Origin of the sequence: Comamonas sp. w2-DMI (assembly GCF_040187735.1) — a bacterium.
GTDB lineage: Bacteria > Pseudomonadota > Gammaproteobacteria > Burkholderiales > Burkholderiaceae_C > Comamonas > Comamonas terrae.
The window spans coordinates 56449-167944 of record NZ_JBANEL010000002.1 but is presented as its reverse complement, the minus strand read 5'-3'; the positions used below and the strand labels follow the sequence as shown (position 1 = coordinate 167944).

Here is a 111496-nt window from a genome sequence, read left to right as displayed (position 1 = left end):
CGGCCGCGCGCCGAGCTGACGCTGGTGGTCCACCGCCGCGACGGCACCAGCGCCAGGGTGCCCGTGATCTGCCGCCTGGATACGGCGGAAGAAGTCTCGATTTACGATGCCGGCGGCGTGCTCCAGCGCTTTGCCCAGGATTTTTTAGCGTCAAATCAGGCGCACGCGCTTGCTTGAAAAGCACGACCAGCTATTCTTTTTGAAATGACTTCGCATCTTCCCCAAATCAAGATCCCGGCCACCTATATGCGCGGCGGCACCAGCAAAGGCGTGTTCTTCAAGCTGCAGGACCTGCCCGAACCGGCCCGGCAGCCCGGCCCCGTGCGCGACGCCATCTTTTTGCGCACCCTCGGCAGCCCCGACCCCTACGGCAAGCAGATCGACGGCATGGGCAATGCCTCGTCCAGCACCAGCAAGGGCGTCATCCTGAGCGCCAGCACGCGCGAAGGCCATGACGTGGACTACCTGTTCGGCCAGGTCTCCATCGACAAGCCCTTCGTGGACTGGAGCGGCAACTGCGGCAATCTCTCGTCCGCCGTGGGCCCCTGCGCCATCCACATGGGCCTGATCCCCGCCGAGCGCATTCCGCAGGACGGCGTGGTCACCATCCGCATCTGGCAAGCCAATATAGCCAAGACCATCATCAACCACGTCACCATCGCCGGCGGCCAGGTGCAGGAGACGGGCGACTTCGAGCTGGACGGCGTGACCTTCCCGGCCGCCGAGGTGCCGCTGGAATTCCTGGATCCGGCCGACGACGGCGAGGATGGGGGAGCGAAGTCGCCAGCGCCGGGCCGCCCCAGGGTGGCGAGCGCCCCCTCGGGGGGCAGCGAACCACACGCAGTGGCGAGCGTGGGGGCAGGCATCTTTCCGACGGGAAACCTGGTCGACAGGCTGGATGTCCCCGGCGTGGGCAGCTTCGCGGCGACCATGATCAATGCCGGCATTCCCACCATCTTCCTCAACGCCAAGGACCTGGGCTACACCGGCTGCGAGCTGCAGGATGCCATCAACGGCGACGCCGAGGCGCTGGCCCGATTCGAGACCATCCGCGCCCATGGTGCGCTGCGCATGGGCCTGATCCAGGATCTGGCCGAAGCTGCCACGCGCCAGCACACGCCCAAGATCGCCTTCGTGGCGCCGCCCGCCAGCTACACGGCATCGAGCGGCAAGAAGATCGCGGCCCGGGACATAGACCTCGTGGTGCGCGCCCTGTCCATGGGCAAGCTGCACCACGCCATGATGGGCACGGCGGCCGTGGCCATCGGCACGGCGGCGGCCATCCCCGGAACGCTGGTGAATCTGGCCGCCGGCGGCAGCGAGCGCAATGCGGTCCGCTTCGGTCATCCATCCGGCACGCTGCGCGTGGGTGCCGAAGCCCGGCTGGTGCAGGGCGAATGGGTGGTCACCAAGGCCCTGATGAGCCGCAGCGCGCGCATCCTGATGGAAGGCTGGATCCGCGTGCCGGGCGACGTGCTCGCGGCCAAATAAGGTTCCAGCCGGAAGCCGGGGCGCGGCTCACCCGGACCGGCCAGCCGCCAGGGCAGCAAGCGCCCGTGCCAGCGCATCGAATACCCGCCCGTCAGCGCATTGCGCCACATTGAAGCGCAGGAAGTCGCCGGCACTCTGGGACTGGCTGAAGACATTGCCCGGCGCCAGCACCACGCCGTCCTTCAGGCACAGCTGCGCGACGGCTTCGGCCTTCATGCCCTGCGGCAGCCGGCACCAGAGGAACATGCCGGCCTGGGGAACGATCCAGGGCTGGATGCCCATGGCCTCCAGCCTGGCGACCGTCGCGGCCATGGCATCGGCCAGCCGCAACCGCACGGTTTCCATGTGCTTGCGGTAGCCGCTTTCGGTCAATACCATCCGCGCCATTTCGGCCGCCAGGCGCCCCCCGCCAAAGGCCGTCGCGATCTTCAGATCGACCAGGCTCTCGATCCAGTCGGCCCGCGCGGCGATATAGCCGCAGCGCAGCGAGGCCGAAACCGTCTTGGAGAAGCTGCCGACATGGATGACCCGCGAGAGCCCGTCCAGGGCCGCCAGCCTGGGGGCCGGGCTGTGCTCGAAGTCGGCGAAGATGTCGTCCTCGACGATCACCAGGCCCGAGCCTTCGGCAAGCTTGAGCAGCCGATGCGCCGTCGTCGCGGAAAGCACCGCGCCCGTCGGGTTGTGGATGCCTGAATTGGTGATGTAGACCCGGGGCGAATGCTGCTGCAAGGCGCCCGGAACAGCTCCACGTCCGGCCCGGAAGGCGTGTACGGCACGCCCACCACGCGCACGCGGTGCGCCTTGAGCAAGGCATGGAAATTGAAGTAGCAGGGATCGTCGACCAGCACGGTGTCGCCCGGCTCCAGCAGAAAGCGGCAGACCAGATCGACCGCCTGCGTCCCCGATTCGGTGAGCATCAGCTGTTCGGGGTCGGCTGCCATGCCGTTTGCCCGCATGCGCAGCGCGAGCAGCCGGCGCAGTGCCGGATGGCCCAGCGGCGTGGCGTATTCGGCCAGCTCCAGCGCATCGCCCCGTGCCAGCGTGCGCAACGCCCGACGAATGCCGGCTTCATACAGCCATTGCGCGGGCAGCCAGCCGCAGCCCGGCTTGAGCACGCTGCCATCCGTCTCCAGCGACTGGCGCGAAACCCACAGCGGATCGACCTGCCTGTCGAGCTGGGGCCCGATCTGCGCCAGCGCCAGCGGAGCCGCCGGCCCCGCCACGTAAAAACCCGCGCCACGCCGGGAGGTCACCACCCCTTCGGCGGCCAGCCGCTCGTAGGCCTCCAGCACGGTGGACACCGAAAACCGCATGGCCTGCGCCTGCGCGCGCACGGAAGGCAGCCTTGTACCGGGCCCATAGCTGCGCGACGCGATCCTTGCGCGCACCTCGTCCATCACCGCGCCGATCCGGGTGCCGTTGCGCTTCATTCGCTTCTCCACTGTTGTTGACAAACATACATAACAGTTCTTTTGAATTGTATTGGATTGCCTATGGTGCGGCCGCGGCGGCCGATGCTCTACTGAGGCCCGTCCCACCAGGAGTCATCAATGGAAAAAATACCCAGCGGCTGGGTCAGCGGGCTGACAGGCGTCGCGATCTTCGCGGGCTCGCTGCCGGCCACCCGCATCGCGGTCGCAAATTTCAGCCCCATCTTCCTGACCGCCGCAAGAGCCGGCATTGCGGGCTTGCTGGGCCTGGCCCTGCTGCTGGCGCTGCGCCAGCCGCGGCCGGCGATCCGCGACATTCCTGCGCTGGCCGTCACCGCCGGCGGCGTGGTGATCGGCTTTCCGCTGCTGACGGCGCTGGCGCTGCAGCATGTCACCTCGGCCCACTCCATGGTCTTCACGGGGCTGCTGCCGTTGAGCACGGCCATCTTCGCGGTCTTTCGCGCGGGGGAGCGCCCCCGGCCGGCCTTCTGGCTGTTTTCCGTGGCGGGCGCGGCCTTGGTGGCGGGCTATGCCGCTGCAGGCGGCGGGCAAGCTTCGCTCGAAGGAGATGGGCTCATGCTGGGCGCCATCGCCGTGTGCGGCCTGGGCTATGCGGAAGGCGCACGCCTGTCGCGCACGCTGGGCGGCTGGCAGGTCATCAGCTGGGCCCTGGTGCTGTCGCTGCCTGCCATGCTGCCGCTTGCGCTGCTGACGGCTCCCGCGTCGTTCGCCCACGTGGGCGCACCGGCGTGGGCGGGGCTGGCCTATGTCTCGCTGTTCAGCATGCTGATCGGCTTCGTGTTCTGGTATCGCGGACTGGCATCGGGCGGCATCGCGGCCGTGGGGCAGCTGCAGCTGTTCCAGCCCTTCATGGGTCTGGGGCTGGCCGCCCTGCTGCTGCATGAAACCGTGAGCTGGAAGATGCTGGCCGTCACGCTGGCGGCAGTGCTCTGCGTGGCCGGAGCCAGAAAGTACGCGAATGCAAGCAGCCCCGCGCCTAAGCCGCGGCGCCTTTCATGCGCCGCCACAAGGTCGCCCGGCTGATGCCCAGCAGCTCGCAGGCGCGGCCCTGGTCGCCGCCCACGCTCTCCAGCACCTCGCGCACGCGTTCGCGCTCGGCCTGTCGGCTGGCTTCGCGCAGGCGCGCCCTGCGGGCCGCGGCCGGTGCCGCCAGCGGCATCAGCGCCACGCATTCAGGAAAGATCTCCTGCAGCCGTGCTGCGTCCGGCATGCCGTCCTGCGTGCCGGCATCCAGGTAGTGCCGGCAGGCCAGCAGGCGCTCCACCCAATTGTCCAGCTCGCGCACATTGCCGGGCCAGGCATGAGCGGCCGCATGGGCCAGCACCGCGTCAAGCAGCCGGGCCACCGGCGCATGGGGCGAGGCCGCCAGGGCATTGGCATCGCCCAGGCCCAGCCGCCGGGCCAGCATGGAGTGGGCCAGCTGCGCCACATCGGCCGCGCCGCGCATCTGCAGCGTGGGCGTGGCCAGGCGCAGCACGGCCAGGCGGTAATACAGGTCGCGGCGGAACTGGCCGCGTTCCACCTGGGCGGCCAGATCGGCATGGGTGGCGGCTATCACGCGCACGTCCACGGGGATCGGCGTGGTCGAGCCCACGCGCAGCACCTCGCGCTCCTGCAGCACGCGCAGCAGGCGCGACTGCAGGGCCAGCGGCATGTCGCCGATCTCGTCCAGGAACAGCGTGCCCGTATGGGCCGCCTCGATCAGGCCGGTCTTGCCGCCGCGGCGCGCGCCGGTGAAGGCGCCGTCCTCGTAGCCGAAGAGTTCGCTCTCGAGCAGGCTTTCGGACAGGGCCGCGCAGTTCACGGCCAGAAAGGGCTGGGCCGCGCGCCGGCTGGCCCGGTGTATGCCCTGGGCCACCAGTTCCTTGCCCGTGCCGCTCTCGCCCAGGATGAGCACCGTGGCATCGCTGGCGGCAAACTGGCGCGCCAGCTGGCGCACGCGCTGCGCGGCGGGACTGCTGCCCAGGTAGTCCTCGATGCGCCAGCGCACGCCGGCGCCGCGCTGGCGCTGGTTGGCGCGCAGGCTGCGGTCGGCCCGCTGGATGACGGCCGGATCGCGGCAGACCAGCAGCGCCCCCGTCACCTGCCCGTTTTCCACGATGGGCGCGCGGCGCACGACCAGGGTGCGCGTGGCCAGTTGTACCACCTCCTCGCCGCCCTCTTCGCCGGCCAGGGCCCGGGCCACGCCCAGGGCGGGCGCCACGTCGTCGAGCAGCCGCCAGTGCAGCGCTTCCACGGGGGCGCCCAGCAGCGCGGCCATGCGCGGATTGAGCGCGCAGATGCGGCCGTGCTCGTCCACGGCCGCCACGCCGTCCTGCAACTGGTGCAACACGGTTTCCAGCCGCTGGTGGCGGTCACGCTCGGCGCGGCGGTGGCGGGCCAGCAGCAGCGCGTCGCTGAGGGCCTGGCGCACCGAGGTATCGGAATACAGCAGCACACTGGCCATGCCGGCCTGTTCGGCCAGGTCCGCCACCAGCCCCGGCGCCACCACCGCACCCACGCGCCGGGCCTTGAGCTGCTGCACGCAGGCGGCGGCATCCTGCGGCCCCTGGTAGGCCACCTGCACCAGCCCCAGGCCGAACAGGCTGTCGAATTGGGCCACCACGGGCGAAGGCGCCTCGAAGCTGACCAGGCCCACATGGGGCGCTTCCTCGGTGGTCTGCAGCCGGGCCTGCTTCAGCGCATGCAGCAGGTCCAGCCCGCGCACTTCCACCATGGCCACGGGCATGTCCACGCGCTCGCGGATCCAGGCTCCGCTGGCACCCGCGCCCACCAGCGCGTCGATGGGCTGGCGCAGATGCAGGGCCTGCACCTGCGCCACGGCATCGTCGAACGAGGCCGCGACATGCGAAAAGCGCGCCTGCCCCGACCACAGCTGGGCCTGGCGCTGCAGCACCCGGCCGATGCGGTAGCGGCCCACGGTCACGATATGGGGCAAATGCCGCGGCAGATCCTGCGGTGCCCGGCGCTCCGGTTCACGCAAAGCCTCAAGCACTTCAATTTCATTCATGCAACCGATTATTTCATTCCTGAAATACGGATGAATCACAAAACCGGATGCCTCTTCGCCACGCAGCGCAGGACCAGGCAAAATTTCTGAAATTTCAATCACTTAGAGAACCAAGGGTTTTCCCTTGAAAACATTGGCACAGCGCTTGCGCCACATGTCCTACGCATACCGATACGGATTCAAGGAGATCACCATGTTTGCAAACCGCCGCACCCTGCTGGCCAGCGCCGTCGCCCTGGCCGCCATCGCCCCCCTGGCCGGAGCACAGGCCGCAGATGCCTGGCCCGCCCGGCCCATCCGCCTGGTCGTGCCGTTCTCCGCGGGCGGCGCCAACGACCTGCTGGCACGCGCCGCGGCCGAAGGCGCGTCCAAGGCCCTGGGCCAGCCCGTGGTGGTGGACAACAAGCCGGGCGCGGGCGCCGTGATCGGCACCGACATCGTGGCCAAGGCCCAGCCCGACGGCTACACCTTCCTGGTCAGCGCTGCGGGCGTGATCTCCAACAGCATGATCCGCAAGGTGCCCTACAAGGACGCCGACCTCACGCCCGTGGCCATGATCGGCCTGGCGCCGTCGGTGATCATCGTGCCGGCCAACTCGCCCTACAAGGACCTGAAGGACTTCGTGGCCCAGTCCAAGAAGGGCGCAGGCATCCACTTTGCGACGGCCGGCATCGGCAGCACGCCGCACTTCGTCGAAGGCATTCTTTCTTCCAAGTACGACGCCAAGCTGGATCTCGTGCCCTACAAGAGCGGCTCCGAATCGGTGACGGCCGTGCTGGGCAACCAGATCGAAGCCACCTCGGAAGCCAGCATCGTGGTCCTGCCCTACCTGAAGAGCGGCAAGCTCAAGGCCCTGGCCACGACCTGGACGCAGCGGATCTCCGCCTATCCCGAGCTGCCCACGGCCGGCGAGCAGGGCTTTGGCGAACTCAAGATCGCCCACTGGGCCGGCGTGCACGCACCGGCCGGCACGCCTGCCATCATCCTCGACAAGATGGCCGCCGCCGTGGACAAGGCCATGAAGGATCCCGCCACCGTGGCGCGCCTGAAGGGCATGGGCATCGAGCCCGTGGGCGGCACCCGCGCCTCGTTCGTGAAATTCGTGGACGAGGAACGCAAGCGCCTGGGCGATGTGGTCAAGGCCACGGGCATGCGCGAGGACTGATGCCGCCGCTGCCAGGCACCTTGCAGGCGGCTGCAGTTTTGGGGCATTTCAGGCCTCCAATGCTTGATGCAAAAGCGCCAGCCGCTCTCATTTCCGAATCAATACCAACACGTATGACACATATTTCCCGCCGCCGATCCTTCCAGCTGGCCGCCCGGGCTGCCGCAGCCGCCGCGCTGCTGGGTGCCGGCTTCGGTGCCGCCGGCACCGCCATGGCCCAGGGCAGCGATGCCTGGCCCACCCGTACCGTCAAGCTGATCGTGCCCTACGCCGCTGGCGGCTATGCTGACACGCGCGCCCGCCTGATCGCCGAGCAGCTCGGCAAGGTGCTGGGCCAGCCCGTGATCATCGACAACCGCGGCGGTGCCGGCGGCGTGACGGGCACGGACGTGATCGCCAAGGCCACGGACGGCCACACCTTCGGCTTCGGCTCGCCCGCGCCGCTGGTGACCAACCCCATGCTGATGAAGAAGATGCCGTACGACGCGAAGACCGCGTTCAAGCCCATCATCCTCATCGAGCAGGCCCCGCTGTTCCTGACCACGGCGCCCAACCAGCCGTTCAAGAGCGTGCAGGAACTGGTCGCCTATGCCAAAAGCAATCCCGGCAAGCTGACCTACGGCTCCTCGGGCGTGGGCGGCGCCCACCACCTTTCGGGCGAGCTGCTGGCCTACCAGACCCACACCGAAATGACGCATGTGCCCTACAAGGGCGGCTCGCTCGCGGCCACCGACCTCATGGGCGGCCACCTGGCCTTCATGTTCGAGATGGGCTATTCGGCCCTGCCTTCGATCAAGGCCAAGAAGATCAACGCCCTGGCCGTCTCGAGCAAGAAGCGCCTGGCCGTGCTGCCCGACGTGCCCACGCTGGACGAGGCCGGCATCAAGGGCTTCGAGTCGTACAACTGGCTGGGCATGATCGCCCCCGCCAGCACGCCCGACGCCGTGGTCGCCAAGCTCAACCAGGCCGTGAACGAGGCGCTCAGGAACGACAAGGCGCTGCGCCAGATGATCGAAGGCAGCGGCGGCCTCATCGCGGGCGGCACGCCCGAGGCCTACGGCAAGTTCATCGAAGCCGAACGCGCCAAGTGGGGCCCGGTGATCAAGAACGCCAACATCTCCCTCGACTAATCCCCTGAGCGGCCTTGCCGCTTCCCCTGAAAGGGGGACGACGGCCTTTGCTGCGGGACCGCGGGCCCGCCTAGGCCCTTGCTGGCCGTCCTCGGATGGGCCATGCCAGTTTTACAGGTACTGGAAAACCAAAATGAACCCCAAGCAGAAACTCAGAGCCCTGGCCAATGCGCGCCGCGGCGTCATCGTGCCCGGCGCCTTCAATGCCCTGTCGGCCCGCCTCGTTGCCGACCTGGGCTTCGAAGCCATTTACGTGACCGGCGCCGGCGTGACCAATATGTGGTTCGGCATGCCCGACCAGGGCTTCATGGGCCTGACCGACATCGCCGACCACACGGCCCGCATCCGCGACGCGGTGGAAGTGCCGCTGCTGGTGGATGCCGATACCGGCTTCGGCAATGCCGTCAACACCTACCATGCCGTGCGCACGCTGGAGCGCGCCGGCGCCGACTGCATCCAGCTCGAGGACCAGGTCAGCCCCAAGCGCTGCGGCCACTTCAACGGCAAGGACGTGATCGAGACCGGCGAGATGCTGGGCAAGATCCGGGCCGCCGTGGATGCGCGCCGCGACGAAGGCACCCTCATCATGGCCCGCACCGATGCGGCGGCCATCCATGGCTTCGAAGCCGCCATCGAGCGCGCCCAGCAATTCCAGGAAGCCGGCGCCGACATCCTGTTCGTCGAGGCCGTGACCCGGGCCGAGGAAGTGCGCGCCCTGCCGAAGCGGCTCCAGGCGCCCCAGCTCATGAACATGGTGATCGGCGGCAAGACGCCCATCTTCAATGCCGACGAGCTGGGCCAGTTGGGCTTCGGCTTCGTGCTCTACGCCAACGCGGCCCTGCAGGGCGCCGTGGCCGGCATGCAGAAATGCCTGACGCTGCTGCGCGACGAGCACAAGGTCGACGAAGACCCGGCCATCGTCGCCCCTTTCCTGGAGCGCCAGCGCCTGGTGAACAAGGACTTCTGGGATTCGCTGGAGCAGAAGTACAAATAAGGGCTTTGTCCCAGCGTGCAGGAATTTGATGAAAAAGGGCCATATCCCTTTTTCATCAAGCGCCGGACGCTCTTCTTTCCGCAGCAGTCTAGCCTCTTTCGGCAGCCCCTTGGCTGCCGTTTTTCACGGCGGCCCCGGCTTGCGGACGCGCCAGCCCTGCAGCATCAGTTCCAGCGCCTGCATGGCCTCGGCCAGACGCGAGGCGGGCGCCCCCTCCTCGGCAATCCAGAATGCGGCCTCGACCAGGCAACCGTTGAGTACGCGGGCCAGCGCCTGCGCACTGGCGCGGACGATCACGCCCTGCTCCATCAGCCCCTGCAGGAAATTCGCCACGAACTGTATGCACTGCCGGTGCTGCTCGCCCTGGTCCGTGCCGGTGAGCACGGAACGCGCATCCTGCAGCACGATGCGGCGGATCTCGGCCTCCTGCGCCATGGCCAGATAGGCGCGGCAATAGGCCAGAAAGCCTTCCCAGGGATCGGCATGGGCGGCCAGCACGGCCTCCAGGCGCTGGTCCATCTCCGCATCCATCTGCGCCACCACGGCCGCCAGCAGGCCGGGCTTGCCGCCGAAGTGGTGGTACAGCGCGCCGCGCGTCAGGCCGGCCTGCGCCGTCAGCTCATCCATGGAAGCCTGGGCATAGCCCTGGGCCGCAAACGCGCGGCGGCCCGCTGCCAGCAGCTTGGCACGCGTGGCTTCAATCATGCTGGCGCGGCTCTGGCGCATGTCCGGCTCCATTCACATACAAATCGTATGCCAATGATACGGCGGTGGACGGCAGTGCATAGAATCACTCGCATACATTGCGTATGTCTTTTTTCCCCATGGACCCAGCGCCGCTTCCGCCGGCCGCGGGCTCCCGTTGCTTCCCGAGGTTTCGATGCTCAATGCCTACCGCCAGCTGTTTGCCGTACCCGGCACGGCCGGTTTCGTGCTGGCCGGCCTGGTGGCCCGCCTGCCCTTGTCGATGACGGGTATCGGCCTGATCACCATGCTGTCGCAGCAGCGCGGCGCCTATACGCTGGCTGGCGCCGTGGCGGCCTACTTCGCGCTGTCGATTGCGCTGCTGGCGCCGCGCATCTCGGCCCTGGTGGACCGCCATGGCCAGCGCAAGGTGCTGCCCGTTGCCGCGGCCACCAGCGCCAGTGCCATGTTTGCGCTGCTGGCCTGCGCCCACTGGCAGGGGCCGGACTGGCTGTTGCTGCTGCTGGCCGCGCTGGTGGGCAGCCTGCCCAGCATGCCGGCCATGGTGCGCGCGCGCTGGACGGTGCTGTACCGCGGCACGCCCCAGTTGCAGACCGCCTATGCGCTGGAGGCCGTGCTCGACGACCTGTGCTTCATCGTCGGCCCGCCGCTGTCCGTGGGCCTGAGCATGGCGCTGTTTCCCGAGGCCGGCCCCATGGCCGCGGCCCTGCTGCTGCTCGCGGGCGTGGCCCTGTTCGTGCTGCAGCGCCGCACGGAACCGCCGGTGACCGTCCATGAAAGCCAGGTCCGCCAGAGCGCGCTGGTGCGCCACCAGCGCGTGGTACGCACGCTGGCACTGTTCATGCTGGCGCAAGGCGTCATCGTGGGCACCATCGACGTGGCGGCCGTGGCCTTTGCCACGCAGCAGGGCCGGCCGGCCATGGCCAGCGTGGTGCTGTCCTTCTATGCGCTGGGCTCCTGCGTGATGGGACTGGTGTTCGGCGCGCTGCGGCTCAAGGCGCCGCTGAGCCGCCAGATCGTCTGGGTGGGCGCCTCGGTGGCCATCACGGCCGTGCCGCTGCTGCTGGCCGACAACCTCACGGCGCTGAACCTCGCCGTGCTGCTGGCCGGCATCACCTTCGGCCCCACGATCACCGTGGCCATGGGTCTGGTGGAGCAGCAGGTCGCGGCCAGTCGCCTGACCGAGGGCATGACCTGGCTGCTGACCGGCCTGGCCATGGGCGTGGCCCTGGGCGCTGCGGCGGCCGGCTGGGTGACCGACCACCTGGGCGCGCAGATGTCCTTCGTCGTGGCGCTGCTGGCCGGAGCCGCCATGTGGGCCTGGGGCGCCCAGGCCGGGCGGCTGGCCCGCGGCACGGCGCCGGTGGAGCCCGCCGCATGCATGGGCTGACCGGGCTTAGCCCGCGGGAGAGGGATTCAATGCGGAACGCGGCGCCAGCCGCGCCTCGCGGATGGGCAGATGGATCAGGGCCGCGCCCACGGCCAGCAGGATGTCGATGATCCATACGATGTCGAAGTTGCCCGTGGCCTCGAACACCTTGCCGCCCAGCCAGGCGCCCAGGAAGCCGCCGATCTGGTGCACCAGCATCACCAGCCCGAACAGCATGGCCATGTGGCGGGTGCCGAAGAACTTGGCGACCAGCCCCACCGTAGGCGGCACGGTGGACAGAAAGGTCAGGCCCATCACCGCGGCAAAGACCAGGGCCACGGCGCCGGTCTTGGGTACCAGCATGAAGACCAGCACGGCCAGTGCGCGCGTGGCATAGACCAGCGAGAGCAGCGATTTCATGCGCCAGCGGCCCACGGCCCAGCCCATGGCCAGGCTGCCCAAGATGTTGAACAGCCCCAGCATGGCCAGCGCCCAGGCACCGAACTGCACGGGCAGGCCGCAGCTTTCGATCACGCCCGGCAGGTGCGTGCCCAGGAATGCCACGTGGAAGCCGCAGACGAAAAAGCCCACGCACAGCAGCACATAGCTGCGGTTGGCCAGCGCCTGGGCGATCACGGTACGGCTGCCCGGGTTTTCCGGGGCGCCGGATACCGCCGAATCCCGGGCCGCCACCACGGCTTGGGGCTTGCCCTTGAGCACGAAGATGGCCGGCAGAGCCAGCAGCACCAGTCCGCCCAGCACCTGCAGCGCATTGCCCCAGCCCAGCCCCACCATCAGCGCACCGGCCAGCGGCGTGATCAGGAACTGCCCCGCAGAGCCGCCCGCATTGACGATGCCCGTGGCCATCCCCCGGTAGCGCTCGGGAATCAGCCGTGCCGTGGCGCCCATCAACACCGCCGGCCCGGCCATCCCGGCGCCGCCGGCGGACAGCAGGCCCACCGAGAAGATCAGCCCCGGCGTGCTGGTCATGTAGGGGGTGATGAACGAGCCCAGGGCCACCAGCAGCACGCCGGCGAGCAGCACGCGGCCCGCACCGATGCGGTCTGCCATGGCGCCGGCAAAGGGCTGGGTCAGCCCCCACCACAGCTGGCCGAAGGCAAAGGCCAGGCTGATCTGCGCCAGGCCCAGGTGGGTGGCGCTGTTCAGGGGGCTGACGAACAGTCCCATGCTCTGGCGGCTGCCCATGGTCAGGGCAAAGGTGGAGGCCGCAGCCAGCAGCACCAGCCATACGCTCCACTGGCGGCCGTGCTGCGCCCGGCCGGTCTGATCCTCATGCATGGTGCTCTCCTTCGGCGGTACGGTGGTCGGGGCAGTCCCGGGGGCCGTCGTCTTCCAGCAGCTGCAGCGCATCGTCGATCAGTGCATGCAGCGCCGCCACGCGCTCGACACCCAGCTGCGCATTGAGCTGCTGCTGTGCCTGGCGCCAGCCGCTCTGGGCCTGGGCGCGCTTTTCGCGCCCGGCATCGGTGATCCGGATCAGGCGGCTGCGCGCATCGGCGCCCGGCGCCATTTCCAGCCAGCCCGCGGCCACCAGGGGCTTGAGGTTGCGAGTCAGCGTGGAGGCATCCATGGTCATGGCGCGCGCCAGGTCCACGGGCCGGACCGGCCCGCGGTGCAGCACCTGGGACAGCAGCGAATACTGCGTGGTCTTGAGCCCGGCCTGTGCCAGTTGCGCGTCGTAGTGCTGCGACACGCGGCGCAGCAGCTGGCGAAGCTTGAAATTGGTGCATCCCTGCGGTTGCGGGATCGGCTTGCTCTCCATGGTTTCTCTCCAGCCAGCCCCTGGGCTGTGTGATGGCGATTGCGCTTGAGCAATCATTGTATCTACAATACTTGCATATGCAACACCAAGGAGGCGGCATGGATACCGCAGTCAAGGTACAGGAGCCATCGTTCATTTCTTCCACCGACTGGGACGCGCACAAGGCCCGGGTCATGGATCGCATGCTGGCCGGCGGCGGCCGGCCCGGCGTGGCCGCGCCCGCCCAGGTTCAGGGCAGGAGCGGCCTGGAGCTGATGCAGGCCATGCTGGCCGGCGAGCTGCCCTATCCGCCTATCGCCGACACGCTGGATTTCGCGCTGATCGAGGTCGCCCACAGCAAGGCCGTGTTCCAGGGCACGCCCCAGCGCAGGCACTACAACCCCATGGGCACCGTGCATGGCGGCTGGTTCGCCACGCTGCTGGATTCGGCCCTGGGCTGTGCCGTGCACACCACGCTGCCCGCAGGCATGGCCTACACCACGGCGGAGCTGGGCGTGAACATCGTGCGCGCGGCCCGCGAGGACACCGGTCCCCTGCGCGCCATAGGCCAGGTGGTGCACAGCGGCCGGCAGATGGCCACGGCCGAGGCCCGCATCGTGGGCTCCGACGGCAAGCTCTACGCCCACGCCACCACCACCTGCCTGGTGTTTGCAGCCCGGGCCTGAGGCAACACCCGGGAAAATCCCGTCGAAACGGCGGCTGACGCTTATCTATAAAGCGCCAGCCGCTATTTTTTTCGAATATTCAACCTTGCATCACTGGTGCAGCAGTTTCAGGAAATGCTGGGCCGGGTGGCTCAGCGGCCGGTCGCGCCGCACCAGGCTGCCATAGGCCTCGAGCGTCCGCCCGAAGCGGTAGGGAAGAATCTGCAGCAGGCCGTGGGCCTGGTTGTCCCGCGCCACGGTCTGCGGAATGACGGCCAGCATGTCGGAATGCCGCACCAGGTTCATCGAGGTCAGGATGGAGCCGGTCTCGATCACATCGCGCGGCAGCGGCTGGCGGTGGGCATGGAACTCCTGATCGATCAGCGCGCGCATGGGACTGCCGCGCGGCTGCATCACCCAGCCGTAGTCCAGCAGCTGGGCAAACAACAGCGGCTCGGCCCGCGCCAGCGGATGGTCGTTTCCGGCCACGATGCACAGCGCCTCGTCGTCGATGGCGCGGAACTCGTATTCGTCGCCGTCCTCGCCGGTCAGCCGGCCCACCACCACTTCCAGCACGCCCTCGCGCAGCTGGGACAGCAGCCGGTCGCTGGTGTCCACAGCCACCTCCATGGACAGCATGGGCCACTGCGCGCGCAGGGCCAGCAGCGCCCGGGTGAGCCGGCCCGGCGAGGCCGCCATGATGCTGCCCACGGCCAGGCGCCCGGCGCTGCCGCGGCGCAGTTCCACCAGTTCGCGGTTGAGCGCTTCCATGCCGCCGCGAAAGTTCTGGAAATAGCGGGTCACCCGCTCGCCCGCCGCATTGAGCTTGAGGCCGCGGCCCACGCGCTCGAACAGCGGCAGGCCCAGCGCATCCTCCAGGTCATGCAGCATCTTGGTCGCCGCCGGCTGGGTCAGTCCCAGCCCGGCTGCCGCCCCGCGCAAGGTGCCCTGCTCGTCGATGGCCAGGATCAGCGCCACCTGCCGCATGCGCAGGCGGTTGAGCAGCTGGGGCGTGCTGTCCTGCCGGTCTATGGAGCCCATGCCGTCCTCTCCAAATGATTCCTTTGGGTTATCAAAATATCATGATATTTCAATATACACATATCAATAGCCTCCCTAGGATGGCAGCCACAACAACGATTCCAGGAGACATTCCCCATGCTGCGACGCACCCTGCTGGCTGGCGCTGCCCTCTGTTCATTGCTGCCCCGACTGGGGCAGGCCCAGGCCCCTGCGGCTGACTGGCCCACGCGCCCCGTGCGCCTGCTGGTGGGCTCGGCTCCCGGCGGCGGCACCGATGCCATGGCCCGCGCCGTGGCCGACCGGCTGGGACCGCTGCTCAAGCAGCCGGTGATCGTCGAAAACCGCCCTGGCGTCTCCAACACGCTGGCCGTGGACATGACGGCCAAGGCCACGGACGGCCACACCATGGTCATGGGCGTGGTCACGGCCCATGCCATCGCGCCGCATCTGCTCAAGCTCGGCTACGACAACAACAGGGACCTGGTGCCCGTGGCCTTTGTGGGCTCCGTGCCCAATGTGCTGGTCGTCAGCAACAGCGTGCCCGCCAAGACCGTGCAGGAACTCGTGGCCCTGGCCAGGAAGGAGCCCGGCCGCATCAACTACGCCAGCAGCGGCACCGGCAGCACCCAGCACATCGCGGCCGAGATGTTCAAGGACGCGGCCGGCATCCAGATCACCCATGTGCCCTACAAGGGCAGCGCCACGGCGCTGGTGGACCTGGTCAGCGGCCAGGTGCAGATGAGCTTCGACACCATGCCCTCGGTGCTGGGCCAGATCAAGAGCGGCAAGCTGCGGCCGCTGGCCGTCACCTCCGCCCAGCGCAACCCGCAGCTGCCCCAGGTGCCGACCATGGCGGAAGCCGGGCTGCCCACCGTGGAAATCGGCGCCTGGTACGGCATCTACATGCCTGCCACCACCCCCAAGGCCGTGCAGCAGAAGGTGCATGACGAGGTCAACAAGGTCATCGCCATGCCGGAAACCAAAACCCGCCTGGAAGCCGTGGGCGCCGAGCTGCGCCCCATGCCCCAGGCCGATTTCGAGGCCTTCCACATGGCCGAGTACCAGCGCTTTGGCGAAATCATCCGCAAGAACCACATCAAGATCGATTGAGCCATGGCTGCATCCACCACACCCGTTGTCGCCCTGACCCTGGGCGATCCTTCCGGCATCGGCTCCGAACTGATCGCGCGCCTGCTGGCCAGGCCCGAGGCTGTGCAGCAGGCCAATCTGGTGCTCATCGGCGATCCCTGGCTGTGGGAGCAGGGCCAGCGCATCGCAGGCGTGCAGGTGGCCACCGCCCCCCTGGCCGATCTGGCTGCCGTGCGCGGCCGCAGCGATACGCGGCTGCCGGCCTTTGTCGCCGTCGACACCGTCGCCCCGGCGGACGTGGTGCAGGGCCAGGTAGGCGCGGCCGGCGGCCGCTCGGTGCTGCAGGTGCTCAACCGGTGCATGGATGCCGCCCTGGCCGGCGAGATCGATGCCATCTGCTTTGCACCGCTGAACAAACAGGCCATGAAGATGGGCGGCCTGCGCCATGAGGACGAGCTGCACCACTTCGCCGAGTACCTGGGCGTGACCGGTTACTTCTGCGAATTCAACACGCTGGGCAATCTGTGGACCTCGCGCATCTCCTCGCATGTGCCGCTCAAAGACGTGGCCCGCTACCTGAGCCGGGAGCGCATCACCCAGGCCGGCGAGCTGATCTACCACGCACTGCGCGCCAGCGGCATCGCCAGCCCGAAGGTGGCGATCGCCGGCTTCAATCCGCACAACGGCGACGGCGGCACCTGCGGCCGCGAGGAGATCGACATCATCGAGCCCGCCGTGCAGGCCCTGCGCGCGCGCCCATGGCCCACGCCCGACCCCTTCCACGGCCCGTTCCCGGCCGACACCATCTTTCTGAAGGCCCAGGCCGGCGATTACCAGGCCATCGTCACCATGTACCACGACCAGGGCCAGATCGCCATCAAGCTGCTGGGCTTCTCGCGCGGCGTCACGGTGCAGGGCGGCCTGCCGATTCCCATCACCACGCCGGCCCATGGCACGGCCTACGACATCGCCGGCCAGGGCAAGGCCAGCGTGGAAGCCACCTGGCAGGCCCTGCTGATCGCCTGCCGCATGGGTAGCGCCCATCTCACCAGCCAGGCAGCCGCAGCCGCCTGAACCATTTTCCGGGCGGCCCAGACCGCCTCTCTTTTCACTTTTTTCTACCGAGGTCTTTATGAAGATCAAGTCCGTCCGCGCCCGCGTCTACGAATGGAAGGGCAAGACCGTTCCGCCACAGGGCAATTTCTGCTCCAACGCCATGGACCTCGTCTACTCCAAGACCGAGACCATGAGCACCTTCCGCTTCCACTCGTGGACGGTGGTGGAGATCGAGACCGACGACGGCATCGTCGGCCTGGGCAACGTGGCGCTGGCGCCCAAGATCGCCAAGGCAATCATCGACGAGTACCTGGCGCCGCTGGTCATCGGCCAGGACCCGTGGGACTACGAATACCTGTGGCAGCGCATGTACCGCAGCACCCACGCCTGGGGCCGCAAGGGCGTGACCATGGCCGCCATCTCGGCCGTGGACCTGGCGATCTGGGACATCCTGGGCAAGAGCGTGAACAAGCCCGTGTTCAAGCTGCTGGGCGGCCGCACCAAGGAAAAGATCCCCTGCTACTACAGCAAGCTCTACCGCACCGACATCCGGGAGATGCAGGACGAGGCGCAGAAATTCCTCGACCAGGGCTTCACCATGTTCAAGTCGCGCTTCGGCTACGGCCCGGCGCACGGCACCCAGGGCGTGAAGGAGAACCTCAAGGCCGTCGAGGCGCTGCGCGAGGTGATCGGCTATGACAACGACCTGATGCTCGAGTGCTACATGGGCTGGAACCTGGAGTACGCCAAGCGCATGCTGCCCAAGCTGGAGAAGTTCCAGCCACGCTGGGTCGAGGAGCCGGTGATCGCCGACGACATCGACGGCTATGCCGAGCTGAACCAGCTCACCAGCATCCCGATCTCGGGCGGCGAGCACGAGTTCAGCCTCTACGGCTTCAAGCAGCTGCTGGAGCGCAAGGCCGTCAGCGTGGTGCAGTACGACACCAACCGCGTCGGCGGCATCACCGCGGCGCACAAGATCAACGCGCTGTGCGAGAGCTACAGCGTGCCCGTGGTGCCGCACGCCGGCCAGATGCACAACTACCACCTGACCATGAGCTCCATGGCCTCGCCGATGAGCGAGTACTTCCCGATGTTCGACGTCGAGGTGGGCAACGAGCTGTTCTATTACATCTTCGACGGCGAGCCGGTGGCCGAGAACGGCTTCCTGCAGCTCGACGACAACGTTCCCGGCCTGGGCCTGACGCTCAAGACCGAGTTCCTCGACCAGTTCAACATCATCGAGTGAGGCCCGCCATGCCTGGACTCTCCAACCCGCGCTTTCGCGGCATCTTCCCGGTCGTGCCCACCACCTTTCACGAGGATGGCACGCTGGACCTGGCCAGCCAGAAGCGCTGCCTGGATTTCATGATCGACTCGGGCGTCGACGGCCTGTGCATCCTGGCCAACTTCTCCGAGCAGTTCCTGGTCTCGGACGAGGAGCGCGAGATCCTCACCCGCACGGCGCTGGAGCACGTGGCCGGCCGCGTGCCGGTGATCGTGACCACTACGCACACCAGTACCAAGGTCTGCGCCGAGCGCAGCCGCCGCGCGCAGGACATGGGCGCGGCCATGGTGATGGTGATGCCGCCCTACCACGGCGCCACCTTCCGCTTCGGCGAGGCGGCCATCCAGTCGTTCTACCAGGGCGTGTCCGACGCGATAGCCATCCCCATCATGATCCAGGACGCGCCGGCCGCCGGCACGCCGCTGTCCATGCCCTTCCTGGCCAGGCTGGCGAAGGAGATCGAGCAAGTCAGCTACTTCAAGATGGAAACCGCCGGCGCGGCCGGCAAGCTGCGCGAGCTGATCGCGCTGGGCGGCGAGGCCATCGAAGGCCCGTGGGACGGCGAGGAAGCCATCACCCTGCTGGCCGACCTGGAGGCCGGCGCGACCGGCGCGATGACCGGCGGCGGCTTTGCCGACGGCATCCGCCCCATCATCGAGGCGCACCGCGCGGGCGACAAGGACCGGGCCTTTGCCGAGTACCAGCGCTGGCTGCCGCTCATCAACCACGAGAACCGCCAGGCTGGCTTCCTGGCCGCCAAGGCGCTGATGAAGGCAGGCGGCGTGATCGCCTGCGACGCACCGCGCGCCCCCTGGCCGCCCATGCACCCCGAGGTGCGCCGCCAGCTGCTGGACATCGCGCGCCGGCTCGATCCGCTGGTGCTGCGCTGGGGGCGTTGAAACGCCAGGACATCCGGCCGCCTGTGCGGATCAGCGCATTTCCATCTCCACGGCTTGCTGCGACAGGCCCCGGCCAAGCACGAAAACCTCGTAGCGGGCCTGCTCGCCCTCCTCGCTCCAGGTCTCGGGGCCGACAACCTGCATATTGCCATGCAGGTTCGCCCCTTCGCGCAGCACGCTTGCATCGGTCTGCTCGGCCTGCACAAAGCTGCCGTCGCCAGTGCGCAGGGCCACGCGGCCCGAAGAGGGTTTGAATGCGATCACAGCGCCTCGATCCTGCATGGGCTCACTCCTGCTCTACCTGGCAGCCAGTCCAGGCAGGCACGGTAGCCGCCACGCGCCCCGTGGAATCCGCCAAAGCCATCCATGCATGGAACAATGGCAGAGCTCCACGGAGCAGCCCGGCGCAAAACTCCGGTAGCCTTGGGCAGTCCCTACATTCCCACTACCTGTTCCCCATGCTTTTTCTCTTGTTCAAACTCCTGCATCTGCTGGCCGTCATCATCTGGGTGGGCGGCATGTTTTTCGCCCACTTCTTTCTGCGCCCTGCCGCCCAGGAGCTGCAGCCTGCCGAGCGCGTGACGCTGATGCACGGCGTGCTCAAGCGCTTTTTTGCCATGGTGCTGGTGCTGGTCGTCGTGGTGCTGGCCTCGGGCGTGGGGATGATAGGCAGCATCCATGCGATGGCCGCGCAGGCGGGCTCCAAGTTCTCCATGCCGGCATCTTGGATCGTCATGAGCGTTCTGGGTCTGGCGATGATGGCCGTGTTCGGCCATATCCGCTTCGCACTGTTCAAGCGCCTGGACAAGGCCGTGCAGGCCAGGGACTGGCCGGCCGGTGGCAAGGCCTTGGTCGGCATCCGCCAGTGGGTGAGCTTCAACCTGGCGCTGGGCCTGGTGATCGTGGTGATGCTGCGCCTGCCGCTGTAAACCGCCGCCACCGTCCTGCACCCGCCCGGCCTTCGCAAGAAAGCCGGGCTTTTTGCTGCCTGGATTTCAAGACATATCGGCTTCCACCCCAAAACCATAAAGCGCTAGCGGCTACATTTTCAAGAGCAATCCACCGAAGGAACCCTGCACGCAGCAATATTTTTGTCGCGCACCGCAGCCATGGCTGTGCAATTGGTCAATAATTGCCTCCGCAATCATTGACCAGACAATTATTGCCATAGCAAAAGCACCATGAGCCGCAGCACCATCATCGATTACGCAGACGAATCCACGCACTTCTACCAGGCCGGCGAATACTCGCCCCAGCAGAGCGTGGGCTTTCTCATGCGCCGCGTCATCAGCTCCATCCTGCAGGCGGCCGATGCACAGCTGGCCGACCAGGGCCTGACCTATGTGCAGTGGCTGCCGCTGTACAAGCTGCTGCTGTGCCAGGAAAACACGACCAATGCCACGCTGGCCAAGGACCTGGGCATGGATCCCGCCTCGGTCACGCGCGCGCTGGACCGCATCGAAGCCAAGGGCCTGCTGCGCCGCGAGCGCTCCACCACCGACCGCCGCGTGGTGCACCTGGTGCTGACCGAGGAAGGCCGCCGCGTGGCGGTGGAAGTGCCCAGGGTCCTGTCCAAGGTTCTCAACGGCCATCTGGCCGGCTTCAGCCACCAGGAATGCGAGCTTCTACTGTCCATGCTGCAGCGCATGCTGGTCAACGGCGATACCCTGCGCGAGACGCTGGCCGCACCGCCGCCCGCCGACGAGGGGCCGCCCGGCACATGAGCTGCCTCGCAGCCGCCTGAACACAGGCCATCACCGCCTTTCCGTCCAAAAACCCTCACATAACTAGACAGCAGGCACCTGACATGCCCATTTTTCAACGCTCTTCCATCACTGCGGCGGCAGCGCTTTGCGCCGCCCTGGTCCTGGCCGGCTGCGCCTCGCAGGGACCGGCCCATGCACCGCTGGCCCAGCTCGGCGCCGGCGACCTGGGCCTGGCGCCCGCAGAGGCCGGCGCCAGCGACAGCAGCGCCACCGACCTTCTGGCCCTGGCCACACCCGAATGGTGGAAAGGCCTGGGCGATCCGCAACTGGACCAGCTGATCGCGCAGGCCTTGCAGGGCAGCCCCAGCCTTGCGGCCAGCAATGCCCGCTTCGAGAAAGCTGCCGCGCTGGCCACGGCCAGCAGCACGGCCACCGACATCCACGGCACGCTGAGTGCCGACGCCACGCGCCAGCGCTACAGCGCCAACGGCCTGGTGCCGCCGCCCGTGGCCGGCCATGTCTACAACAGCAGCAATCTCCAGGCCGGCCTGTCCTGGTCGCCCGATTTCTTCGGCAAGCACTCGGCCGACCTCGAAGCCGCCCTGGGCCAGGCCCGCGCCGCCAGGGCCGACAGCGCCGCGGCCGCCAACCAGCTTGCGGCCCAGGTGGCGCGCAGCTACATCGCCCTGGCCCGGCTGATCGCCCAGCGCGAGGTGGCCGAGCGCACGCTGGCCCAGCGCCAGGCCCTGCTCGCCTTAAGCCAGCAGCGCACCCAGGCGGGCCTGGACAGCCAGGTCGAACTGACCCAGGCCCAAGCCGGCCTACCCGATGCCGGCACGCAGATCGAGATGCTGGACGAGCAGATCACGCTGGCGCGCCGCACCATCGCCGTGCTCTGCGCCCAGGCACCCGACGCCCAGCAGGCGCTGGCACCACGCCTTTCGGCCCTGTCCGTGCAGGCGGTGCCGGACACGCTGGGGGCCAACCTGCTGGGCCGCCGCCCCGACGTGGTGGCTGCCCGCTGGCGCGTGGAAGCCGCGAGCCGCGGCATCGACAGCGCCAGGGCCGACTTCTACCCGGACGTAAACCTCACGGCCTTTGTCGGCCTGTCGGCCCTGGGCTTCGACAACCTGTTCAAGGGCAGCTCGCGTCAGCTCGGCGTCACGCCCGCGCTGCGCCTGCCCATCTTCGAAGGCAAGCGCCTGCGTGCCCAGTTGCGCGGCAGGCAGGCCGACCTGGATGCGGCCATCGCCCAATACAACGGCACCGTGCTCGATGCGGTCAAGCAGGCGGGCGACGCGATTGCCTCGGTGCAGTCGCTTGAGCGCCAGCAAAAGCTGCAGGCCGATTCGCTGGCCAAGGCCGAGCGCAGCTACGACTTTGCCGTGCAGCGCTACCGGGCAGGCCTGGGTTCGCAGATCACCGTGCTCAACAGCGAAAGCCAGCTGATCAACCAGCGCCGCCTAGCCGTGGACCTGCAGGCGCGCGAGCTCGATACGCGCGTGGCGCTGATGGCCGCCCTGGGCGGCGGCTGGCAGGACGACACCGCCAGCGTGCAGGCCCGCGACCAGTAAGCCTGCAGCCCCTTTTGCGTTTGCACACCAGATTGACGAAAACAGAGCGCCCAAAATCATGACCGACAACACCAAGCCTCAAAACGCCCCTGCCGCCGCACCTGCCGCACCCACGGCCCCTGCCGCAGCCTCTCCCACCGCCAACCCCAGCGGCCGCCGCAAGGGCCTGACCATCGTGGCCGCCGCCGTGGCCGTGGCCGCCATTGCCTGGGGCGGCTGGCACTGGATGGTGGCGCGCAATTACCAGAGCACCGACAACGCCTATGTGGCCGGCAACGTGGTGCAGATCACGCCGCAGGTGGGCGGCACGGTGACCCGCATCGGTGCCGACGATACCGACTACGTCAAGGCCGGCCAGGTGCTGGTGCAGCTGGACCCCGCCGACTACCTGGTGTCGCTGGCCCAGGCCGAGTCGCAGCTGGCCCAGACCGCGCGCCAGACCCGTACCCTGTATGCCAACAACGCGCCGCTGGCCGCCCAGGTGGCCCAGCGCGAAGCCGACCTGCTGCGCCTGAAGGCCGATGCCGCCAAGGCCGCCGACGATGTGGAACGCCGCCGCCCGCTGACCGTCACCGGCGCCGTGGGCAAGGAAGAGTTCGACCATGCCAGGGCCGTGGCCACGGCGGCCGGCAATGCCGTGGTGGCCGCCGAAGCCGCGGTGCGTGCCGCCAAGGCCCAGCTGACGGCCGCCGAAGCCCAGACCAAGGGCACGACGGCACAGGACTTCCCGGCCGTGATGGCCGCCGCCGCCAAGGTGCGCGAAGCCTATCTGGCGCTGCAGCGCACGCGCCTGGTCTCGCCCGTGGACGGTTATGTGGCCAAGCGCGGCGTGCAGCTGGGCCAGCGCGTGGCCGCGGGCTCGCCCCTGATGACCGTGGTGGACTTGCATGACCTATGGGTCGATGCCAACTTCAAGGAAAGCCAGCTGGCCAATCTGCGCATCGGCCAGAAGGCCGAGCTGACGGCCGACGTCTACGGCGACAAGGCCACCTACGAAGGCAAGGTCGTGGGCCTGGGCGCCGGCACCGGCGCGGCCTTCTCGCTGCTGCCCGCGCAGAACGCCACCGGCAACTGGATCAAGGTGGTGCAGCGCGTGCCCGTGCGCATCAGCCTCTCGCCCGAAGCCTTGGCCAAGCACCCGCTGCGCGTGGGCCTGTCCATGGACGTGAAGGTGGACATCCGCGACCAGGAAGGCGGCGCCCTGGCCCATGCGCCGCGCACCGCGCCCGTGGCGCAGACCACGGTGTATGACGGCACGCTGAGCCAGGCCGAGGACCGCATCCAGCGCATCATCGCCGGCGAGACCGTGCCGGCCCTGACCACACTGGACGCCGTCACCGCGCCCCCGGCCTCCCCGGCTGCCACCCCTGCGGCCGCCGGCCAGCAGGCCAAGTAAGCGAAGCCGTTCCCAGACTGCGGATTTGCCATGACATCCTCCACTTCTGCCACCGCGGCCGAAGGCGGCATGGCCGGCTCCGGCGCCGGCCAGCCCCCTTCCCCGCCGCCATCGCCGCCGGCCGCCGTGCCGCCGCGCCCCGCCCCGCTCAAGGGCGGCCAGCTGGCCCTGGGCACGCTGGCCCTGTCGCTGGCCACCTTCATGAACGTGCTGGACTCGTCCATCGCCAACGTGGCCATTCCGGCCATCTCGGGCGACGTGGGCGTGAGCCCCAGCCAGGGCACCTGGGTCATCACCAGCTTCGGCGTGGCCAATGCCATCTCCGTGCCGCTCACGGGCTGGCTCACGCAGCGCTTTGGCGCCGTGCGCCTGTTCACCATGAGCGTGCTGCTGTTCGTGCTGACCTCCTGGCTGTGCGGCTTTGCTTCCTCGCTGGAGCTGCTGGTGCTGTTCCGCGTGCTGCAGGGCCTGGTCGCCGGACCCATGATTCCGCTGTCGCAGACGCTGCTGCTGTCCAGCTACCCGCCGGCCAAGGCCGGCGTGGCCCTGTCGCTGTGGGGCATGACCACGCTGGTGGCGCCCGTCGTCGGGCCGCTGCTGGGCGGCTGGATCACCGACAACATCTCGTGGCCGTGGATTTTCTACATCAACGTGCCCGTGGGCCTGCTGTCGGCGCTGATGACCTGGAGCATCTACCGCAGCCGCGAAACGCCGACGCGCAAGCTGCCCATCGATTCCATGGGACTGGCCCTGCTGGTGCTATGGGTCGGTGCGCTGCAGCTCATGCTGGACAAGGGCAAGGAGCTGGACTGGTTCGCCTCGGGCGAGATCATCACCCTGGCGATTCTGGCCGTCGTCAGCTTTGCGGTCTTCGTGGTCTGGGAGCTGACCGATGCCCACCCCGTGGTGGAGCTGCGCCTGTTCATGCGGCGCAACTTCGCGGCCGGCACGGTGGCGCTGTCCATTGCCTACGGCCTGTTCTTCGGCAACGTGGTGCTGCTGCCGCTGTGGCTGCAGCAGTGGCTGGGCTATACCTCCACCACGGCCGGCATGGCGCTGGCGCCCGTGGGCATTCTGGCCATCGTGCTCACGCCGCTGGTAGGCCGCAAGGTCGGCAGCTGGGACCCGCGCAAGATGGCCACGGGCGCCTTCATCGTGTTCGCGCTGGTGCTGTGGATGCGCTCGCAGTTCACGATCGAGACGGACTTCCGCCACATCCTGATCCCCACGCTGATCCAGGGCGCGGCCATGGCCTTCTTCTTCATCCCGCTGACCACGATCACCCTGTCCGGCCTCACGCCCGAGCGCATTCCGGCCGCCGCGGGCCTGTCCAACTTCGTGCGGATCACGGCGGGCGCCATGGGCACTTCCATCGCCACCACGCTGTGGGACAACCGCGCGGCCATGCACCATGCCCACCTGGCCGAGCTCATGGTGCAGGGCCAGGGCGCGTTCGCGCAGACCGTGCAGCAGCTGCAGGCCCGCGGCATGTCGGCCGAGCAGGCCTATGCCCAGATCAACCGACTGATCGACCAGCAGGCCTACACGCGCGCCGCGGACGACATCTTCCTGGCCTCGTCCATCCTGTTCCTGGTGCTGATCGTGCTGATCTGGCTCACCAAACGCCCGGCCCCGCATGCCGGCGGAGGCGCCGAGGCGGCCGGCGCGCACTGACGCACAGCACCACCCCGTAGCCTGCTCACTCGGGGTTTGCACAAAAACAGCTGCCGGCGCCCATTCCACCAGCGCCGGCAGCTATTTTTTGCGAGTCCCCACGCGGGCCATGCGCCAGCGCCGGATGCATGCTTCAAGCCCCGGCCGCATTGCCTACAATGGCACGCTTTCCGATCTCCTGCGAGGTACGACTCCCATGCGCCTGTAATGCCGCCGTCGCTTGACGGCCACCTCCCTCCGCCCTGTTGCACAGGGGATGTATGGCATTCATGGATCGGGTCTATGACAGAACCTCGCTTGACGCTGCATGGCGTCTCCTTTGCGCTGCCCGACGGCAGCGCGCTCTTTACCGGGCTTTCCGATAGTTTTGGCGCCACGCGCACCGCCCTGGTCGGCCGCAACGGCGCAGGCAAAAGCGTGCTGGCGCGAATCCTGGCGGGCGAGCTGACCCCGAGCACGGGCCGCTGCGAACGCCTGGGTACGCTGCACTTCGTGGCGCAGCAGGCCGCGCTGCCCCGGCCGGGCCAGACCGTGGCCGGGCTGGCCGGTCTCGAAGGCCCGCTGCAGGCGCTGCGCAACATAGAAAACGGCAGCTGCGCAGCCGAGGACTTCGAGCTGCTGGCCGAGCGCTGGGACCTGCGCGAGCGCCTGCAGGCCGCGCTGCAGCAGCATGGCCTGCCGCCGCTCCCGCCGGAGACACCGGCCAGCCAGCTCAGCTGCGGCCAGGCCATGCGCGTGGCGCTGATCGGCGCCCAGTTGGCCGATGCCGACTTTCTCCTGCTCGACGAACCCGGCAACCATCTGGACCAGGCAGGCCGGCAGGCACTCGCGCAATTCATTGCCCGCTGGCCGCGCGGACTGCTGCTGATCAGCCACGACCGCGCGCTGCTGCGGTGCATGGAACGCATCGTGGAGCTCACCCCGCACGGGCTGCACAGCTACGGCGGCAACTACGATTTCTACCTGCAGGCGCGCCGGCAATCGCTGCAGGCCGCGCAGGCCCGGCTCGAGCAGCGCAAGCTCGAGCGCACCCGCCAGGAACATGCCATGCGCGTGCAGCAGGAGCGCCAGCAGCGCAAAAGCGCGCGCGGCGACAAGGCCGGCCAGCAGGCCAACCAGGCCCGGATCCTGCTGGACCGGCAAAAGCAGCGGGCGCAGGACTCGGCCGGCAAGCTAGCACAGCAGCATGCGGCGGCCCGGCAGGCACTGGATCGGCACGTTCGGCAGGCCTGGCAGCAGATGGACGCGCCGCCGTCCATCCATCTGCACCTGCCTTCGCAGGCGGTCCAGACGCCACGCATCGTGGCCGAACTGCGAGAGGTGCGGCTGCCGCATCTGCAGGCAACAGAGCCGGCGCCCATCGACTGGCGGCTGCAGGCCGGCCAACGCATTGCCGTGACAGGGCCCAACGGCTGCGGCAAATCCACGCTGCTGCAGGTACTGGCGGGCACGCTGCCGCCCCTGCAAGGCCAATGCCTGCGCCATGCACCGCATGCGTTCCTGGACCAGCGCCTGCAGCTGCTGCGGCCCGAATGCACCGTGCTGGAACTGCTGCAGGCCGCCAGCCCCGCCACCGACGAGGCCGAGCAGCGCATGCGCCTGGCGCAGCTGGGCCTGTCGGCGCCGCAGCTGGCCACGCCCAGCCCCAGGCTCAGCGGCGGCGAACGCCTCAAGGCAGCCCTGGCCTGCACGCTCTATGCCGATGAACCGGCGGCACTGCTGTTGCTGGACGAGCCCGACAACCATCTGGATCTGGCCTCGATCGAGGCGCTGGAACAGATGCTGGGCCAATACCGGGGAACGCTGGTCCTCGTCTCGCATGACGAGGAACTGCTGCAGCGCCTGCAGCTCACGCACCGCCTGGAAGCGGCGGACAAGGGCTGGCAGCTGCGCGAAGCCTGAACCCGGCTGCCCGCCAGAACAGGGATGAAATCGGCCTTCAGCGCTTGCTGTACTTGCGCCAGGCGCTCATTTTTTGATAGAGATGGGCAATCTCATGCCATGCCGGCCTGCTTGTCCAGGCGCCGCAAGAAGACCTGCAGCTCCTTGACCACCTGGGCATCGCCCCTGGCCTGGGCGCAGGCCAGGCCCTGCTGCCATGCCCGGCGCGCGGCCGCGGTGTCGCCCAGCGCGAGCTCGGCCTTGCCCAGCAGCTTCCAGGCCACCGAATAGGCGGGGTCCAGCGCCGTCGCCTGCTGCAGGTGGGCGCGGGCCACCTCGGCCTGTCCGTCGTCGGCATAGGCCTTGCCCAGCGTGCAGCGCAGCAGCGCGCTGTCCTTGCCGGCAGCCAGCAGATTTTCCAGATTGCGGACCATGGGATTCATATGCGCTTGCTCCTGATGCAGCCAGTGTCTCATTCCATGCAGCCGCCGCAATGGCCGCCCTTGCAATACGGCCTCTTGCACAGGGACTCTTGCAGCCGCGCCTGCAGCCCCAAACTGTGCACAATGACCCCATCACGGCGCCCGACCTTGTTCAAGAAGCCCAGCCTCTCCATGCCTATTGCCGACTACGCGGACTCGCCCCAGTTTGCGGGCGGGCGCTTTCGCAACACCCATCCGCGTCCAGCCAACAGCCCCGCGCCCGATGCCAGGACGCTCTGGAACTTCTTCTTCAACAAGCCGCCCGATACCGAGCCAGGCCAGGCACTGCCCGTGCTGCCGCTGAACGCTGCCGCGCTGGAGGCCGCGCCCGAACGCAGCCTGTACCGCCTGGGCCATTCCACCCTGCTGATGAAGCTGCGCGGCGGCTGGTGGCTGACGGACCCGGTATTCTCGGAGCGCGCCTCGCCGCTGCCGTTTGCGGGCCCCAAGCGCTTTCATGCGCCGCCCATTGCACTGGATGAACTGCCGCCGCTGCGCGGCGTGCTGCTCTCGCACGACCATTACGACCACCTGGACCGCGCCACCATCCGTGCGCTGGCGCCCAAGGTGGGCATCTTTCTGTGCACGCTGGGCGTGGGCGACCGGCTGGCGGCCTGGGGGGTGCCAGCCGACAGGATCGTGCAGCACGACTGGTGGCAGGGCAGCGAAGTGGACGGACTGCGCTTCACGGCCACACCGGCCCAGCATTTCTCGGGCCGCGGCCTGCGCGACGGCAACCGCACGCTGTGGGCCTCGTGGGTGATCGAGGACCTGCAGGGCGAGCGGCCGCTGCGCGTGTTCTTCAGCGGCGACGGCGGCTATTTCGACGGCTTTGCCGAAATCGGCCGGCGCTTCGGCCCTTTCGACCTCACGCTCATGGAGACCGGCGCCTACGATCCGCACTGGCCCTATGTGCACATGCACCCGGCCCAGACCATTCAGGCCCACCAGGACCTGGGCGGCCGGTGGCTGCTGCCCATACACAACGGAACCTTCAACCTGGCCATGCATGCCTGGTGGGACCCGTTCGAGCAGATCCTGGGCCTGGGCCGCCAGCACGGCATTGCCATCGCCACGCCCATGATGGGCGAACGCCTGGACCTCGATGCCCCCCATGCGGGCACGCCCTGGTGGCGCGCCTGTGTGCAGGCCGGCAACGCGACGCAGCCCATGCGCCACGCGCAATCCTGAGGACAGCAGCGGCATGGCCGAGAATGCCGCAATGCACATTTCGCGTTTTCCACGCCCTGCCGCGGCCTGCGCCGCAGTACTGGGCGCACTGCTGCTTGCCGCCTGTACCACGCCGCCGGTCAGCGGCTCGGCCGGCTCCGCTGCGGCACCGCAGCCTGCAGCCGCAAGCGAGCCTGCCGCGGCTGCGGCATCCGCGCCATCATCGCGCGCCGCACCTTCCCGGTGGCCGGCCTGGCTTCATGAAGATTGCACGCCCGCAAGCCAGATGGACGTGGGTCCGCAGGCCCGCTACCGCCGGCCGCCGGTCATTCACGCCAGCTGGTTTCCCGACGGCCTGCGCACGCATGTGGTCTTCCGGCTGGAGGTCACGCCCCAGGGCAAGCTGGGACGGCTGGCCTATCTGCCTGCCGATACCGACCCGCGCATCGTGACGGCCATCATGCAGTCGCTCCAGCGCTGGAAGTTCAGGCCCGGCATGCGCCAGGGACGGCCGGTCACGGCCTGCTTCGAGCAGCCCTATGATCTGGTATTTCCAGCCAAAACAGGCGCAAGCGCTGATGCACCAAGCGCCGGCAGCTATCAAAACTGAAACACCGGATACCCCCTGGAGGGACGCCGCCCTTCAAGGGCACAGCTGCGCACGCATGCCGTGCACGGCATCGCGCAGAAATGCCCAGGTCGCCGCGATGCGCGGAATCTGGCGCGACTCCACGGGCATGCTCATCCAGAAGGTGCGGGTAAAGCAGGCCTGCTCGGGCAGCACGCGGCTGAGCACCGGGTCCCTGTCGGCCAGAAAGGCCGGCAGCACGGCCAGTCCCGCGCCCGCGCGCACGGCTTCGTACTGGGCGGTGATGCTGGTGCTGCGCAGCGCAAAGCGCTCGGGCCGGTACAGCGTGTCGAGCAGCTGCAGCTCGCGCGTGAACAGCAGGTCGTCCACGTAATGCACGAAGCTGTGGTGGCGCAGGTCCTCCGTGCGCGCCACCAGCGGATGCCGCGCCAGGTATTCGCGCTGGCCGTAGAGGTAGAGCCGGTAGTCGGCCAGCTTGGTGACGACCACGGTGCCGCGCTTGGGGCGCTCCAGCGAGATCACGATATCGGCCTCGCGCCGCGACAGGTGCAGCAGGCGCGGCAGGGCCAGCAGGTCGATGCTGAGCAGCGGGTAGCGCCGCGTGAGCCGTGCCAGCTCCGGCGCCAGCAGCTGGGTGCCGAAGCCTTCGGTCGCCCCCACGCGCACCAGGCCGGCCGGGCCGTCGCTGGCCGCAGCCTGGGCCAGCGGGCTGCGCTCCAGCCCGTCCACCGCGCTTTGCATGGCATCGAACACCGTCAGCAGCTGGCGACCGGCCTCGGTCAGGCGCCACTGGCTGCCATCGCGCTCGAACAGCACCGCGCCCAGCTGTTTTTCCAGTGCCTGCACGCGGCGCGACACCGTGGTGTGCTCCACGCCCAGGCGCCGGGCGGCCGCGGCCATGCTGCCGTTGCGCGCCAGTTCGCCGAAGAAGCGCAGATGGTCCCAGTCCATGGCCCTGCCTGCAGGCCTATTCGGCCGCGGCCTTGTTCCTGCCGGCCAGCGCCTTGACGGCCTTCACGGCGGCCGTGCGCTTGCGCTCCGCGCTGCGCTCGGCCACGGCGCTGGGCGCGCGGGCGAATTCGTCGTTCTCGTGGATCAACAGCGAAATCATTTCCATGAACTGGGCCCGCTTGTCGTCAGGCAGGGGATCGAGCATGCGGCGCTGGGCGCGCAGCACCGCCGGCTCGGCTTCCTGCAGCAGCTGGCGGCCCGCATCGGTGAGCGTGAGCAGGCGCACGCGGCGGTCTGCCGGGCTGGCGTTGCGCACCATCAGGCCACGCGCTTCCAGCCGGTCGATCACGCTGCCGATGGTCGAGGTGTCGAAGCCGATGGAGCGGGCCAGCGTGCGCTGGTCTATGCCGGGCTGGCGCAGCACGGCCGACAAGGAAGCGTACTGCACGGGCGTGACGCCGAAGGCCTCCACCTCCTCCATGAACACGGCCACAGCAATCTGCTGCAGGCGCCGGATGTGGTAGCCGGGATAGTTTTCCAGTTCTGCGGGTTGGTATTGCATGTTTTTCCGAGTGGTCCCTGGCCGCCCTGCCGGCGCCGGCTTGCGGCCGGCCGCGGCCAGGAGCGGCAGCCCAGCGATGTTCTCACGTCCGGACGGGCTTGCAGAGAAAACCCGACACCTAGGGTTTACCCGATAAATTTTGAACTTAAACAAACACTACACTGATCGTCAGCACACTGTTTATTTGCTTTCGGACAAGGCGGCTGGCGGCAGACCGCGCTAGGCAGCCTCCGCCATAGGCTCCGAGAGCGCCCCGAGAAAGTGACCTGTATGACCACCAGCCCCCGTTCCTCGACTCTTCCCGTTCTGATCGCCGGCGGCGGCATCGGCGGCGTGGCGGCCGCCCTGTCCCTCGCCCGCCAGGGCTATGCCGTCAAGGTGCTGGAGCAGGCACCGCAGCTGGGCGAGATCGGCGCCGGCATCCAGCTCGGGCCCAATGCGTTTGCAGCCTTCGACGCGCTGGGCATCGGCGAACTGGCCCGGGGCCGCGCCGTCTATACCGACGAGATGGTCATGCACGATGCGCTGGACGAGCGCCTGGTGGGCCGCATCCCCACGGGCCAGGCCTTCCGTGAACGCTTCGGCAATCCCTATGCGGTCATCCACCGCGCAGACATCCACACCTCGCTGCTCGAAGGCGCCCGGGCCCTGGGCAATATCGAGACCCTGACCGGCACGCGCATCGCGCGCGTGGAGCAGGACGGCGAGACCGTCACGGTTTACGACCAGCATGGCAGGGCCCATCGGGGCCAGGCCCTGATCGGCGCCGACGGCGTGAAATCCGTGGTGCGCCAGCAATATGTGGGCGATCCGGCCCGCGTCTCGGGCCATGTGGTCTACCGCGCCGTGGTCGAGAAGAACGACTTCCCCGAGGACCTGCGCTGGAATGCGGCCAGCATCTGGGTCGGCCCCAACTACCACCTCGTGCACTACCCGCTGCGCGGCGGCGAGCAGTACAACGTGGTCGTCACCTTCCACAGCCGCGAGCAGGAGGAATGGGGCGTGCGCGAAGGCAGCCGCGAAGAGGTGCAGAGCTACTACCGCGACTGCTGCCCGCGTGCCCACCAGCTCATCGACATGCCCAAGAGCTGGAAGCGCTGGGCCACGGCCGACCGCGACCCCATAGGCCAGTGGAGCTTCGGCCGCGCCACGCTGCTGGGCGATGCCGCCCACCCCACGCTGCAGTACATCGCCCAGGGCGCCTGCATGGCGCTCGAAGACGCCGTGACGCTGGGCGAGGCCCTCAAGCGCTGCGATCACGACTGGCCCCGGGCCCTGCAGCTGTATGAGCGCTCGCGCATCGCCCGCACGGCGCGCGTGGTGCTGTCGGCGCGCGAGATGGGCCGCATCTTCCACGCCAAGGGCGTGGAGCGCCTGGTGCGCAACGACCTGTGGAAGGGCCGCACGCCCGAGCGCTTCTACGACGCCATGGAATGGCTCTACGGCTGGAAGGTCGACAAGTGCCTGGCCGAAGACTGAGAGAAGCGGCCCCCACGCAGGAACAGACAAGAAAGAAACCGAAATGAGCATGACCGAAGCCATCCCCTCTCCCGTCAAACTTTCAGCCGTGGCCGCGCCCGGCCAGCCCGAGCCCACGCCGGCGCTGGAACAGCTGTATCGCGGCTTCGAGCAGGAAATGCTGGTGCCGCTGTGGACGCAGATCGGCGACCTCATGCCCGCCCATCCCAGCAGCAAGGCCGCCGCCCACCTGTGGCGCTGGGACCACCTGCTCAAGCTGGCGGACGAAGCCGGCCGCATCGTGCCCGTGGGCCGCGGGGGCGAGCGCCGCGCCATCGCGCTGGCCAACCCGGCGCTGGGCGGCCGTCCGTTTGCCACGCCCACGCTGTGGGCCGCCATCCAGTACCTGATGCCCGGCGAGGATGCTCCCGAGCACCGCCACACCCAGCACGCCTTCCGCTTCGTGGTCGAAGGCGAAGGGGTGTGGACCGTGGTCAACGGCGACTCGGTGCGCATGTCGCGCGGCGACTTCCTGCCCCAGGGCGGCTGGAACTGGCATGCCCACCACAACGCGGCCAGCGAGCCCATGGCCTGGATCGACGGCCTGGACATTCCGTTTGCCTACTACGGCGAGTCGCAGTTCTTCGAGCACGGACGCCTGCACCTGGACCCGCACGAGCGCGCCACACCCCGGCATTCGCGCTCCGAACGCCTGTGGGCCCATCCCGGCCTGCGCCCGGTGGCCCACCTTGAAGAGGCCCCGGTCACCCCGCTGCTGGCCTACCGCTGGGTGGATACGGACAGGGCACTGAACGAGCAGCTGGCGCTGGAAGCCGAAGGCTATCCCGCCACCCTGAGCCCCGGCCACGCCGCCGTGCGCTACACCAATCCCACGAACGGCCGAGACGTGCTGCCCACCATCCGCTGCGAGATGCACCGCGTGAAAAGCGGCGCCAGCACCCGGCCCAAGCGCGAAGTGGGCTCTGCCGTGTTCCAGGTCTTCGACGGCCAGGGCACGGTCGCCGTGGGCGAGAAGCAATGGCAGGTGCGCCGCGGCGACATGTTCGTCGTGCCTTCGTGGCAGAGCTTCGCCGCCAGCTGCGATGCCGGCCAGCCGCAGCTGGACCTGTTCCGTTTTGCGGATACGCCCATCTTCGAAGCCGTACACGCCTACCGCTCCCAACTCGGTTGAACGGCTCACTCTTACCTGAAAGGAATTTCTCCATGACCCAAGCCAACTACCTCTGGGCCCCCGCCCCCGTCCCATCCCTGCCCGTGCGCGGCAGCGAGCAGCGCCTGCCCGTCAACCGCCTGTTCTTCGTGGGCCGCAACTACCACGCCCATGCCGTGGAAATGGGCCGCCCCGTGGACAAGAGCGTGGAACGCCCCTTCTACTTCACCAAGGCGCCGCAGACGCTGACGCCATCGGGCGCCACCGTGGCCTACCCGCCCGAAACGAAGAACTACCACTTCGAGATGGAACTGGTCGTGGCCATCGGCAAGCCGGGCTTTCGCATTCCGGCCGAGCAGGCGCACGAATACATCTATGGCTACGCCTGCGGCCTGGACATGACGCGCCGCGACCTGCAACTGGTGGCGCGCGACAAGGGCCGCCCCTGGGACCTGGGCAAGGACGTGGAGCAGTCCTCCATCGCCACGGAAGTGGTCCCCATGCCCGGCAAGGTCATCGAATCCGGCGCGATCGAGCTGTCGGTCAACGGCGAAATCAAGCAGCAGTCCGACGTGGACAAGCTGATCTGGAACATCCGCGAGATCATTGCCGACCTGTCCCTGTTCTATCACCTGCAGCCCGGCGACCTGATCTACACCGGCACGCCCGAAGGCGTGGGCGCCGTGCAGCCCGGCGATAAGATCACGGGCCGCGTGGAAGGCGTGGGCGAAATCGCATTGACCGTGGGTCAGCCGGAATAGGAGGCAGGCCATGAAGCTCTACAGCTTTTTCCGCAGCGGCACCTCGCACCGGTTGCGCATTGCGCTCAACCTCAAGGGCCTCACGCCCGAGTATGTCCCCGTGGACCTGCGCGTGGACGAGCAGGCCGAGGCGCCATACAAGGCCGTGAACCCGCAAGGCCTGGTGCCGGCCCTCACGCTGGACAGCGGCGAAACGCTGATCCAGTCGCCCGCCATCATCGAATGGCTGGAAGAACGCCACCCCACGCCGGCCCTTCTACCCGCAGAGCCCGAGGCCCGCGCCCACGTGCGCGCCCTGGCGGCCATCGTGGGCTGCGATGTGCATCCCATCAACAACCGCCGCATCCTGCAGACCCTGCGCCGGCAGTTCGGCGCCGACGAGGCCGCCGTCAACGCCTGGTGCGCCACCTGGATCACGGCAGGCTTCGATGCCATTGAAGCCCTGCTGGCCCAGGACAAGGCACGCGGCGACTTCTGCTGGGGCAACGCACCGACCCTGGCCGATGTCTACCTGGTTCCCCAGGTGGAAAGCGCGCGCCGCTTCGGCGTGGACCTGACCCGATGGCCGCTGATCGGCGCCGTGGACCAGGCCTGCGCCGCCCTGCCGGCCTTTGCCCGGGCCGCGCCCCTGGCCCAGCCCGACGCGGCCCGATAAGCACCGCGACCACCGGGAAAGCGGTGAACCTGCAGCGCAAGCCATGGCTTCTGGAAGGCAAGAGCCAGATGCCCTTCTTGCGCAGCAGCTGCCTGCGCCAGCTGCTATCGGAAATGCAGCAGGTGCAGGATGCAAGGAGATAACGACATGACAGCAGCGAACGTGATCGACGTTCAGCAATTCATCAACCGGCACAGGTTCTCGCGCACGCAAATCGTCACGTTGCTGCTGTGCTTTCTGATTGTTGCAGTGGATGGCTTCGACACGGCCTCCATCGGTTTCATCGCGCCGGCCATAGGCAGGCAGTGGGCACTGGATCCGGCCCATATGGCGCCCGTGTTCGGCGCCGGCATGTTCGGCCTGATGATCGGCGCCCTGTGCTTCGGCCCCGTGGCCGACCGCATAGGCCGCAAGACCACGCTGATGGTCTGCGTGGGCTTTTTCGGGCTGGCTTCGCTGGCATCGGCCTGGTCGCCCGACCTCCAGACGCTGCTGGTGCTGCGCTTCCTGACCGGGCTGGGCCTGGGCGGCGCCATGCCCAATGCCATCACCCTGAGTTCCGAATACGCGCCCGACAGGCATCGCAGCGTGCTGGTGACCACCATGTTCTGCGGCTTCACGCTGGGCTCGGCTCTGGGCGGCATTCTGGCCGCCTATATCGTGGCGCACTGGGGCTGGCACGGCGTTCTGCTGGTGGGCGGCATCGTGCCGCTGGCCATGGTGCCGCTGCTGGGCTGGCTGCTTCCGGAGTCGGTGCGCTACATGGTCGCGCGCGGCCACGGCGCCGCGAAGATCGGCCGCATCCTGCGCCGCATCGCACCTGCAGCCGACCTGAGCGGCGCCACCTACACGGTTGCCGACAAGGCGCCCCCCGGCTCGCCCGTCCGGCAGCTGTTCGATCCCAGGCTGCGCCGCGGCACGGTGATCCTGTGGGCCATGTTCTTCATGTGCATGCTCATCATCTACCTGCTGTCGAGCTGGCTGCCCACGCTGATCAAGAACACGGGCCGCAGCCTGCAGGATGCCTCACTGGTCACCGCCATGTTCCAGGTGGGCGGCACGGTGGGCGCCATCGCGCTGGGCCGCTTCATGGACCGCTTCAACCCCGCGCGCGTGCTGTCGCTGGCCTACATCGTGGGCGCTGTGTTCATCGCGCTGATCGGCCATGCCGCCGGCTCCTCCACGCCGCTGCTCGTGCTGGCCGTCTTCGTGGCCGGCTTTTGCGCCTCGGGCGGCCAGGTCGGCGGCAATGCGCTGGCAGCGGGCTTTTATCCCACGGCCAACCGCGCCACAGGCGTGGCCTGGGCACTGGGCATGGGCCGCATCGGCTCCATCCTGGGCTCCATGGCCGGCGGCTGGATGCTGACCGCGGGCCTGAGCCTCGCCACCGTGTTCGAAATCGTGGCCGTGCCCGCAGTGGTTGCCTCGGTGTGCGTGCTGTTTATGCAAAAGCGCAAGGACTGAGCCACGACAAACACCCCTCGCCTCTTGCCAAGCCCTGGCGTAGCCCCTTCATATGCCAGGTCTTTTCCCCCAGGTGACCCGCCACACCGGCAGGTCGCCGTTTGGCCCATCCGCAGTACCGAAAAACTTTCAACCAGGAGACAAGCTGTGAAAAACGACCAAACCCTTACCCTTTCTGCGCCAGCCGCTATCAAATCCGGCATTCCATCCGGAAGGCGCACCCTGCTGGCGGCAGCCGCCCTGCTCTCGCTAGGCGGCCCGGCACTGGCTCAGAACGATCCGGCGGCCGGCTTCCCCAGCCATCCGGTCACCGTCATCACGGCCTTTGCCGTGGGCAGCGGCCCGGATGCGGTACTGCGCATCGTGGGCGAAAAACTGGCCGCGCGCTGGAAGCAGAGCGTGACCGTGGACAACCGGCCCGGCGGCGGCGGCTTCGTGGCCATCGAAGCGGCGCGCCGCGCCAAGCCCGACGGCTACACGCTGCTGCAGCTGGACAGCGAGCATGTCTCGGCCCTGCCCTATCTCTACAAGAAGCGCAACTTCGTGCCGCTGGACCACTTCGACCCGGTGGCCCCCCCTGTTCCTCACGCCGTTCTTCGTGGCCGTGCCCACGAATTCGCCGTGGAAGAACATGGGCGACCTGATCAAGGCGGCGAAGGCCGAACCCGGCAAGGTCAGCTACGGCTCCTGGGGCGTGGGCAGCCCCGGCCACCTGGGCGGCGAATGGCTGGACTATCTGACAGGTACGAGGATGACGCATGTGCCCTACCGCGAGGTCAGCCAGCTCTTCACCTCGGTGGCCAACGGCGACCCGGCCTGGAGCTTTGCGAGCCTGCCGTCGAGCCAGGGCATCTACAAGTCCGGCAAGATCCGCTACATCGCAGTGGCCGCGCCCAAGCGCATTGCCCAGATGCCCGACGTGCCCACCGTGGCCGAGGCCGGCGGCCCCGCCGAGCTGGATGTGAACTCCTTCGTTTCCCTGCTCGCGCCCAAGGGCATGAATCCCGCGCTGCGCAACAAGATCCACGGCGACGTGGTCAGCGTGCTGCAGGACCCGCAGGTGCGCGAGAAGTTCGCCACGTTTGCCTTCCAGCCCATGAGCTGGAGCGCGGCCGAGATGCAGCAGTTCGCCAGGACCAAGTCCGAGCAGTACAAGCTGCTGATCCAGAAGGCCAATATCAGCCTGGACTGAGTTTCCTGCAGCCGTCGCCAGGCCCTGCCCGGCTTTCCGGCAGGGCTTTCTGGCGCGTGTCGTCAGAACGCCGAGACCTTGTGGCCCACCTGGCGCGCCAGTTCCTCGATGGCGGCCATCTGCTCGACGGGCAGCAGCACCAGCGGGTAGCTGTCGCTGTCGATGTCGAAGACGGCCAGCGCCAGCCCCTGCGGCTTGAGGCAGGCCGCAGCCTCGGTCAGGGCATCGAAGCCGGAAATCTCCGCCACATCCAGCGCGTCGTAGTCCACATGGCGCTCCTCGCTGATGCGCAGCCGCGACAGGTTCCAGACCAGATCGTTCATGCCCAGCTTCCAGTCCATTTCCACGCCGAGTTCGCGGCGCTGCAGTCCGTCGACGAGCGCCAGCCAGGGCGTGACCTCGCGCGGCTCCTCGATGCCGCGCTGTTCCAGCTCGTCGGCAAAGCGGGAGAAATAAAGCTCGGGGTGCGTGAGCGCCAGCACCACTTCGGCGCTCAGTGCATCGGTCTGGGCAGGCGCCAGCACATGCATGATGGCCTCGCACAGGTTCTGCCAATCCTGCTTGCGCACGATACGCAGAGGCTCGGGCGCCGGACCTGGCGCCGCGGCCCCGACTGCACCGGCGCCTGCCAGGCGCCTGAGCCATTGCGTCCATCCCATTTCGACTCTCCTTGTGTCCTCGCCATGCAGCGCATCCGGGCCGGCCACGACAGGCCCTGGCCCCCAGCGTGCCAGTTTGCCGCCGGACAGGTTGTCATTTTTGTCACGGACGGCATATGGCGCGCACGGCGAATGCGGCCCTGGCATGACGCACGGCCAGGGCGCAAAAGCGGCCCCGCAGCCGGCAAAACCGTGATCCGGGCGCCAATCCTGACATTTGTTCACACAAGCACCGGCATGGGCGCCTTGAGATGTATCAATATATTACCAATGCTTACACTTGGACTGCTTCATGATGGCTGCCTGCCCAAAGACGCAGCCATCCTGCAGAGTGTTTCCTTCAACCGCTTCTCCTTCCATAGCCATTGCCCTGCGGGCGTACCGCCCGCAGCGCGCATAGCCAGCCGCCCAAGCATCTTCCCAGAAGCCGCATTCCCTCAAGCCTCAGGCTTTGCCTTTTTCCATGTTCACTGTTTATGACTGCATTGTTTACGAGCACGATCTGAGGCTCGTCATCCTGGCGGCCGTGATCTGCACGATGGCCTCCTTTGCCGCCATCAACCTGCTGCACCATGTCGCCAGATCGCACGGCATCATGCGCTCGACATGGCTTTGCGTGGCCGGTACCGCCACCGGCTTCGGCATCTGGGCCACGCATTTCATCGCCATGCTGGCGTACTCGCCCGGCATCCAGAGCGGCTACAACATCGCGCTGACCCTGGTCTCGCTGATTGCCGCCATCCTGCTGACCGCCATGAGTTTTGCCGTCGCCTCCAGGCCTTCCTTGCGCCATGGCCGCTGGCTGGGCGGCGCGCTGGTCGGCGGCGGCATCGCCGTCATGCACTACACCGGCATGGCCGCCTTCGAGATACCGGGCCGCATCATCTGGAATCCGCCGCTGGTGGCGGCCTCGATCGCGCTGGGAGCGCTGTTCGGCGCCGTCGCTCTGCCGGCCGGGCTGCGCAGCCGCTCCTACAGGTCGATCGCCGCGGGCGCCCTGCTGCTGGCGCTTGCCATCTGCAGCCACCACTTCACGGCCATGGCGGCGGCAGCGCTGATTCTCGACCCCACGGTCGACATATCGCCCCATGCGATTCCGACCTACTGGCTTGCCATCCTGGTCACGATCGCCTGCCTGACGATCTTCCTGCTGACCTTTGCCGGCTTCATGCTCGACCTGCGCGAGCGCCGGCAGGCCAAGCGCGAGATGGAGCGGCTCAACAGCCTGGCCAATGTGGCCTTCGAAGGCCTGCTGGTCTGCGAAGGCGAGGTGATCAGCACGGCCAACGCCAGCCTGGCCGAGCTGATCGGCTGCAGCACGGATCAGCTGGTGGGCAGCCAGCTTTCCCTGATTCTTCCGGACAAGCTGGCCCGGCGCTGGCTGGAGGACAAGCCCTGCGTGGCCTTCGAGACCGTGCTCCACCCCGCCAACGGCGGCGACCCGATCGCGGTGGAGGTCATCTCCCGGCCGGTCGTCCATGCCCAGAAGCTGCAGCGCGTCGTGGCCATCCGCGACCTGCGCGCCCGCAAGCAGGCCGAGCGCGACATCCACTACCTGGCGCACCACGACACCCTGACCGGGCTGGCCAACCGCAACACCTTCAACCAGAAACTGGAAGAGTTGCTGCTGGCGCATGGCAGCGACGGCCGTTTCGCGGGCAAGCACCTGGCCGTGCTGTGCCTGGATCTCGACCGGTTCAAGGAAGTCAACGACCTGTTCGGCCATGCGGCCGGCGACGAGCTGCTGCAGACCGTTGCCGGCTGCGCCCGGCAGGTGCTGCGCCGCGGGCAGCTGATGGCGCGCCTGGGCGGCGACGAGTTCGCCGTCATCGCCCCGGGGCTTGGCGATCCCAGGCAGGCCGAGCGCATTGCCCAGGATCTGCTCGATGCGTTCAAGCAGGAGAATCTGCAGGCCTCCATCTCCAGCGCCATGATCTCCACCAGCATCGGCATTGCCGTCTTTCCCGGCGATGCCGACGACAGCACCTCGCTGATGAGCTGCGCCGATACGGCGCTGTACCGGGCCAAGGCCGAAGGCCGGGGCACCTACCGTCTGTTCGAGGCCGTCATGGGCGAACAGATGCGCGACCGCCGCCGGCTCGAGCACGATCTGCGCTTTGCGATCGCGCGGCAGGAGCTGTCGCTGGTCTACCAGCCGCTGGCGCGCACCAGCGACCGGGAAGTGGTCGGCTTCGAGGCGCTGCTGCGCTGGAACCACCGGGAGCGGGGCTCCGTCTCGCCGGCCACCTTCATTCCCATTGCCGAGGAATGCGGCCTGATCCTGCAGATCGGGGAATGGGTGCTGCGGGAAGCCTGCCGGGAGGCCGCAGGCTGGGAGCAGCCGCTGAGCGTGGCCGTGAACGTATCGGCCGCGCAGCTGCACAGCCAGCAATTCGTGCAGACCACCCGCGACATACTTGCGCAGACGGGCCTGCCGCCCGGGCGCCTGGAACTGGAGATCACGGAAACCGCGCTGATACGCGATCCCGGCCGGGCGCTGGTCATGCTGCGCCAGCTCAAGGAACTGGGCGTGCGCATCGCCATGGACGACTTCGGCACCGGCTATTCCTCGCTGTCCAACCTGCGGGCCTTTCCCTTCGACAAGATCAAGATCGACGCATCCTTCATCAAGTCCGTCAACCTCAACAGGCAGGCCGCGACCATCGTGCGGGCCGTGCTGGGACTGGGCCGTGGCCTGGAGCTGCCGGTGCTGGCCGAAGGCGTGGAAACGGAGGAGGAACTGGCTTTCCTCAGCGCCGAATCCTGCCAGCAGGCCCAGGGCTATCTGCTGGGCCGCCCCCAGTCCATACAGATGTTCCAGCACCTCACGCGCGCGCCGGGCTGACCGCCAGGCAGGAGCGCTCCTCCCCGCTCCTCGGGCGGGAAATGCCGGTCAGCGCACCGGGTTGGCGAACCCCGCCACCTGCTCGTAGTTGCGGGCGATGGCGCGCAGCTCTTCCTGGCTGATCAGGTCGTCGATATGCGTGAAAGGCTGGCCGCCGCTGAGCTCGTCGGCCTTCATGATGATGTAGTCCGGCGGCGTGGAACGGTTGGTCAGCACGATCTTGGAGGTAGCCGGCAGGCGCTGCGCCTCGTACTGCTGCAGCAGCGCCTCAGGGTCGCCCTCCGGGTGGGCTGCCAGGATATCGGCCAGCGCCCGCGCATCGCGCATGGCCTGGGCCGAACCGTTGGAGCCGCGCGGATACATGGGATGGGCCGCATCCCCCAGCAGGCTGATGCGCCCGAAGCTCCAGCGCGGCACCGGGTCCTTGTCCACCATCGGGTACTCGAAAACGGTCTCGGCCGCCGCGATCAGCGCCGGCACGTCCAGCCAGTCGAACCTCCAGTCCTGGAACAGTGCCGCAACCGTGGCGGCATCGCCGGTCTTGTTCCAGTCGTTCATCTGCATCGCGGGATCGCGGATCTCGGCCACCCAGTTGACGAGCTGGGTGCCCTGGCCATCGATGTCGTCCGCTATCGGGTAGATGACCATCTTGCCCGTTTCCACGGTACCTATGCGGATATAGCTCTTGCCGCTCAGGATGGGCCGGAAGCGCGAGACGCCGCGCCAGGTATTGATGCCGCCGAATGCGGGCTTCTCATGCGGATAGAACTGGCGCCGCACCGTGGAATTGACGCCGTCGCAGCCGATGGCGATATCGGCCTGCGCAGCGGCTGGGCGGTACCCATCGGCCTGGGCACAGAAATGCACGGTCACTCCGCTGTCCGAGGATTCCACACGCTCGCAGCGATGGTTCACATGCACGGCAGCGGCCCCCAGGCGCTCGACGGCCGCCTCGTACAGCACGCGGTGCAGCTTGCCGCGGTGGATGCCGAGCTCGGGCAGGCTGTAGCCCGCATGGCGCCCGCGCGGTTCGCGGTACACATACTGGCCGTGGCGGTTGAAGAACACGCTCTCCAGGTTCTCGATCGCCAGCGCCTCCAGCGCGGGCTGCACGCCCAGGTCGCTGAGCTCCTTCATCGCATGCGGCAGCAGCGTGATGCCGACACCTACCTCCCGCACTTCCGGCACGCCTTCGAAGACCTCGCAGGCAATGCCGCGCTGATGCAGGGCCAGCGCCAGACTCAGGCCGCCGATGCCGCCGCCGATGATTGCTACTTTCATGTCCGTCTTCCTCCGTCTCGCTCGGGCCTGCCTTATTGCGCGGTGATGCCGCGGCTCCTGACCAGATCGGCCCAGCGCCTGGCGTCCTTTTGCACCAGGGTTCTGAACTCTTCGGGCGTGCTGCTGGCCGGATCCATGCCCTGGGGCTCGAAGGCGCGCTTGACCTCGTCCGTCGCCAGGATGGCGCGCAGCTCCTGGTTCAACGTCTGCAGCTGATCGGCGGGCATGCCGGCCGGCGCGAAAATGCCGTACCACATGTCCACGTTCACGTCGCCGGCCCTGGCCTCCTTCAGCGTGGGCACATCGGGCAGCAGCGGGTGGCGCTGGTGGCTGCCTATGCCCAGCGCGCGCAGGCGCCCCGACTTGACATGGGCCAGCGCCACATGGATGGGCAGGAACATGCAGTCCACCTGGCCGCCGATCAGGTCGGTCAGCGCCGGGCCCGTACCGCGATAGGGAATGTGGGTGATGGAGACATGCGCGGTGTTCTTGAGCAGCTCCATGGACATATGGTGCGGCGTGCCCACGCCCGGCGAGGCGTAATTGATCTGGCCCGGCCGTTCCTTGGCCGCGGCAACCAGGTCGCCAGCCGTTCTGAACGGCGCCGTCGCCGGCGTCACCAGGATCAGCTGGCCCCAGCTCGTCAGCGAGATGGGCTCGAGGTCCTTGAGCGGATTGAAGGGCAGCTTGGGATACAGCGGCGCGTTCATGACCAGGGTGTTGACCGTCACCAGCAGGGTCTGCCCGTTGGGTGCCGCGCGCACCACGGCCTCGGTGCCGATGTTGCCCGATGCGCCGGGGCGGTTGTCCACGATGACGGGCCGCCCCAGGCGCTGGGACAGCTGCGGTCCCACGGTGCGTGCAATCGTGTCGATGCCCGTGCCCGGCGTGAAGGGCACGATGAGACGTATCGGCGCAACGGCCTCCGTATTGGCCCGGGCACCGACCGCTGGCAGGAGGGAAGCGGCGGCAGCAAGCTGTGCGGCGCCGTGCATGAATCCACGTCTTGTCGATGACTTTATCTGCATGGTGTCTCCTCCGATTTTGTTAGCATGCATATATTCAGTTTACTTATCAAAATACAGCTCATCCATAGGGCAAGCACCAGCAGACCCTGCTGAACGAAGCGTTGGCTTTAGTCTTCGGCTGATGCCAGACCCATTGGCAAACCTGCATCTCCCCCTTCAGAATCCGCAGCAATGAACCGCACCACTGCCTCTCCCTCTTCCGGCAACGCCTCCCAGCCCCTGGCACTGTACAAGCGTCTGGGCTTTTTGCTGCGCCGCGCGCATCAGCTTTCGGTCGGCATTTTCGAGGAAGAGTGCCGTTCGCTGAGCCTGACCCCGCCCCAGTGGGGCGTGCTGACCATTGTGCAGTCCGTGCCCGGCACCGACCAGACCTCGCTGGCCAGGGCTCTGGGCTTCGACAAGGTCACGACCATGCGCCTCGTGCGTTCCCTTGAAGAGCGCGGACTGCTGCAGCGTGCGCAAAGCATGCTCGACAAACGCCAGCATGAGCTGGCCCTGACCGAGGCCGGCCACCGCATGCTGACCGAGGCGGCCCTGCCCGTCGAGCTGGCCCACAAGCGCCTGCTGTCGCCGCTGACGGAAACCGAGCAAGCCCAGCTCATCCATCTGCTGGGCAAGCTGGGCAGCAAGCTCACGCCCGGGGCGCGTGTGATTTACGAACCGCTGCATCTGCAAAAGGCCAGAAAGCGCGGCTGAGCTGCACAGCCGCAGCAAAGCACCGTGCCGTTGCGTCGGCTCATGTGCATTTATGCACATGCTGTTTGCAGAAAATGCGCTTGCCCGCGCAAAAGCGCACACATACCATGGATTGCATGCGTGGGGAGACCCACGCTGTTTCATCCAACACACGGCCCGGCCACGACCGGGCAGCCTCAGGAGACAGCCCATGAACGCCCCCACCTCCAGCAAGGTCCTGGCCCCCACCGTCAAGCTGCTGATCAACGGCCAGATGGTCGAATCGCAGACCACGCAATGGCGCGACCTGATCAACCCCGCCACGCAGGAAGTGCTGGCGCGCGTTCCCTTCGCCACGCCCGAGGAAGTCAATGCCGCCGTCGCCAATGCCAAGGAGGCCTTCAAGACCTGGAAGAAGACCCCCATCGGCGCACGCGCCCGCATCTTCCTGAAGCTGCAGCAGCTGATCCGCGAGAACATGAAGGAGCTGGCCGCCATCCTGACGGCAGAACAGGGCAAGACCCTTCCCGATGCCGAAGGCGATGTGTTCCGCGGCCTGGAAGTGGTCGAACATGCGGCCAATATCGGCACGCTGCAGCTGGGCGAACTGGCCAACAACGTGGCCAGCGGCGTGGACACCTATTCATTGCTGCAGCCCTTGGGCGTGTGCGCGGGCATCACGCCGTTCAATTTCCCGGCCATGATCCCGCTGTGGATGTTCCCGATGGCGATCGCCACCGGCAACACCTTCATCCTCAAGCCCTCGGAGCAGGACCCGATGGTCACCATGCGCCTGTGCGAACTGGCGCTGGAGGCCGGCGTGCCGCCCGGCGTGCTCAACGTGGTGCATGGCGGCGAGGACGTGGTCAACGCCATCTGCGACCACCCCGACATCAAGGCCATCAGCTTCGTGGGCTCCACCAAGGTCGGCACCCATGTCTACAACCGCGCCAGCCTGGCCGGCAAGCGCGTGCAATGCATGATGGGCGCCAAGAACCACGCCATCGTCATGCCCGATGCGAACAAGGAGCAGTCGCTCAATGCCTTGCTGGGCGCCGCCTTCGGCGCCGCGGGCCAGCGCTGCATGGCCGTGTCGGTGGCCGTGCTGGTGGGGGAAGCCCGCAACTGGATTCCCGAGCTGGTGGAAAAGTCCAGGGCTCTCAAGGTCAGCGGCGGCACCGAGCCCGGCACCGATGTCGGCCCGCTGGTCTCGTGCGCGGCGCTGTCGCGCGTCGAAGGGCTGATCGAGCGCGGCCTGGCCGAAGGCGCCAAGCTGGAGCTGGATGGCCGCAAGCCGCAGGTGGCCGGCTATGAAAAAGGCAACTTCGTCGGTCCCACCATCTTCAGCGGCGTCAAGCCCGGCATGAGCATCTACGAACAGGAAATCTTCGGCCCCGTGCTGGCCATCGTGGAGGCCGAGAACCTGGACGAAGCCATCGCCCTGATCAATGCCAATCCCAATGGCAACGGCACGGCCATCTTCACCCAGTCGGGCGCCGCGGCGCGCAAGTTCGAGGAAGAGATCGACGTGGGCCAGGTCGGCATCAACGTGCCGATTCCCGTGCCCGTGCCGCTGTTCTCGTTCACCGGCAGCCGTGCCTCCAAGCTCGGCGACCTGGGCCCCTACGGCAAGCAGGTTGTGCTGTTCTACACTCAGACCAAGACCGTGACGGCCCGCTGGTTTGACGACTCCACCACCAGCCAGGGCGTCAATACCACCATCAGCCTGAAGTAAGAACAAGACATGCGACTGCGCCGGCCTCCCGACCTCCAGCCATCACCACGGTCTTGCAGGAGGTTGGACGCAGTTCTGCTTTGTCTGGCGGCAGCCGGTGCCGCTGCACAGGAAAAGGCGGCGCAGTCCGCCAGCGCGTTCTGCGATCCAGCCGCCCAGGGGCAAGCCCCTCTGAAGTGCCTGGATGAGCGAGCCGACGCTGCCGATGCAGCGCTCGAGCACAGCCTGAAAAAGCTCCATGACCTGATGCCGGCCGAACGAAGCGAACAGCTGCGGGCCCGCCAACGCGACTGGGCGCGGCGCCGCGACACGGAATGCACGCCCGCGAACAGGCCCGCATCCGACACCAATGCCCTGGCCCAGGCCGCGCTATGCCGCAGCCGGATGGCCATGCGGCGCACCGAACTGCTCGACGGCCTTCAGCCGCCCGCCCGGCAACCGCCTCAAAACGGGCTGGACTGCGCCGACGCGCAAAAAAAACACGCTGGCCTGTCTGCAAGAGCGGCAGGCCACCATCGAATACGGCGTGCAGGTGCTCTATATCTCCATGGCAATGGATCTGCCCGAGCTTCAGGCCGAGAGGTTCCATGCCGAGCAAAAGCGCTGGCTTGAGCAACGCGAACAAAGCTGCCGGCTCAACGGCTATGTTCATGAAAAGGAAGACCAGGTCGCCTGCCGGCTGCGCATGGGGCTGGAACGTGTGAAGGCCTACCGCCAAAACTGGCAGCCTCTGACCCAGGCCGGGGCACAGCCATGAGCCGCAAGCCCTGTTGCATTCATCTCGGCCCGGCCCGCGTCCCAGGCCTTCCTGCAAATGCGCTGGCAGCCGTGCTCTTGGCAGTTCTCGGCCACTGCGCCCATGCCCAGGCCGGTGCCAACTGTGTGCCCGGCGGCACGGTGCAGCAGACCAATGCCTGCGCCATCCGGGATTTTCAGCAGGCCGATACCGGCAACCAGATTCTCTATGGCGATGTGATGCGCGCCCTCTCGGCCCATGAGCGCCCTGCCCTGCGCAAGGAGCAAAGCGAATGGACGCGCCACCGCATCCAGCATTGCAAGCAGGCCCAGGCCACGTTCGAAGCCCAGCCCGACTGGCCGCGCCGCTACCACGAATGCCTGGTCCGGCAGATCAGGGCCCGCGATGGCGAACTCAAGCAATGGCTGCACCGCGGGCCGCCGCCATGACTATGAATGCGATAGCTGCAAGCGCTTGTTCCACGAGCACTAAAGCCTCATAAAACAATAAAGGAGACAGAGATGGACTTTGAACTGACAGAAGATCAGCACGCTTTTGCCGACACGGCCCGCGCCTTCGCCCTGGCAGAGCTGGCGCCGCATGCCGCCGAGTGGGACCGCGGGCAGGTCTTCCCGCGCGAAGCCATTGCCAGGGCCGGCGAACTGGGCTTCTGCGGCCTGTACGCACCCGAGAGCGCGGGCGGCCTGGCCCTGCCGCGGCTGGATGCCACGCTGGTGTTCGAGGAGCTGGCAGCCGTCGACCCCTCCACCACGGCCTTCATCACCATCCACAACATGGCGACCTGGATGCTGGGCACCTGGGCTACCGACGAGGTCCGTGCCGAATGGGGCGAACCGCTCACCAGCGGGCAAAGGCTCGCCAGCTACTGCCTGACCGAACCGGGGGCAGGCTCGGACGCGGCCTCCATCAAGACCCGTGCCGAGTTGATGGGCAACGAATACGTGATCAATGGCGCCAAGGCCTTCATCAGCGGCGCGGGCAGCACCGACGTGCTGGTGCTCATGGCGCGTACCGGCGATGCGCAGTCGGGCGCCAGCGGCATCAGCGCCTTTGCCGTGCCGGCCGATCTGCCCGGCATCAGCTACGGCAAGAAGGAAGAAAAAATGGGCTGGAACAGCCAGCCCACGCGCGTGATCAGCTTCGACAACGTGCGCATTCCCGCACGCAACCTGCTGGGCCGCGAAGGCGAAGGCTTCAAGATCGCCATGAAGGGACTGGACGGCGGGCGCATCAATATCGCCACCTGCTCGGTCGGCGCGGCCCAGGGCGCGCTCACCCAGGCCCAGCGCTACATGCAGGAGCGCAAGCAGTTCGGCAAGCCCATCGCCAGCTTCCAGGCGCTGCAGTTCAAGCTGGCCGACATGGCGACCGAGCTGGTCGCCGCGCGCCAGATGGTGCGCCTGGCCGCCAGCAAGCTCGACGCCGGCGCGCGCGACGCCTCCACCTACTGCGCCATGGCCAAGCGCTTTGCCACCGATGCGGGCTTCATGGTCTGCAACGAGGCGCTGCAGCTGCACGGCGGCTACGGCTATATCCGCGAGTACCCGCTGGAGCGCTTGATGCGCGACGCCCGCGTGCACCAGATCCTCGAAGGCACGAACGAGATCATGCGCGTCATCATCGCGCGGCGTATGCTGGAAGGCGATGCACCCGACGCCATCCGCTGAATGCCCATGCCCACCAAGCCCCTGTCCTCCGAAACCCTGGTGCTGATCGCTGCGCTGCGCGAGGCGCTGGCCGTGCGCGGCGACGTGGAGGAGCGCACGCTGTTCGGCAGCTACTGTTTCTTCGTGGACGGCAAGCTGTGCCTGGGCGTGAAGCACGGCGAGCTGCTCGTACGCCTGCCGCCCGAGCGGCACACCGAATTCATGGAAATGCAGAACACCCGCGAACTCTCGCCCAGCGGCGGCATGCAGGGCTACTTCTGGGTGGAGCCCAACGGCTTTGCCACGCGCGGGCAATGGCAGTTCTGGCTCGACGAAGCCTTGGCCTACAACCCGCGTGCGAAGGCATCGCCGCGGCGCAAGGCCGCGGCCTCAAGCGCAGGCCAGGCGAAGCGCCCCAGCGTGTTCGATAGCGACCTATAGGAGAGAACCGCCATGCCCGTCCGCATCGTCCGACTCGGTACCCCGCGCGCCCCGGGCGAAGGCCTGCGCATAGGCACGGTGCGCCGCCCGCCGCGCGGCGTGCCCAAGGCCGAGTTCGCCAGCCGCGATTACTACGACGTCTGGTATCCCGAGCTCTCGCCCGAGCCCGACACCATGAAGCTGGCGCTGGAATCCCACCACCTGCAGGACCAGGGCCAGGCCGCCGAGGCCGACAAACTGTGGAAGCAGTTCGACAAGTTGTTCCGCAAGCAGCTGGCCGAGGCACCTGCCGACCGCACGCTGAGCCTGCTCGCCGCCCTGTCGCACCATGCCGCATTCGCCGTGGGCTGCTACTGCGCGAACGAGGCGCGCTGCCACCGCAGCATTCTGCGCAGCCTGCTGCAGGACAAGGGAGCGGACATCGCCAACTGAAAAGAATCAGCCGCCAACGCAGGCAGACAAAGCGCAACAAGCTACATCTTCAATAGCATACAAAGGAGACAGACATGCAGATCGCCTTCATCGGCCTCGGTAATATGGGCGCCCCCATGGCCATCAATCTCGTCAAGGCCGGCCACAGCGTCAAGGCCTTCGATCTCAGTGCCCCGGCTCTCGCCAAAGTCCAGGCCGAAGGCGGCCAGGCCGCGGCCAGCGCCGAGGAAGCCGTGAAAGGCGCCGAGGTCGTGATTTCCATGCTGCCGGCCAGCCAGCATGTCGAAGGGCTGTACCTGGGACGCGACGGCGCAGGCGGCCTGCTCGCGCACATCGCCAAGGGCGTGCTGGTCATCGACAGCTCCACCATCGCCGCCGCCACCAGCCAGAAGGTGGCCAAGGCGGCCGAGGCCGCAGGCATTGCCTTCATCGACGCCCCTGTCTCCGGCGGCACGGGCGGCGCCATCGCCGGCACGCTGACCTTCATGGTGGGCGGTGCCGACGCCGACCTGGAGCGCGCGCGGCCGCTGCTTGAGAAGATGGGCAAGAACATCTTTCACGCGGGTGCCGTGGGTGCGGGCCAGACTGCCAAGATCTGCAACAACATGCTGCTGGGCATTCTGATGATAGGCACCAGCGAGGCCATCGCCCTGGGCGTGGCCAACGGGCTGGACCCCAAGGTGCTGTCCGAGATCATGCGCCGCAGCTCGGGCGGCAACTGGGCGCTCGAGGTCTACAACCCCTACCCCGGCGTGCAGGAGAATTCCGCCGCCACGCGCGGCTACACCGGCGGCTTCGGCACCGACCTCATGCTCAAGGACCTGGGCCTGGCCCAGGAAAGTGCCATGGCCGTCAGGGCCAGCACGCCACTGGGCGGCATGGCCCGCGCGCTCTATGCCGCCCACAGTCTGGCGGGGCATGGGCCGGAAGACTTCTCCAGCGTGATCAAGATGATGCAAAAGAAGTGACGGCCTGGGGTCCAGCCTTCTCCCCGACAAAGACCGCACGGCGAGAGCCATGCGGTCTTTGTCTTGACGGCTGATTGACACTGCGCTGCAAGCTCTCAGAATGGACAAGGACATGCGCAAACAAGGTGCACCAAGCCGGTGTCTTGAGGCGATGCTCGCGCCCGGACCTGATTGGCGCCAGTCGTGTTGATCCGTCAGCGGCGCAGAGAGCGTGGACACGTTCTCAAAGGAGGCCATCATGAAGAATCCTCTCGAAGCCATCCTCATCCTGGGTGCCGGCAAGATAGGTTCCACGATTGCCGATATGCTGGCCGAGCTGCATGGCCTCTCTGCCACGCTGGCGGACATGCAGCCATCGCCCGCCGCCAGCGATCCGCTGATCAACCGCCTGCAACTGGACATACAGAATGACGCCGCGCTGGCCGAGGCACTGCGCAAGCACTCCCTGGTCATCAATGCCCTGCCTTTCTTCTGCGCGGCGCGGGTCGCAACCGCCGCAGCCCAGCATGGAGTCCACTATTTCGACCTGACCGAGGACGTTGCCGCCACGCGTGCCATACGGGCTCTCGCGCCGCAGGCGCGCGCGGTGCTGATGCCGCAGTGCGGGCTGGCGCCGGGCGTGATAGGTATGCTGGGCGGGCACCTGGCGGGGCAGTTCGACGCGCTGCACGAGCTGCAGCTGCGCGTGGGCGCGCTGACGGTCCACGCCACGAATGCCCTGCGCTACCACTTCACCTGGAGCATAGACGGCCTCATCAACGAGTACTGCAATCCCTGCGATGCCATCGTGAACGGTCAATTGACGCAAGTACAGCCGCTGGAGGGACTGGAAAGCTGGCTCCTGGACGGCCAGCAGTTCGAGGCCTTCAACACCTCCGGCGGCCTGGGCACGCTGTGCGAGACGCTGCAGGGCCGCGTGCGCAACCTCAGCTACAAGACCCTGCGCCACCCCGGCCACCGCGACGCCATGCACCTGCTGCTGCACGGCCTGCGCCTGATGGAGCGGCGCGACCTGCTGCGCCAGGTGCTGGAAGGCGCCGTGCCCCACAGCCGCGACGACATGGTGGTGATTGCCGCCACGGCCACCGGCCTGCGGAGCGGCCGGCTGGAGCAGGAGACGCGCACGGTGCGCATCTACGGCGCGCCGCTGCGCGGACGGCATCGCACGGCCATCGAGCTGACCACGGCCGCCGGCATGCTGGGCGCGGTGGAACTGTTCGCCACCGGCCGGCTGCCGCAGCACGGCTTTGTGCGCCAGGAGCAATGCACGCTTTCCGCCTTGCTGGCCACCCGCGTGGGACATTACTTTGAAGGCCTGCGCGAAGATGCCCAAAATGGCGCGGAATCTGCCGCGCCCGTCCCCCAGGCCGTCCACCGTTGAAGTTTTCGATTCGCTCCAGGAAAACCCATGACTGCATTGCCCTTAGACGATTTCGCCACCGTGCTGCAGCGCTGCGGCATTGACCTGTCCGCGCTGCAAGGCTCCGACATTGCCGTGCGCTCGCCCATCGACGGCACCGAACTGGCCCGCCTGGCGGCCCTGCCCGCGGCACACATGCCTGCCGTCATCGGCCGCGCGGACCAGGCCTTCAGGCAATGGCGGCTGACGCCCGCACCGGTGCGCGGCGAGCTGGTGCGGCTGTGGGGCGAGGAGCTGCGCCGCGCCAAGGCGGACATAGGCCATGTCGTCTCGCGCGAGGTCGGCAAGATCGTGCAGGAAGGCCTGGGCGAGGTGCAGGAGGCCGTGGACATCTGCGAATTCGCGCTGGGCCTGTCGCGCCAGCTGCACGGCAAGACCATTGTTTCGGAACGGCCGGGCCACCGCATCATGGAGCAATACCACCCGCTGGGGCCGGTGGCCGTGATCACGGCCTTCAATTTCCCCAGTGCGGTGTTTGCCTGGAATGCAGCGATCGCTCTGGTCTGCGGCAACCCCGTGATATTCAAGCCCTCCGAAAAAGCGCCGCTGTCGGGCCTAGCCACCTTCAAGGCGCTGGAGCGTGCGATCGCTCAATTCACGGTTCCATTCGGCGACCGTGCACCGGCGGGCCTGGCCCAGATTGTGCTGGGCGGGAGCGATGTCGCCGAAGCCCTGGTGGACAGCCCGCAGATCGCCCTGGTGTCGGCCACGGGCTCCAGCCGCATGGGCCGCGCCGTGGGACCCCGGGTGGCGGCGCGCTTTGGCAAGCGCATCCTGGAGCTGGGCGGCAACAACGCCATGATTGTCACGCCCGCGGCCGATCTGGACCTGGCGGTACGCGCCATCGTCTTCAGCGCCGTGGGCACGGCCGGCCAGCGCTGCACCACGCTGCGGCGGCTGATCGTGCACAGGGATGTGAAGCCGGCCCTGCTGGACAAGCTGCTCAAGGCCTATGCCAGCCTGCGCATAGGCGATCCGCTGCAGCCCGGCACCCTGGTGGGGCCACTGATCGACGAGGCGGCTTTCAATGCAATGCAGCATGCCCTCGCCCAGGCGCGGCAGCAAGGCGGCACAGTGCTCGCCGGCGGCCGGCGCGTGCTCGCAGAACCGTTTCCCCAGGGCTTTTATGTGGAGCCGGCCATCGTGGACATGCCCGAGCAGATGGCCATCGTGCGGCAGGAGACCTTCGCGCCCCTGCTCTATGTGCTGAGCTATGAAGAGCTGGAGCAGGCCATCGCCTGGAACAACGACGTGCCGCAGGGCCTGTCTTCCTGCATTTTCTCCAACGACCTGCGCGAGGTGGAAACCTTTCTGAGTGCAGCCGGCTCGGATTGCGGCATGGCCAACGTGAACATCGGCCCCAGCGGCGCGGAGATAGGCGGGGCCTTTGGCGGCGAGAAGGAGACCGGCGGCGACCGCGAAAGCGGCTCGGACGCCTGGAAGCAGTACATGCGCCGCACGACCAACACCATCAACTACTCGCGCGAGCTGCCGCTGGCGCAAGGCATCCGGTTCGGGTGAAACGCGGATGCTGAAGACCATGCCTGCCAAGGAACACCGGGCGCCCTGGGGCCGTTCGCTGATCCTCATCTCCGTGCTGAGCAGCCTGCTGTGCCTGGGCATCTCGACGGGTTTCGCACTGAGCCGCCATTCCGGGCTGCGTTGGCCCCTCCTGCTGCCTCTGGTGGTGCTCGCGGTCTGCGCGCTGTTCACGGTGCGCGGCTATGTGGTCACGGCCGATGCGCTGCTGGTGCGGCGCCTGCTCTGGACCACCCGCCTGCCCTGGGCAGGAGCGGCCGCCCTGCAATCGGTTCACGCCGAGCCCGATGTCATGCGCGGCAGCATGCGCCTCTGGGGCAATGGCGGCCTGTATGCGTTCACCGGACTTTTTCGCAGCAAGAAACTGGGCAGGTACCGGGCCTTTGTCATGGACCCGCACCGCACGGTGGTGCTGCGCCTTGCCGGCCGCACGATCGTGGTCTCGCCCGCCTCGCCCCAGGACTTTGTGCGCGATGTGCGACAGGTTTCGGGGCTAGCGGATTCCGGCTGAGAGCCCGGGCGGGCCGGCCTCCACGAGGCGCTGCACACTGGCCACGAAGGCCTCGAGCACGGCCGGCATGCGCTGCGCGCGCCAGGCCAGCACCGCCGGCGTGGTCACCCTGCTGCCGCGCAGCGCCGCAAACCGCACGCCGTTCATGCCCACCGTCTGCATGCAGGCCGGCACCAGGGCCACACCCTGCCCGGCCGACACCAGGGCTATGACGGTCAGCCACTGGCGCGCGGCATGGCGCGTATGGGGATGGACGCCAGCCTGCTGCAGGCAGGCGATGACATTGTCGTAATTGGCCGGCGCCACCTCGCGCGCGAACATGACGAAAGTGTCCTGGGCCAGCTCGCGCAGGTCGATCTCGGCACGCTGGGCCAGTGCATGCTCGCTGGGCAGGCAGCAGACAAAGGGCTCCTCGCCGATGGACAGCGTGCGCATGCCGTCGGGCGGCGTGCCGATGTTCAGGAAGCCGCAGTCGATCTGCCCGCTGGCTATGGCCTGCAGCTGGTCGCGCGTGGACATCTCGTGCAGACACAGCTCCACCAGCGGACGCTCGGCGCGAAAGGCCCGGCAAAAGCCTGGCACCTGGCGATAGACCATGGAGCCCGTGATGCCGATATCGAGCCGCCCCTGCAGGCCCAGGGCCACGCCGCGCACCACCTCGGCCGCATGCTGCAGCTGCGCCAGCACCTTGCGCGCCTCGTGCAGAAAAGCCTCGCCCGCAGGGGTGAGCTTCACGTTCTTGGCGTCGCGCTCCATGAGCACCGTGCCCAGGTCCTGCTCCAGCGCCTTGAGCGCCATGCTCAGCGGCGGCTGGGTGATGCACAGGCGCTGGGCCGCCCGGCCGAAGTGCAGCTCCTCGGCCAGAACCACGAAATACCGTAGCAGATGAGTCTTCATGAGCTGATCTTGCCATGCAGGCGCGGCGACAGGCATCGCCCCTTTCGCCAGAGACGCCGAGCAAGAGCCGCCTCGCGGTGGGGGCGCCTAGCCGAAGGCGTCGTCCCCCTTCCAGGGGGAAGCGGCGCAGCCGCTCAGGGGGTTATCAATACGACTTCGGCAAGCCAAGCACCTTCTCGGCAATGAAGCACATGATGAGCTGCGGGCTCACGGGCGCCAGGCGCGGAATCCACGACTCGCGCATATAGCGCTCCACATGGAATTCCTTGGCATAGCCCATGCCGCCATGCGTGAAGATGGCGGTCTCGCAGGCCTTGGCGCAGGCTTCGGCGGCCAGGTACTTGGCGGCATTGGCCTCGGCGCCGCAAGGCAGTCCCTGGTCGTAGAGGAAGGCGGCCTTCTGCACCATCAGGTGCGCGGCCTCCAGCCCCATCCAGGCCTGGGCCAGGGGGTGCTGCACGCCCTGGTTCTGACCGATGGGCCGGTCGAAAACCACGCGCTCGTTCGCATACTGGGTGGCGCGCGCCAGGGCCGCACGGCCCAGGCCCACGGCTTCGGCGGCGATCAGGATGCGCTCGGGATTGAGGCCGTGCAGGATGTACGAGAAGCCCTTGCCCTCCTCGCCGATGCGGTCCTCCACGGGAATGCGCAGCCCGTCGATGAAGAGCTGGTTGGTGTCCACGCACTTGCGGCCCATCTTCTCGATCTCGGTCACGGCGATGCGGCTGCGGTCCAGATCGGTATAGAACAGCGACAGGCCTTCGGTGCCCTGGCATTCCTCCACGGGCTTGGTGCGCGCCAGCAGCAATATCTTGTTGGCCACCTGGGCCGTGGAGATGAATACCTTCTGCCCATGCACCACATAGACATCGCCTTCGCGCACGGCGCGGGTCTGCAGCTTGAGGGTGTTCAGGCCCGCATTGGGCTCGGTCACGCCGAAGCAGGCCTTGTCCCGGCCCGCGATCAGCGGCGGCAGCCAGCGCTGCTTCTGTTCGTCCGTGCCGAAGACCACGGCCGGGTGCAGGCCGAAGATGTTCATGTGCACGGCCGATGCGCCCGACAGGCCCGCGCCCGTGGCCGAGATGGTGTGCATCATCAGCGCCGCTTCGCTGATGCCCAGGCCGGCGCCGCCGAACTCCTCGGGCATGGCGATGCCCAGCCAGCCGGCCTCGGCCAGGGCCTGGTGGAAGTCATGCGGAAAACCGCCGTCCCTGTCCTTCCTGAGCCAGTAGTCGTCGTCGAAAGGCGCGCAGGCGCGCTGCACGGCCTCGCGGATCTGTTCCTGCTCGGCGCTCCACAAAAAGTCCATGGCTTGCTCTCTTCTGTCCGTTTTTTTGAATGAAATCAAGCTCAAACGCTTGTCCCTCAAGCGCTTTCAGCTATTACTTTGTTCAAGCGGGGCGGCGCACGCGCGCCGGGTCCTCGCCATAGGGCGGGCTGTAGATGACCAGCAGGCGCACGGGCGTGTCGCTGGTGACGCGGAACACGTGCATGCAGTCCTCGGGGAAGAAGCAGGTATCGCCGACCTGCATGGCAAAGCGCTCGGTCCGGCCCTCGCTTTCCACCTCCACCTCGGCCGTGCCCTCGAGCAGGTAGCAGGCCTGCTCCATGCCCGGGTGGGCATGCGGCAGCGCGCCGCCGCCTTTTTCCAGCGTACCCAGCACCACCTCCATGTGGCGCGCGCCCACATTGGCCTGGCTGACGAGGCGCCGGTTCACGGTGCCGTGGTGGTTGGCGGGGCTGTAGCCCTGCACGTCCTGCTCGCGTATCAGATAGCGGGGCATGGGTTTTTCTCCGTGTCGTTCGATGAGGGCGCCTGCATGCAGGCGCCGCTGGCTTGCAGAGCGGCGATCCGGGCCTCGGCAAGGCCTGCCTCGCGCAGCACCTGCAAGGTATGCTGGCCCAGTTGCGGTGCGGCGGCGGCATGGGCAGGCGCGGGCGTGCCGCTCCACTGCGTGGGGTTGCCCGTGGTGCGCAGCCGCCCTTCCGTGGGATGGTCGATCTCGCGCACAAAGCCCGTGGCCGCGTGGTGCGGGTCGGCCAGCAGGTCCTCGGGCGAGGCCATGGGCATGTTGGGCACGTCGGCCGCATCCAGCAGCGCCCGCCATTCGGCCGTGCTGCGTTCCTCCATCAGGCGCGCCACCTCGGCATAGACGGCGTCGATGTTCGCCGCGCGCTGGCCGTGGGTGGCGAACATGGGTTCGCGCATGCGCTCGCCCTGGCCTATGGCGTTGAAGAAACTGTGCCAGTGCTTGTCGTTGTAGATCAGCACGCACAGATGGCCGTCGCGCGTGCGGTAGGGCTTGCGGTGGCGCGTGAGCAGCCGCGCATAGCCGGCATCGCCCAGCGGCGGCTCGAAGCTCAGCCCGGCCATGTGGTCGCCCAGGATGAACTGCGTCATGGCCTCGAACATGGGCACAATCACGGCCTGCCCCTGCCCTGTCTTCTCGCGCGCATACAGCGCGGCCGTGACCGCATAGACCGCATGCAGGCCCGTGACGCGGTCGCCCAGCGTCATGGGCGCGTACGCGGGCTCGCCGCCGCCGTACTGCTGGGCCAGCCAGGGCACGCCGGTCGCCCCCTGGATCAGGTCGTCATAGGCGGGGCGGGCCGCATACGGGCCGGCCTGGTCGAAGCCGCAGCAGCTCACATGGATGAGGCGCGGATGGCGCTGCGCCAGATCCTCGTAGGCCAGGCCCAGCCGCGCCATGGCCTGGGGCCGCACATTGCTGATGAACACATCGGCATCGGCCAGCAGCTGCAGCAGCGCCTCGCGCGCGGCAGCCTGCTTGAGATCGAGCACGATGGAGCGCTTGCCCTGGTTGGCCTGCAGAAAGATGGGGCCCATGCCGGGATTGCGCATGGGGCCCACGTGGCGCATGTTGTCGCCCTCGGGAGACTCGACCTTGATCACGTCGGCTCCCAGGGCCGCCAGGATCTGCGTGGCGAACGGCCCCATGACCACCGAAGTCATGTCCACCACCTTCACGCCGGCCAGGGGACCGGCTGGCGTGCCCGCCGCCTGTCTGCTGTCGCTGTGCATGGCCGCCATCCTCACTGCGCCTCGATGCCGGCCTGCTTGACCAGCTGGCCCCATTTGGCAAGCTGCTCCTTCACATAGGCGGCGAACTCGTCGGGCGTGGCCGTGGGCCAGACTTCGAAGCCTACCTGGGCCAGTTGCTCCTGCACGGCCCTGTCCTTGAGGATGAGCTGCAGCTCGCCGTTGATGCGCTCGGCAATGGCCCTGGGCATGCCGGCCGGGCCGAAGATGCCGTTCCACGAGGTGATGTCGAAGCCCGGCAGCGTCTTGGCGATGGCCGGCACATGGGGCAGCAGCTGCGAACCCTTGGCCGCCGTCACGCCCAGCGTGCGCACGCGGTCGGTCTTGAGCGTGCCCCAGGCCGAGCCCAGGTCGGCCACATACATCTGGATCTGGTTGCCCATCACGTCGGTCAGCGCCTGCGGGCTGGACTTGTAGGGCACGCCGGTGATCTGCGTCCTGGTGATGTACTTGAAGGTTTCCGAGGCCACCAGCGAGGTGCTGTTGGGCGTGCCGTAGGAAAGCTGGTCGGGATGTGCCTTGGCGTAGGCGATCAGCTCGGCCACCGTCCTGGCCGGCACCGAGGGGTGCACGATCAGCGCGAACGGCAGCTCGCCCACGCGCGCCACGGGCGTGAAATCCTTGATCGGGTCGTACTTGAGGCCCTTGACCAGCCAGGGGTTGGCCGAGTGCGAGGTGTTGGTGGTCATGAACAGCGTATAGCCGTCCGGCTTGGCCTTGGCCACATGCACGGCCGCGATCTGGGCGTTGGCCCCGGCGCGGTTGTCCACGATCACGGGCTGCTTGAGCCGCTCGCCCAGCTTGCTGGCCACCACGCGGGCCACGGCGTCGGTGCCGCTGCCTGCGGCGAACGGCACCACCAGCGTGATGGGGGCACTCGGATAGCTCTCCTGCGCCAGCGCAGGCAGGGCAAAGCCCAGGCCGGCCGCCATGGCGGCTGCAGCGCCGGCGCCCAGTAGATAACGCTTTTTCATGCTTGTCTCCTTGGTCAGATGCGGCCCCTGTATCCGGCGCCTGCCCTGCATGCTGAGGCGTTCAAGCATTCAAGTCCAATTGTTTAAACAGAGTGAATGATTCAATTTATGAATCATTGGATCGCCGAACATCCGCATCAGGCTGCCGCAGCGCAGGGGCAGCATGCCTCTACACTGCGGGCATGATCTGGATTTCCGTGCTTCTGTCGCTGCTGTCCCTGCCTCTGCTATGGCTGGTCCTGCCCGTGCTGGTCATGCCGCCGGCGGCCTTTGTCTGCGGCTTCATCGCGTTCAAGCGGGCCGTGCTGCTGGCGCCCGAGCCCGTGGGCCTGTTCATGGGCACGCTGCATGCGCTGCCCATGCTGCTGGCCGTGGCCGTCTTTGCACTGGAGGCGTGGCTGATCAGCACTGGCTACCGGGCCTGAAAACGGCCGCGCTTGCGGTCTTCCCCCGACACGCCAACACGGCAAAGGCTGACGCTTGTCATCAAACCAAGGTTGAAGTCCGTGCACCGGCACGGGACAATAGGGTATTTGCCGTTACTTCCCGGAGGCGCGCCATGGCTCTTCTTCATGCATCACCTGCCCAGGCCATCGACGTGAATCCTTACGGCGCCCGGCTGGGCAGTGCGCGCACCCATGCACTGTTCAAGGCTGACGACATGGAAGTCATCCGCGTGGTGCTGCGCGCCGGCCAGTCGCTGCCCCCCCCACCATGTGCCCGGCAGCGTGAGCCTGCACTGCCTGGAAGGCCGCTTCGAGGTATTGCTGGGCCAGACCGTGCACCAGCTCGACAGCGGGCAGCTCATGCACCTGCCGCCCAACATGCCGCATGCCGTGCGGGCCGTCGAGGACTCTTCTGCGCTCGTGACCATCGTGCTCTGCCCCGGCTGAATCAGCGCACGGGCAGGAATTGCATGAACGGTCCGGCCAGCAGGCCCTGTCCGTAGCCGATGACCGAGCGCCGGTAGCGCTCAGTGGTGAAGCTCGCGACCAGATCCAGCCGGCCGATGATCTTGCCCATCTCGCGCTCGAAGCTCAGGTTGCGCTCCTGCTCGGCCAGCTCGTTGGACAGCAGGAGGGGCTGGCCGCTGGACGATTTGCGGGAGTTGAGGATCCAGTTGGCGATTTCCAGATTGCGCGCCGCATTGAAGACACGCTGCGGGTCCAGCCCGTCGACCAGCGTGAACGAGGTGCGGTTGCCGTGGGCCGTGATGATGGTGTCGGCCGCCGCATAGACGAAGGCCGCCACGCGGTCGCCGGTGAAATCGGGCCGCAGCGCCAGCGACAGGGCCGCCACATCGCGCTCGCCCTGCAGCTCCTGCCAGGGCTGCCGCTCCATGATGGCGATGCGCACATAGGCCACGGCCGCCTCGCGGCTCTCGGCGGTCTTCTTCCACTCGCCCGGATTGCGGCGGTAGAGCTTGTCCATGATGCGCACCAGGCTGTCCAGGTTCTCCTTCATGGCCAGCGTGGCCATGCGGTTGCTGTCGGACTGGATCAGTTCGCCGGCCTGGAAGGACTCGCCTTCTACCTTGCCGTGCCGGGTCGGTGCGCTGGAACAGGCGGCGAGCAGCGCACAAAGCGCGATGACGGGCAGCGCGGCTGCACGCCCTGCGCCCGCGCGCACCGCGGGGCGGCAAGCGTCATGAAGCGGCATGGGACAAGGCGGATGCAACAGGCATGCTGCAAACATAACAGCAGCCCGGCCCCTGTCCGCGCCTTGCGCGGCCTTCGATTGTGATCAATCGTGAACCGCGGGCCCGCTTTCCCGGTATTGCCGCAGCAATTGTTCGAGCACCTTCCACAGCGCCGGATCGTCGGCCATGGAGACCTGCACCCGCAGCATGCGGCTGCAAGCCTGGCGCGGCGAGAACAGCAGGCCGGGCGCCAGCAGCAGGTCGTGCGCGGCCGCGTGGCGGGCCAGCACCTCGCTGTCCATGCCGCAGTCCACCCAGGCAAAGGTTCCGGCCACCGGCTCGTGCACCGCATGGCAGCCCAGGGCCTCGAGCCGGCGCAGGCAGCGGCTGCGCGCCTTGTCCACGCGTTCGCGCAGCCGGTCCACATGCTTGCGGTAGGCTCCGTCGGCCAGGATGCGGTGCACGATCTGCTCGCTGGGCAATGCCGAAGTCAGCCCGCCCAGCAGCTTGAGGTCCGTGAGCTGGTGGATGATCTCGGGCCGCGCCGCCACATAGCCCACGCGCAGGCCGCCCGACAGCGTCTTGGAATAGCCGCCGACCAGCAGCACGCGCTGCAGCCGGTCCATGGCGGCCAGGCGCAGCGGCATGCTGCCCAGGAAATCCGAATAGGTATCGTCCTCGACCAGCAGGAAATCGTGCTGCTGCGCAATGCGCAGCACATCGTGCGCCACGCCCACCGAAAGGCTCAGCCCCGTGGGGTTGTGCACGACGGTATTGAGGATGAACAGCTTGGGCCGGTGCTGCCTCGCCAGGCTTTCCAGCGCCTGCACGTCGGGTCCGCCGGGCAGGCGCGGCACGCCCACCACGTTCACGCCCATGGCGTTGAGACGCCCGAAGATCAGGAACCAGCCCGGGTCCTCGACCAGCACGGTATCGCCGGGCCGCAGAAAACAGCGCACGATCAGGTCCAGCCCGTGGGTGACGCCGCTGACGGTCATCAGGTTGGACTCGGGATGCGCGGGCACCTCCTGGGCCTGCAGCCCCGAGGCGATCTGCTGGCGCAGCGGCAGGAAGCCCTGGGGCACGCCATAGCCCAGCAGCCCGGCCTCGGCCCGCGCGCCCTGCCGCACGATGGTGCGCATGGCGCCGGTGATCAGCCCGTGGTCCATCCAGCTGTTGGGCAGGCAGCCCGCGCTGCCGGCGCCATCCACTCCCTCGCGGAAGATGCCGCGCAGCAGATAGGTCGTATCGAAGGCCGCGCCCTGCGCGAGGCTGCTGGCGGGCATGGGCGCAGGCACGGCCACGCTGCGCTGGGCGCAGACGTAAAAACCGGCGCCGCGCCGCGACTGCACCAGGCCCAGCGCGGCCAGCCGGTCATAGGCCTGCACCACGGTGTCCCGGCTCACCTGGGCGCTTTCGGCCAGCGCCCGTACCGAAGGCAGGCGCATGCCGGCGCGCAGGCCGTGATTGCGGATCAGGCCGCCGAAATGCTCGACCAGCTGTTCCACCAGCGAATTGCCGCTGCCGCGCATGGGCTGCCAGCCCATGGCCGAAGCGGTCCGCGCAACGGCTGCGGGTGACGGAATGACGGCAGCCAGGCCGGCGGCACCAGGAGAGGAAAGTGTCTGGGTCATACAAGCAGGCCAGTTCATGAAGTGGCATGGCAAAGTGTACCGGCACTGTACCGTTTTCCGGATTTAGCATGCAGAGCACCACTGCTTGAACTGCCATGAATCCCTTGCCTTCCTCGCTTTCCTTCGTGCTGCCACTGGCGCTGTTCGCCTTTGTCAGCTCCGTCACGCCCGGTCCCAACAACGTCATGCTCACGGCCTCGGGCGCCACCTTCGGCTACCGCCGCAGCGTGCCCCACATGCTGGGCATCTGCCTGGGCGTGGTCATCATGCTGCTGCTGATCGGCGCCGGCCTGGGCAAGGTCTTCGAGGCCGAGCCACGCCTGTATACCCTGCTCAAATACCTGGGCGCGGCCTATCTGGTCTGGCTGGCGGCCAAGATTGCCAAGGCCGGCAGCGTGGACCAGGGCCAGGCCGGCAGCCGCCCGTTGAGCTTCTGGCAGGCCGCCGCCTTCCAGTGGGTCAATCCCAAGGCCTGGATCATGTGCATAGGCGTGGTGGCCACCTATACGCCGCGCGAAGGCTTTTTCTTCAATCTGCTGCTGTCGGCCATGGTGCTCGGGGCGATCAACTATCCCAGCATCAGCGTCTGGACGCTGTTCGGCAGCACCGTGGGCCGCGCGCTGCGCACACCGGCGGCGCTGCGGGCCTTCAACGGGACCATGGCGGCCCTGCTCCTGCTGTCCCTGGTGCCCATCTTCATGGAGTGACTGCAATGGCGTCTTAAACTGACCGCATGCACATACGCCGACTGCAAGCCGCCGATCTCGCAGACTACCGCACGCTGCGCCGGCAGGCGCTGCTGGAAAGCCCGAGCGCCTTCAGCGCCACGCCGCAGACCGAGCAGGCCGTGACGGATGCCCAGCTGCTGGCGCGCTTTGACAGCACGCCCGGCCAGGCCATGTGGGGCGCCTGGGAAGGCGGCCGGCTGTGCGCCACGCTGGGCATGTACCGGGAACAGAACGCCAAGCTGGCGCACAAGGCCACGCTGTTTGCCATGTATGTGGCGCCGGGCGCTCGCGGACGCGGCATTGGCGGCCGGCTGCTGCAGGCAGCCATCGAGCATGGCCGCTCGCTGGGCCTGCGCTGGCTGCAGCTGGGCGTGAATGCGGACAACGGGGTCGCGCTGCGCCTGTACGAAAACGCGGGCTTTGCCGCCTGCGGCCGCATGCCCGAGGCCATTGCGGTGGACGGGCGCTTTCACGACGAGATCCTGATGGCGCTCAGGCTGGCGCCATCGGCCGGCTGATCAGGCGCCCGCCGGCTCCAGTGCCAGGCATTGCGCGGCCAGCCGTGCGATGCCGGCGTCCGACAGATCGTCGGTCTCCAGCACGTGGCGGCTTGCCCATTGCGTGAAATGGCTGGACTGCGAGCGCTCGTAGTGCGGGTCGTAGTGGCGCAGCATGAGTTCCTCGAACAGCGGCGACAGCTCGCCGGCCTGGGCCCAGGCCTGCCAGCGGCCCACGGTCTCGCTGCCCTGCAGCTCCTTGAGCCAGCCCAGTTTGCCGGCCAGGGCCTGGGGATCTTCGCCCAGGTAGGCATAGTCGCGCAGCAGGTAGGAAAGACGCGCCCCGGTGGTGGCGCGCACCTCGATCACGGGGGCCTTGCGCATGTACTCGACCAGCACCAGCGGCACGCCCAGGCGGCCGATCTTGGCGCTCTCTCCTTCCAGATAGACGGGGCGCGACAGATCGAAGGTCTCGAGCTGCTCGGCGATCAGGGTCTCGAAGCGCTTCTGGCTGGGCTGCTCGATGCCGGGCAGGTTGCCCAGCAGCGAGCCCTTGTGGCAGGCATAGCCTTCCAGGTCCAGCACCTGCGCACCGCCTTGCTGCAGCGCATGCAGCACGCGGGTCTTGGCGCTGCCCGTGGCGCCGCACAGCACGCGCATCTGCATGCGGGGAATCAGTGCTTCGAGCTGGCTGATGACATGGCCGCGAAAGGCCTTGTAGCCGCCGGCCAGCTGCTGGGCGTCCCAGCCCACCAGGCGCAGCCAGGTCACCATGGAGCCGCTGCGCAGGCCGCCGCGCCAGCAGTACACCAGCGGCCGCCAGTTGGAGGGCTTGTCGGCAAAGGTCTCGCGCAGGTGGCGGGCCAGGTTGGCCGCCACCATGGCCGCGCCCAGGCGCTTGGCCTCGAAGGGGCTGACCTGCTTGTAGATGGTGCCGATGCGCGCACGCTCCTCGTTGTCGAGCACGGGGCAGTTGATGGCGCCCGGGATATGGTCCTGCTCGAACTCGCCGGGCGAGCGGGCGTCGATCAGGGTATCGAACTGGTGGCGGTCGGGAACGCGGATGGGTTGACGGTGGGACACGGCGGCGATCAATCACGGCCGCACAGGCACTGGCGGCCATCAGCTGTCGGCCATCGCCGGGAAATCTCCCCGGCGCGAGGCTCGGCAATACAAAAGGCCCGCTGCAGCAAGGCACGGGCTGCGGACAAGGAATGGATCGAGCCTCGATACGCACGGCTGCGTCCCGCATGGGCAACGCAGACCTCCCTTGGAAAGGCCGGTATTTTCGCAGATGCGGCCACGCCGCGGCGGTTGCCGGGCCAAAGCCCGCGCACCGCCATGCCCGCCGGGCGCCGCGGTGGCCTCGCATGCAGCGCATTCGGAGGCAAGACAGGCCTCAGCGCTTGTACAGCAATCGCCGCGCGCTCCTTTATCAGGAGTCGACAGCCACGCCGCGGCGCGCGAAGTAGTCGCGCGTCAGCCGCACGATCACGGGCGACAGCAGCAGCAGCGAAATCAGGTTGGGAATGGCCATCAGCGCGTTGAGCGTATCGGCCACCAGCCAGGCGAAGTCCAGCGTGGCCACGGCGCCCACATAGGCGCCCATGGTCCAGAGAATGCGGAACGGCTTTTCGCAGACCGTGCCCACCAAGTAGGTCCAGCATTTTTCGCCGTAATAGGCCCAGCCCAGGATGGTGGTGAAGGCGAACACGGCCAGCGAAACCGCCAGCACATACTTGCCCACGCCGGGCATGGCGGCCTCGAAGCTCTGGGTGGAGAGCACGGCGCCCGTGGCACCGGAGTTCCAGACGCCGCTGACCACGATGGCCAGGCCCGTCATGGTGCAGACGATGATGGTGTCGATGAAGGTGCCCATCATGCCGATCAGGCCCGAGAACACCGGGTCGCGCGTGGCGCCCGCCGCCTGGGCGATGCCGGCCGTGCCCAGGCCCGCCTCGTTGGAGAAGATGCCGCGCGCCACGCCCATGCGTACCGCCATCAGCACGGTGGAGCCCACGAAGCCGCCCGTGGCCGCCGTGGGGTTGAAGGCCTGCTCGAGGATCAGCGCCAGCGCGCCGGGAATGCGGTCCGCATAGACGCCCAGCACATACAGCACGCAGACCACATAGGCCACGCACATGGCCGGCACCAGTTTTTCGGCCACGGCGCCGATGCGCGAGATGCCGCCCAGCACCACGGCGCCGGTCAGCACGGCGATCACCAGGCCCGAGATCCAGGGCTCGACACCGAAGGCGTTGTGCATGGCGGAGGCAATGCCGTTGGCCTGCACCATGGACCCGATGCCGAAGCCCGCCAGCCCGCCGAACAGCGCAAACAGCGTGCCCAGCCATTTCCAGCGCGGGCCCAGGCCGTTCTTGATCGCGTACATGGGGCCGCCCACCCATTGGCCGTGGTCGTTCTTCTCGCGGTATTTGACGGCCAGCACCACCTCGCCGTACTTGGTGGCCATGCCCAGCAGCGCCGTCATCCACATCCAGAACAGGGCGCCCGGGCCGCCCACGGCAATGGCCGTGGCTACGCCGGCGATATTGCCCGTGCCCACGGTGGCCGACAGCGCCGTCATCAGCGCGGCAAACGGCGTGATGTCGCCGTCGGCCTTGTCGCCGGGGCGGCGGCTGCGCCAGATCATGCGAAAGCCATGCACGATGTTGCGCAGCGGCATGAAGCCCAGCCGCAGCTGCAGATAAAAGCCCGTGCCCAGAATGAGCACGATCATGGGAACGCCCCAGACGATATCGTTCAGGGTCTTGAAAATATGGTTCAACCAGTCCATCGGAAGTCTTTGTGATCAGGACCGCAGCCCCGGCGGGCGCGCAGGGCCCGATGGCCCCGCATGTGCGGCAAGGCGCAAGACTTTAATGCAGGCCCGGGCCCGCCGCGGCCGGACGGCGCCAACACCTTGCCCCATGCCTTGGTAAACGCTTCGCGGTGCACGGCCCGCCGCCCGCGGTTTGCCGGCCGTGCAACAGCCGCCGCAGGCCGCCGTCGGCCCTTCATCGCCCCGCGGAACGCGGGTGCAGCAGCATGGTGTCGCCGCTGATCTGCACGTCGAAATAGCGCAGGAAGTTCTGGCCCAGCAGCGCGTCGTCGCTGTCCTCGCCCGTGTAGCCCGTGCCCACGCGCACGCCGCCCACGGCCACATTGGCCACCTTGACCTGATCGGCCGTGACCATGCGCCCTTCGCGCTCGCCGTTGGCCGTGCGAAAGCGCACGGGCTCGCCGCCCTGCAGCCCCGCGCGTGCCGCGAGTTCGTCGGTCACGCTCACCGAGGTGGCGCCGGTATCGACCAGGAACTTCACCGGCTGGCCGTTGACGCTGCCGTTGACGCGGAAATGCCCGTCCTGCCCGCGCTCGATGCGCACCGTGCCGTCGGCCAGCACCTTGGCCCTGGCGGGGCGCAGGTACTGCTGCATGCCCAGGTAGACCACGCCCATCAGCACCAGCCAGAACACCAGAAAGGCCAGCGTGCCGCGGCGCGCCACCGACTGCGGCGTGGGCTCCCCGGGCATGGCGGGCGGCAGGGGCTTGGGCGGTGGCGAGGATTGCAGGCGCATGGCGTTTACGGGAGTGCGGGTCAGCCCGCATTGTGCCTGCATGGCGCCAGGGCCTTTTCCTGCCGTTACAGTGGCGCTATCGATTCCATGAAACCCATCGCCATGAGCAACACCGCCCTGCCCCCTCTGGTTCTCCACTACATCTTCGATCCGCTGTGCGGCTGGTGCTATGCGGCCGCGCCCCTGGTCAAGGCCGCGCGCGGCGTGCCCGGCCTCACGGTGCAGTGGCACGCGGGCGGCATGCTCACGGGCAGCCACCGCCGCACGATCACGCCGGACTGGCGCGACCATGTCATCGCCAGCGACCGGCGCATCGCCGAGATGACGGGCCAGCCCTTCGGCCAGGCCTATTTCGACGGCCTGCTCGGCGACATCGGCGCGCCGCTGGATTCCGAGCCTCCCACCACCGCTCTGCTGGCCGCCGAGGAGCTTGGCGGCAAGGGCCTCGAAATGCTCTCGCGCGAGCAGCAGGCCCACTACGTGGAGGGCCGGCGCATCAGCGAGCCCGCCGTGCTGCGCGAGCTGGCTGCCGACATCGGCCTGGACGCCGCGGCCTATGACGCGGCCTACTCGCGCCTGACGGGCGCAGCCACGCAAAAGCACATCGCCGAAAGCCGCCAGTGGCTGGGCATGGTGCAGGGCCAGGGCTTTCCCACGCTGGCGCTGGAATTCGACCATCCCGAACAGCGCGACCAGCGCGCGGTGCAGCGCATAGACATCGGCCCCTGGCTCGGCGACGTGCCGGGCTGGACCGCGCAGCTGGCCGAATGGGCCCGGCAGGTCGGCGAACTGGACAACGGCGCCGGGGGGCAAGGCCCCGACGCGGGCGCCTGCGGCCCCGATGGCTGCGAACTGCCGCAGCGCTGAGACTCCTGAAAAATGAGCTGCTGGCGCCTGGCAATTCATCATTTCACCGGCTTTACCCTCTGAAATGCTTGAATGGCCAGCGCCAGCAGCTCTGTTTTTGCAAGCAAAATCTGCCTGGCCGGTTACTGCCTCGGCAAGGCATAGGCCAGCACATAGTCGCCGCGCTCGCTGGACTGGCGCGCCCCGCCGGCCGTGACCACCACGTACTGGCGGCCGGTCCGGGGCGAGACATAGCTCATGGGGCCGCCCTGGCTGCCCACCGGCAGGCGCGACTTCCACAGCTCCTGGCCGGTGCTGCTGTCGAAGGCGCGCAGATAGAAGTCCTGCGTGCCGGCAAAGAACAGCAGGCCCGACTGCGTGACCATGGACGGCCCCAGCGTGGGCATGCCGATGGGAATCTGCAGATGCATGCGGATGCCCAGCGGGCCGGTATCCTGCACCGTGCCCACGGGCACCTGCCACTTGATCCTGCGCGTTCTGAGGTCCACGGCCGTCATGGTGCCGAACGGCGGCTTCTGGCAGGGAATGCCGGCCTGGGACAGAAAGCGCTGGCGCATGGCGCCGAACGGCGTGCCGTCCTGCGGCACCGCGCCCATCTCGATGCCGCTGGCGCCGGGCTTCATCTCGGCGCGCGGAATCATGTGGTTGGCCAGGCCCAGGCGCATGTCGTTGACGAACATGGTGTGCGTGGTCGGGTCGATGGCGACGCTGCCCCAGTTCATGCCGCCCAGCGAGCCCGGGAACTGCAGCGTCGGCCCCATGCCGGGCGGCGTGAACACGCCCTGGTGGTCCATGCCCTTGAACGCGATGCGGCACAGCAGCTGGTCGAACGGCGTGGCGCCCCACATGTCCGATTCCCGCAGCCGCTGGTTGCCGATATTGGGCATGCCCACGGAATGCGGCTGCGTGGGCGCATAGCGCTCGCCTTCCACATGGCCTTGCGGCACGGGCAGCTCCCGCACCTCGGCCAGGGGTTCGCCGGTCTCGCGGTTGAGCATGAAGATCATGCCCTGCTTGGTCACCTGCAGCAGCGCCGGGTCGGTGCCGCCCTTGCCGTCGGGCACATCGACCAGCGCAGGCTGCGCCGGTATGTCGAAGTCCCACAGGTCGTGGTGCACGGTCTGGTAGATCCAGCGCGGCTTGCCCGTGCGCACGTCCAGGGCCACGATGGCCGAGCTGTTCTTCTCCATCTCGGGCGTGCGCTGGGCCGCGTAGAAGTCCGGCGTCGCATTGCCCGTGCCCATATAGGCCAGGCCCAGCCTGGCGTCGTAGGACATGGCGGCCCAGACATTGGGCGAGTTGCGCGTATAGGTCTGGCCTTCGGGCGGCAGGCCGGTGATGTCCGCATTGCCGGGGTCCCAGGCCCAGACCAGCCGGCCGCTGACCACATCGAAGGCCCGCACCACGCCCGAGGGCTCGTCGGTGGAGAAGTTGTCGGCCACGCGCCCGCCCACGATCACCAGGTTGCCGGCCACCAGCGGCGCCGAAGTCTGCTGGTACCAGCCTTGCTTGACCTCGCCCATGCCCTGGGTCAGGTCCACCGTGCCCTGGTTGCCGAAGTCCGTGCACGGCCGGCCGGTATCGGGGTCCAGCGCAATCAGCCGCGCATCGATGGTGGGCAGGAATAGCCGCCGGCGGCAGCTGCTGCCGACTGCCGGCGCGGCGCTGCCCGAGGCGGTGCGCCGGCCGCTGGCCGCCGCAGCAGGGGCAGAAACGGGGGGCGCGGCCGCCATGCCCGTACCGTCGAAATAGCCCAGCCCACGGCAGCGCTGCCAGTTGGGCGACTGGGCCTTGGGGTCGAAGCGCCATTTGGTCACGCCCGTGTCCACGTCCAGCGACAGCACCTTGCCATAGGCCGTGCAGACATACAGGCTGTCGCCGATCTGCTGCGGCGTGTTCTGGTCCTCGGCGCCCGATCCGTTGCTCTGCGGCACATCGCCGGTCTGCGCGGTCCAGGCCACGGTCAGCTGCCGGATGTTGTGCCTGTCGATCTGGCCGGCGGCGACAAAGCGGTTGCCTTCCGGCCCCTGGCCCCAGTCGCGCCAGTCCGTCAGCTCGGGAGCGGCCGAGGGCGCGGCGCCTTGCTCCGCGCCGGCCTGCGGCGCGATCACGCCCTTGGGCGAGAACGCGCTGACCGCCGTGGCCACGATGCCCAGCCCCAGCAGCAGCGAGGCGCTCCAGGCGGTGCGGCGCACGCCGCGGTCATCGACGATGGGCCGGCCATGCTCCAGATGCGCATAGGCCAGGGCCACCAGAAAGCCCAGCACCGCGAACGTGAACACACGCGAGACCAGCGGCCAGAACTCCCATCCCGCCTCCCAGACTGCCCAGGCCATGGTGGCCAGCAGGGCCAGCGCATACAGGCGCGCGCCTGCGGCCCGCTGCGCATAGAGCAAGGCAGCCGACAGCAACAGCGCCAGCCCCATGAGGATGAAGTACCCGCTGCCCCCCCCGGCGCAGCAGCACGCCGCCGCCGACGGCCATGAACAGGCCCATCAGCGCCATGAGCAACGCGATCACACGCACATACCATCGCCAGCCATTCGATGCATACGGCATATTCCCACCTCGTGCGAGAAACACATGCATTCATTGCACGCTCTTGCCGCGCGGCGCGCCGCCATATTTTTCAGCCATCTCACGCCAGCCAAAGGACTACATGGCGAGGTAAAAAAGTCTGAAAGTCCGGCCGGGCAGAAAAAAACCGCACCGAAGTGCGGTTCGCGGAAAGAGGCCTGGCCGGCTCAGTCCATCATGGAGATCACCACGTCGCCAAAGCCCGAGCAGGACACCTGGGTGGCGCCTTCCATGAGGCGCGCGAAATCGTAGGTCACCTGCTTGCTCTGGATGGCTTTCTCCAGCGACTGCACGATCAGGTCGGCGGCCTCGCGCCAGCCCATGTGGCGCATCATCATCTCGGCGCACAGGATCATGGAGCCCGGGTTCACGTAGTCCTTGCCCGCGTACTTGGGCGCCGTGCCGTGCGTGGCTTCGAAGCAGGCCACCGAATCCGACATGTTGGCGCCGGGCGCGATGCCGATGCCGCCGACCTGTGCGGCCAGCGCGTCGGAGAGATAGTCGCCGTTGAGGTTGAGCGTGGCGACCACCGAATAATCGGCCGGGCGCATGAGGATCTGCTGCAGGAAAGCGTCGGTGATCGAGTCCTTGATCACGATATCCTTGCCCGTGCGCGGATTCCTGAGGCGGCACCACGGGCCGCCGTCGATCTGCTCGGCACCGAACTCGCGCTGCGCCAGGGCATAACCCCAGTCGCGGAACGCGCCTTCGGTGAACTTCATGATGTTGCCCTTGTGCACCAGGGTCACGCTGGGCTTGTCGTTGTCGATCGCGTACTGGATGGCCTTGCGCACCAGGCGCTCCGTGCCCTCGCGGGACACGGGCTTGATGCCTATGCCCGAGGTTTCGGGAAAGCGGATCTTCTGGACGCCCATCTCCTGGGTCAGGAAGGCGATGAGCTTTTTCGCGCCTTCGCTCCCGGCTGCATATTCGATGCCCGCATAGATGTCCTCGGAGTTCTCGCGGAAGATCACCATGTCGGTCTTCTCGGGCTCCTTGAGCGGCGAAGGCACGCCCTTGAAATACTGCACCGGGCGCAGGCAGACATACAGGTCCAGCTCCTGGCGCAGCGCCACGTTCAGCGATCGGATGCCGCCGCCCACGGGCGTGGTCAGCGGGCCCTTGATGGACACTGCATAGTCCCGCACGGCGGCCACGGTTTCCTCGGGCAGCCACATGTCGGGGCCGTAGATGCGCGTGGCCTTCTCGCCCGCGAAGATCTCCATCCACTGGATCTTGCGCCGGGCGCCATAGGCCTTGGCCACAGCCGCATCGGCCACCTTGCGCATCACCGGCGTCACGTCCACGCCCACGCCGTCGCCTTCGATGAACGGGATGATGGGCTGGTCGGGCACGTTGAGCGAACTGTCCTTGTTGACCGTGATCTTCTGGCCTTGCGCCGGCACCTGGATGTGCTGATTACCGCTCATGTATGCGAATCTCCTGAATCATGAATTTGCCTGCGGCGGCGGACCGCCTGCGCTGCGTCCATTCTGTCACCAATGGGTACAGAATTTTTCCGGAATGGCGGCAAAAACCGGTCAACGGCGCGACACGCCTGCCGTTAGATAGGCGTGATGCAGACGGTCTGCATCGCATTTCAGCCTGATATCTGGCTTTCCCGCTTTTGAGGAAATTGGCACACATGAAAAAACTACTCGCTGTCCTGATTGCTGGTTCGTTCGCCGCTGGTGCTTTTGCACAGGCCGCATCGACTCCCGCGCCTGCTCCTGCGGCTGCCCCTGCCGCCGCAGCCGCTCCTGCAGCAGAGCCGGCAGCCCCCGCGGCCAAGCCTGCCAAAGCCAAGCACCACGCCGCCAAGAAGCACACCAAGCATGCCGCCAAGAAGGCGGAAAAGGCTGAGAAGCCCGCCGCAGAAAAGCCCGCCATGTAAGGGCTGTGCAGCAGCGCCGGCGCCGGGGCACCGGCCTGCCGCCCTCGCAAAAAACCCGCAACGGCCCGGCCCTGCGGGTTTTTTGTTGCCCGAAAATAGAAGACGGCACGGCCCGATTCAGCCGTTGTTCAGCCATCTGCATTAGGCTTGCGGCTTCGTGCTTGTCCGCATCCCTGTGCATTCCTTGTCTTCGCTTTTCCATCGCCACGCTCATGAAGTCCTTCGCTCCATCGGCCGCCGCAAGGCACTCCCTCCTGTCCCTCCTCTCCCTACGCTCTGTGCTGCTGGCTGCGGCCCTGGCCGCCGGCTTCGCGCAGGCCCCCGCCATGGCGCAGGCAGCGGCGCCGCAGATGAACCTGCCGCGCGCCGATCTGACGGCCGGCATGTTCCGCATCGATGCCCAGTTGGCGGTGACGCCGCAGCAGCGCGAAATCGGGCTGATGTTCCGCAAGGAAATGCCTCAGCAGGAAGGCATGCTCTTCGTCTTCGAAGTGCCGGGCGTGCAGTGCTTCTGGATGCGCAACACGCTGCTGCCGCTGACCGCAGCCTTCGTGGCCGACGACGGCACCATCGTGAACCTGGCGGACATGCAGCCGCAGACCGATGACTCGCACTGTTCGGCCAGGCCCGTGCGCTATGTGCTGGAGATGAACCAGGGCTGGTTTGCCAAGCGCGGCATCAAGGCCGGGGCCAAGCTGGGCGGAAAAATCTTCAACACCCCCTGAGTCGCTTTCCCCTAGCCGGCGCCTCGCAGACGGGCCGTGCCGGTTTTGGATGATGTGCCCCGACTGGACGCGGCGCCCGATGGCTTGCTGCCATAATCGTCGCCCATGCACATGCTTCGCTCATCGTTTTGGCTTTCCAGGCTGGTTCTTGCCTGGTTTGCCCTGACCATGGGCGCCACCATTGCCGCGCCTTTCGTGCATCCCCAGTCGATGGAGCTGGTCTGCTCGGCCAGCGGCGAAGTCAAATGGGTGCAGGTCGGCACCGATGCGGATGCCGATGGCAGCCAGGATGCGATGGGCGCCTCGCACCATCACATCGATTGCGCGCTGTGCCTCTCGGTCATCGCACCGCCGCCGCTGCTCCTGCAAGGCCTGAGCGCATCCCAGCAATCGCTTTCCTATGCGCTGCGGCCCGTGCCGGCTGCGCACATCGCCTCGGTCACGCGGGCGCCGCTGCCGGCGCGCGGCCCTCCCCTCCTTTCCTGATCGCCTTTCTCCCGAGCATCAGCCCGGCCTGCGCCGAGCGCTGACTGCCGTCTCATTCCCGGCACTGCGCCCCCGTCGGCCCGTGCCCGATCAGGAGTTCTTCGTGATCCGTTTTTCCGTCCCCGCAGGGATTGCGGCAGGGCTGCGCCCGGCTGCGGTTTCCGTTCGTCCGCCTTTTGCCGCTGCCATTGCCCATCGCCCCCGCCTGCTGGCCATGGCCCTGGGTTCGCTCGGTGCCCTGGCTTTCCCCCACGGCGCCAGCGCGGCGCCCACGGAGGCCGAACTGGCCACCGTCCAGGTCACCGAAAGCAGCACGCCAGCGCCGCTGGGCCTGCTGCCGCTGCGCCAGAGCGCCGGCACCGGCAGCCGCCTGGGCCTGAGCATTCTTGAAACACCGGCCAGCGTGCAGGTGGTCGACCGCGCCGCCATCGAAGCCGCTGGCGCACAGGACACCCAGGAGATGCTGCGCGCCGTGCCGGGCGTGACCGCCTACAGCCCGCCCGGCAATCCGGGCGTGAGCTGGCGCGGTTTCAGCGGAGCCTCGGTCAGCCAGCTGTTCAACGGCATCAATGTGCAATATTCGATTGCCGCGCGCCCGGTGGATAGCTGGATCTACGACCGCGTCGAGGCCATAGGCGGGGCATCGAGCTTTCTCTACGGCGCCGGCGGCGTGGGCGGCACGCTCAACTACATCACCAAGCTGGCCGAGCCCGGCGATTTTTCCGAAGGCCAGCTCACATTGGGCAGCCACGGCCGCAAGCAGGCCGGCCTGGGCTTGAACCGCCGCCTGAGCAATCCGGATGCCGCTAGCCGCCACGACCTGCGCCTGGACCTGAGCCACAGCGAGGGCGGCAGCGCCGTGGACGGCGTGCGGCGCCATGCCACGCAGCTGGCGGCTTCGCTGCGCTCCGACCTCGGCTCCGGCCTCACGCACACGCTGGCCTATGAATGGCAGCGCGAGCGTGTGGACCGGCCCTACTGGGGCACACCGCTGCGCAATCCCATCGCTGGCGCGGGCACCGGCGCCGTGTCCATAGACCCGGCCACGCGCGAAAAAAAACTACAACGCTACGGATGGACTCTATGCCCAGCAGGTGCAGTGGCTGCGCTCCATCACCGAATGGCGCGCCAGCGACCGCCTGCAGTGGAGCAATACCTTCTATGCCTACAGCGCGCTGCGCGACTACCGCAACGTGGAGAACTACCGCTTCAACGCGGACAACAGCGCCGTCATCCGCTCCAGCGCCTATCTGCAGCGCCACGACCAGCACCTGCTGGGCGACCGCGTGGAAGGCCGCTACCGGAGCGAGCTGGCCGGCCACCGCAGCGACTGGGCCTTCGGCTTCGATGCCAGCGTGAACCGGCAGACGCGCTACCCGAACAGCACGTCGGCCACGATCAGCACGGTCAACCCCTATGACTTCACCGTGGGCGACTTCTATGCCAGTTCGGGCCTGCAGCCGGGCTTCAACGCCGACCGGGAAAACCGCATCCACAACCTCGCCCTGTACCTGGAAAACCGCACGGCGCTGACAGATGCATGGAGCCTGGTGACGGCCCTGAGGCATGAGCGCATCGACCTGGACCTGACCAACCGGCGCAGCGTGGCGCCCGGCATGCCTGCCAGCTTCCCGCGCAGCTACCAGCCGACCACCGGGCGCGTGGGACTGGTGTGGCAGCCTTCGCCCGAAGCCATGCTCTACGGCCAGTTCGCCACCGCGGCCGATCCGCCCTCGGGCATGCTGGCCACGGCCTCCTTTGCCGATGCCATGAACAACACCGGCCTGACCACGGGGCGCCAGTGGGAGCTGGGCGCCAAATGGCAATTCTTGCAGGGCAAGGGCACGGCCACGCTGGCCGCCTACGACATCCAGCGCCGCAACATTGCCACCCAGGACCCGCTGGACTCCACGCGCACCTTGCTGGTGGGCCAGCAATCCTCGCGCGGGCTGGAGGCCGCCGTAGGCCTGGCCCTCACGCCGCGCTGGAGCCTGCGCGCCGACTGGAGCGTGAACCGCGCTCGCTACGACGACTACCGGCAAGGCGGCATCTCCATGGCCGGCAAGCGCCCGGTCAACACGCCGGCCACCGTGGCCAATCTCTGGACCAGCTACCAGCTCACTCCGGCGCTGCAGCTGAGCGCCGGCCTGCGCCATGTCGGCCGCATCTACGGCGACGCAGCCAACACCCAGTACTGGCCCGCCTATACCTTGCTGGACCTGGGCCTGGCCTGGCGGATCGATCCGCGCATGACGCTGCAGGCACGCCTGCGCAATGCCACGGACAAGGTCTATGCGGCCAGCCTGTCCAGCACCATGGCCTATCTGGGCACGGCGCGCGCGGCGGAGCTGAGCCTGCACGTCGCCTTCTGAAGGAGCGGCCATGCATGCCTCGTTGAAGCGCTGGCTGTTCCTGCTGCACCGCTGGCTGGGCGTGGCGCTGTGCCTGCTGTTCGCGCTGTGGTTCGTGTCGGGCATGGTGATGATGTACGTGGGCTACCCCAAGCTCACCGAAGCCGAGCGGCTGGGCCGTCTGCCGGCGCTGCACGCCGACGCCGCGCTGCTGGCCCCGCAGGAAGCCCTGCGCAGGGCCGGCGTGCAGCAGCCGCTGGCGCAGCTGCGCCTGAACATGGGCAGCGCCGGCCGCGCGACCTACCTGGCCACGCCGCTGTCCCCGTCTGCAGGCGCACGCGCTGCCATGGCCATCGATGCCGCCACCGGCCAGCCGCTGGCGGCCACCGATGCGCAGGCGGCCCTGGCCACGGCTCGCCACTATGCAGCGGCAGAGCCTTCCTATGCCGGCACCGTCACCGAAGACGCCTTCACCCATTCGCGCAATCTCGACGCACACCGGCCTTTGCACAGGGTGGACCTCGATGACGCGGCCGGCACGCGGCTGTATGTCTCGGGCAGCACAGCCCAGGTGGTGCGCGATGCCTCGCGCACCGAGCGCGGCTGGAACTATGTGGGCGCCTGGCTGCACTGGCTGTATCCGCTGCGCGGCGGCCTCTGGGACCGCTACTGGGCCGATACCGTGAACGGGCTGTCGCTGGCCGGCATCGCGCTCGCGCTCAGCGGCACCGTGGTCGGCATCTGGCGCTGGCGCTTTGCCACGCGCTACCGCAGCGGCCGGCGCACGCCCTATCCGGGCCGCATGATGCGCTGGCACCATGTCTCGGGCCTGCTGTTTGCGGCCGTCACGCTGACCTGGATCTTCAGCGGGCTGATGTCCATGAACCCCTGGAAGATCTTCGACAGCCCGCAGCGCGCGGTGGACATGAAGCTGTGGCAGCCCGCCGGCCTGGCGCTGTCGAACGCAGCCCCACCCGCGCAACTGCTGGCGTCGCCGCAGCTGCAAGGCGTGCGCGAGCTGCGCTGGAGCCAGGCTCCGGACTCCGGGCTTCAGGTCGTGGCTTATGGGGCCCATGGCGATCGGCAGGTGCTCGATGCCGCAACCGGCCAAGCCCTGTCATATGGCAAGGAACAGCTGCTGACCGCCGCAGCACGGCTGTCGAAGGCACCCATCACCGGCCATCAGTGGCTGACGGACTACGACTTCCACTACTACGCCCGGGCCGACCACAGCATGACCGGTGGCATGGGCAAGCCCCTGCCCGTGCTGCGCGTGATGTACGGCGATGAGGCGCGCACCTGGCTGCATATCGATGCCCGCACCGGCCTGCCCCTGGGCCAGGTGGACCGGCGCCAGCGCACCCAGCGCTGGCTGTTTGCGCTGCTGCACAGCTGGGACTGGCTGCCGCTGCTCGAGCGCCGCCCGCTGTGGGACGGCGTGCTGATCGCATTGAGCCTGGGCGGTCTGCTGCTCAGCGGCACGGGCGTGGTGGTGGCCTGGCGCAGGCTGCGCAAAAAGCTCCGCCCGCATCACCGGCAGGGGAATGCGGGCCTTCCGGTGCGGCATTGATGCTTTCAAAACAGGAGCTGCCTGCGCCTGCCCCTCAATAGCTTCAATGGATTAATTCATCAAAACCAAGGAATGGCCTGCGCAAGCAGCTTCTTCAACGATAGCAAACAGGCATAAAAAAGCCGGCAATCCGCCGGCTTTCTTCCTGTCGCCCTGCCGGCATCCTGTACGGAAGCCGGCAGGATTCGGCCACGTTCAGGCCACTGCTGCGATGGCAGCGTTGAAAGTGGCGCTGGGGCGCATCACGGCATCCATCTTGGACACGTCGGGCATGTAGTAGCCGCCGATGTCGACGGCCTTGCCCTGCACGTCCTTGAGCTCGCCCACGATCTTGGCTTCGTTGTCGGCCAGGGTCTTGGCCAGGGGCGCGAACTTGGCGGCCAGTTCCTTGTCCTCGGTCTGGGCGGCCAGCGCCTGGGCCCAGTACAGCGCGATGTAGAACTGCGAACCGCGGTTGTCCAGCTCGCCGGTGCGGCGCGAAGGCGACTTGTCCTCGTCCAGCAGCTTGCCCGTGGCTTCGTCCAGGGTCTTGGCCAGCAGCTTGGCGCGGGCATTGTTCTCCTTGATGCCCAGGTCTTCCAGCGAAACAGCCAGAGCCAGGAACTCGCCCAGCGAATCCCAGCGCAGGTGGTTTTCTTCCACCAGCTGCTGCACGTGCTTGGGCGCGGAGCCGCCCGCACCGGTTTCGTACATGCCGCCGCCTGCCATCAGGGGCACGATGGACAGCATCTTGGCCGAGGTGCCCAGTTCCATGATGGGGAACAGGTCGGTCAGGTAGTCGCGCAGGATGTTGCCGGTCACCGAGATGGTGTCCAGGCCGCGGGCCACGCGCTCCAGCGTGTAGCGCATGGCGCGCACTTGCGAGAGGATGTGGATTTCCAGACCGGTCGTGTCGTGGTCCTTCAGGTACTTGTTGACCTTCTTGATCAGTTCGGCTTCGTGCGGACGGTAGGGGTCCAGCCAGAACACGGCGGGCATGCCGGAGTTGCGGGCGCGGGTCACGGCCAGCTTCACCCAGTCGCGGATCGGCGCGTCCTTGACCTGGCACATGCGCCAGATATCGCCCTGCTCCACGTTCTGGCTCATCAGCACCTCGCCGGTGGCCAGGTCGACGATGTTGGCCACGCCGTCTTCGGCGATCTCGAAGGTCTTGTCGTGCGAGCCGTATTCCTCGGCCTTCTGCGCCATCAGGCCCACGTTGGGCACGGTGCCCATGGTGCGGGGGTCGAAGTTGCCGTGCCACTTGCAGAAGTTGATCATCTCCTGGTAGATGCGGGCGAAGGTGGACTCGGGCATCACGGCCTTGCAGTCGTAGGGCTTGCCGTCGGCCGCCCACATCTTGCCGCCGGCGCGGATCATCGCGGGCATGGACGCGTCCACGATCACGTCGTTGGGCGAGTGGAAGTTGGTGATGCCCTTGGCGGAATCCACCATGGCCAGGCGCGGACGGTCTTCCTGGCACTTGTGCAGGTCGCGCTCGATCTCTTCGCGCACCGAGTTGGGCAGCGTGGCGATCTTGTTGTACAGATCGGCCATGCCGTTGTTCACGTTCACGCCCAGCTCGTCGAACAGCTTGCCGTGCTTCTCGAAGGCTTCCTTGTAGAAGATCTTCACGCAGTGGCCGAACACGATGGGGTGAGACACCTTCATCATCGTGGCCTTGACGTGCAGCGAGAACAGGATGCCGGCCTCCTTGCAGTCCTCGATTTCCTTTTCATAGAAATCGCACAAGGCCTTCTTGCTCATGAACATGGAGTCGATGACTTCGCCTTCCTGCAGCGCGACCTTGGGCTTGAGCACCATGGTCTTGCCGCTCTTGGTGATCAGCTCCATCTTCACGTCGCGCGCCTTGTCCAGCGTCATGGACTTTTCGCCGTGGTAGAAGTCGCCCTTGTCCATGTGGGACACATGGGTCTGCGACCACTGCTTCCACTCGCCCATGGAATGGGGGTGCTTCTTGGCGTAGTTCTTCACGGCGGCCGGCGCGCGGCGGTCGGAGTTGCCTTCGCGCAGCACGGGGTTCACGGCCGAGCCCAGGCACCTGCTGTAGCGGGCCTTGATTTCCTTTTCCTCGTCCGTCGTGGGATTTTCCGGATAGCTGGGGATCTTGTAGCCCTTGTGCTGCAGCTCCTTGATCGCCGTCATCAGCTGGCCCACGGAAGCCGAGATGTTGGGCAGCTTGATGATGTTGGCCTCGGGCGTCAGCGTGAGCTTGCCCAGCTCGGCCAGATTGTTGGGAACGCGCTGTTCCTCGGTCAGGTAGTCGGGGAACTCGCCCAGGATGCGGCCGGCCAACGAGATGTCGCTGGTTTCCACATTGACGCCGGCAGAGTTTGCGAAAGCGCGAACCACAGGCAGGAAAGCGCTGGTGGCCAGACGGGGCGCCTCGTCAGTCAGGGTGTAGATGATGGTGGGTTGCTGCGTGCTCATCTCTTGTCTCAGGTTGTGAAAAAGGTGGGGCGTGCCTTGGGCCTGCATCCCGAGTTTGCGCAATGGGGCCTGACACAGCAGGAATGCAATGTTTTTGCAATGCGTTCCCACAATACAAAATTCTAAGCGCAACCAGAAGGTTTTTTCCAAGTCTTGTACAAGACTTAGGGTTTTACAGCGGCTTTCATGCGCGCTTTTCATAGGAGAAAGCGCAAAACCGCAGGGTTTTCTGCCATGTAAAAAAGCCTGCCTCATCGCCTTGGCAAAGCCGCTTTCGGCCACCTGAAAAGCAAAAAGCCCGCAGAGCGAAAGCGCTGCGGGCTCGTCCTTTTTCACATGCCGGATGGGCATGGCGCCCATCGGCATCCGGCACCCGGCCGGTTCGGGAAAATCAGGCGAAGTTGGCTTCGGCAAACTTCCAGTTCACCAGCTTGTCGAGGAAGGTCTCGACGAACTTGGGACGCAGGTTGCGGTAGTCGATGTAGTAGGCATGCTCCCAGACGTCCACGGTCAGCAGGGCCTTGTCGGCGGTGGTCAGGGGCGTGCCGGCGGCGCCGGTGTTCACGATGTCCACGCTGCCGTCGGGCTTCTTGACCAGCCAGGTCCAGCCGGAGCCGAAGTTGCCCACGGCCGAGGCCTGGAAGGCCTTCTTGAACTCGTCGAAGCTGCCCCACTTCTTGTTGATGGCATCCAGCAGTGCACCGGTGGGAGCGCCGCCGCCGTTGGGAGTCATGCAGTTCCAGAAGAAGGTGTGGTTCCAGATCTGCGCAGCGTTGTTGTAGATGCCGCCGGAAGACTTCTTGACCACGTCTTCCAGATCCATGTTCTCGAACTCGGTGCCCTTTTGCAGGTTGTTCAGGTTCACCACGTAGGCGTTGTGATGCTTGCCATGGTGGTACTCCAGGGTTTCCTGGCTGTAGCCGAACGGAGCCAGGGCGTCGATGGCATAGGGCAGTGGGGGCAGAGTGCGTTCCATGATGGTTTCCTCGTGAGTTGAAGTGTTGGAGCCGGCAGGCGCTGCCCTGGCCGGAAGCTGAAGCAGCGCCAGCATGGCGGTAGTGCGCCTGGCGCGCGGGCACATTGCTGTACCGAAGCCGTCAAGTATTGCACTAACTGGACCATTGTAGGAACAACCGGGGCCTGCAGAACCGAATCCTGTCCGCCCCCGCGCTTCCTGCATGAGCATGCGCTCACGGCTGACAGCAGGCCCTGCCTCGCCCTTCCCGGATTGCCAGCGCCGGCGGCAAAAGAGCCCTGATGCCGCCAGGGTGAAATCGGGATACCGCAGCCCTGTCCAGGCCCTGCTCACAGCAGGCGCGGCTGGGTCACGACCACATCGACCGCGCCGTCGGACAGCTGGGCCTTGAGCGCCGCGCCCGGCGGCGCCTGCCGTACCTGGGTGACGGGCCTACCCTTGTCGTCGCTGAGCAAGGCATAGCCGCGCTGCAGCACCAGGCGGGGATCCAGCAGCTGCAGGCGCAGGTCCATGCGCTCCAGCCTTTGCGCCTGCGCCTGCAGGCTGCGCTGCAGAACCTGGGGCAAGCTGGCCTGCAGTACTTGCTGCCCGTGCGCCAGGCGCTGCATTTTGAGGAGCATCGCATGCCGCAGGCGCTGGGCCTGGCGGCTCAGCTGCAGATGGTTGCGCGCCAGCTGGCTGCTGGGCCGGCCCAGGCGCTGGGTGGCCAGGTCCAGGCGCTGCTGCTGGCGGTCCAGCAGGCGCTGCGCGCCATTGGCCAGCCGGTCCTGCAGGAGCTGTAGCGCGCCCAGCCAGACCTCGCGCGGCTGGCTCACCAGCTCGGCCGCCGCCGTGGGCGTGGGAGCGCGCAGATCGGCGCAGAAGTCGGCAATGGTGAAGTCGGTCTCGTGCCCCACCCCGCTGATCAGCGGCACCGGGCTCTGGACGATGGTGCGCGCCAGCTGCTCGTCGTTGAAGGCCCACAGGTCCTCGAGCGAACCGCCACCGCGCACCAGCAGGATGGTATCGATCACCGGTTTCTGCGGATCCGCAGCCAGATCAGCCGCCATCCCTTGCCCGTCCTGCGCCAGGCGATACAGTTTTTGCAGCGCCTCGACCAGCGATTGCGGCGCCTGCGCCCCCTGGACCAGGGCGGGCACCAGCACCACGGGAATATGGGGCACGCGCCGGCGCAGGGCCGTGACCACATCATGCAGCGCGGCCGCGCCCGGCGAGGTGACGATGCCGATGCCGCGCGGCAGCGGCGGCAGGGGCCGCTTGCGCGCCGCATCGAACAGGCCTTCGGCCTCCAGTTGCGCCTTCATGCGCAGGAACTGCTCGAACAGGGCGCCCTGGCCCGCGCGCTGCATGCTCTCCACGACCAGTTGCAGGTCGCCGCGCTGCTCGTAGACACCGAGCCGCCCGCGCACCTCGACCATTTCCCCGTCACGCGGCATGAATCCGATCTGGTCGGCCGCCCGCCGGAACATGGCGCAGCGGATCTGGCCGTTCGCATCCTTGAGATTGAAATAGCAATGGCCGCTGGCCGCGCGCGAAAAGCCGCTGAGCTCTCCACGTACGGCCACCGGGTTGAAGCGCGCCTGCAAGGCATCGCCAATGGCGCGGCACAGCGCGCCAACATCCCAGATAGGTGGCGCGGCAGCGCGGTTCGGGGTCTCGAAGATCGAATTCATGCGGTCTCAGCCAGGTCAGGGCCCACAAAATTCTCCACAGCCCAAGCCCTTGCCCTCGGCACGGCTGCCATGGCCATTTTGTTTATGCAATTGTTCAAAACAAATTCTCAAGTCATTGATTAAGAACAAATTTTCTCGTTTCACCGCCCTGCCACAGTTGTTACTGCCAGTAGTTTCCGGCGATAGACCTGCGGCGCCGCTTAGTTAACGCACAAAGTTATCCACAGAAATATCTGCTATACGCGCGATGGGCCGCTCCGGCGTCGGCACCGCAGGCCAGGCGGCAAGCCCACGGCACGCGCACGCACAAATCCACGCGAAATCCGCGCCGGGCAGCAGCAGGCCTGGGCCATAATCTGCGGCTGCAATTTCTGAACGACGAGGGAGAAAAGTTGCTGTCGATCATACAAGCCGCAGGCTGGCCGATCTGGCCCTTGATTGCCTGCTCGATTCTGGCCCTGGCACTGATTTTCGAGCGCTTCACCGCGCTCAAGACGGCGCGCGTGGCGCCTCCGGCCTTGCTGGACGAAGCCATTTCCGTTTCCTCTCGTGGCCTGCCCAGCGAGGAGGTCGTCAATCAGCTGAGCCAGAGCTCGGCCCTGGGCGAAGTGCTGGCCACCGGCCTGCGCACGCTGCGCAACCATCCCGACAGCAACGAGGAAGAAGTGCGCGCCGCCATGGAAGGCGCAGGCCGCGCCGCTGCCCACAAGCTGGAAAAATACCTGAGCGCCCTGGCCACCATCGCCTCGGCCGCGCCGCTGCTGGGCCTGCTGGGCACGGTCATCGGCATGATCGAGATCTTCGGCTCCCAGTCGGGCGCTTCGGCCACCGGCGGCGGCAACCCCGCGCAGCTGGCCCAGGGCATCTCGATTGCGCTGTACAACACGGCCTTCGGCCTGATGGTCGCGATCCCGGCGCTGATCTTCTGGCGCTACTTCCGCGCCCGCGTGGACGGCTATCTGCTGGGCATGGAGCTGGCTTGCGAGAAGTTCGTGCGCCATCTGGCCCGCACCAGCCTGGGCGGCAAGTGAACCCGGCCCCAGCAGTCCAAGGTCGCATGCCATGAACTTCCGCCCCCGCCACCGCGACGAGCCCGAGATCAACCTGATTCCCTTCATCGACGTGCTGCTCGTGGTGCTGATCTTTCTGATGCTCTCCACCACCTACAGCAAGTTCACCGAACTGCAGCTGACCCTGCCCGTGGCCGATGCCGAGCAGCAGCGCGACCGGCCCAAGGAGATCATTGTGGCCGTGGCCGCCGACGGCCACTATGCCGTCAACAGGAACGCCATGGAAGACCGCAGCGTGTCCGCTCTGGCCCAGGCCCTGGGCACGGCCGCCAGCGCCGGCAAGGACAGCGTGGTCATCATCAGCGCCGACGCCACGGCCCCCCACCAGTCCGTGGTCACCGTGATGGAAGCGGCCCGCCGCGCCGGCCTGTCGCAGATCACGTTTGCCACCCAGTCCTCCACAGCAGCCGGCAAGGCCAAATAGGCATTGCCCGCCTGCCGGCAAGCACTAGGCCGCCTTCACAGGCGGCTTTTTTCATCGCCCAGCTGTCCCGGCATGGAAAAAGCCTCTTGCACAGGCGCCCGCCGGGATCCCTTTCCATTTGCGCCAGCATCCTTGAAGCCTGGCACGGCCGCCGTATGATCGGCAGTTACCCTACCGCCCCCATGTCCCACGCCTCCACCAGTCCCCTTCGCCGGCAGACCGGCCTGCGCGCCATCTGGCGCCGGCGGGGCCTTGGCGCCTGGCTGCTGTGGCCGCTGTCGCTGCTCTACGGGGCGCTGCAGCGCTGGAATGCCAGCCGCATGCAGGGCCGTGCGCAGCAGGCCGGCGTGCCCGTCATCGTGGTGGGCAACGTGATCGCCGGCGGCGCCGGCAAGACGCCCGTCACCCAGGCCGTAGTCGCGCATCTGCTGGGCCGGGGCTGGAAGCCCGGCATCGTCTCGCGCGGCTACGGGCGCACAACGCAGGATTGCCGCGCAGCCCTGCCCGGGAGCCCCGCCAGCGAGGTGGGCGACGAACCGGCCCTGCTGGCCCGCAGCACGGGCGTGCCGGTGTTCGTGGCGGCAAAGCGAATAGACGCGGCCCGCGCGCTGCGCGCCAGATACCCCGAGGTCGATGTGATCGTAAGCGACGACGGCCTGCAGCACCTGGCCCTGGCCCGCGATGTGGAGCTTTGCGTGTTCAACGATGAAGGCGTGGGCAACGGCTTTCTGCTGCCCGCGGGCCCGCTGCGCGAGCCCTGGCCGCGCGCCGTCACGGCCGCCGTCTATGCCGGCCGGCCGCCCCGCCCCGCGGGAAATGCTCCCGCCTTTGCGCTGCAGCGCCGGCTCAGCTCTGTAATGCACAACGGCAAGGGCGAACGGCTGGAGCTGGCGGCACTGGCCGGGCAGGAGGTCGAGGCGGTGGCCGCCGTGGCGCGGCCCGAGTCGTTTTTTGCCATGCTGGGTGAACAGGGCATTGTTCCTGCCGCCATGCAGGCCTTGCCGGACCACTATGGTTTTGAGAGCTTCTCGCGCAGGCTGGACAATCAGAAACCATTGGTCTGCACCGAAAAGGATGCCGTCAAGCTCTGGCGCATCCACCCCGAGGCCTGGGCCGTGCCGCTGCAACTGCAGCTGCCGCAGGCCTTCTGGGACCTGCTCGATGCCCGGCTGGCCGCTGTTTGCCAGCGCCCGCCTCCGGGCTGACTATCATTGCCCCATACCGAGTCCCGCGGCACGCCTCTTGCCTTTGCTTCAGCGGCGGGCCGCCTCCCTCTCCGTTTTGCAGGAATTGCCATGGATCCCAAACTTCTCGAACTGCTGGTCTGCCCCGTTACCAAGGGCCCGCTGCGCTACGACCGCGAGCGCCAGGAACTGGTCTCGCGCAGCGCGCGGCTCGCTTACCCGGTGCGCGACGGCATTCCCGTGCTGCTGGAAAACGAAGCCCGCACGCTGACCGACGAAGAAATCGAGGCCACACCCTGAGTCGCTCCGCGCCTTCCCCTGAAAGGGGGACGACGGCCTTTGCTTCGGGACGGCCCTTGCTGGCTGTCCTTCAAGCCAGTTCCATCACACAGAGATTTCCATGCCGTTCACGGTTCTGATTCCCGCCCGCATGTCCTCCAGCCGCCTGCCCGGCAAGCCCCTGGCCGATATTGCCGGCCTGCCCATGGTGGTGCGCGTGGCCCGGCGCGCCCAGCAAAGCACGGCCGCGCGCTGCGTGGTCGCGGCCGACGATGCACGCATCGTCGATGCCTGCCTGCAGCATGGCGTGCAGGCACTGCTCACGCGCAACGACCATCCCAGCGGCAGCGACCGCTTGGCCGAGGCTTGCGAACAGCTGGGCCTGGACGGCAACGATGCGGTGGTCAACGTGCAGGGCGACGAGCCGCTGATCGAGCCCGCGCTGATCGATGCCGTCGCGCATTTGCTAAGCGCCCGCCCCGAAGCCAGCATGGGCACGGCGGCCCATCCGATCGCCTCCCCTGCCGACTACCGCAACCCGAACGTGGTCAAGGTCGTCTGCGACGCCAAGGGCCTGGCCAGCTACTTCAGCCGGGCACCGATTCCCTTCTCTCGCGACCATGCCGACGAGGCCTGGTGGGAGACGGCCGCGGCCACGGCAGGCCATGCGGGCTTTGCGCCGCTGCGCCATATCGGCATCTACAGTTACAGGGCCGGCTTTCTGCGCGAGTTCCCGCGCCTTTCTCCGGCCCCGACCGAAGCCATGGAGCAGCTCGAGCAGCTGCGTGCGCTGTGGCATGGCCACCGCATCGCCGTGCACCTCACGCCCGATGCGCCGGGCGCCGGCGTGGACACGCCCGAAGACCTGCAGCGGGTGCGCGCCCTGCTGGCTGCCTGACTTGGCCGAGCCCGTGCGGCAGCTATCAAAAACGATAGCTGTTCGCGCATGCATGACAATCCATTTCAGGTGTTTTGCCTGCACAAGGCAAGTGAATCCGGCGCTGGCAGCTATACTTTCGGGCAGCAGCACAGGGCTTGCAGCCCTGCGCCGCCGGGCCAGAGACAAGGCCGCCGCATCGTTCCGACACCGGCTGCGCCGCACGCAAAAGGCTGGCAGACGGACGCTGCACTGGTGACATCCCTCCCCAGCGTGTAAGCCAGTGTTGGCCTTGTGCGTGCTATCCTTGCCCGCGAAAAAATACCGCCAGGGGGTGCCCGCCTGCCGCACGCTGCCCCGGCCGCCAAGAATTTCTACTCTTCTCAAGGATCTCCATGAAACTGATTTTGTTGGGTGCACCCGGCGCCGGAAAGGGCACCCAGGCCGCCTTCATCTGCCAAAAATACGGTATTCCCCAGATTTCCACCGGCGACATGCTGCGTGCCGCCGTCAAGGCCGGCACCCCCCTGGGCCTGCAGGCCAAGGCCGTCATGGACGCAGGCCAGCTGGTCAGCGACGATCTGATCATCAACCTGGTCAAGGAGCGCATTGCCCAGCCCGATTGCGCCAAAGGCTTTCTGTTCGACGGCTTCCCCCGCACCATCCCCCAGGCCGACGCCATGAAGGCCGCCGGCGTGCACCTGGACTACGTGCTGGAGATCGACGTCCCGTTTGACGCCATCATCGAGCGCATGAGCGGCCGCCGCTCCCACCCCGCCTCGGGCCGTACCTACCATGTCAAGTTCAATCCCCCCAAGGTGGAAGGCAAGGACGACGTGACCGGCGAAGACCTGGTGCAACGCGAGGACGACAAGGAGGAAACCGTCAAGAAGCGCCTGGATGTGTACAGCAGCCAGACCCGCCCCCTGGTGGACTACTACCAGAACTGGGCCAAGCAGGATCCCGCTTCGGCACCCAAGTACCGAGCCATCAGCGGCCTGGGCAGCGTGGAAGAAATCACCGAGCGTGCATTGAACGCCCTGTCGAGTTGATCGCTTCTGTCCCGCCCAATAAAAAAGCACCCGCTCCGGGTGCTTTTTTTATGGCCTGCCAAGCCCCACCCGGCCCAGGGTGAAACCGACGTTGGCGCATTCGCGCCCGGGCAGGCGCAGCGGATTTTTTCGGCAGCGTAGCTGTCTCCGTTCAAGAAGGCTCCAGGGCCAGATCCAGCATCATGGCCACGCGCGCCTTGGCAGGCGGCAGCTGGACCACGGCCAACGCCTGTCCACCCACGGCCCCGGCCGGCACCAGCCACTGCTTCAGCCAATGCTCCCGGTCGGCCGCCAATCCCGCTGCCCCGGGCGGCAGTACCGGCACACCTTCCAGGCAACGGGTGCTGCACCACACGCGCACGCCGGCCTGGCGGGCATCGAGCAAGGCCTGCAGCATATGCGCATGCACCGTGGCATTGCCGGTCCCGGCCACCACCAGGCCTTTCACACCCGCAGCCACCAGCGCCCTCACGGCCCTGGCGCTTTGTACCGCACCGGAGGCAACGATCTCCACCCAAGGCAGCGCATCGCAATCCAGCCACCGCGCCAGCCGCGCACCCGCATCCACCGCCGCACCCGCCGGCCTGCCAACCCAGCGCAGCATGCCTTCTTCCATATAGGCGCATGGCCCTCCCTCATAGGAACGCAGCGCGTCGAGCCGGTACGGGTGGACTTTCTGCACCGCCAGGCCCGCGTGCAGCGCGCCCGCCGCCATCACCCAGACACCGGCTCCGCCGGCGCCTGCATCGGCGGCCTGCGCCGCTGCAGCCACGGCGTCGCGCAGATTCTGCGGCCCATCGGCCTGCAGCGACGTGACCGGGCGCATGGCGCAGGTCAGCACCACGGGCTTGGCGGGCTGCAGCGCGGCCTGCAGCAGCCAGGCCGTTTCCTCCAGGGTATCGGTGCCATGGGTGATCACCACGGCGCGCGTCTGCGCGTCCTCCAGCAGCTGGGCCACGCCGCGCAGCAGAAGTCTCCACACCGCCCAGTCCATGTCCTTGCTGTCGATCTGCGCCAGCTGCACCGCTTCCAGCCGGCAGGCACCAGCCACTGCGTCCAGGCCGGCAATGGCCTGCAGCAATCCCTCCACCGAGATCTGTGCCGCCGTGTAGCCCACGCCGTCACCCTGGCTTGGCGCCCGGCCGGCAATGGTTCCTCCTGTGCCCAAAATGACAATCTTTGCCTCAGCCACTTGCCCCTCGCAAAAAACTGGTTAAAAATACAGATACTGTATAAATTATCAGATCACTGTTCGGAAATTCTGATCCAGAACTCCAAGCCGCCCGACATGTCCGACCATCCCAAGCTCACCCCCCGCCAGCAGCAGATCCTGGATCTGATCCAGTCGACCATTGCGCGCACCGGCGCTCCACCGACGCGTGCCGAAATCGCCAGCACCTTCGGGTTCAAGTCCGCCAATGCGGCCGAGGAGCACCTCCAGGCCCTGGCGCGCAAGGGCGTGATCGATCTGGTCAGCGGCACCTCGCGCGGCATCCGCCTGCGCGCCGATACCGTGCGCACCATCAATGCCGCCCGCGGCACCAGCTTCGCCCTGCCGCTGGCCGCGCTGGCGCCGCTGGTCCTGCCCCTGGTCGGCCGCGTGGCGGCGGGATCGCCCATTCTCGCCCAGGAACATATAGACCAGAGCTATTCCGTGGAGCCCGGCCTGTTCGCGGCCAAGCCCGACTACCTGCTCAAGGTGCGCGGCATGTCCATGCGCGATGCCGGCATCATGGATGGCGACCTGCTGGCCGTGCAGTCCACGCACGAGGCCCGCAACGGCCAGATCGTCGTGGCCCGTCTTGGCGACGACGTCACGGTCAAGCGCTTCAGGCGCACGCCGCAGGGCATAGAGCTGCTGCCCGAAAATCCCGACTACAAGGTCATCCACGTCGCACCGGACGAACCTTTCGCCATCGAAGGCCTGGCCGTAGGCCTGATACGCAACAGCATGTTCATGTAGCGTGCTTCCACGGCGCCGGCACTGGCGCCCTGGGCCGATTCCCACAGCACTGCCCGGGTGGTAGGCGCAAGGCTTGAAGGCCTTGCCCCGGGCGGAGCCTTGCCTGAAAACGCAATCCTGCCCCGTCCACAACCTCGCAAGAACTTTCTTGGAACAGGAGTTGCCACATGGGATTCGCTTTGCCTCTGCTGTCTCTGACACGCTTTGCCCTTCAGGCCCATCGCCATGCCGCCGTGCGAGAGAACTCCGCGTCGCAAGCCTCATCGCAGGCACCAGCCAAGCCAGCACAGTCGCAGCCTCGCGATGCAATGCTCTCCAATTCCCCATCCGAAGATACGCGGGCCCGGCCTGCCGTTTTCACCATGCGCCGAAGCCGCTCCCGACGCCGCGCCACGGCGCCCGCTGTTCCCTCCGCCCAGATGCCCTTGCCGCTCGAAGCCACTCCCGCCTGCAGCCAGCCGCGCATGCTGCGCATCGTCCAGCGCGAGCCGCGCAATCAGCCCGAATGCCTGCTCATCTCGGGCCGCATGGCCGATGTCTGTGCTGCGCTGGAGCGCATGGCCGCCAACGAAGGCGCGCTGCACGCCTGATGCATGGCGGCCCCGCCGCGCCATAGAAACCGGCAAGGCCTGCATCCGATTTTTGAAGTATTTGCAAACAGTTCCATGCGCCGTGGCCGTTGAATGCTCACAAAAATGAGTCTATTCAAGGCACAATCGGGTGCATGAACATCGTGATCCTTGACGATTACCAAGATGCTGTGCGCAAGCTCGAATGCGCCCGTCTGCTGGAACCTTTCAATGCAAAGGTCTACACCAATACCGTCAAGGGTGTGGGACAGTTGTCGGTGCGCCTGCGCGATGCCGACATCATTGTTCTGATCCGCGAACGCACCCAGATCACCAAGCAGTTGCTGGAAAAGCTGCCGCGCCTCAAGCTGATCGCCCAGACCGGCAAGGCGGGTGCGCATATCGATGTCGCGGCCTGCACGGCCCATGGCGTGGCGATCGCCGAGGGTGTCGGCTCCCCCATTGCGCCGGCGGAGCTGACCTGGGCACTCATCATGGCTGCCATGCGGCGAGTGCCCCAGTACATCGCCAATCTCAAGCACGGGGCCTGGCAGCAGTCCGGGCTGAAGGCCGCCTCCATGCCCCCCAACTTCGGCCTGGGCAGCGTGCTGCACGGGCGGGTGCTGGGCATCTGGGGCTATGGACGCATCGGCCAGCTGATTGCCCGCTATGGCAAGGCCTTCGGCATGCAGGTCTGCGTCTGGGGCAGCGAGGCTTCGCGCCAGAAAGCGGCGGCGGACGGACTGATCGCCGCCCCATCGAAAGAAGCCTTCTTCGAAGAGTGCGACGTGCTTTCCATGCACCTGCGCCTGAACGACGCCACGCGCGGCGTTGTCAGGGCAGACGATCTGGCCCGCATGAAGCCCACGGCCCTGTTCGTCAATACGTCGCGCGCGGAGCTGGTGGAGTCCGAGGCCCTGCTTTGCTCGCTCAATCGCGGCCGGCCGGGCCTGGCAGCCATCGACGTGTTCGAGAGCGAGCCCATCCTGCAAGGCCACGCCTTGCTGCGCCTGGAGAACTGCATCTGCACGCCGCATATCGGCTATGTGGAGCAAGACAGCTACGAGCTGTATTTCCGCGCCGCTTTTGAAAACGTGGTGAACTTCGTCAACGGCCAGGCCAGCAACATCTTGAACCCTGAAGTGCTCAGCGGCCCCCTGCGCATGGGCCGCTCCTAAGCCGCCCCTGGCGCTAAGAACTGGCAGGGCCCGGCGGCCATTGAAGCTGCGAGGCCAACTCCTGCGCCACCGCTTGCTGCAGCGATGCTCGCACCAGCGTCTCCACTTCCTTGCGCAGCTGCAAGGCCATGGACCGTGCCTGGTCCTCAACCACGGCTGAAATCGCCTCGCGCAGCCGCTCCTCGAGCATCTGGTCCACGCGATGCATAAGCCTCTGGGTAAGCTGTTCCCTGAGTTGCTGCGCGTGCGGGTCATTCCAGTCCGCATCAGGGGCAAGCGGAGCATTGGCACCCGCAGCCACCGAATTTTCAAGCGCCGGCTCGGGCAGGGACAAAGCAGCCGGCCCCTGGGCCTCGGAAAAAACTTCCGACGAGAGCGGCTCCCTTTGGGAGTCGCCAGCAAGCGTCCGCGCTGGCGCATGTTCCGCCGCGGCTTCCTGCGCTTGCCCGCCCGACACGGAGTCCAGGTCATCTACGTTTACCTGCGGCGCAATGGTGTCGGCATTGACGCTCTCGGATAACTCGGCATGCGCAGGCATGACCCCGCTTCCCGACAGCGATTGCTGCGGCGGCAGGGAGTCCGGCAGAGGCGGCAGGTTGCGCGGAATCGCGGAAATTCCGCGTACGCCGACCACGGCATCAGCCAGCCTGGGTGAGTGCAGAACCGGCTGCAGGCATGGCGCTGAAGCATTCTGCGGCACCGCAAGCTCCGAGGGAGGTTCGGCCGACAGATCGGCCTCCATGGCGTCCAAGGTAGCAGCTTCGGGATCGATCGATGCCGGCACCACCTCGGTCAGGGTGGGAACAAAGCGCGGCGGCGTTTTAGAAGAGGAATTCATGCCCTAGCCCTTGAGCTTCAAATCATGGCGGACGATGGCCACGCCCTGCGCGGCATAGCTTTTCCAGCGCGCCCGCGCTTCTTGCCGGTCCATCTCGTCGGTTGCCGAAACAATCTCGATGACTTTGGCAAATTGCTCATAGCCCGCTGGCACTTCGCTGCCCAGATTGACCAGCACATCATGGTGCGGCAGATTGTCAAGCCGCTGCGCCAATACGATGCCGGATGCCGCCAGCAACTGCCCTCCATCGCTGGCAAAGGCATGGGCCAGAAAATCCGTGGGAGACACTGCCCACAGCTTCGGAGACAGCGCAGCCAGCACAGGCTGGCTGCCCACCACCACCAGCCGCGCCCCATGCCGCAAGGCCTTGCGGGCATACCGGCATACATAGGCCTGCTTGTCGGGCGCGTTGAAATGGAAGGCGACTTCGGTCATCTCACGCTCCCGCGTCGGCAACCAGCACGCCGGCCATATTCCAGGTCACACAGCAATGCGTCACTCCTGGCTCAAGCCTTGGCCTCTGCAGTGGCGGCTGCGGCGCGGCGCGAACTGCGGGGCTTGGTGACCGCTTTCGAGGATTTGGCGGCTTTGCCGTTCAGCTTGCCGGCAGGGGCCGCAGCCTTGCGGGAAGCATCTGCCCCGCCTTGCCGGGCCAGCAGATAGTGCAGCAGCAGGCCCACCGGCCGACCCGTCGCCCCCTTGGCTGCGCCGCTCTTCCATGCCGTACCCGCGATATCCAGGTGCGCCCAGGGAATGTCGCCCACGAATTTCTGCAGGAACTTGGCGGCCGTCACGGCACCGCCGGCACGACCGGCCACATTGCCCATGTCGGCGAAGTTGCTCTTGAGGCCCTCCGCATATTCGTCATCCAGCGGCATGCGCCAGCAGGGATCGAGGGCCGCGTCACCGGCCTTCTGCAAAGCCTGCGCCAGCTCGTCGTGCGCCGAGAACAGACCGCTACGCAGGCCGCCCAGTGCCACCACGCAGGCGCCGGTCAATGTCGCCATGTCCACCAGGGCCGCAGGCTTGAAGCGCGCGGCATAGGTCAGCGCATCGCTGAGCACCAGTCGGCCTTCGGCATCGGTGTTGAGAATCTCGATGGTCTGGCCGCTCATGCTGGTGACCACGTCGCCGGGCTTGACAGCGCCGCCGTCGGGCATGTTCTCGCAGGCAGGAATCAGGCCGACCACATTGATGTCCGGCTGCAGCCGCGCCAGCGACTGGAACACGCCCAGCACGCTGGCCGCACCGCCCATGTCGAATTTCATTTCGTCCATTTCGGCCGCAGGCTTGAGCGAGATGCCGCCCGTATCGAAAGTGATGCCTTTGCCCACCAGCACGATGGGCGCCACATTCCTGGCGGCACCGTTGTAATGCAGCTCGATCAGGCGCAAGGGCTCGCGCGAACCCTGGGCCACAGCCATGAAGGCTCCCATGCCCAGCTTGGCAACTTCGGCCGGACCGTGGATCTTGCAGCTCAGCCGCGTCGACCTGGCGGCAGCCACCATGGCCTTGGCGGCGTCGGCCAGCAGCGTGGGAGTGGCATGGTTGGCAGGGCGGTTGGCCCATTCGCGGGCCGTGGCCACGCCTTCGGCCTGCGCCACCGCGACATTGAAGCCCGAAGCAATGGCTGCAGTCCTGGCCGCCACGCCGATCACCACCTTCCGCAGCTTCGCAGGCTTGGCCTGCGGCTTTGTGTGGGTATAGACATAGCAGGCATCGGCAATCGCCTGCACGGCGGCCGATACGGCTGCGGCCTCGGCATCGAACGCAAAGCTCACCACGGCCCTGGCCACGCCTTCGGCCTTGAGCACGCCGGCGCAGCCTGCCAGCGCATTGCGCACATCCTTGGCCGAACCCGCACCCGTTCCCAGCAGCAGCACACGGCGCGCGGCGATGGCCGGCACCTGGTACAGGGGCAGCTGCTTGCCGGCGGACAGGGCAAAATCGCCCTGCTTGACGGCATGCGCCACCAGCGCACCGATGGCATCGCTGCCCAATGTGCCCGGGGCGGCCTGCTCGGAAACCAGCACCAGCAGCAGGTCGCATTTTTCACGTGCTGCGGCCGCAGCGCTCAGAGCCTTGAGTTCAAAGTCCATAATCGGTGTTTTCCTTTTAGCCAATGTTATTCGATTCATCCATACGCAAAGAGCTTGCCCGCAGCTTCGGTGCGACAGCCGTCGTCCTGGTCACCGTGGTGATGACCATGATGCTGATCCGCACGCTGGGCCAGGCTTACAAAGGCAGCGTCAGTCCTTCGGACGTGCTGCTGGTCATGGGCTTTACCGTGCTCGGGCAGTTGCCCACCATCCTGGGGCTGAGCCTGTTCGTGGCGGTCGTCGGCTCGCTGTCTCGCATGTACCGGGACAGTGAAATGGTCATCTGGTTCGCCGCAGGCCAGGGCCTGGCTTCGCTGCTGCGGCCGCTGCTGCGGTTTGCCTGGCCCATTCTGGCTGCAACCGCCGTGCTGGCTCTGGGCGTGCTGCCCTGGGCCAATCTGCAGATCGAGCAGATCAAGGCCCAGTTCCAGCAGCGCAGCGATATTGACCGCATCGCCCCCGGCGAGTTCCAGGAATCCGCAGGCGGCACGCGCGTGTTCTTCATCGACAAGGACATTCCGAGCGCCCAGGCGGCCAGCAATGTCTTCATCGTCTCCAACGATCCGGGGCGCGAATCCGTCACTTCGGCCAAGGGCGCCCGCCTGGAGGTGGTCAAGGGCGAGCGCATGGCCATTCTGATGGACGGCCAGCGCATGGAAAGCCGCGCCAGCGACGGTACCGTGAAGATCAGCGACTTCAAGGAATACGGCACGCAGATCGATGGCGGCAACCCGGTGTCCGCCGAAGAAATGGCCGCGCGCAGCATGCCCACTTTGGAGCTTGCCCGGCGCGACGAGCCGATTGCACGCTCCGTGCTGGGCTGGCGCCTGGGCCTGCCGCTGGCAGCACTCAATTTCGTGATCCTGGGCCTGGCGGTCTCCAGCGTGAATCCGCGCGCCGGCAACAGCAGCAGCCTCATGATCGCCCTTTTTGCCTTCATCGTGTACTACAACCTCATGACGCTGGGCGAAAGCTGGGTCGGTGCCAACAAGATCAGCATGTGGAGCCTGCTGCTGCTGCTGCATGGCACCACGCTGGCAGGCAGCCTGCTGGTGCTGGCCGCGCGCCACAAGCGCTGGTCGCCGCGCGATCTGCTGCGCCGGCGCAGCGCCACGGGAGGTGCGGCATGAAAGTCCTGCGAGGCCTGATCTACCGCCAGATTCTGGCGGCCGTGCTCTACGTGACACTGGCTTTCCTGGCGCTGTTCTTCTTCTTCGACCTGGTCGACGAGATGCGCTGGGTCAACCGCAACTCGGCCTACAACATCACGCATGCGCTGATGTTCGTGGCGTTGGCCATTCCCGGCCATCTGTACGAACTGCTGCCCATCACGGTGCTGATCGGCACCATCTTCGTGATGGCGCGCTTTGCCCAGAGCTCGGAATTCACCATCATGCGCACCAGCGGCATGGGGCCGTGGCTGGCGCTGCGCACCCTGCTTTTCATCGGCCTGGGCTTTGTGGTGCTCACGATTGCCGTCGGCGACTATGCGGCCCCCGCCGCGGAGAACCTGGAGCAGAAGCTGCGCGCAGTCCAGAAAGGCCAGATCACCACGGGCGCCACCGGCGCCTGGCTCAAGGAAAAGCAGGGCGACCATTCGATCGCCGTCAATGTGCGCGCCATCAAGGCGCCCGGCGACTTCCTGAACGTGCGCGTCTACGATTTCGATGCCAATGGCCGGCTCGCCGCACAGATCCATGCCGAAACGGCCCAGGTCGACGAAGAGCATGACCGGTGGACCATGCAGAACGTGCAGATCAGCCGGCTGAGCCAGGAAGGTGAAAAGACCAAGCTGGTGCGCAGCAACGAAAAAAGCTACGACTGGCCAACGCAGGTGACGGCCGAGATGGTCTCGGCCGCACTGCTCAAGCCCGACAACATGTCCACGCTGGCGCTGTTCCAGTTCATCCGCCACCTGGAAGCCAACGGCCAGGCCGTGCAGAAATACGAGATCGAGTTCTGGCGCAAGGTCTTCTATCCGCTCAGCTGCCTGGTGATGGTCGTGCTGGCCCTGCCCTTTGCCTATCTGCATTTCCGCTCGGGCGGCATCGCCACCTATGTGTTCGGCGGCGTGATGGCCGGCATCAGCTTCTTCCTGCTCAACAACGTGTTCGGCTATGTCGGCACCCTGCAGTCCTGGTGGCCCTGGCTGACCGCGGCCGCGCCAGGGCTGCTCTACACGGCGCTGTCGCTGACCGCATTCGGCTGGCTGGTGCTGCGCCGCTGAGGGCAATCGCCATGACCCATTCCCATTGCACACCGTCCGCAGCCGTCGTGCCCGGCCTGGTGCTGCTGGCCCACGGCTCGCGCGATGCGCTGTGGCGCCAGCCCATCGAGGCCGTGCAGGCCGCCGTGCAGGCGGCACAGCCTGCGCTGGCCTGCCACTGCGCCTATCTCGAAGCCTGCGAGCCCGACCTGCCGGCGGCCGCCGCAGCCCTGGTCCAGGAAGGCGCCAACCACATCACGGTGCTGCCGCTATTCCTGGGGACGGGCAAGCATGCGCGCGAGGACATTCCGTGCCTGGTGGAGGCGCTGCGCCGGCAATATCCGGAGTGCCGTTTCGAGTTGCAAGCCGCCGTGGGCGAGCATCCGCGCGTCACAGGCCTGCTGGCCGAGCTCGCCATAGAGCAGGCGCTGGCGGGCACGGCGCCGCCTTCTCCAACGGCTCCGGACAAAGAAATGTCGGGATAAAAAACCGATTTCTTATATAAATGAAGCATAATGACGCAAGCTCTCTGTCTATGCCGTCATGAATCTTCACCAATTCCGATTCGTCCAAGAAGCCGCGCGCCGCAACCTCAACCTGACCGAAGCGGCCAAGGCCCTGCACACCTCACAGCCCGGGGTATCCAAGGCCATCATCGAGCTCGAGGAGGAACTGGGCATCGACATCTTTGCCCGCCATGGCAAGCGCCTCAAGCGCATCACCGAGCCGGGTCAGGAAGTCATCAAGAGCATAGAGCTCATCATGCGCGAAGTGGGCAACCTCAAGCGCATCGGCGAGCAGTACAGCGCCCAGGACAGCGGCACGCTGAGCATCGCCACCACCCACACCCAGGCCCGCTACGTGCTGCCTCCGGCCGTGGCGCGCCTGCGCGACATGTACCCCAAGGTCACGATCAGCCTGCACCAGGCCACGCCCGCCGAAGTGGCGCGCATGGTGATCGACGAAGTGGCCGAGATCGGCATGGCCACCGAATCGCTGGCTGACTATCCCGATCTGGTCACCCTGCCCTGCTATGAATGGCAGCACGTGCTGGTGCTGCCCACCGGCCATCCTCTGGCGCAGAAGGAGCGCGTCACGCTCGAGGACATCGCCCACGAGGCGCTGATCACCTACCACCCGTCGTTCACCGGGCGCGGCAAGATCGACCAGGCTTTCGATGCGCGCCGCCTGCATCCGCGCATCGTGCTGGAAGCCATCGACGCCGACGTGATCAAGACCTATGTGCGCCTGGGCCTGGGCGTGGGCATCGTGGCCGAGATGGCCATGCGCGACGATCCGGTCAACGATCTGGTCGTGCGCCCCGTCGGCCACCTGTTCGGCACCAGCGTGGCCCGCGTGGCCATCAAGCGCGGCGCCTATCTGCGCAACTTCGTCTACAAGTTCGCCGAACTGCTGAGCGACCGCCTCTCGCGCGACCTCATCATGCGCGCCATGAACGGCAGCGTGGACGACTTCGGCCTCTGATCCTTTCCCGCGGCGGGGCCGCCGGTCCCGCCATGCCCCACGTTTTGCACCGCACAACGACCGTGACTCCCACCTTTCCCAGCAAGCTGCCCCATGTGGGCACCACGATCTTCACCGTCATGTCGGCACTTGCCGCCGAGCACCAGGCCGTCAATCTGGGCCAGGGCTTTCCTGACTTCGGCTGCGACCCCAGGCTGCTGGACGCCGTCAATAACGCCATGCGCGCAGGCCACAACCAGTACCCGCCCATGAGCGGCTGGCCCGCTCTGCGCGAGGCCGTGGCCGCCAAGATCGCGGCGCTGCACGGCCGACGCTACGACGCCAATGCCGAGGTCACGATCACGGCCGGCGCCACCCAGGCCATTCTCACGGCCATCCTGGCCACCGTGCAGGCCGGCGACGAAGTCATCGTGCTCGACCCCTGCTACGACAGCTACGTGCCCAATATCGAACTGGCCGGCGGCGTGGCCGTACGCGTTCCGCTGACGCCTGGCACCTTCCGCCCGGACTTCGCCAGGATCTCCGCAGCCATCACGCCGCGCACGCGCCTGCTCATCATCAACAGCCCGCACAATCCCAGCGCCACCATCTGGAGCGATGCGGAGATGCGCCAGCTCGAAGAGCTGCTGGCTCCCACCAACGTGCTGCTGATCAGCGACGAGGTCTACGAGCACATGGTCTTTGACGGCGGCCAGCACCAGAGCGCCGCCCGCTTCGCGGGACTGGCCGATCGCGCCTTCATCGTCTCCAGCTTCGGCAAGACCTACCACGTCACGGGCTGGAAGGTTGGCACGGTGGCCGCGCCCGCAGCGCTGACCGCCGAATTCCGCAAGGTCCACCAGTTCAATGTGTTCACCGTGAACACGCCCATGCAGGCGGGTCTGGCGCAGTACATGCAGGACCCGGCACCCTATATGGATCTCCCGGCCTTCTACCAGGCCAAGCGCGACCTGTTCATGCGCGGCCTGCAAGGCTCGCGCCTGAAGCTGCTGCCCACGGCCGGCACCTATTTCCTGTGCGCCGACATCTCGTCGGTCTCGGACCTGAACGAGGCCGAGTTCTGCCAGTGGCTGGTCAAGGAAATCGGCGTGGCGGCGATTCCGCTGTCGGCCTTCTACGGCAACGGCTTCGATCAGCGTGTGGTGCGCTTTTGCTTCGCCAAGAAGGACGAGACGCTGGTGGAAGCCGCGGCCCGGCTGCGCAGGCTGTAAAAGCTGCCATGCATAAAAAGGAGCGCTTTACGCGCTCCCTTTCTTGTTTTCAGCCCTATTTTCATCAGAAGTCAAAGCCGGGCATGCGCTGTACGCTATGGAGTTTGCTGCATCTGCCGGCACTTTCCCTGTGTGCCAGCGATACCGGGCAACAGCCACCGTGGTGCCCACGCACCGCCGGAGCGCCTATCGGCCGCACACTCCCAGCCGTGCCTGCCGAATTCCGACACCCCCGACAGCTGTCCTGCGCCGCAGCGAACCGCCGGGCCTTCTGCAGGGTGTCCCGCGGCGCGATAATGAAGCTTCATTCTCCCGAGCGCTCCAAAACACAAGGTGACGCCATGCCAGCTTTGCGCGCCCCGCTGCCCTCCGATATTGCCTCGCTCACAAGGCCCGACGAATTGGCCTCGTTTCTGGCCGAAGCCGCCCGGTCCCTGGGGTTTGACTACTTCGCCTATGGCCGCAAGCCCGCCCTCCCTCTTGCCAATCCGCCGGCAAGCATCATCTCCAACTATCCGAGCGCCTGGCAGCAGCGCTATGCGGAAGCCGAGTATGTGAAAAACGATCCGACGATCGCGGCAAGCCGGCGCTCCATGCGTCCCCTGGTCTGGAGCGATGAAGTCTTCGCCGGCGCCAAGCAGCTATGGTCCGAGGCCCGCGACGCAGGCCTGCAGGTCGGATGTGCGCAGTTCATCACCGATGGCTTTGGCAATCGCGGCATGCTGACGTTGGCCCGCAGCCACGAACCACTGACCGAACGGGAACTGCAGGCCAAAAGCACGCAGATACACTGGCTCTCGGTGCTGGTCCACGAGCACTTTCCACGCATTTATCCGCAAGAGCAGCATGCCTTCGAAATCCCTTCGCTGACCGAACGGGAAATTGAAATCCTGCGCTGGTCCGCGGACGGAAAAACGGTGGCCGAGATTGCTGCAATGCTGCCCATCTCTTCCCACACCGTGAATTTCCATATGAAAAATGCCATGGAGAAACTGGCTGCGCCCAACAAGTCGGCGGCCATCCTGCGCGCCGCCATGCTGGGGCTTCTCGAATAGCGCTCGCCGGACGCAGCAGCGCAGCCGCATTCCAGCCGGCATCGGCCCCGGCCGTCCGATGGGCGCCATGCCGTCAGGCGGCAAGCACGCCCGGCAGTTCGATCCAGCAGGCCAGAATCGGCATGCCGTTCACCATCACCGGGGGTCCGGCCCGGTGAGCCATGAAGCCCGTGTTGCGCAGGAGACGCTCGATGCCCAGCGGCGACACGGTGATGAGCCGCTGCGCCCCATGGGCAGAAGCCACCGCCGCAGTGGCGCGCAGCAGCTCCAGCGTCAGATGGGAGGAAAACTGCCCCAGCGGGCCGGGCATGCTGCCGTTGAAATCCACCGCGGCAAACCTGGACAGCTCCCAGATCGCAGGGCTGCGGGGAACCGGCGCGCCGCCCATCAGCTGCGGAAATACTTCACCCAGCAGATAGGGCCTGCTGGTGGGCAGCAATCTTGCCGTGCCGACGACCTCGCCCGCCTCGTCCTCGCCGACGACATAGACCGTGTCCTGGCGGTCGAACTGGTCCAGCTCCCGGCCCTCGTCGCATTCGAGCTGCCAGCCCAGTTTTTCCACGAAGACCCGATACCTGTAGGAGGCCATCTTCGAGATGACCTGCGGGTTCAAGGCCTCCTGAGTGCCGGTGATGAATTGCATGCTGATTTCTCGCGGTTTCCTTCCCTGCGCCATTGCACCGGAACCGCATCGATCGCATAACTACTCACCTAGGCGGGTGACGGACTGGGCATTCTGTGCCATACCTGCTCCCGCCAGGGCAGCACATCGATCACCGTCTCCAATACCTCAAGACTTTCCAGCCAGCCGAAATCCCGGCCGCACCTGTCGACCAGCATCACATTGCTTCGAAGCGCGCCGTCCCTTTCGAGCGCCAGCTTGCCGTTCCTGTCCGCGACGACACACCAGTCCCAGCCGACAGAGATCGGCCTCGCGTCAAGGCTTTGCCACTCGGAATATCCATACGCCCAGACGCAGCGGGCCAGATTCGCATGATTCGGAACATGAAGGTCGACGTCCGACATCAGGTGGACGAACCTGGAGCTCAGCACCGATTCAAGTGCCACTCTCAGGAATCCGTCGTATGCCATCTGGTTGATTGCCACATTCATCCCTTATCTTGCGGGGCGAACCAAAATACCGGAGCCAATGGCGCTGCACCCAGGCTGCACCGGTCGGCGATCCCTTCATCCAAAGCCCGCTCGCATGGGTACATTGGCGCAAACCGCGCAGCAGGTAGTGTATTGAACCGCGAGCCTGCGGCATGGACGCAGGCGGCAAGGACAAAACCCCGGGCCGCGCCGGGATGTCGCCGCGCCCGGCCCGGCTGGGACAAGCAGCGCTTGCTGCGCCGGCAGATACGGCGCATTGCAAGACCCCTGCAACAGGGCGGGCCTGTGCCCGGGCTGGCTAGCCGTGGGTCAATCGAGCAAGCCGAGATATGCGGCTCGGGCCACTGCCGCCGTGCGGTTGGAGACATTGAGCTTTTCAAGCACGTTGCGGGTATGAAACCTCACGGTGTCCGCCGAGATGAGCAAAATATCGGAGATATCCGGTATCGTCTTTCCGACCGCAGACCACTGAAGCACCTCTTTCTCGCGGCTCGTCAGCTCGACGATTTCCGGACAGACGATGCTTCGTGTATCCACCAGGCGCTGGAAACCCACATGCGCAATGCTGGACAACCAGCGCATGCGCAGGCTTTTTGCCTCGAGCTCTGCAGCGGACAACGGCTCCGCCGACCGGGCCAGTGTGAGCATCCCGGCCACACCGTTGCGCGTGGGGCTTCCCTGGGCCCACCCTACCCGAAGCCCCGCACACCTGGCCTCTTCCCATAGTTCAGGGGCCGGAGCAAACAGCTCGTCGCTCCACACCAGCGGCTCGGGCGAGCGTGCTCCATGCATCACGGTGGGATCCTGCTCGATGTAGCCTCTGCGCTCGTAGCGGGCGCACCATTGCGAGGAATAATTGTTTATCAGGAAATGTGCGGGCCTGGAAACCGGCAGAGCCAGCCGCATGCCGTAAGCGCAGTACTCGAAACCGATTTCATAGGCAGCGCGCCGCACCTCTTCGAAAAGCTCGTTCTCCGTCTTGGCATTTGAAGAAGCGTTCAGCACATCCTCTGCCCAGCCCAGTATCTTTTCCATATCGCCGTTGATTCCCGCAAAAGCCGCATCGAGCATCAGCCTGCTGATTCATGCCTAGCCGGCCGGTTGAATCGCTGAAGTCCCAAGGCAAGTTGAATATTTCAGCATCCGCTTCATGCAAAGCAGCCTGCTGGCTCAAGGTCGCCGCGCCACCGGGACGGAACAGGTCAATGCACGATCTGCAACAGAGTGCCTCCTGGGCCGATCGCTTCGGCGAGCAGGCGCAGGTCTTGCCGTAAAAAATGCGTTTGAAAAAGGGAAGCAATATGCCCAACCGGTATCGGGCATGCCGGCACCAGCCGATGGTTCAGGCCGCAGCGGCCTGGATTCGCTTTCTGATTCCGATGCAGCGCGCCTGACAGGTACTTGGCCTTCCTGGCGGTTGCGCCCCTGGGGGGCCCGCACTACCCGTGCCAGGCGCCGCAGCAGAAAACAGGGACATTCAGTTGACCAGCATATCTTCGGGTTTCTTGCCGGCCGCCAGGGCCTCCAGGAACCAGGCGGGAGAGCGACCGCGACCTGTCCAGGAATTTCCGGCCCCGTCGCTGTATTTCACGGGAACCGTTTTGGTTTCGGCGGTACGCGACCTGGATTTGGCGGATTTTCCCGTCCCGAAAATGTCCTCTGCGGTCAGTCCGTAATTCGAAACAGCCTCTCTGACCCGGGCCACGGCATTGGCGATTTCCGCACGGCGCAATACTTCGGCCTCTTCCTGCAGGATCTTGATCTGCTGAAGAACTTCTGCATAGGTTCGAACGGGACTGGTCTGCGTCATTGAATCACTCCATTGAATTTGATGGCATACAAACCCCGCATGCCATTCCTGGAGTCTAACCAAAGCAGCAGCCTCTACCTACAAAAATTAGTAGGTTTTCCCTTCCAAACATTCGCCAGGCTGCCTTCCGAATCAGCGGTTTGCCTCTCCTGCATTGCGCCATGAGTATTTGGAAATCGCACGGCCCGCTATTTCATGTCCATACGCCGCCGGTCCGCGATTCAAAAGCTGAAAAATCCCCAAGACGGCAGGAGCGAGCCGGAATCATTGCCTATCCGGAAAAACTGTCCCTGCCCTTCTGCGCACGCATTGGCCACAAGACGGTTTCCTTTTCTCGCCGTTTGCGGGCTGCCCGATACACGATTCCGATGGAAACGGGTACCCCAAAGCAAATCGCCAGACAATGGACCTGTCTGGCGACGCCTATGCGAAATTCAGCCCGTCTCGTGCTTCACAGCAAGACGATGTCGTATTGCTCCTGCGCCATGGCTGTCTCGGCCTGCAGCGAAATCGGCTTGCCGATGAAGTCCGAGAGGCTGGCCAGATGCTGGCTTTCCTCGTCCAGGAACATTTCCACGACCTTGGGCGAAGCCACGACACGGAATTCCCTCGGATTGAACTGGCGCGCCTCGCGCAGGATCTCGCGCAGCACTTCATAGCAGATGCTGCGCGCCGTTTTCACGTTGCCCTTGCCCGCGCAGGCCGGGCACGGTTCGCACAGCATATGGGCCAGCGATTCGCGCGTGCGCTTGCGCGTCATCTCCACCAGGCCCAGCTGGGAAAAACCACCGGCCATGGTCTTGACACGGTCCCGCGCCAGCTGGCGGCGAAATTCCGAGAGCACCTCGTTCTGGTGGTCCTCGCGCACCATGTCGATGAAGTCCACGATGATGATGCCGCCCAGATTGCGCAGGCGCAGCTGGCGCGCAATCGCGTGGGCCGCTTCAAGGTTGGTCTTGAAGATGGTGTCGTCGAAGTTGCGCGCGCCGACAAAGCCGCCGGTGTTCACGTCGATGGTGGTGAGCGCCTCGGTCTGGTCCACGATCAGGTAGCCGCCCGACTTGAGGTCCACGCGCCGCCCGAGGGCCCGGGCGATTTCCTCGTCTATCGAATACAGGTCGAAGATCGGCCGTTCGCCCTTGTACAGCGCCAGCTTGGGCACGGCCGCCGGCATGTATTCCTGGCCGAAGGCCTTGAGCAGCGCGAACTGCTCCCGGGAGTCGATGCGTATGCTCTGGGTGGTCTCGCCCACAAGGTCCCGCAACACGCGCTGCAGCAGGTTCAGATCCTGGTGCAGCACCGACATGGGCGGCAGCTTCTGCGATGCGTCCTTGATGCGGGCCCAGGTCTTGCGCAGATAGCGGATGTCCTCGGCCAGTTCGCCGTCGCTGGAATCCTCTCCATTGGTGCGCAGGATGAAGCCGCCGCCACCGCCGGTCTCCTTGGTACCCACCAGCGCCTGCAGCCGCGCACGCAGCGCATCGCGCTCGTGCTGGGGAATCTTCTGCGAGATGCCGATATGGTCGTCCTGCGGCAGGAACACCAGCAGGCGCCCGGCAATGCTGATCTGCGTGGACAGGCGCGCGCCCTTGGTGCCTATCGGATCCTTGATGACCTGGACCATGATGGTCTGGCCCTCGAACACCTGCTTCTCGATGGGTATCTGTGGCACATCCTTGCGCGCGAACATGGGCGCCTCGCCGTTTTCCTGGCGCTGCCACACATCGGCCACGTGCAGAAAGGCGGCGCGCTCCAGGCCGATGTCGATGAAGGCCGACTGCATGCCGGGCAGCACGCGCGAGACCTTGCCCAGATAGATGTTGCCGACGAGGCCACGCTCCAGCGGCCGCTCCATGTGCAACTCCTGCACGGCTCCGTTTTCGATGACGGCCACCCGCGTTTCCTGCGGCGACCAGTTGATCAGAATGTCCTGCTGCATTGGCATGTTGTCTTTCGTGTACGTTGTTGTTCTTTTCGGCAGGCACCAGTGTGCGGTGCGGGCATGGCATCCGCAAGACACAGACCCGAACGGTTTGCGTGAAATTGCAGCGCCGGAGCCGGCCCGTCCTTTGCGGCCCGGACAGGACCGGCTTCCCTTCGGAACGCGTGCCTACAGCGCCCAGCCTAGCGCGCGCAGCAGACCTGCAGTCTCGAACACCGGCAGGCCCATGATGCCCGAGTAGCTGCCGCGGATTTCCTCGATATGGGCAGCCGCCCGGCCCTGTATGCCGTAGGCGCCTGCCTTGCCCATGGGCTCGCCCGTGGCCACATAGGCGGCGATCTGCGCCGCCGTCAAGGGCGCAAAGCGCACGCTGGAAACCGACAGCGCCTGCAGGCGCTGCTGCCCGTGCTGCACGGCCACGGCGGTCAGTACCTCGTGCGCCTGTCCGGAGAGCAGGCCCAGAATGCGCGCGGCATCCACGGCATCCGCCGGCTTGCCGAGGATCTGCGCGCCCAGTGCCACCGTGGTGTCCGAGCACAGGATGGGCGCCGGAGCCAGGCCGCGGCGGCCATGGCGGGCCACGGCCGCATCGAGCTTGGCAGCGGTCACGCGCTGCACATAGTCGCGCGGCGACTCGCCCGGCCGCTCGAGCTCGATGGCCTCGGCATCCTCGGCAATGTCGCCCGCCGCATTGGGCAGCAGCAACTCGTGGGCCACGCCCAGCTGCTCGAGCAGTTGGCGGCGGCGGGGACTTTGGGAGGCAAGATAGATGAACGGCGCCATGATTCGAATGAAATGTACTGCCAGCACTTGCCCATCAAGCGCCAGCGGCTATCAAAATCATAGTATCACGCTGTTCGCCGCTCTGCAGGGCGCACAGGACACCGGCCCGGCGCAGAAGCCTACTCGCGGTGGTAGGGGTGGCCGGCATTGACCGACCAGGCGCGGTAAAGCTGCTCGATCAGCAGCACGCGCACCATGGCATGGGGCAGTGTCAGGTCCGAAAGCCGGATACGCTCGTGGGCACCGGCCTTGAACTCGGGATCGAGTCCGTCGGGTCCGCCGATCACCAGCACCACATCGTCGCCCTCGAGCTGCCAGCCCTTGAGGCGCTGGGCCAGGGCCTTGGTCGTGAGGCTGGTGCCGCGCTCGTCGAGCACCACGATGCGGGGGGTGCCGCGCGCCGCCGTCCCGATCGCGGCCTCGATGCGCTTGCGCTCGGCCGCATAAAGCGTCTCCACCGTCTTGGAGCCGCGCGGCTCGGTCTTGACGGCCTTGAGCTCCACTTTGAGCTCCGGCGGAAAGCGCTTGGCATAGTCGTCGTAGGCCGTCTGCGCCCAGTCGGGCACATGCTGGCCCACGGCCACGATGGTCAATCTCATTGCGCGAGCAGTGGAATGAGCAGCTTAGGCCTTGGCGCGGGAGGCGCGCTTGGCAGCGGGCTTTGCCGCCGTCTTGGCTGCGGACTTCGCGGGCCGGTTCACCACCACGGTCTTCACGGCCTTGGGGGCAGCGGCTTTTGCCGCGGGCTTCGCGGCAGTTGCAGGCTTGGCTGCGGTTTTCTTTGCGGCGGGCTTGGTGGCCGTCTTGGTTGCAGCAGGCTTGGCCGCAGCCTTCTTTGCAGCCGGTTTCTTGGCTGCGGGCTCGGCGGCCTCGGCATCCGCCTTGACCACATGCTTTCGGGTGCTGGCGGCCTTGGGCTTGACTGCGCCCAGCTTCATGCGCACGGGCGTTTCGCCCCAGATTTCTTCCAGGCGGTAGTACTGGCGGATGGCCGGCTGCATGATGTGCGCCACGGCAGAGCCGCAGTCCACGATGATCCATTCGCCGTTTTCCTCGCCTTCCTGGCGCGGCACGGGAAAGCCCGCCTTCTTGACGGCTTCGCGCACGCTGGAGGCCAGCGCCTTGGTCTGGCGGTTGGAAGTGCCCGATGCCACGATGACGCGCTCGAACAGGGGCGACAGCGCTTCGGTGTTGAACACCTGGATATCTTGGGCCTTGACGTCCTCGAGGCCGTCGACGATGGCTCGCTGCAGTTTGGTGACGTCGCGCTTGGCTGCGGAATCCGATTTGATGGAGGTGGTCATCAGGCGATGGAATCAGTAAAGATGGGGTCAATATAGCGTGTGCTGCGCCCGGCCCGTATCAGGGTTGGCTCAGAAGCGGAAAGCTCGGCCCGTAAAGCCTCGTCCACCACGCCTTGAAAGTGTCGGTGCGCCTGGAGCAGGAAGATCCGCCCAGCGCACACAGCTATGGAAATTATAGTTTTCTGGAAATTTCCCTGCTGACGGGGCTTTATGCGCTGCCGGCAAGGCAATTTCCAGCTCCGGTCACAACCAGTCCCGGCGCACCAGGAATTTGTCCACCAGCTCGCGCTCCGGGGTGCCCGGCGCATCTTCGCGCTGGTAGCTCCAGCTCGCATGCAGCGGCATGGACAGCAAAATGGATTCGGTGCGCCCGCCCGACTGCAGGCCGAAATGCGTGCCGCGATCCCAGACCAGGTTGAACTCCACATAGCGGCCACGGCGGTAGCGCTGGAAATCCACCTGCGCCGGCCCGTACTCGGCGTTCCTGCGGCGCTCCACAATGGGCAGATAGGCCCCCAGGAAGGAATCGCCCACCGATTGCAGCATGGCAAAGCTGCGCTGCTGGCCCAGTTCGGCAAAGTCATCGAAGAAGATGCCGCCGATACCGCGCTGCTCGTGGCGGTGCTTGAGGTAGAAGTACTCGTCGCACCACTGCTTGAAGCGCGGATACAGCTCGGCGCCGAACGGCGCGAGCGCATCGCGGCAGCTGCGGTGGAAATGCACCGCATCCTCTTCGAAGCCATACACGGGCGTCAGGTCCATGCCGCCGCCGAACCAGCAGGTCTTGGGCTGGCCCTCATGGCCGGCCGCGATCATGCGCACGTTCATGTGCACCGTCGGGACATAGGGGTTGCGCGGATGGAACACCAGGGATACGCCCATGGCCTCGAAAGGCGCGCCGGCCAGCTCGGGCCGGTGCTGCGTGGCCGAAGGCGGCAGCTGCGGCCCCCGCACATGCGAGAAGCCGCAGCCGGCGCGCTCGAACACACGCCCGCCTTCCATGATGCGGGTGATGCCATCCCCCTGCAGCTTTTCCTCGGGGCCTTTGCGCCAGGCGTCGTGCACGAAGCGCGCGCCGCCCTCGCCTTCAAGGCCTTCCAGCGCCTGGGTGATGCGTGCCTGCAGCCCCGTGAGGTACTCGCGCACCTGGGCCACGGGCAGCTGCTCGCAAGGCGATACGTTCGCCGGGCTTGCCATACGGCCGTCAGCCCTTGACTGCGCGATGGCCGATGTCGCGGCGGTACTGGGCTCCATCGAAATGGATGCCGCGCGCCACGTCGTACACCTTCTGCTGGGCCTGCTTGACGCTGTCGGCCAGCACGGTCACGCACAGCACGCGGCCGCCGCTGGTCACGGGCACGCCGTCGCGCAGCTGGGTACCGGCATGGAAGACCATGGCGTCATCGGCCGCGGCCGGCAGGCCGGTGATGGCATCGCCCTTGCGCGGGTCCTCGGGATAGCCGGCAGCGGCCATCACCACGCCCAGCGCCGTGCGGCGGTCCCATTGCAGCTCGACCTGGTCGAGCTTGCCATCGGTGGCCGCCAGCATCACATCCACCAGATCGCTCTTGAGGCGCATCATGATGGGCTGGGTCTCGGGATCGCCCATGCGGCAGTTGAACTCCAGCGTCTTGGGATGGCCGCTCTTGTCGATCATCAGGCCGGCGTACAGGAATCCGGTGTAGGGAATGCCGTCCTTTTCCATGCCGCGGATGGTGGGCAGGATGATCTCGCGCATGGCGCGGGCGTGCACGTCGGCCGTGACCACGGGCGCGGGCGAATACGCGCCCATGCCGCCCGTGTTCGGGCCCTGGTCGCCATCCTTGAGGCGCTTGTGGTCCTGGCTGGTGGCCAGGGCCAGCACGTTCTTGCCGTCGCACAGCACGATGAAGCTGGCTTCCTCGCCGTCGAGGAATTCCTCGATCACCACGCGGGCACCGCCCTCGTTGTGCGTGACGCCGTACTTGTTGTCCACCAGCATGAAGTCCACGGCATCGTGGGCCTCCTGCAGCGAAGTGGCCACGACCACGCCCTTGCCGGCCGCCAGGCCATCGGCCTTGATGACGATGGGCGCGCCCAGGCGTTCCACATAGGCGTGGGCAGCCGCGGGATCGGTAAAGGTCTCGTACTGCGCCGTGGGAATGCCGTGGCGCGCCATGAAGTCCTTGGAGAAAGCCTTGGAGCTCTCCAGCTGGGCTGCGGCCCTGGCCGGGCCGAAGATGCGCAGGCCGTGGGTACGGAACTCGTCGACCACGCCGGCCGCCAGCGGCGCCTCGGGGCCGACGACGGTCAGGCCGATCTTCTCGGCCTGCGCCCATTCGCGCAGGGCCTGCACGTCGGTGATACCGAGGTTTTCAATCTTGCCGCCGGCCAGGGCGGTACCGCCATTGCCAGGAGCCACATAGACCTTGGTCGCCTTGGGCGATTCGGCCAGTTTCCACGCCAGGGCGTGTTCACGGCCACCGCCGCCAATCACAAGAATTTTCATAGTTCAGCGTTGTGGTAGACGTCCTGCACGTCGTCCAGATCTTCAATCATGTCCAGCAGCTTCTGCATGCGGGCTGCGTCGTCGCCTTCCAGGGCGACGGTATTTTCGGGGCGCATGGTCACTTCCGCCACCTCGGGCGTCAGGCCCGCGGCCTGGAGCGCATCGCGCACGGCTTCGAAATCGGCCGGCGCGGTCAGTACCTCGATGGCGCCTTCGTCGTCGGTGATCACGTCCTCAGCGCCGGCTTCCAGCGCCACTTCCATGACCTTGTCCTCGCTGGTGCCGGGCGCAAAGACAAGCTGGCCCACGTGCCTGAACTGGAAGGCCACCGAGCCTTCGGTGCCCATGTTGCCGCCGTACTTGCTGAAGGCGTGGCGCACGTCGGCCACGGTGCGCACGCGGTTGTCGGTCATGGTGTCCACGATGATGGCCGCGCCGCCGATGCCGTAGCCCTCATAGCGGATTTCCTCGTAGCTCACGCCTTCGAGGTTGCCCGTGGCCTTGTCGATGTTGCGCTTGATGTTGTCGGCCGGCATGTTGGCGGCCTTGGCCTTTTCCACGGCCAGGCGCAGGCGCGGATTGGCGTTCAGGTCGCCGCCGCCCTGGCGCGCAGCCACCATGATTTCACGAATAATCCGTGTCCATATCTTGCCGCGCTTCTCATCCTGGCGACCCTTGCGGTGCTGGATGTTGGCCCATTTGCTGTGTCCTGCCACAGAGAGTCCTTTGATATTTGATTTAACCTAGCAGGCGAGATTTTACTTTTGACTGAACGCTAGCTCCGAGGAAACCCGAAATGGCTTCACCCCTTTTGATTGCCCAGCACTCTGCCACAGAATGCGCGCTGCTGCCCGGCATGGCCAATCGGCACGGCCTGATCACCGGCGCCACAGGTACCGGCAAGACCGTGACCCTGCAGAAACTGGCCGAGAGCTTCTCGCAGATCGGCGTCCCGGTCTTCCTGGCCGACATCAAGGGCGACCTCGGCGGCATCAGCCAGAGCGGCAAGGTGGGCGACAAGCTTGCCGCCTCGCTCAAGGACCGCGGCATCGCTCTTCCCGAGCCCTTGGCCTGCCCCGCCACGCTGTGGGACGTGTTCGGCGAGCAGGGCCATCCCGTGCGCGCCACCATCTCCGACATGGGGCCGCTGCTTATCGGCCGCATGCTCAATCTCAACGAGACGCAGATGGGCGTGCTCAATATCGTGTTCAAGATCGCGGACGACAACGGCCTGCTGCTGCTGGACCTCAAGGACCTGCGCGCCATGCTCCAGCACGTGGGCGACAACGCCAAGCAGTTCACCACGGAATACGGCAACATCAGCTCGGCCAGCATAGGCGCCATACAGCGCGGCCTGCTCGCCATCGAGTCCCAGGGCGGCGACAGGTTCTTCGGGGAGCCCATGCTCAACATCAACGACCTGATGCAGACCGATGCCGACGGCCGCGGCATGGTCAACATCCTGGCCGCGGACAAGCTCATGAATGCCCCGCGCCTGTACTCGACCTTTCTGCTGTGGCTGCTGTCCGAGCTGTTCGAGCAGTTGCCCGAGATCGGCGACCCCGAAAAGCCCAAGCTGGTGTTCTTCTTCGACGAGGCCCATCTGCTGTTCAACGATGCGCCCAAGGTGCTGCTCGAGCGCATCGAACTGGTGGTGCGCCTGGTGCGCTCCAAGGGCGTGGGGGTGTATTTCGTCACCCAGAACCCACTGGACGTGCCCGATTCCGTGCTGGGCCAGCTCGGCAACCGCGTGCAGCATGCGCTGCGCGCCTTCACGCCGCGCGACCAGAAGGCCGTGGCCTCGGCCGCCTCCACCATGCGCCCCAACCCGGGGCTGGACATTGCTGCGGCCATCACCGAGCTGGCCGTGGGCGAAGCGCTGGTCAGTTTCCTCGACGAAAAAGGCCGCCCCGGCGTGACCGAGCGTGTCTATGTGATTCCCCCGGGCAGCCAGATCGGCCCCATCACGCCCGAGCAGCGCAAGGATCTCATGGCCCGCTCCCTGGTGGCCGGCGTCTACGAAGAGGCGGTGGACCGCGAATCGGCCTATGAAGTGCTGCGCGGGCGCGCCGCTTCCGCCACGCCGGCCAAGCCCGGCGATGCGCCTGCCGCGGCGGGCGCTGCCGGCGCGGCGCAGGAAGCCGGTGGCAGCGCCATGATGGACGGCCTCAAGGAGCTGCTGTTCGGCCGCACCGGCCCGCGCGGCGGCCAGTATGACGGCCTGGTGCAGACCATGGCCAAGTCCACGGTGCGCACCGTGGGCAACAGCATAGGCAAGGAAATCCTGCG

General features: G+C 66.8%; 103 protein-coding genes and 5 pseudogenes (2 of these 108 running past the window's edge). 65 read left to right on the top strand and 43 right to left on the bottom strand.

Annotated elements, in window-relative coordinates:
- Positions 1-177 carry the end of a Fe/S-dependent 2-methylisocitrate dehydratase AcnD gene (gene acnD, locus V8Z74_RS03515; RefSeq protein ID WP_349707982.1) on the top strand. Its footprint begins 2439 nt before the window's first position, so the window shows 177 of its 2616 coding nt (coding positions 2440-2616); its start codon lies beyond the left edge, outside the window; the stop codon is at positions 175-177.
- A gap of 27 nt (positions 178-204) precedes the next feature.
- Positions 205-1491, top strand: coding sequence for a PrpF domain-containing protein (locus V8Z74_RS03510; RefSeq protein WP_349707981.1), 1287 nt, complete (start codon positions 205-207; stop codon positions 1489-1491).
- Between the two features lie 27 nt (positions 1492-1518).
- Here V8Z74_RS03510 and V8Z74_RS03505 read toward each other — a convergent pair.
- Positions 1519-2921: pseudogene (locus V8Z74_RS03505) on the bottom strand (aminotransferase-like domain-containing protein).
- Between the two features lie 120 nt (positions 2922-3041).
- Between V8Z74_RS03505 and V8Z74_RS03500 the strand changes: the two are divergent.
- Entirely contained in the window at positions 3042-3965 is a 924-nt protein-coding gene (locus tag V8Z74_RS03500) for a DMT family transporter (RefSeq protein ID WP_349707980.1), read from the top strand.
- Here V8Z74_RS03500 and prpR read toward each other — a convergent pair.
- Positions 3919-5952, bottom strand: a complete 2034-nt coding sequence (gene prpR / locus V8Z74_RS03495; protein ID WP_349707979.1) for a propionate catabolism operon regulatory protein PrpR — start codon at positions 5950-5952, stop codon at positions 3919-3921. The genes V8Z74_RS03500 and prpR overlap by 47 nt on opposite strands.
- A 193-nt stretch (positions 5953-6145) precedes the next feature.
- Between prpR and V8Z74_RS03490 the strand changes: the two genes are divergently transcribed.
- From V8Z74_RS03490 to V8Z74_RS03480, 3 genes are all read left to right on the top strand, one after another.
- A complete protein-coding gene (locus V8Z74_RS03490) occupies positions 6146-7117 on the top strand; it encodes a Bug family tripartite tricarboxylate transporter substrate binding protein (RefSeq protein ID WP_349707977.1) in 972 nt (323 codons plus the stop codon).
- 113 nt (positions 7118-7230) lie between these two features.
- The gene (locus V8Z74_RS03485) at positions 7231-8247 is read left to right on the top strand and encodes a Bug family tripartite tricarboxylate transporter substrate binding protein (RefSeq protein WP_349707975.1); all 1017 of its coding nucleotides are present in this window, start codon (positions 7231-7233) and stop codon (positions 8245-8247) included.
- 133 nt (positions 8248-8380) lie between these two features.
- A complete protein-coding gene (locus V8Z74_RS03480; protein ID WP_349707974.1) occupies positions 8381-9241 on the top strand; it encodes an isocitrate lyase/PEP mutase family protein in 861 nt (286 codons plus the stop codon).
- 123 nt (positions 9242-9364) lie between these two features.
- Here V8Z74_RS03480 and V8Z74_RS03475 read toward each other — a convergent pair whose 3' ends face one another.
- Entirely contained in the window at positions 9365-9967 is a 603-nt protein-coding gene (locus V8Z74_RS03475; RefSeq protein ID WP_349707972.1) for a TetR/AcrR family transcriptional regulator, read from the bottom strand.
- A 154-nt stretch (positions 9968-10121) separates the two neighbouring features.
- Here V8Z74_RS03475 and V8Z74_RS03470 point away from each other — a divergent pair, with 154 nt between their 5' ends.
- The gene (locus V8Z74_RS03470; RefSeq protein WP_349707971.1) at positions 10122-11336 is read left to right on the top strand and encodes an MFS transporter; all 1215 of its coding nucleotides are present in this window, start codon (positions 10122-10124) and stop codon (positions 11334-11336) included.
- Positions 11337-11342: 6 nt separating this feature from the next.
- Here V8Z74_RS03470 and V8Z74_RS03465 read toward each other — a convergent pair whose 3' ends face one another.
- Both V8Z74_RS03465 and V8Z74_RS03460 read right to left on the bottom strand, forming a co-directional pair.
- A complete protein-coding gene (locus V8Z74_RS03465; RefSeq protein ID WP_349707969.1) occupies positions 11343-12614 on the bottom strand; it encodes an MFS transporter in 1272 nt (423 codons plus the stop codon).
- Positions 12607-13098 carry a MarR family winged helix-turn-helix transcriptional regulator gene (locus V8Z74_RS03460; RefSeq protein WP_349707968.1) on the bottom strand — a complete coding sequence of 164 codons (492 nt, stop codon included), beginning with the start codon at positions 13096-13098 and terminating at the stop codon, positions 12607-12609. Before V8Z74_RS03460 ends, V8Z74_RS03465 begins: the two co-directional genes overlap by 8 nt.
- 173 nt (positions 13099-13271) lie before the next feature.
- On the opposite strand from V8Z74_RS03460, the gene V8Z74_RS03455 reads away from it, so the two are divergent.
- Positions 13272-13763 (top strand): PaaI family thioesterase, encoded by a 492-nt coding sequence (locus tag V8Z74_RS03455; protein WP_349708168.1) that lies wholly within the window; start codon positions 13272-13274, stop codon positions 13761-13763.
- Between the two features lie 90 nt (positions 13764-13853).
- On the opposite strand, the gene V8Z74_RS03450 is transcribed toward V8Z74_RS03455, so the two are convergent.
- Positions 13854-14783 (bottom strand): LysR family transcriptional regulator, encoded by a 930-nt coding sequence (locus V8Z74_RS03450; RefSeq protein WP_349707967.1) that lies wholly within the window; start codon positions 14781-14783, stop codon positions 13854-13856.
- A gap of 117 nt (positions 14784-14900) precedes the next feature.
- Between V8Z74_RS03450 and V8Z74_RS03445 the strand changes: the two genes are divergently transcribed.
- Genes V8Z74_RS03445 through V8Z74_RS03430 form a run of 4 tightly spaced genes read left to right on the top strand, consistent with a single transcriptional unit; the run spans position 14901 to position 19097 of the window.
- Complete coding sequence (locus tag V8Z74_RS03445; protein WP_349707966.1) at positions 14901-15875, top strand: Bug family tripartite tricarboxylate transporter substrate binding protein; 975 nt, start codon at positions 14901-14903, stop codon at positions 15873-15875.
- Positions 15876-15878: 3 nt separating this feature from the next.
- Complete coding sequence (locus tag V8Z74_RS03440; RefSeq protein ID WP_349707965.1) at positions 15879-16928, top strand: 4-hydroxythreonine-4-phosphate dehydrogenase PdxA; 1050 nt, start codon at positions 15879-15881, stop codon at positions 16926-16928.
- Between the two features lie 58 nt (positions 16929-16986).
- On the top strand, positions 16987-18159 hold the full coding sequence (locus tag V8Z74_RS03435; protein ID WP_349707964.1) for an L-rhamnonate dehydratase: 1173 nt from the start codon (positions 16987-16989) through the stop codon (positions 18157-18159).
- Positions 18160-18167: 8 nt separating this feature from the next.
- Positions 18168-19097, top strand: coding sequence for a dihydrodipicolinate synthase family protein (locus V8Z74_RS03430; protein WP_349707962.1), 930 nt, complete (start codon positions 18168-18170; stop codon positions 19095-19097).
- A gap of 30 nt (positions 19098-19127) precedes the next feature.
- Here the strand turns inward: V8Z74_RS03430 and V8Z74_RS03425 are convergent, their stop codons facing one another.
- Positions 19128-19361 (bottom strand): hypothetical protein, encoded by a 234-nt coding sequence (locus V8Z74_RS03425; protein ID WP_349707961.1) that lies wholly within the window; start codon positions 19359-19361, stop codon positions 19128-19130.
- A gap of 194 nt (positions 19362-19555) precedes the next feature.
- On the opposite strand from V8Z74_RS03425, the gene V8Z74_RS03420 reads away from it, so the two are divergent.
- The 6 genes from V8Z74_RS03420 to V8Z74_RS03395 all read left to right on the top strand — a co-directional run bounded on the left by V8Z74_RS03420 (position 19556) and on the right by V8Z74_RS03395 (position 27349).
- On the top strand, positions 19556-20026 hold the full coding sequence (locus V8Z74_RS03420; RefSeq protein ID WP_349707960.1) for a CopD family protein: 471 nt from the start codon (positions 19556-19558) through the stop codon (positions 20024-20026).
- 252 nt (positions 20027-20278) lie between these two features.
- Positions 20279-20821 carry a MarR family winged helix-turn-helix transcriptional regulator gene (locus V8Z74_RS03415; protein WP_349707959.1) on the top strand — a complete coding sequence of 181 codons (543 nt, stop codon included), beginning with the start codon at positions 20279-20281 and terminating at the stop codon, positions 20819-20821.
- A gap of 83 nt (positions 20822-20904) precedes the next feature.
- Entirely contained in the window at positions 20905-22377 is a 1473-nt protein-coding gene (locus V8Z74_RS03410; RefSeq protein ID WP_066469809.1) for an efflux transporter outer membrane subunit, read from the top strand.
- A 58-nt stretch (positions 22378-22435) separates the two neighbouring features.
- The gene (locus tag V8Z74_RS03405; RefSeq protein WP_349707957.1) at positions 22436-23773 is read left to right on the top strand and encodes an HlyD family secretion protein; all 1338 of its coding nucleotides are present in this window, start codon (positions 22436-22438) and stop codon (positions 23771-23773) included.
- Positions 23774-23803: 30 nt separating this feature from the next.
- Entirely contained in the window at positions 23804-25447 is a 1644-nt protein-coding gene (locus tag V8Z74_RS03400) for a DHA2 family efflux MFS transporter permease subunit (RefSeq protein ID WP_349707956.1), read from the top strand.
- 282 nt (positions 25448-25729) lie between these two features.
- On the top strand, positions 25730-27349 hold the full coding sequence (locus V8Z74_RS03395; protein ID WP_349707954.1) for an ABC-F family ATP-binding cassette domain-containing protein: 1620 nt from the start codon (positions 25730-25732) through the stop codon (positions 27347-27349).
- Between the two features lie 92 nt (positions 27350-27441).
- Here the strand turns inward: V8Z74_RS03395 and V8Z74_RS03390 are convergent, their stop codons facing one another.
- The gene (locus tag V8Z74_RS03390) at positions 27442-27771 is read right to left on the bottom strand and encodes a tetratricopeptide repeat protein (RefSeq protein ID WP_349707952.1); all 330 of its coding nucleotides are present in this window, start codon (positions 27769-27771) and stop codon (positions 27442-27444) included.
- A 171-nt stretch (positions 27772-27942) separates the two neighbouring features.
- On the opposite strand from V8Z74_RS03390, the gene V8Z74_RS03385 reads away from it, so the two are divergent.
- Both V8Z74_RS03385 and V8Z74_RS03380 read left to right on the top strand, forming a co-directional pair.
- Positions 27943-29001 carry an MBL fold metallo-hydrolase gene (locus tag V8Z74_RS03385; protein ID WP_349708167.1) on the top strand — a complete coding sequence of 353 codons (1059 nt, stop codon included), beginning with the start codon at positions 27943-27945 and terminating at the stop codon, positions 28999-29001.
- 31 nt (positions 29002-29032) lie between these two features.
- On the top strand, positions 29033-29590 hold the full coding sequence (locus V8Z74_RS03380) for an energy transducer TonB (protein WP_349707950.1): 558 nt from the start codon (positions 29033-29035) through the stop codon (positions 29588-29590).
- A 33-nt stretch (positions 29591-29623) separates the two neighbouring features.
- Here V8Z74_RS03380 and V8Z74_RS03375 read toward each other — a convergent pair whose 3' ends face one another.
- Together V8Z74_RS03375 and V8Z74_RS03370 are read right to left on the bottom strand one after the other, a co-directional pair.
- Positions 29624-30520, bottom strand: a complete 897-nt coding sequence (locus tag V8Z74_RS03375; RefSeq protein ID WP_349707949.1) for a LysR family transcriptional regulator — start codon at positions 30518-30520, stop codon at positions 29624-29626.
- Positions 30521-30536: 16 nt separating this feature from the next.
- Positions 30537-31082: a MarR family winged helix-turn-helix transcriptional regulator gene (locus tag V8Z74_RS03370; RefSeq protein WP_349707948.1), complete on the bottom strand. Its 546-nt coding sequence runs from the start codon at positions 31080-31082 to the stop codon at positions 30537-30539.
- A gap of 270 nt (positions 31083-31352) precedes the next feature.
- On the opposite strand from V8Z74_RS03370, the gene V8Z74_RS03365 reads away from it, so the two are divergent.
- The 6 genes and pseudogenes from V8Z74_RS03365 (at position 31353) to V8Z74_RS03340 (ending at position 37783) form a co-directional block, all read left to right on the top strand.
- Positions 31353-32561: a 3-hydroxybenzoate 6-monooxygenase gene (locus V8Z74_RS03365; protein WP_349707947.1), complete on the top strand. Its 1209-nt coding sequence runs from the start codon at positions 31353-31355 to the stop codon at positions 32559-32561.
- Positions 32562-32604: 43 nt separating this feature from the next.
- On the top strand, positions 32605-33732 hold the full coding sequence (locus V8Z74_RS03360) for a cupin domain-containing protein (RefSeq protein WP_066469851.1): 1128 nt from the start codon (positions 32605-32607) through the stop codon (positions 33730-33732).
- A gap of 32 nt (positions 33733-33764) precedes the next feature.
- Positions 33765-34472, top strand: coding sequence for a fumarylacetoacetate hydrolase family protein (locus tag V8Z74_RS03355; protein ID WP_066469853.1), 708 nt, complete (start codon positions 33765-33767; stop codon positions 34470-34472).
- 10 nt (positions 34473-34482) lie between these two features.
- Complete coding sequence (gene maiA, locus V8Z74_RS03350; RefSeq protein ID WP_066469855.1) at positions 34483-35127, top strand: maleylacetoacetate isomerase; 645 nt, start codon at positions 34483-34485, stop codon at positions 35125-35127.
- Positions 35128-35274: 147 nt separating this feature from the next.
- Positions 35275-36591: an MFS transporter gene (locus V8Z74_RS03345; RefSeq protein ID WP_066469858.1), complete on the top strand. Its 1317-nt coding sequence runs from the start codon at positions 35275-35277 to the stop codon at positions 36589-36591.
- A 189-nt stretch (positions 36592-36780) separates the two neighbouring features.
- Positions 36781-37783: pseudogene (locus V8Z74_RS03340) on the top strand (Bug family tripartite tricarboxylate transporter substrate binding protein).
- Between the two features lie 62 nt (positions 37784-37845).
- Here the strand turns inward: V8Z74_RS03340 and V8Z74_RS03335 are convergent.
- A complete protein-coding gene (locus V8Z74_RS03335; RefSeq protein WP_066469862.1) occupies positions 37846-38442 on the bottom strand; it encodes a DUF6630 family protein in 597 nt (198 codons plus the stop codon).
- Positions 38443-38905: 463 nt separating this feature from the next.
- Between V8Z74_RS03335 and V8Z74_RS03330 the strand changes: the two genes are divergently transcribed.
- Complete coding sequence (locus V8Z74_RS03330) at positions 38906-41287, top strand: bifunctional diguanylate cyclase/phosphodiesterase (protein WP_349707944.1); 2382 nt, start codon at positions 38906-38908, stop codon at positions 41285-41287.
- Between the two features lie 48 nt (positions 41288-41335).
- On the opposite strand, the gene V8Z74_RS03325 is transcribed toward V8Z74_RS03330, so the two are convergent.
- Together V8Z74_RS03325 and V8Z74_RS03320 are read right to left on the bottom strand one after the other, a co-directional pair.
- Positions 41336-42568, bottom strand: coding sequence for a flavin-dependent oxidoreductase (locus tag V8Z74_RS03325; RefSeq protein ID WP_349707942.1), 1233 nt, complete (start codon positions 42566-42568; stop codon positions 41336-41338).
- 32 nt (positions 42569-42600) lie between these two features.
- Entirely contained in the window at positions 42601-43563 is a 963-nt protein-coding gene (locus tag V8Z74_RS03320; RefSeq protein ID WP_349707940.1) for a tripartite tricarboxylate transporter substrate binding protein, read from the bottom strand.
- A gap of 204 nt (positions 43564-43767) precedes the next feature.
- On the opposite strand from V8Z74_RS03320, the gene V8Z74_RS03315 reads away from it, so the two are divergent.
- The 12 genes and pseudogenes from V8Z74_RS03315 (at position 43768) to V8Z74_RS03265 (ending at position 53720) form a co-directional block, all read left to right on the top strand.
- A complete protein-coding gene (locus V8Z74_RS03315; protein WP_157081775.1) occupies positions 43768-44292 on the top strand; it encodes a MarR family winged helix-turn-helix transcriptional regulator in 525 nt (174 codons plus the stop codon).
- Positions 44293-44482: 190 nt separating this feature from the next.
- On the top strand, positions 44483-46006 hold the full coding sequence (locus V8Z74_RS03310; protein ID WP_349707938.1) for a CoA-acylating methylmalonate-semialdehyde dehydrogenase: 1524 nt from the start codon (positions 44483-44485) through the stop codon (positions 46004-46006).
- Between the two features lie 9 nt (positions 46007-46015).
- Positions 46016-46351: pseudogene (locus V8Z74_RS26235) on the top strand (lysozyme inhibitor LprI family protein); the annotation flags it as partial.
- Positions 46352-46355: 4 nt separating this feature from the next.
- A complete protein-coding gene (locus V8Z74_RS03305; protein ID WP_349707936.1) occupies positions 46356-46763 on the top strand; it encodes a lysozyme inhibitor LprI family protein in 408 nt (135 codons plus the stop codon).
- Positions 46760-47191, top strand: coding sequence for a lysozyme inhibitor LprI family protein (locus V8Z74_RS03300; protein WP_502879429.1), 432 nt, complete (start codon positions 46760-46762; stop codon positions 47189-47191). The genes V8Z74_RS03305 and V8Z74_RS03300 overlap by 4 nt, the downstream gene beginning before the upstream one ends.
- 72 nt (positions 47192-47263) lie before the next feature.
- Positions 47264-48430, top strand: a complete 1167-nt coding sequence (locus V8Z74_RS03295; protein WP_349707934.1) for an acyl-CoA dehydrogenase family protein — start codon at positions 47264-47266, stop codon at positions 48428-48430.
- Between the two features lie 6 nt (positions 48431-48436).
- The gene (locus tag V8Z74_RS03290) at positions 48437-48850 is read left to right on the top strand and encodes a TfoX/Sxy family protein (protein WP_349707932.1); all 414 of its coding nucleotides are present in this window, start codon (positions 48437-48439) and stop codon (positions 48848-48850) included.
- A gap of 12 nt (positions 48851-48862) precedes the next feature.
- The gene (locus V8Z74_RS03285) at positions 48863-49282 is read left to right on the top strand and encodes a DUF488 domain-containing protein (RefSeq protein ID WP_349707930.1); all 420 of its coding nucleotides are present in this window, start codon (positions 48863-48865) and stop codon (positions 49280-49282) included.
- Between the two features lie 74 nt (positions 49283-49356).
- Positions 49357-50250, top strand: coding sequence for a 3-hydroxyisobutyrate dehydrogenase (gene mmsB, locus V8Z74_RS03280; RefSeq protein WP_349707928.1), 894 nt, complete (start codon positions 49357-49359; stop codon positions 50248-50250).
- 238 nt (positions 50251-50488) lie between these two features.
- Positions 50489-51631 carry a saccharopine dehydrogenase family protein gene (locus tag V8Z74_RS03275; RefSeq protein ID WP_502879428.1) on the top strand — a complete coding sequence of 381 codons (1143 nt, stop codon included), beginning with the start codon at positions 50489-50491 and terminating at the stop codon, positions 51629-51631.
- Positions 51632-51658: 27 nt separating this feature from the next.
- Positions 51659-53191 carry an L-piperidine-6-carboxylate dehydrogenase gene (gene amaB / locus V8Z74_RS03270; RefSeq protein ID WP_349707926.1) on the top strand — a complete coding sequence of 511 codons (1533 nt, stop codon included), beginning with the start codon at positions 51659-51661 and terminating at the stop codon, positions 53189-53191.
- A 19-nt stretch (positions 53192-53210) separates the two neighbouring features.
- Positions 53211-53720 carry a PH domain-containing protein gene (locus V8Z74_RS03265; protein WP_349707924.1) on the top strand — a complete coding sequence of 170 codons (510 nt, stop codon included), beginning with the start codon at positions 53211-53213 and terminating at the stop codon, positions 53718-53720.
- On the opposite strand, the gene V8Z74_RS03260 is transcribed toward V8Z74_RS03265, so the two are convergent.
- The 5 genes from V8Z74_RS03260 to V8Z74_RS03240 all read right to left on the bottom strand — a co-directional run bounded on the left by V8Z74_RS03260 (position 53703) and on the right by V8Z74_RS03240 (position 58652).
- The gene (locus V8Z74_RS03260; RefSeq protein ID WP_349707922.1) at positions 53703-54653 is read right to left on the bottom strand and encodes a LysR family transcriptional regulator; all 951 of its coding nucleotides are present in this window, start codon (positions 54651-54653) and stop codon (positions 53703-53705) included. The two genes, V8Z74_RS03265 and V8Z74_RS03260, sit on opposite strands and share 18 nt — an antisense overlap.
- Positions 54654-54762: 109 nt before the next feature.
- The gene (locus tag V8Z74_RS03255) at positions 54763-55926 is read right to left on the bottom strand and encodes an acyl-CoA dehydrogenase family protein (protein ID WP_349707920.1); all 1164 of its coding nucleotides are present in this window, start codon (positions 55924-55926) and stop codon (positions 54763-54765) included.
- 82 nt (positions 55927-56008) lie between these two features.
- On the bottom strand, positions 56009-56401 hold the full coding sequence (locus V8Z74_RS03250; RefSeq protein ID WP_349707918.1) for a cupin domain-containing protein: 393 nt from the start codon (positions 56399-56401) through the stop codon (positions 56009-56011).
- Positions 56386-57669, bottom strand: coding sequence for a CaiB/BaiF CoA transferase family protein (locus V8Z74_RS03245; protein ID WP_349707916.1), 1284 nt, complete (start codon positions 57667-57669; stop codon positions 56386-56388). Before V8Z74_RS03245 ends, V8Z74_RS03250 begins: the two co-directional genes overlap by 16 nt.
- Positions 57670-57671: 2 nt before the next feature.
- Positions 57672-58652: a Bug family tripartite tricarboxylate transporter substrate binding protein gene (locus tag V8Z74_RS03240; RefSeq protein WP_066471680.1), complete on the bottom strand. Its 981-nt coding sequence runs from the start codon at positions 58650-58652 to the stop codon at positions 57672-57674.
- A 182-nt stretch (positions 58653-58834) separates the two neighbouring features.
- Here V8Z74_RS03240 and V8Z74_RS03235 point away from each other — a divergent pair, with 182 nt between their 5' ends.
- The gene (locus tag V8Z74_RS03235; protein ID WP_066469954.1) at positions 58835-59077 is read left to right on the top strand and encodes a hypothetical protein; all 243 of its coding nucleotides are present in this window, start codon (positions 58835-58837) and stop codon (positions 59075-59077) included.
- Between the two features lie 134 nt (positions 59078-59211).
- Positions 59212-59545 (top strand): annotated as a pseudogene (locus V8Z74_RS03230) (cupin domain-containing protein).
- 1 nt (position 59546) lies between these two features.
- Here V8Z74_RS03230 and V8Z74_RS03225 read toward each other — a convergent pair.
- Both V8Z74_RS03225 and V8Z74_RS03220 read right to left on the bottom strand, forming a co-directional pair.
- Positions 59547-60311 carry a hypothetical protein gene (locus tag V8Z74_RS03225; protein WP_066469967.1) on the bottom strand — a complete coding sequence of 255 codons (765 nt, stop codon included), beginning with the start codon at positions 60309-60311 and terminating at the stop codon, positions 59547-59549.
- A gap of 84 nt (positions 60312-60395) precedes the next feature.
- Positions 60396-61838 (bottom strand): aminotransferase-like domain-containing protein, encoded by a 1443-nt coding sequence (locus V8Z74_RS03220; RefSeq protein ID WP_349708163.1) that lies wholly within the window; start codon positions 61836-61838, stop codon positions 60396-60398.
- Positions 61839-62020: 182 nt separating this feature from the next.
- On the opposite strand from V8Z74_RS03220, the gene V8Z74_RS03215 reads away from it, so the two are divergent.
- Both V8Z74_RS03215 and V8Z74_RS03210 read left to right on the top strand, forming a co-directional pair.
- Complete coding sequence (locus V8Z74_RS03215) at positions 62021-62632, top strand: LysE family translocator (RefSeq protein ID WP_066469978.1); 612 nt, start codon at positions 62021-62023, stop codon at positions 62630-62632.
- Between the two features lie 26 nt (positions 62633-62658).
- Complete coding sequence (locus V8Z74_RS03210; RefSeq protein WP_349707913.1) at positions 62659-63171, top strand: GNAT family N-acetyltransferase; 513 nt, start codon at positions 62659-62661, stop codon at positions 63169-63171.
- Here V8Z74_RS03210 and mnmH read toward each other — a convergent pair whose 3' ends face one another.
- From mnmH to V8Z74_RS03195, 3 genes are all read right to left on the bottom strand, one after another.
- Positions 63172-64233, bottom strand: a complete 1062-nt coding sequence (mnmH, locus tag V8Z74_RS03205; protein WP_349707911.1) for a tRNA 2-selenouridine(34) synthase MnmH — start codon at positions 64231-64233, stop codon at positions 63172-63174.
- 352 nt (positions 64234-64585) lie between these two features.
- Entirely contained in the window at positions 64586-65947 is a 1362-nt protein-coding gene (locus tag V8Z74_RS03200) for an alanine/glycine:cation symporter family protein (protein ID WP_349707909.1), read from the bottom strand.
- A gap of 220 nt (positions 65948-66167) precedes the next feature.
- Entirely contained in the window at positions 66168-66770 is a 603-nt protein-coding gene (locus V8Z74_RS03195) for a retropepsin-like aspartic protease family protein (RefSeq protein WP_349707908.1), read from the bottom strand.
- A 60-nt stretch (positions 66771-66830) separates the two neighbouring features.
- On the opposite strand from V8Z74_RS03195, the gene V8Z74_RS03190 reads away from it, so the two are divergent.
- On the top strand, positions 66831-67595 hold the full coding sequence (locus V8Z74_RS03190; RefSeq protein ID WP_349707906.1) for a DsbA family protein: 765 nt from the start codon (positions 66831-66833) through the stop codon (positions 67593-67595).
- A 122-nt stretch (positions 67596-67717) separates the two neighbouring features.
- Here V8Z74_RS03190 and V8Z74_RS03185 read toward each other — a convergent pair whose 3' ends face one another.
- Both V8Z74_RS03185 and icd read right to left on the bottom strand, forming a co-directional pair.
- On the bottom strand, positions 67718-70021 hold the full coding sequence (locus V8Z74_RS03185; RefSeq protein ID WP_349707905.1) for a membrane-bound PQQ-dependent dehydrogenase, glucose/quinate/shikimate family: 2304 nt from the start codon (positions 70019-70021) through the stop codon (positions 67718-67720).
- A gap of 318 nt (positions 70022-70339) precedes the next feature.
- Positions 70340-71602, bottom strand: coding sequence for an NADP-dependent isocitrate dehydrogenase (icd, locus tag V8Z74_RS03180; protein WP_349707904.1), 1263 nt, complete (start codon positions 71600-71602; stop codon positions 70340-70342).
- 215 nt (positions 71603-71817) lie between these two features.
- Here icd and V8Z74_RS03175 point away from each other — a divergent pair, with 215 nt between their 5' ends.
- From V8Z74_RS03175 to V8Z74_RS03155, 5 genes and pseudogenes are all read left to right on the top strand, one after another.
- Positions 71818-72066, top strand: coding sequence for a hypothetical protein (locus V8Z74_RS03175; RefSeq protein WP_083526418.1), 249 nt, complete (start codon positions 71818-71820; stop codon positions 72064-72066).
- Between the two features lie 212 nt (positions 72067-72278).
- Complete coding sequence (locus V8Z74_RS03170; protein WP_502879426.1) at positions 72279-72791, top strand: DUF192 domain-containing protein; 513 nt, start codon at positions 72279-72281, stop codon at positions 72789-72791.
- Positions 72792-72896: 105 nt separating this feature from the next.
- Positions 72897-73277, top strand: coding sequence for a DUF2946 family protein (locus V8Z74_RS03165; RefSeq protein WP_066469995.1), 381 nt, complete (start codon positions 72897-72899; stop codon positions 73275-73277).
- A 214-nt stretch (positions 73278-73491) separates the two neighbouring features.
- Positions 73492-75649 (top strand): annotated as a pseudogene (locus V8Z74_RS03160) (TonB-dependent receptor).
- 10 nt (positions 75650-75659) lie between these two features.
- The gene (locus V8Z74_RS03155; RefSeq protein ID WP_349707903.1) at positions 75660-77198 is read left to right on the top strand and encodes a PepSY domain-containing protein; all 1539 of its coding nucleotides are present in this window, start codon (positions 75660-75662) and stop codon (positions 77196-77198) included.
- A gap of 195 nt (positions 77199-77393) precedes the next feature.
- Here V8Z74_RS03155 and V8Z74_RS03150 read toward each other — a convergent pair whose 3' ends face one another.
- The 3 genes from V8Z74_RS03150 to xseA all read right to left on the bottom strand — a co-directional run bounded on the left by V8Z74_RS03150 (position 77394) and on the right by xseA (position 82277).
- A complete protein-coding gene (locus tag V8Z74_RS03150) occupies positions 77394-79628 on the bottom strand; it encodes an NADP-dependent isocitrate dehydrogenase (RefSeq protein WP_066470008.1) in 2235 nt (744 codons plus the stop codon).
- A 391-nt stretch (positions 79629-80019) separates the two neighbouring features.
- The gene (locus V8Z74_RS03145; protein ID WP_349707901.1) at positions 80020-80604 is read right to left on the bottom strand and encodes a superoxide dismutase; all 585 of its coding nucleotides are present in this window, start codon (positions 80602-80604) and stop codon (positions 80020-80022) included.
- 329 nt (positions 80605-80933) lie between these two features.
- Entirely contained in the window at positions 80934-82277 is a 1344-nt protein-coding gene (xseA, locus tag V8Z74_RS03140) for an exodeoxyribonuclease VII large subunit (protein WP_349707899.1), read from the bottom strand.
- A 392-nt stretch (positions 82278-82669) separates the two neighbouring features.
- Here xseA and V8Z74_RS03135 point away from each other — a divergent pair, with 392 nt between their 5' ends.
- From V8Z74_RS03135 to adk, 6 genes are all read left to right on the top strand, one after another.
- Positions 82670-83308 carry a MotA/TolQ/ExbB proton channel family protein gene (locus V8Z74_RS03135; RefSeq protein WP_349707897.1) on the top strand — a complete coding sequence of 213 codons (639 nt, stop codon included), beginning with the start codon at positions 82670-82672 and terminating at the stop codon, positions 83306-83308.
- A gap of 31 nt (positions 83309-83339) precedes the next feature.
- A complete protein-coding gene (locus V8Z74_RS03130) occupies positions 83340-83771 on the top strand; it encodes an ExbD/TolR family protein (protein WP_349707895.1) in 432 nt (143 codons plus the stop codon).
- Positions 83772-83953: 182 nt separating this feature from the next.
- A complete protein-coding gene (gene lpxK / locus V8Z74_RS03125) occupies positions 83954-84976 on the top strand; it encodes a tetraacyldisaccharide 4'-kinase (RefSeq protein ID WP_349707893.1) in 1023 nt (340 codons plus the stop codon).
- A 90-nt stretch (positions 84977-85066) separates the two neighbouring features.
- Positions 85067-85255, top strand: a complete 189-nt coding sequence (locus V8Z74_RS03120) for a Trm112 family protein (protein WP_066470026.1) — start codon at positions 85067-85069, stop codon at positions 85253-85255.
- 100 nt (positions 85256-85355) lie between these two features.
- Positions 85356-86132, top strand: coding sequence for a 3-deoxy-manno-octulosonate cytidylyltransferase (gene kdsB, locus V8Z74_RS03115; protein ID WP_066470028.1), 777 nt, complete (start codon positions 85356-85358; stop codon positions 86130-86132).
- A 374-nt stretch (positions 86133-86506) separates the two neighbouring features.
- Positions 86507-87163 (top strand): adenylate kinase, encoded by a 657-nt coding sequence (gene adk / locus V8Z74_RS03110; RefSeq protein WP_066470030.1) that lies wholly within the window; start codon positions 86507-86509, stop codon positions 87161-87163.
- Positions 87164-87314: 151 nt separating this feature from the next.
- Here adk and V8Z74_RS03105 read toward each other — a convergent pair whose 3' ends face one another.
- On the bottom strand, positions 87315-88331 hold the full coding sequence (locus V8Z74_RS03105) for an asparaginase (RefSeq protein ID WP_349707891.1): 1017 nt from the start codon (positions 88329-88331) through the stop codon (positions 87315-87317).
- Positions 88332-88451: 120 nt separating this feature from the next.
- Here V8Z74_RS03105 and lexA point away from each other — a divergent pair, with 120 nt between their 5' ends.
- The 3 genes from lexA (at position 88452) to V8Z74_RS03090 (ending at position 90873) form a co-directional block, all read left to right on the top strand.
- The gene (lexA, locus tag V8Z74_RS03100; protein ID WP_349707890.1) at positions 88452-89126 is read left to right on the top strand and encodes a transcriptional repressor LexA; all 675 of its coding nucleotides are present in this window, start codon (positions 88452-88454) and stop codon (positions 89124-89126) included.
- A 362-nt stretch (positions 89127-89488) separates the two neighbouring features.
- Positions 89489-89716 carry a hypothetical protein gene (locus V8Z74_RS03095; RefSeq protein WP_349707888.1) on the top strand — a complete coding sequence of 76 codons (228 nt, stop codon included), beginning with the start codon at positions 89489-89491 and terminating at the stop codon, positions 89714-89716.
- A gap of 134 nt (positions 89717-89850) precedes the next feature.
- Positions 89851-90873: a D-2-hydroxyacid dehydrogenase family protein gene (locus tag V8Z74_RS03090; RefSeq protein ID WP_349707887.1), complete on the top strand. Its 1023-nt coding sequence runs from the start codon at positions 89851-89853 to the stop codon at positions 90871-90873.
- A 13-nt stretch (positions 90874-90886) separates the two neighbouring features.
- On the opposite strand, the gene V8Z74_RS03085 is transcribed toward V8Z74_RS03090, so the two are convergent.
- From V8Z74_RS03085 to V8Z74_RS03075, 3 genes are all read right to left on the bottom strand, one after another.
- Entirely contained in the window at positions 90887-91711 is an 825-nt protein-coding gene (locus V8Z74_RS03085; protein ID WP_349707886.1) for a hypothetical protein, read from the bottom strand.
- 3 nt (positions 91712-91714) lie between these two features.
- On the bottom strand, positions 91715-92146 hold the full coding sequence (locus V8Z74_RS03080) for a DNA polymerase III subunit chi (RefSeq protein WP_349707885.1): 432 nt from the start codon (positions 92144-92146) through the stop codon (positions 91715-91717).
- A 71-nt stretch (positions 92147-92217) separates the two neighbouring features.
- The gene (locus V8Z74_RS03075; RefSeq protein WP_349707883.1) at positions 92218-93810 is read right to left on the bottom strand and encodes a leucyl aminopeptidase; all 1593 of its coding nucleotides are present in this window, start codon (positions 93808-93810) and stop codon (positions 92218-92220) included.
- 23 nt (positions 93811-93833) lie between these two features.
- On the opposite strand from V8Z74_RS03075, the gene lptF reads away from it, so the two are divergent.
- The 6 genes from lptF (at position 93834) to V8Z74_RS03045 (ending at position 99767) form a co-directional block, all read left to right on the top strand.
- Complete coding sequence (gene lptF / locus V8Z74_RS03070; RefSeq protein ID WP_066470048.1) at positions 93834-94940, top strand: LPS export ABC transporter permease LptF; 1107 nt, start codon at positions 93834-93836, stop codon at positions 94938-94940.
- Positions 94937-96037, top strand: a complete 1101-nt coding sequence (lptG, locus tag V8Z74_RS03065; RefSeq protein ID WP_349707882.1) for an LPS export ABC transporter permease LptG — start codon at positions 94937-94939, stop codon at positions 96035-96037. Before lptF ends, lptG begins: the two co-directional genes overlap by 4 nt.
- Before the next feature lie 11 nt (positions 96038-96048).
- Entirely contained in the window at positions 96049-96501 is a 453-nt protein-coding gene (locus V8Z74_RS03060; RefSeq protein ID WP_349707880.1) for a sirohydrochlorin chelatase, read from the top strand.
- Between the two features lie 58 nt (positions 96502-96559).
- Positions 96560-97501, top strand: a complete 942-nt coding sequence (locus tag V8Z74_RS03055; protein WP_066470058.1) for a CysB family HTH-type transcriptional regulator — start codon at positions 96560-96562, stop codon at positions 97499-97501.
- A gap of 32 nt (positions 97502-97533) precedes the next feature.
- On the top strand, positions 97534-98712 hold the full coding sequence (locus V8Z74_RS03050; protein WP_066470060.1) for a pyridoxal phosphate-dependent aminotransferase: 1179 nt from the start codon (positions 97534-97536) through the stop codon (positions 98710-98712).
- A gap of 296 nt (positions 98713-99008) precedes the next feature.
- A complete protein-coding gene (locus V8Z74_RS03045; protein WP_349707879.1) occupies positions 99009-99767 on the top strand; it encodes an autoinducer binding domain-containing protein in 759 nt (252 codons plus the stop codon).
- 73 nt (positions 99768-99840) lie between these two features.
- Here the strand turns inward: V8Z74_RS03045 and V8Z74_RS03040 are convergent, their stop codons facing one another.
- The 11 genes from V8Z74_RS03040 to V8Z74_RS02990 form a co-directional block, all read right to left on the bottom strand.
- Complete coding sequence (locus V8Z74_RS03040) at positions 99841-100410, bottom strand: acyl-homoserine-lactone synthase (RefSeq protein WP_349707877.1); 570 nt, start codon at positions 100408-100410, stop codon at positions 99841-99843.
- Between the two features lie 68 nt (positions 100411-100478).
- On the bottom strand, positions 100479-100880 hold the full coding sequence (locus tag V8Z74_RS03035; protein WP_349707875.1) for a DUF4902 domain-containing protein: 402 nt from the start codon (positions 100878-100880) through the stop codon (positions 100479-100481).
- 309 nt (positions 100881-101189) lie between these two features.
- Positions 101190-101951, bottom strand: a complete 762-nt coding sequence (locus tag V8Z74_RS03030) for an autoinducer binding domain-containing protein (RefSeq protein ID WP_349707874.1) — start codon at positions 101949-101951, stop codon at positions 101190-101192.
- Between the two features lie 406 nt (positions 101952-102357).
- On the bottom strand, positions 102358-102690 hold the full coding sequence (locus tag V8Z74_RS03025) for an H-NS histone family protein (protein WP_066470069.1): 333 nt from the start codon (positions 102688-102690) through the stop codon (positions 102358-102360).
- A gap of 451 nt (positions 102691-103141) precedes the next feature.
- Positions 103142-104629 (bottom strand): ribonuclease G, encoded by a 1488-nt coding sequence (gene rng, locus V8Z74_RS03020; protein ID WP_066470072.1) that lies wholly within the window; start codon positions 104627-104629, stop codon positions 103142-103144.
- Between the two features lie 171 nt (positions 104630-104800).
- Positions 104801-105415, bottom strand: coding sequence for a Maf family protein (locus V8Z74_RS03015; protein ID WP_066470075.1), 615 nt, complete (start codon positions 105413-105415; stop codon positions 104801-104803).
- A gap of 119 nt (positions 105416-105534) precedes the next feature.
- Complete coding sequence (gene rlmH / locus V8Z74_RS03010) at positions 105535-106014, bottom strand: 23S rRNA (pseudouridine(1915)-N(3))-methyltransferase RlmH (RefSeq protein ID WP_066470079.1); 480 nt, start codon at positions 106012-106014, stop codon at positions 105535-105537.
- Positions 106015-106038: 24 nt separating this feature from the next.
- Complete coding sequence (rsfS, locus tag V8Z74_RS03005) at positions 106039-106719, bottom strand: ribosome silencing factor (RefSeq protein ID WP_349707873.1); 681 nt, start codon at positions 106717-106719, stop codon at positions 106039-106041.
- A gap of 243 nt (positions 106720-106962) precedes the next feature.
- The gene (gene hemF / locus V8Z74_RS03000) at positions 106963-107916 is read right to left on the bottom strand and encodes an oxygen-dependent coproporphyrinogen oxidase (RefSeq protein ID WP_349707872.1); all 954 of its coding nucleotides are present in this window, start codon (positions 107914-107916) and stop codon (positions 106963-106965) included.
- A 7-nt stretch (positions 107917-107923) separates the two neighbouring features.
- Positions 107924-109207 (bottom strand): phosphoribosylamine--glycine ligase, encoded by a 1284-nt coding sequence (purD, locus tag V8Z74_RS02995; protein ID WP_349707871.1) that lies wholly within the window; start codon positions 109205-109207, stop codon positions 107924-107926.
- Positions 109204-109923, bottom strand: coding sequence for a YebC/PmpR family DNA-binding transcriptional regulator (locus tag V8Z74_RS02990; protein WP_349707870.1), 720 nt, complete (start codon positions 109921-109923; stop codon positions 109204-109206). The genes purD and V8Z74_RS02990 overlap by 4 nt, the downstream gene beginning before the upstream one ends.
- Positions 109924-110003: 80 nt before the next feature.
- Between V8Z74_RS02990 and V8Z74_RS02985 the strand changes: the two genes are divergently transcribed.
- Positions 110004-111496: the 5' portion of a helicase HerA-like domain-containing protein gene (locus tag V8Z74_RS02985; protein ID WP_349707869.1), read on the top strand. 40 nt of this gene lie beyond the right edge of the window; the window shows 1493 of its 1533 coding nt (coding positions 1-1493); it begins with the start codon at positions 110004-110006; its stop codon lies beyond the right edge, outside the window.

What these genes read in the sequence shown, in the direction of transcription:
- rng (WP_066470072.1), bottom strand. Translation starts at nt 104,629, where the DNA reads ATGCAGCAGGACATTCTGATCAACTGGTCGCCGCAGGAAACGCGGGTG.
- V8Z74_RS03415 (WP_349707959.1), top strand. Translation starts at nt 20,279, where the DNA reads ATGAGCCGCAGCACCATCATCGATTACGCAGACGAATCCACGCACTTC.
- V8Z74_RS03440 (WP_349707965.1), top strand. Translation starts at nt 15,879, where the DNA reads ATGGCTGCATCCACCACACCCGTTGTCGCCCTGACCCTGGGCGATCCT.
- V8Z74_RS03260 (WP_349707922.1), bottom strand. Translation starts at nt 54,653, where the DNA reads ATGCCTGTCGCCGCGCCTGCATGGCAAGATCAGCTCATGAAGACTCAT.
- V8Z74_RS03435 (WP_349707964.1), top strand. Translation starts at nt 16,987, where the DNA reads ATGAAGATCAAGTCCGTCCGCGCCCGCGTCTACGAATGGAAGGGCAAG.
- lexA (WP_349707890.1), top strand. Translation starts at nt 88,452, where the DNA reads ATGTCCGACCATCCCAAGCTCACCCCCCGCCAGCAGCAGATCCTGGAT.
- V8Z74_RS03165 (WP_066469995.1), top strand. Translation starts at nt 72,897, where the DNA reads ATGCACATGCTTCGCTCATCGTTTTGGCTTTCCAGGCTGGTTCTTGCC.
- kdsB (WP_066470028.1), top strand. Translation starts at nt 85,356, where the DNA reads ATGCCGTTCACGGTTCTGATTCCCGCCCGCATGTCCTCCAGCCGCCTG.
- V8Z74_RS03200 (WP_349707909.1), bottom strand. Translation starts at nt 65,947, where the DNA reads ATGGACTGGTTGAACCATATTTTCAAGACCCTGAACGATATCGTCTGG.
- V8Z74_RS03445 (WP_349707966.1), top strand. Translation starts at nt 14,901, where the DNA reads ATGCTGCGACGCACCCTGCTGGCTGGCGCTGCCCTCTGTTCATTGCTG.
- rlmH (WP_066470079.1), bottom strand. Translation starts at nt 106,014, where the DNA reads ATGAGATTGACCATCGTGGCCGTGGGCCAGCATGTGCCCGACTGGGCG.
- V8Z74_RS03335 (WP_066469862.1), bottom strand. Translation starts at nt 38,442, where the DNA reads ATGGGATGGACGCAATGGCTCAGGCGCCTGGCAGGCGCCGGTGCAGTC.
- lptF (WP_066470048.1), top strand. Translation starts at nt 93,834, where the DNA reads ATGTTATTCGATTCATCCATACGCAAAGAGCTTGCCCGCAGCTTCGGT.
- V8Z74_RS03310 (WP_349707938.1), top strand. Translation starts at nt 44,483, where the DNA reads ATGAACGCCCCCACCTCCAGCAAGGTCCTGGCCCCCACCGTCAAGCTG.
- V8Z74_RS03090 (WP_349707887.1), top strand. Translation starts at nt 89,851, where the DNA reads ATGAACATCGTGATCCTTGACGATTACCAAGATGCTGTGCGCAAGCTC.
- V8Z74_RS03055 (WP_066470058.1), top strand. Translation starts at nt 96,560, where the DNA reads ATGAATCTTCACCAATTCCGATTCGTCCAAGAAGCCGCGCGCCGCAAC.
- V8Z74_RS03215 (WP_066469978.1), top strand. Translation starts at nt 62,021, where the DNA reads ATGAATCCCTTGCCTTCCTCGCTTTCCTTCGTGCTGCCACTGGCGCTG.
- V8Z74_RS03040 (WP_349707877.1), bottom strand. Translation starts at nt 100,410, where the DNA reads ATGCAATTCATCACCGGCACTCAGGAGGCCTTGAACCCGCAGGTCATC.
- V8Z74_RS03455 (WP_349708168.1), top strand. Translation starts at nt 13,272, where the DNA reads ATGGATCGCATGCTGGCCGGCGGCGGCCGGCCCGGCGTGGCCGCGCCC.
- V8Z74_RS03060 (WP_349707880.1), top strand. Translation starts at nt 96,049, where the DNA reads ATGACCCATTCCCATTGCACACCGTCCGCAGCCGTCGTGCCCGGCCTG.
- V8Z74_RS03490 (WP_349707977.1), top strand. Translation starts at nt 6,146, where the DNA reads ATGTTTGCAAACCGCCGCACCCTGCTGGCCAGCGCCGTCGCCCTGGCC.
- V8Z74_RS03285 (WP_349707930.1), top strand. Translation starts at nt 48,863, where the DNA reads ATGCCCGTCCGCATCGTCCGACTCGGTACCCCGCGCGCCCCGGGCGAA.
- V8Z74_RS03175 (WP_083526418.1), top strand. Translation starts at nt 71,818, where the DNA reads ATGAAAAAACTACTCGCTGTCCTGATTGCTGGTTCGTTCGCCGCTGGT.
- V8Z74_RS03305 (WP_349707936.1), top strand. Translation starts at nt 46,356, where the DNA reads ATGCCCTGGCCCAGGCCGCGCTATGCCGCAGCCGGATGGCCATGCGGC.
- V8Z74_RS03355 (WP_066469853.1), top strand. Translation starts at nt 33,765, where the DNA reads ATGACCCAAGCCAACTACCTCTGGGCCCCCGCCCCCGTCCCATCCCTG.
- V8Z74_RS03025 (WP_066470069.1), bottom strand. Translation starts at nt 102,690, where the DNA reads ATGACGCAGACCAGTCCCGTTCGAACCTATGCAGAAGTTCTTCAGCAG.
- purD (WP_349707871.1), bottom strand. Translation starts at nt 109,207, where the DNA reads ATGAAAATTCTTGTGATTGGCGGCGGTGGCCGTGAACACGCCCTGGCG.
- V8Z74_RS03370 (WP_349707948.1), bottom strand. Translation starts at nt 31,082, where the DNA reads ATGCAATACCAACCCGCAGAACTGGAAAACTATCCCGGCTACCACATC.
- V8Z74_RS03510 (WP_349707981.1), top strand. Translation starts at nt 205, where the DNA reads ATGACTTCGCATCTTCCCCAAATCAAGATCCCGGCCACCTATATGCGC.
- V8Z74_RS03400 (WP_349707956.1), top strand. Translation starts at nt 23,804, where the DNA reads ATGACATCCTCCACTTCTGCCACCGCGGCCGAAGGCGGCATGGCCGGC.
- V8Z74_RS03300 (WP_502879429.1), top strand. Translation starts at nt 46,760, where the DNA reads ATGAGCCGCAAGCCCTGTTGCATTCATCTCGGCCCGGCCCGCGTCCCA.
- V8Z74_RS03220 (WP_349708163.1), bottom strand. Translation starts at nt 61,838, where the DNA reads ATGGGCTGGCAGCCCATGCGCGGCAGCGGCAATTCGCTGGTGGAACAG.
- V8Z74_RS03475 (WP_349707972.1), bottom strand. Translation starts at nt 9,967, where the DNA reads ATGCGCCAGAGCCGCGCCAGCATGATTGAAGCCACGCGTGCCAAGCTG.
- V8Z74_RS03385 (WP_349708167.1), top strand. Translation starts at nt 27,943, where the DNA reads ATGCCTATTGCCGACTACGCGGACTCGCCCCAGTTTGCGGGCGGGCGC.
- V8Z74_RS03465 (WP_349707969.1), bottom strand. Translation starts at nt 12,614, where the DNA reads ATGCATGAGGATCAGACCGGCCGGGCGCAGCACGGCCGCCAGTGGAGC.
- V8Z74_RS03485 (WP_349707975.1), top strand. Translation starts at nt 7,231, where the DNA reads ATGACACATATTTCCCGCCGCCGATCCTTCCAGCTGGCCGCCCGGGCT.
- V8Z74_RS03275 (WP_502879428.1), top strand. Translation starts at nt 50,489, where the DNA reads ATGAAGAATCCTCTCGAAGCCATCCTCATCCTGGGTGCCGGCAAGATA.
- V8Z74_RS03050 (WP_066470060.1), top strand. Translation starts at nt 97,534, where the DNA reads ATGCCCCACGTTTTGCACCGCACAACGACCGTGACTCCCACCTTTCCC.
- V8Z74_RS03155 (WP_349707903.1), top strand. Translation starts at nt 75,660, where the DNA reads ATGCATGCCTCGTTGAAGCGCTGGCTGTTCCTGCTGCACCGCTGGCTG.
- hemF (WP_349707872.1), bottom strand. Translation starts at nt 107,916, where the DNA reads ATGGCAAGCCCGGCGAACGTATCGCCTTGCGAGCAGCTGCCCGTGGCC.
- V8Z74_RS03195 (WP_349707908.1), bottom strand. Translation starts at nt 66,770, where the DNA reads ATGCAGGCACAATGCGGGCTGACCCGCACTCCCGTAAACGCCATGCGC.
- xseA (WP_349707899.1), bottom strand. Translation starts at nt 82,277, where the DNA reads ATGAATTCGATCTTCGAGACCCCGAACCGCGCTGCCGCGCCACCTATC.
- V8Z74_RS03245 (WP_349707916.1), bottom strand. Translation starts at nt 57,669, where the DNA reads ATGGCGGCCATGCACAGCGACAGCAGACAGGCGGCGGGCACGCCAGCC.
- V8Z74_RS03190 (WP_349707906.1), top strand. Translation starts at nt 66,831, where the DNA reads ATGAGCAACACCGCCCTGCCCCCTCTGGTTCTCCACTACATCTTCGAT.
- V8Z74_RS03325 (WP_349707942.1), bottom strand. Translation starts at nt 42,568, where the DNA reads ATGAAAGTAGCAATCATCGGCGGCGGCATCGGCGGCCTGAGTCTGGCG.
- V8Z74_RS03480 (WP_349707974.1), top strand. Translation starts at nt 8,381, where the DNA reads ATGAACCCCAAGCAGAAACTCAGAGCCCTGGCCAATGCGCGCCGCGGC.
- V8Z74_RS03330 (WP_349707944.1), top strand. Translation starts at nt 38,906, where the DNA reads ATGTTCACTGTTTATGACTGCATTGTTTACGAGCACGATCTGAGGCTC.
- V8Z74_RS03080 (WP_349707885.1), bottom strand. Translation starts at nt 92,146, where the DNA reads ATGACCGAAGTCGCCTTCCATTTCAACGCGCCCGACAAGCAGGCCTAT.
- amaB (WP_349707926.1), top strand. Translation starts at nt 51,659, where the DNA reads ATGACTGCATTGCCCTTAGACGATTTCGCCACCGTGCTGCAGCGCTGC.
- V8Z74_RS03225 (WP_066469967.1), bottom strand. Translation starts at nt 60,311, where the DNA reads ATGCCGCTTCATGACGCTTGCCGCCCCGCGGTGCGCGCGGGCGCAGGG.
- mmsB (WP_349707928.1), top strand. Translation starts at nt 49,357, where the DNA reads ATGCAGATCGCCTTCATCGGCCTCGGTAATATGGGCGCCCCCATGGCC.
- V8Z74_RS03145 (WP_349707901.1), bottom strand. Translation starts at nt 80,604, where the DNA reads ATGGAACGCACTCTGCCCCCACTGCCCTATGCCATCGACGCCCTGGCT.
- V8Z74_RS03095 (WP_349707888.1), top strand. Translation starts at nt 89,489, where the DNA reads ATGCGCCGAAGCCGCTCCCGACGCCGCGCCACGGCGCCCGCTGTTCCC.
- V8Z74_RS03500 (WP_349707980.1), top strand. Translation starts at nt 3,042, where the DNA reads ATGGAAAAAATACCCAGCGGCTGGGTCAGCGGGCTGACAGGCGTCGCG.
- V8Z74_RS03395 (WP_349707954.1), top strand. Translation starts at nt 25,730, where the DNA reads ATGACAGAACCTCGCTTGACGCTGCATGGCGTCTCCTTTGCGCTGCCC.
- lptG (WP_349707882.1), top strand. Translation starts at nt 94,937, where the DNA reads ATGAAAGTCCTGCGAGGCCTGATCTACCGCCAGATTCTGGCGGCCGTG.
- V8Z74_RS03030 (WP_349707874.1), bottom strand. Translation starts at nt 101,951, where the DNA reads ATGCTCGATGCGGCTTTTGCGGGAATCAACGGCGATATGGAAAAGATA.
- V8Z74_RS03290 (WP_349707932.1), top strand. Translation starts at nt 48,437, where the DNA reads ATGCCCACCAAGCCCCTGTCCTCCGAAACCCTGGTGCTGATCGCTGCG.
- V8Z74_RS03210 (WP_349707913.1), top strand. Translation starts at nt 62,659, where the DNA reads ATGCACATACGCCGACTGCAAGCCGCCGATCTCGCAGACTACCGCACG.
- V8Z74_RS03170 (WP_502879426.1), top strand. Translation starts at nt 72,279, where the DNA reads ATGAAGTCCTTCGCTCCATCGGCCGCCGCAAGGCACTCCCTCCTGTCC.
- V8Z74_RS03360 (WP_066469851.1), top strand. Translation starts at nt 32,605, where the DNA reads ATGAGCATGACCGAAGCCATCCCCTCTCCCGTCAAACTTTCAGCCGTG.
- V8Z74_RS03235 (WP_066469954.1), top strand. Translation starts at nt 58,835, where the DNA reads ATGATCTGGATTTCCGTGCTTCTGTCGCTGCTGTCCCTGCCTCTGCTA.
- V8Z74_RS03405 (WP_349707957.1), top strand. Translation starts at nt 22,436, where the DNA reads ATGACCGACAACACCAAGCCTCAAAACGCCCCTGCCGCCGCACCTGCC.
- prpR (WP_349707979.1), bottom strand. Translation starts at nt 5,952, where the DNA reads ATGAATGAAATTGAAGTGCTTGAGGCTTTGCGTGAACCGGAGCGCCGG.
- V8Z74_RS03085 (WP_349707886.1), bottom strand. Translation starts at nt 91,711, where the DNA reads ATGAATTCCTCTTCTAAAACGCCGCCGCGCTTTGTTCCCACCCTGACC.
- V8Z74_RS03380 (WP_349707950.1), top strand. Translation starts at nt 29,033, where the DNA reads ATGCACATTTCGCGTTTTCCACGCCCTGCCGCGGCCTGCGCCGCAGTA.
- V8Z74_RS03365 (WP_349707947.1), top strand. Translation starts at nt 31,353, where the DNA reads ATGACCACCAGCCCCCGTTCCTCGACTCTTCCCGTTCTGATCGCCGGC.
- V8Z74_RS03075 (WP_349707883.1), bottom strand. Translation starts at nt 93,810, where the DNA reads ATGGACTTTGAACTCAAGGCTCTGAGCGCTGCGGCCGCAGCACGTGAA.
- V8Z74_RS03015 (WP_066470075.1), bottom strand. Translation starts at nt 105,415, where the DNA reads ATGGCGCCGTTCATCTATCTTGCCTCCCAAAGTCCCCGCCGCCGCCAA.
- adk (WP_066470030.1), top strand. Translation starts at nt 86,507, where the DNA reads ATGAAACTGATTTTGTTGGGTGCACCCGGCGCCGGAAAGGGCACCCAG.
- V8Z74_RS03035 (WP_349707875.1), bottom strand. Translation starts at nt 100,880, where the DNA reads ATGAATGTGGCAATCAACCAGATGGCATACGACGGATTCCTGAGAGTG.
- V8Z74_RS03295 (WP_349707934.1), top strand. Translation starts at nt 47,264, where the DNA reads ATGGACTTTGAACTGACAGAAGATCAGCACGCTTTTGCCGACACGGCC.
- V8Z74_RS03450 (WP_349707967.1), bottom strand. Translation starts at nt 14,783, where the DNA reads ATGGGCTCCATAGACCGGCAGGACAGCACGCCCCAGCTGCTCAACCGC.
- V8Z74_RS03315 (WP_157081775.1), top strand. Translation starts at nt 43,768, where the DNA reads ATGAACCGCACCACTGCCTCTCCCTCTTCCGGCAACGCCTCCCAGCCC.
- V8Z74_RS03250 (WP_349707918.1), bottom strand. Translation starts at nt 56,401, where the DNA reads ATGCCCCGCTATCTGATACGCGAGCAGGACGTGCAGGGCTACAGCCCC.
- V8Z74_RS03130 (WP_349707895.1), top strand. Translation starts at nt 83,340, where the DNA reads ATGAACTTCCGCCCCCGCCACCGCGACGAGCCCGAGATCAACCTGATT.
- V8Z74_RS03430 (WP_349707962.1), top strand. Translation starts at nt 18,168, where the DNA reads ATGCCTGGACTCTCCAACCCGCGCTTTCGCGGCATCTTCCCGGTCGTG.
- maiA (WP_066469855.1), top strand. Translation starts at nt 34,483, where the DNA reads ATGAAGCTCTACAGCTTTTTCCGCAGCGGCACCTCGCACCGGTTGCGC.
- V8Z74_RS03420 (WP_349707960.1), top strand. Translation starts at nt 19,556, where the DNA reads ATGCTTTTTCTCTTGTTCAAACTCCTGCATCTGCTGGCCGTCATCATC.
- V8Z74_RS03345 (WP_066469858.1), top strand. Translation starts at nt 35,275, where the DNA reads ATGACAGCAGCGAACGTGATCGACGTTCAGCAATTCATCAACCGGCAC.
- V8Z74_RS03240 (WP_066471680.1), bottom strand. Translation starts at nt 58,652, where the DNA reads ATGAAAAAGCGTTATCTACTGGGCGCCGGCGCTGCAGCCGCCATGGCG.
- V8Z74_RS03470 (WP_349707971.1), top strand. Translation starts at nt 10,122, where the DNA reads ATGCTCAATGCCTACCGCCAGCTGTTTGCCGTACCCGGCACGGCCGGT.
- V8Z74_RS03120 (WP_066470026.1), top strand. Translation starts at nt 85,067, where the DNA reads ATGGATCCCAAACTTCTCGAACTGCTGGTCTGCCCCGTTACCAAGGGC.
- rsfS (WP_349707873.1), bottom strand. Translation starts at nt 106,719, where the DNA reads ATGACCACCTCCATCAAATCGGATTCCGCAGCCAAGCGCGACGTCACC.
- V8Z74_RS03150 (WP_066470008.1), bottom strand. Translation starts at nt 79,628, where the DNA reads ATGAGCACGCAGCAACCCACCATCATCTACACCCTGACTGACGAGGCG.
- V8Z74_RS03390 (WP_349707952.1), bottom strand. Translation starts at nt 27,771, where the DNA reads ATGAATCCCATGGTCCGCAATCTGGAAAATCTGCTGGCTGCCGGCAAG.
- lpxK (WP_349707893.1), top strand. Translation starts at nt 83,954, where the DNA reads ATGTCCCACGCCTCCACCAGTCCCCTTCGCCGGCAGACCGGCCTGCGC.
- icd (WP_349707904.1), bottom strand. Translation starts at nt 71,602, where the DNA reads ATGAGCGGTAATCAGCACATCCAGGTGCCGGCGCAAGGCCAGAAGATC.
- V8Z74_RS03045 (WP_349707879.1), top strand. Translation starts at nt 99,009, where the DNA reads ATGAAGCTTCATTCTCCCGAGCGCTCCAAAACACAAGGTGACGCCATG.
- V8Z74_RS03410 (WP_066469809.1), top strand. Translation starts at nt 20,905, where the DNA reads ATGCCCATTTTTCAACGCTCTTCCATCACTGCGGCGGCAGCGCTTTGC.
- V8Z74_RS03320 (WP_349707940.1), bottom strand. Translation starts at nt 43,563, where the DNA reads ATGCACGGCGCCGCACAGCTTGCTGCCGCCGCTTCCCTCCTGCCAGCG.
- V8Z74_RS03185 (WP_349707905.1), bottom strand. Translation starts at nt 70,021, where the DNA reads ATGGGGCTGGCGCTGTTGCTGTCGGCTGCCTTGCTCTATGCGCAGCGG.
- V8Z74_RS03255 (WP_349707920.1), bottom strand. Translation starts at nt 55,926, where the DNA reads ATGGACTTTTTGTGGAGCGCCGAGCAGGAACAGATCCGCGAGGCCGTG.
- V8Z74_RS03375 (WP_349707949.1), bottom strand. Translation starts at nt 30,520, where the DNA reads ATGGACTGGGACCATCTGCGCTTCTTCGGCGAACTGGCGCGCAACGGC.
- V8Z74_RS03460 (WP_349707968.1), bottom strand. Translation starts at nt 13,098, where the DNA reads ATGGAGAGCAAGCCGATCCCGCAACCGCAGGGATGCACCAATTTCAAG.
- V8Z74_RS03265 (WP_349707924.1), top strand. Translation starts at nt 53,211, where the DNA reads ATGCCTGCCAAGGAACACCGGGCGCCCTGGGGCCGTTCGCTGATCCTC.